This is a genomic window from Mycolicibacterium parafortuitum (genome assembly GCF_002086815.1).
Classification (GTDB): domain Bacteria; phylum Actinomycetota; class Actinomycetes; order Mycobacteriales; family Mycobacteriaceae; genus Mycobacterium; species Mycobacterium parafortuitum.
Window position 1 is genome coordinate 171,007 of record NZ_MVID01000002.1, and the last position, 114,615, is coordinate 285,621.

The 114,615-nt window shown below is 67.7% G+C and carries 111 protein-coding genes and 1 tRNA gene (2 of these 112 cut by a window edge); 49 read left to right on the forward strand and 63 right to left on the reverse strand.

Annotation, left to right across the window (positions count from 1 at the left end; translation table 11 throughout):
- The 5 genes in view from BST38_RS03435 to BST38_RS03455 are tightly spaced (at most 12 nt apart) and all read right to left on the reverse strand, a layout consistent with a single transcriptional unit that may run on beyond the window.
- Positions 1–537, reverse strand: the beginning of a protein-coding gene (locus BST38_RS03435) for a hypothetical protein (RefSeq protein ID WP_083142092.1). The gene continues 690 nt to the left of window position 1, outside the view; the window shows 537 of its 1,227 coding nt (coding positions 1–537); it begins with the start codon at positions 535–537; the stop codon falls past the left edge of the window.
- Positions 527–979, reverse strand: coding sequence for a carboxymuconolactone decarboxylase family protein (locus BST38_RS03440; protein WP_083141848.1), 453 nt, complete (start codon positions 977–979; stop codon positions 527–529). The genes BST38_RS03435 and BST38_RS03440 overlap by 11 nt, the downstream gene beginning before the upstream one ends.
- 3 nt (positions 980–982) lie before the next feature.
- Complete coding sequence (locus BST38_RS03445; protein WP_272818836.1) at positions 983–1,879, reverse strand: NAD(P)-dependent oxidoreductase; 897 nt, start codon at positions 1,877–1,879, stop codon at positions 983–985.
- On the reverse strand, positions 1,876–2,637 hold the full coding sequence (locus tag BST38_RS03450) for an SDR family oxidoreductase (protein ID WP_083141849.1): 762 nt from the start codon (positions 2,635–2,637) through the stop codon (positions 1,876–1,878). The genes BST38_RS03445 and BST38_RS03450 overlap by 4 nt, the downstream gene beginning before the upstream one ends.
- Before the next feature lie 12 nt (positions 2,638–2,649).
- A complete protein-coding gene (locus BST38_RS03455) occupies positions 2,650–4,116 on the reverse strand; it encodes an aldehyde dehydrogenase (protein ID WP_083141850.1) in 1,467 nt (488 codons plus the stop codon).
- Positions 4,117–4,287: 171 nt separating this feature from the next.
- Here BST38_RS03455 and BST38_RS03460 point away from each other — a divergent pair, with 171 nt between their 5' ends.
- The 9 genes from BST38_RS03460 to BST38_RS03500 all read left to right on the forward strand — a co-directional run bounded on the left by BST38_RS03460 (position 4,288) and on the right by BST38_RS03500 (position 11,751).
- A complete protein-coding gene (locus BST38_RS03460; RefSeq protein ID WP_083141851.1) occupies positions 4,288–4,884 on the forward strand; it encodes a TetR/AcrR family transcriptional regulator in 597 nt (198 codons plus the stop codon).
- Complete coding sequence (locus BST38_RS03465) at positions 4,881–6,089, forward strand: cytochrome P450 (RefSeq protein WP_083141852.1); 1,209 nt, start codon at positions 4,881–4,883, stop codon at positions 6,087–6,089. The genes BST38_RS03460 and BST38_RS03465 overlap by 4 nt, the downstream gene beginning before the upstream one ends.
- A gap of 13 nt (positions 6,090–6,102) precedes the next feature.
- Entirely contained in the window at positions 6,103–6,927 is an 825-nt protein-coding gene (locus tag BST38_RS03470; protein WP_083141853.1) for an SDR family oxidoreductase, read from the forward strand.
- Complete coding sequence (locus BST38_RS03475; RefSeq protein WP_083141854.1) at positions 6,924–8,282, forward strand: lanosterol 14-alpha demethylase; 1,359 nt, start codon at positions 6,924–6,926, stop codon at positions 8,280–8,282. Before BST38_RS03470 ends, BST38_RS03475 begins: the two co-directional genes overlap by 4 nt.
- Before the next feature lie 6 nt (positions 8,283–8,288).
- The gene (locus BST38_RS03480; RefSeq protein ID WP_083141855.1) at positions 8,289–8,504 is read left to right on the forward strand and encodes a ferredoxin; all 216 of its coding nucleotides are present in this window, start codon (positions 8,289–8,291) and stop codon (positions 8,502–8,504) included.
- A gap of 2 nt (positions 8,505–8,506) precedes the next feature.
- Positions 8,507–9,055, forward strand: a complete 549-nt coding sequence (locus BST38_RS03485; protein ID WP_420872512.1) for a nuclear transport factor 2-like protein — start codon at positions 8,507–8,509, stop codon at positions 9,053–9,055.
- A 168-nt stretch (positions 9,056–9,223) separates the two neighbouring features.
- Entirely contained in the window at positions 9,224–10,357 is a 1,134-nt protein-coding gene (locus BST38_RS03490; protein WP_083141857.1) for an NDMA-dependent alcohol dehydrogenase, read from the forward strand.
- Positions 10,358–10,454: 97 nt separating this feature from the next.
- A complete protein-coding gene (locus BST38_RS03495) occupies positions 10,455–10,889 on the forward strand; it encodes a nuclear transport factor 2 family protein (RefSeq protein ID WP_083141858.1) in 435 nt (144 codons plus the stop codon).
- Between the two features lie 37 nt (positions 10,890–10,926).
- The gene (locus BST38_RS03500; protein ID WP_083142094.1) at positions 10,927–11,751 is read left to right on the forward strand and encodes an SDR family NAD(P)-dependent oxidoreductase; all 825 of its coding nucleotides are present in this window, start codon (positions 10,927–10,929) and stop codon (positions 11,749–11,751) included.
- On the opposite strand, the gene BST38_RS03505 is transcribed toward BST38_RS03500, so the two are convergent.
- The 3 genes from BST38_RS03505 to BST38_RS03515 form a co-directional block, all read right to left on the reverse strand.
- Entirely contained in the window at positions 11,752–12,672 is a 921-nt protein-coding gene (locus BST38_RS03505) for a TIGR03619 family F420-dependent LLM class oxidoreductase (protein ID WP_083141859.1), read from the reverse strand.
- 8 nt (positions 12,673–12,680) lie between these two features.
- A complete protein-coding gene (locus tag BST38_RS03510) occupies positions 12,681–13,520 on the reverse strand; it encodes a mycofactocin-coupled SDR family oxidoreductase (RefSeq protein WP_083141860.1) in 840 nt (279 codons plus the stop codon).
- 74 nt (positions 13,521–13,594) lie between these two features.
- On the reverse strand, positions 13,595–14,185 hold the full coding sequence (locus BST38_RS03515) for a TetR/AcrR family transcriptional regulator (protein ID WP_083141861.1): 591 nt from the start codon (positions 14,183–14,185) through the stop codon (positions 13,595–13,597).
- Positions 14,186–14,295: 110 nt separating this feature from the next.
- On the opposite strand from BST38_RS03515, the gene BST38_RS03520 reads away from it, so the two are divergent.
- Together BST38_RS03520 and BST38_RS03525 are read left to right on the forward strand one after the other, a co-directional pair.
- On the forward strand, positions 14,296–15,576 hold the full coding sequence (locus tag BST38_RS03520) for a cytochrome P450 (protein WP_083141862.1): 1,281 nt from the start codon (positions 14,296–14,298) through the stop codon (positions 15,574–15,576).
- Positions 15,573–16,334 carry an SDR family NAD(P)-dependent oxidoreductase gene (locus BST38_RS03525; RefSeq protein WP_083141863.1) on the forward strand — a complete coding sequence of 254 codons (762 nt, stop codon included), beginning with the start codon at positions 15,573–15,575 and terminating at the stop codon, positions 16,332–16,334. Before BST38_RS03520 ends, BST38_RS03525 begins: the two co-directional genes overlap by 4 nt.
- On the opposite strand, the gene BST38_RS03530 is transcribed toward BST38_RS03525, so the two are convergent.
- Positions 16,320–17,969 (reverse strand): long-chain-fatty-acid--CoA ligase, encoded by a 1,650-nt coding sequence (locus BST38_RS03530; RefSeq protein WP_083141864.1) that lies wholly within the window; start codon positions 17,967–17,969, stop codon positions 16,320–16,322. The two genes, BST38_RS03525 and BST38_RS03530, sit on opposite strands and share 15 nt — an antisense overlap.
- A 107-nt stretch (positions 17,970–18,076) precedes the next feature.
- On the opposite strand from BST38_RS03530, the gene BST38_RS03535 reads away from it, so the two are divergent.
- Together BST38_RS03535 and BST38_RS03540 are read left to right on the forward strand one after the other, a co-directional pair.
- Positions 18,077–18,379 carry a CDGP domain-containing protein gene (locus BST38_RS03535; RefSeq protein WP_083141865.1) on the forward strand — a complete coding sequence of 101 codons (303 nt, stop codon included), beginning with the start codon at positions 18,077–18,079 and terminating at the stop codon, positions 18,377–18,379.
- A 24-nt stretch (positions 18,380–18,403) separates the two neighbouring features.
- Entirely contained in the window at positions 18,404–18,808 is a 405-nt protein-coding gene (locus tag BST38_RS03540; protein WP_083141866.1) for an HIT family protein, read from the forward strand.
- Here BST38_RS03540 and BST38_RS03545 read toward each other — a convergent pair.
- The gene (locus BST38_RS03545) at positions 18,780–20,402 is read right to left on the reverse strand and encodes a sensor histidine kinase (protein ID WP_237160652.1); all 1,623 of its coding nucleotides are present in this window, start codon (positions 20,400–20,402) and stop codon (positions 18,780–18,782) included. The two genes, BST38_RS03540 and BST38_RS03545, sit on opposite strands and share 29 nt — an antisense overlap.
- A gap of 18 nt (positions 20,403–20,420) precedes the next feature.
- A complete protein-coding gene (locus BST38_RS03550) occupies positions 20,421–21,137 on the reverse strand; it encodes a response regulator transcription factor (RefSeq protein WP_083141867.1) in 717 nt (238 codons plus the stop codon).
- 95 nt (positions 21,138–21,232) lie between these two features.
- Between BST38_RS03550 and BST38_RS03555 the strand changes: the two genes are divergently transcribed.
- From BST38_RS03555 to treS, 4 genes are all read left to right on the forward strand, one after another.
- Positions 21,233–21,967: an MlaD family protein gene (locus BST38_RS03555; RefSeq protein ID WP_083141868.1), complete on the forward strand. Its 735-nt coding sequence runs from the start codon at positions 21,233–21,235 to the stop codon at positions 21,965–21,967.
- A gap of 36 nt (positions 21,968–22,003) precedes the next feature.
- Positions 22,004–22,075: transfer RNA gene (locus tag BST38_RS03560), tRNA-Thr, on the forward strand.
- Positions 22,076–22,365: 290 nt separating this feature from the next.
- A complete protein-coding gene (locus BST38_RS29860) occupies positions 22,366–22,527 on the forward strand; it encodes an HNH endonuclease (RefSeq protein WP_420872555.1) in 162 nt (53 codons plus the stop codon).
- A 92-nt stretch (positions 22,528–22,619) separates the two neighbouring features.
- On the forward strand, positions 22,620–24,866 hold the full coding sequence (gene treS / locus BST38_RS03570) for a maltose alpha-D-glucosyltransferase (protein WP_083141870.1): 2,247 nt from the start codon (positions 22,620–22,622) through the stop codon (positions 24,864–24,866).
- Positions 24,867–24,869: 3 nt separating this feature from the next.
- On the opposite strand, the gene BST38_RS03575 is transcribed toward treS, so the two are convergent.
- Complete coding sequence (locus BST38_RS03575; protein ID WP_083141871.1) at positions 24,870–25,787, reverse strand: AEC family transporter; 918 nt, start codon at positions 25,785–25,787, stop codon at positions 24,870–24,872.
- A gap of 496 nt (positions 25,788–26,283) precedes the next feature.
- Here BST38_RS03575 and BST38_RS03580 point away from each other — a divergent pair, with 496 nt between their 5' ends.
- Positions 26,284–28,341: a glycoside hydrolase family 183 protein gene (locus tag BST38_RS03580; protein WP_336385736.1), complete on the forward strand. Its 2,058-nt coding sequence runs from the start codon at positions 26,284–26,286 to the stop codon at positions 28,339–28,341.
- A gap of 12 nt (positions 28,342–28,353) precedes the next feature.
- Here the strand turns inward: BST38_RS03580 and BST38_RS03585 are convergent, their stop codons facing one another.
- Both BST38_RS03585 and BST38_RS03590 read right to left on the reverse strand, forming a co-directional pair.
- Positions 28,354–29,232: a DKNYY domain-containing protein gene (locus BST38_RS03585; protein ID WP_083141873.1), complete on the reverse strand. Its 879-nt coding sequence runs from the start codon at positions 29,230–29,232 to the stop codon at positions 28,354–28,356.
- 16 nt (positions 29,233–29,248) lie between these two features.
- A complete protein-coding gene (locus BST38_RS03590; RefSeq protein ID WP_420872556.1) occupies positions 29,249–29,899 on the reverse strand; it encodes a M15 family metallopeptidase in 651 nt (216 codons plus the stop codon).
- A 43-nt stretch (positions 29,900–29,942) separates the two neighbouring features.
- Between BST38_RS03590 and BST38_RS03595 the strand changes: the two genes are divergently transcribed.
- The 6 genes from BST38_RS03595 (at position 29,943) to BST38_RS03620 (ending at position 36,498) form a co-directional block, all read left to right on the forward strand.
- Positions 29,943–31,082 carry an XdhC family protein gene (locus BST38_RS03595; RefSeq protein ID WP_083141875.1) on the forward strand — a complete coding sequence of 380 codons (1,140 nt, stop codon included), beginning with the start codon at positions 29,943–29,945 and terminating at the stop codon, positions 31,080–31,082.
- A 94-nt stretch (positions 31,083–31,176) separates the two neighbouring features.
- Positions 31,177–33,525 carry a xanthine dehydrogenase family protein molybdopterin-binding subunit gene (locus tag BST38_RS03600; RefSeq protein WP_083142095.1) on the forward strand — a complete coding sequence of 783 codons (2,349 nt, stop codon included), beginning with the start codon at positions 31,177–31,179 and terminating at the stop codon, positions 33,523–33,525.
- Between the two features lie 2 nt (positions 33,526–33,527).
- Entirely contained in the window at positions 33,528–34,235 is a 708-nt protein-coding gene (locus BST38_RS03605; RefSeq protein ID WP_083141876.1) for an SRPBCC family protein, read from the forward strand.
- Positions 34,232–35,125: an FAD binding domain-containing protein gene (locus BST38_RS03610; protein ID WP_083141877.1), complete on the forward strand. Its 894-nt coding sequence runs from the start codon at positions 34,232–34,234 to the stop codon at positions 35,123–35,125. The genes BST38_RS03605 and BST38_RS03610 overlap by 4 nt, the downstream gene beginning before the upstream one ends.
- Positions 35,118–35,591, forward strand: coding sequence for a (2Fe-2S)-binding protein (locus tag BST38_RS03615; RefSeq protein ID WP_083141878.1), 474 nt, complete (start codon positions 35,118–35,120; stop codon positions 35,589–35,591). Before BST38_RS03610 ends, BST38_RS03615 begins: the two co-directional genes overlap by 8 nt.
- Positions 35,592–35,607: 16 nt before the next feature.
- Positions 35,608–36,498, forward strand: coding sequence for an NAD(P)-dependent oxidoreductase (locus BST38_RS03620; protein ID WP_083141879.1), 891 nt, complete (start codon positions 35,608–35,610; stop codon positions 36,496–36,498).
- A gap of 86 nt (positions 36,499–36,584) precedes the next feature.
- On the opposite strand, the gene BST38_RS03625 is transcribed toward BST38_RS03620, so the two are convergent.
- Together BST38_RS03625 and BST38_RS03630 are read right to left on the reverse strand one after the other, a co-directional pair.
- On the reverse strand, positions 36,585–37,427 hold the full coding sequence (locus BST38_RS03625) for an SDR family oxidoreductase (RefSeq protein ID WP_083141880.1): 843 nt from the start codon (positions 37,425–37,427) through the stop codon (positions 36,585–36,587).
- Between the two features lie 52 nt (positions 37,428–37,479).
- Positions 37,480–38,376, reverse strand: a complete 897-nt coding sequence (locus BST38_RS03630) for an enoyl-CoA hydratase (protein WP_420872513.1) — start codon at positions 38,374–38,376, stop codon at positions 37,480–37,482.
- Between the two features lie 93 nt (positions 38,377–38,469).
- Here BST38_RS03630 and BST38_RS28940 point away from each other — a divergent pair, with 93 nt between their 5' ends.
- The 3 genes from BST38_RS28940 (at position 38,470) to BST38_RS03640 (ending at position 41,094) form a co-directional block, all read left to right on the forward strand.
- A complete protein-coding gene (locus tag BST38_RS28940; protein ID WP_110781482.1) occupies positions 38,470–38,637 on the forward strand; it encodes a hypothetical protein in 168 nt (55 codons plus the stop codon).
- Positions 38,637–40,184, forward strand: a complete 1,548-nt coding sequence (locus BST38_RS03635; RefSeq protein ID WP_083141882.1) for an alpha,alpha-trehalose-phosphate synthase (UDP-forming) — start codon at positions 38,637–38,639, stop codon at positions 40,182–40,184. The genes BST38_RS28940 and BST38_RS03635 overlap by 1 nt, the downstream gene beginning before the upstream one ends.
- 64 nt (positions 40,185–40,248) lie before the next feature.
- Positions 40,249–41,094 carry an SDR family oxidoreductase gene (locus tag BST38_RS03640; protein WP_083141883.1) on the forward strand — a complete coding sequence of 282 codons (846 nt, stop codon included), beginning with the start codon at positions 40,249–40,251 and terminating at the stop codon, positions 41,092–41,094.
- Here BST38_RS03640 and BST38_RS03645 read toward each other — a convergent pair.
- The 13 genes from BST38_RS03645 to BST38_RS03705 all read right to left on the reverse strand — a co-directional run bounded on the left by BST38_RS03645 (position 41,069) and on the right by BST38_RS03705 (position 53,785).
- The gene (locus BST38_RS03645; RefSeq protein ID WP_083142096.1) at positions 41,069–42,070 is read right to left on the reverse strand and encodes an NAD-dependent epimerase/dehydratase family protein; all 1,002 of its coding nucleotides are present in this window, start codon (positions 42,068–42,070) and stop codon (positions 41,069–41,071) included. The genes BST38_RS03640 and BST38_RS03645 overlap by 26 nt on opposite strands.
- A gap of 43 nt (positions 42,071–42,113) precedes the next feature.
- Complete coding sequence (locus BST38_RS03650) at positions 42,114–42,608, reverse strand: nuclear transport factor 2 family protein (protein ID WP_083141884.1); 495 nt, start codon at positions 42,606–42,608, stop codon at positions 42,114–42,116.
- On the reverse strand, positions 42,608–43,285 hold the full coding sequence (locus BST38_RS03655; protein ID WP_083141885.1) for an Rv1363c family protein: 678 nt from the start codon (positions 43,283–43,285) through the stop codon (positions 42,608–42,610). The genes BST38_RS03650 and BST38_RS03655 overlap by 1 nt, the downstream gene beginning before the upstream one ends.
- A 3-nt stretch (positions 43,286–43,288) precedes the next feature.
- Positions 43,289–44,962, reverse strand: a complete 1,674-nt coding sequence (locus tag BST38_RS03660) for an MCE family protein (RefSeq protein WP_083141886.1) — start codon at positions 44,960–44,962, stop codon at positions 43,289–43,291.
- Positions 44,962–46,119 (reverse strand): MCE family protein, encoded by a 1,158-nt coding sequence (locus BST38_RS03665; protein ID WP_083141887.1) that lies wholly within the window; start codon positions 46,117–46,119, stop codon positions 44,962–44,964. The genes BST38_RS03660 and BST38_RS03665 overlap by 1 nt, the downstream gene beginning before the upstream one ends.
- Positions 46,116–47,486, reverse strand: coding sequence for an MCE family protein (locus BST38_RS03670; protein ID WP_083141888.1), 1,371 nt, complete (start codon positions 47,484–47,486; stop codon positions 46,116–46,118). The genes BST38_RS03665 and BST38_RS03670 overlap by 4 nt, the downstream gene beginning before the upstream one ends.
- Complete coding sequence (locus BST38_RS03675) at positions 47,483–48,541, reverse strand: virulence factor Mce family protein (protein ID WP_083142097.1); 1,059 nt, start codon at positions 48,539–48,541, stop codon at positions 47,483–47,485. Before BST38_RS03675 ends, BST38_RS03670 begins: the two co-directional genes overlap by 4 nt.
- Entirely contained in the window at positions 48,534–49,565 is a 1,032-nt protein-coding gene (locus tag BST38_RS03680) for an MCE family protein (protein ID WP_083141889.1), read from the reverse strand. The genes BST38_RS03675 and BST38_RS03680 overlap by 8 nt, the downstream gene beginning before the upstream one ends.
- Positions 49,565–50,767 (reverse strand): MCE family protein, encoded by a 1,203-nt coding sequence (locus tag BST38_RS03685; protein WP_083141890.1) that lies wholly within the window; start codon positions 50,765–50,767, stop codon positions 49,565–49,567. Before BST38_RS03685 ends, BST38_RS03680 begins: the two co-directional genes overlap by 1 nt.
- Before the next feature lie 12 nt (positions 50,768–50,779).
- Complete coding sequence (locus BST38_RS03690) at positions 50,780–51,622, reverse strand: MlaE family ABC transporter permease (RefSeq protein WP_083141891.1); 843 nt, start codon at positions 51,620–51,622, stop codon at positions 50,780–50,782.
- Positions 51,619–52,383 carry an MlaE family ABC transporter permease gene (locus BST38_RS03695; protein WP_083141892.1) on the reverse strand — a complete coding sequence of 255 codons (765 nt, stop codon included), beginning with the start codon at positions 52,381–52,383 and terminating at the stop codon, positions 51,619–51,621. Before BST38_RS03695 ends, BST38_RS03690 begins: the two co-directional genes overlap by 4 nt.
- Positions 52,384–52,671: 288 nt before the next feature.
- Entirely contained in the window at positions 52,672–53,580 is a 909-nt protein-coding gene (locus BST38_RS03700) for a 3-oxoacyl-ACP reductase (protein WP_181791956.1), read from the reverse strand.
- Positions 53,581–53,593: 13 nt separating this feature from the next.
- A complete protein-coding gene (locus BST38_RS03705) occupies positions 53,594–53,785 on the reverse strand; it encodes a ferredoxin (RefSeq protein ID WP_083142098.1) in 192 nt (63 codons plus the stop codon).
- A gap of 171 nt (positions 53,786–53,956) precedes the next feature.
- Between BST38_RS03705 and BST38_RS03710 the strand changes: the two genes are divergently transcribed.
- The 8 genes from BST38_RS03710 (at position 53,957) to lpqN (ending at position 63,129) form a co-directional block, all read left to right on the forward strand.
- Complete coding sequence (locus BST38_RS03710) at positions 53,957–55,138, forward strand: acyl-CoA dehydrogenase family protein (RefSeq protein WP_083141894.1); 1,182 nt, start codon at positions 53,957–53,959, stop codon at positions 55,136–55,138.
- A 10-nt stretch (positions 55,139–55,148) separates the two neighbouring features.
- Positions 55,149–56,258 (forward strand): acyl-CoA dehydrogenase family protein, encoded by a 1,110-nt coding sequence (locus tag BST38_RS03715; RefSeq protein ID WP_083141895.1) that lies wholly within the window; start codon positions 55,149–55,151, stop codon positions 56,256–56,258.
- Complete coding sequence (gene fadD17, locus BST38_RS03720) at positions 56,255–57,787, forward strand: long-chain-fatty-acid--CoA ligase FadD17 (RefSeq protein WP_083141896.1); 1,533 nt, start codon at positions 56,255–56,257, stop codon at positions 57,785–57,787. Before BST38_RS03715 ends, fadD17 begins: the two co-directional genes overlap by 4 nt.
- A 4-nt stretch (positions 57,788–57,791) precedes the next feature.
- Positions 57,792–57,923, forward strand: a complete 132-nt coding sequence (locus BST38_RS29745; RefSeq protein WP_272818837.1) for a hypothetical protein — start codon at positions 57,792–57,794, stop codon at positions 57,921–57,923.
- Positions 57,916–59,577 carry a steroid-22-oyl-CoA synthetase gene (gene casI / locus BST38_RS03725; RefSeq protein WP_083141897.1) on the forward strand — a complete coding sequence of 554 codons (1,662 nt, stop codon included), beginning with the start codon at positions 57,916–57,918 and terminating at the stop codon, positions 59,575–59,577. Before BST38_RS29745 ends, casI begins: the two co-directional genes overlap by 8 nt.
- A complete protein-coding gene (locus BST38_RS03730; protein WP_083141898.1) occupies positions 59,567–61,177 on the forward strand; it encodes an FAD-binding protein in 1,611 nt (536 codons plus the stop codon). Before casI ends, BST38_RS03730 begins: the two co-directional genes overlap by 11 nt.
- Positions 61,174–62,313, forward strand: coding sequence for a 3-ketosteroid-9-alpha-monooxygenase, oxygenase component (locus BST38_RS03735; protein WP_083141899.1), 1,140 nt, complete (start codon positions 61,174–61,176; stop codon positions 62,311–62,313). Before BST38_RS03730 ends, BST38_RS03735 begins: the two co-directional genes overlap by 4 nt.
- Before the next feature lie 84 nt (positions 62,314–62,397).
- Positions 62,398–63,129 carry an envelope biogenesis lipoprotein LpqN gene (lpqN, locus tag BST38_RS03740; RefSeq protein WP_083142099.1) on the forward strand — a complete coding sequence of 244 codons (732 nt, stop codon included), beginning with the start codon at positions 62,398–62,400 and terminating at the stop codon, positions 63,127–63,129.
- A gap of 16 nt (positions 63,130–63,145) precedes the next feature.
- On the opposite strand, the gene BST38_RS03745 is transcribed toward lpqN, so the two are convergent.
- The 3 genes from BST38_RS03745 to BST38_RS03755 are packed head-to-tail and all read right to left on the reverse strand — an operon-like array spanning position 63,146 to position 67,524.
- Positions 63,146–64,735, reverse strand: a complete 1,590-nt coding sequence (locus BST38_RS03745; protein ID WP_083141900.1) for an acetolactate synthase large subunit — start codon at positions 64,733–64,735, stop codon at positions 63,146–63,148.
- A gap of 21 nt (positions 64,736–64,756) precedes the next feature.
- The gene (locus BST38_RS03750; protein WP_083141901.1) at positions 64,757–65,878 is read right to left on the reverse strand and encodes an NAD(P)H-dependent flavin oxidoreductase; all 1,122 of its coding nucleotides are present in this window, start codon (positions 65,876–65,878) and stop codon (positions 64,757–64,759) included.
- Entirely contained in the window at positions 65,875–67,524 is a 1,650-nt protein-coding gene (locus tag BST38_RS03755) for a medium/long-chain-fatty-acid--CoA/3-oxocholest-4-en-26-oate--CoA ligase (protein ID WP_083141902.1), read from the reverse strand. Before BST38_RS03755 ends, BST38_RS03750 begins: the two co-directional genes overlap by 4 nt.
- A 70-nt stretch (positions 67,525–67,594) precedes the next feature.
- Between BST38_RS03755 and BST38_RS03760 the strand changes: the two genes are divergently transcribed.
- The gene (locus tag BST38_RS03760; protein ID WP_083141903.1) at positions 67,595–68,401 is read left to right on the forward strand and encodes a crotonase/enoyl-CoA hydratase family protein; all 807 of its coding nucleotides are present in this window, start codon (positions 67,595–67,597) and stop codon (positions 68,399–68,401) included.
- Positions 68,402–68,492: 91 nt separating this feature from the next.
- On the opposite strand, the gene BST38_RS03765 is transcribed toward BST38_RS03760, so the two are convergent.
- From BST38_RS03765 to BST38_RS03775, 3 genes are all read right to left on the reverse strand, one after another.
- Complete coding sequence (locus tag BST38_RS03765) at positions 68,493–69,704, reverse strand: cytochrome P450 (RefSeq protein ID WP_083141904.1); 1,212 nt, start codon at positions 69,702–69,704, stop codon at positions 68,493–68,495.
- Complete coding sequence (locus tag BST38_RS03770) at positions 69,704–70,447, reverse strand: acetoacetate decarboxylase family protein (RefSeq protein ID WP_083142100.1); 744 nt, start codon at positions 70,445–70,447, stop codon at positions 69,704–69,706. Before BST38_RS03770 ends, BST38_RS03765 begins: the two co-directional genes overlap by 1 nt.
- A gap of 117 nt (positions 70,448–70,564) precedes the next feature.
- Positions 70,565–71,596, reverse strand: a complete 1,032-nt coding sequence (locus BST38_RS03775; protein ID WP_083141905.1) for an LLM class F420-dependent oxidoreductase — start codon at positions 71,594–71,596, stop codon at positions 70,565–70,567.
- Positions 71,597–71,663: 67 nt separating this feature from the next.
- Between BST38_RS03775 and BST38_RS03780 the strand changes: the two genes are divergently transcribed.
- The 3 genes from BST38_RS03780 to BST38_RS03790 are packed head-to-tail and all read left to right on the forward strand — an operon-like array spanning position 71,664 to position 74,911.
- The gene (locus tag BST38_RS03780; protein WP_179963917.1) at positions 71,664–72,656 is read left to right on the forward strand and encodes a Zn-ribbon domain-containing OB-fold protein; all 993 of its coding nucleotides are present in this window, start codon (positions 71,664–71,666) and stop codon (positions 72,654–72,656) included.
- A 15-nt stretch (positions 72,657–72,671) separates the two neighbouring features.
- A complete protein-coding gene (locus tag BST38_RS03785) occupies positions 72,672–73,739 on the forward strand; it encodes a thiolase family protein (RefSeq protein WP_083141906.1) in 1,068 nt (355 codons plus the stop codon).
- A complete protein-coding gene (locus BST38_RS03790; RefSeq protein WP_083141907.1) occupies positions 73,739–74,911 on the forward strand; it encodes a thiolase family protein in 1,173 nt (390 codons plus the stop codon). The genes BST38_RS03785 and BST38_RS03790 overlap by 1 nt, the downstream gene beginning before the upstream one ends.
- A 4-nt stretch (positions 74,912–74,915) precedes the next feature.
- Here the strand turns inward: BST38_RS03790 and BST38_RS03795 are convergent, their stop codons facing one another.
- Positions 74,916–75,494, reverse strand: coding sequence for a TetR/AcrR family transcriptional regulator (locus tag BST38_RS03795; RefSeq protein ID WP_083141908.1), 579 nt, complete (start codon positions 75,492–75,494; stop codon positions 74,916–74,918).
- A gap of 4 nt (positions 75,495–75,498) precedes the next feature.
- A complete protein-coding gene (locus BST38_RS03800; protein ID WP_083141909.1) occupies positions 75,499–76,725 on the reverse strand; it encodes an MFS transporter in 1,227 nt (408 codons plus the stop codon).
- 192 nt (positions 76,726–76,917) lie between these two features.
- Here BST38_RS03800 and BST38_RS03805 point away from each other — a divergent pair, with 192 nt between their 5' ends.
- Both BST38_RS03805 and BST38_RS03810 read left to right on the forward strand, forming a co-directional pair.
- Positions 76,918–78,060: a 3-ketosteroid-9-alpha-monooxygenase, oxygenase component gene (locus BST38_RS03805; RefSeq protein WP_083141910.1), complete on the forward strand. Its 1,143-nt coding sequence runs from the start codon at positions 76,918–76,920 to the stop codon at positions 78,058–78,060.
- Positions 78,057–78,515, forward strand: a complete 459-nt coding sequence (locus tag BST38_RS03810; RefSeq protein WP_083141911.1) for a hypothetical protein — start codon at positions 78,057–78,059, stop codon at positions 78,513–78,515. The genes BST38_RS03805 and BST38_RS03810 overlap by 4 nt, the downstream gene beginning before the upstream one ends.
- Before the next feature lie 10 nt (positions 78,516–78,525).
- Here the strand turns inward: BST38_RS03810 and BST38_RS03815 are convergent, their stop codons facing one another.
- The 3 genes from BST38_RS03815 to BST38_RS03825 are packed head-to-tail and all read right to left on the reverse strand — an operon-like array spanning position 78,526 to position 81,590.
- Positions 78,526–79,671, reverse strand: a complete 1,146-nt coding sequence (locus BST38_RS03815; RefSeq protein ID WP_083141912.1) for a sulfotransferase family protein — start codon at positions 79,669–79,671, stop codon at positions 78,526–78,528.
- Entirely contained in the window at positions 79,668–80,459 is a 792-nt protein-coding gene (locus tag BST38_RS03820) for an SDR family oxidoreductase (RefSeq protein ID WP_083141913.1), read from the reverse strand. Before BST38_RS03820 ends, BST38_RS03815 begins: the two co-directional genes overlap by 4 nt.
- A 3-nt stretch (positions 80,460–80,462) precedes the next feature.
- Positions 80,463–81,590 carry a hypothetical protein gene (locus BST38_RS03825; RefSeq protein WP_083141914.1) on the reverse strand — a complete coding sequence of 376 codons (1,128 nt, stop codon included), beginning with the start codon at positions 81,588–81,590 and terminating at the stop codon, positions 80,463–80,465.
- A 90-nt stretch (positions 81,591–81,680) separates the two neighbouring features.
- On the opposite strand from BST38_RS03825, the gene BST38_RS03830 reads away from it, so the two are divergent.
- Complete coding sequence (locus tag BST38_RS03830) at positions 81,681–82,619, forward strand: IclR family transcriptional regulator (RefSeq protein ID WP_083141915.1); 939 nt, start codon at positions 81,681–81,683, stop codon at positions 82,617–82,619.
- Here the strand turns inward: BST38_RS03830 and BST38_RS03835 are convergent.
- Genes BST38_RS03835 through BST38_RS03845 form a run of 3 tightly spaced genes read right to left on the reverse strand, consistent with a single transcriptional unit; the run spans position 82,591 to position 85,519 of the window.
- A complete protein-coding gene (locus tag BST38_RS03835; RefSeq protein ID WP_083141916.1) occupies positions 82,591–84,033 on the reverse strand; it encodes a cytochrome P450 in 1,443 nt (480 codons plus the stop codon). The genes BST38_RS03830 and BST38_RS03835 overlap by 29 nt on opposite strands.
- A complete protein-coding gene (locus BST38_RS03840) occupies positions 84,030–84,839 on the reverse strand; it encodes an SDR family NAD(P)-dependent oxidoreductase (RefSeq protein ID WP_083141917.1) in 810 nt (269 codons plus the stop codon). The genes BST38_RS03835 and BST38_RS03840 overlap by 4 nt, the downstream gene beginning before the upstream one ends.
- Positions 84,836–85,519 carry a hypothetical protein gene (locus BST38_RS03845; RefSeq protein ID WP_083141918.1) on the reverse strand — a complete coding sequence of 228 codons (684 nt, stop codon included), beginning with the start codon at positions 85,517–85,519 and terminating at the stop codon, positions 84,836–84,838. Before BST38_RS03845 ends, BST38_RS03840 begins: the two co-directional genes overlap by 4 nt.
- A gap of 120 nt (positions 85,520–85,639) precedes the next feature.
- On the opposite strand from BST38_RS03845, the gene BST38_RS03850 reads away from it, so the two are divergent.
- The gene (locus BST38_RS03850; protein ID WP_083141919.1) at positions 85,640–86,293 is read left to right on the forward strand and encodes a TetR/AcrR family transcriptional regulator; all 654 of its coding nucleotides are present in this window, start codon (positions 85,640–85,642) and stop codon (positions 86,291–86,293) included.
- On the opposite strand, the gene BST38_RS03855 is transcribed toward BST38_RS03850, so the two are convergent.
- From BST38_RS03855 to BST38_RS03880, 5 genes are all read right to left on the reverse strand, one after another.
- A complete protein-coding gene (locus BST38_RS03855; RefSeq protein ID WP_083141920.1) occupies positions 86,290–87,795 on the reverse strand; it encodes an AMP-binding protein in 1,506 nt (501 codons plus the stop codon). The genes BST38_RS03850 and BST38_RS03855 overlap by 4 nt on opposite strands.
- 18 nt (positions 87,796–87,813) lie before the next feature.
- A complete protein-coding gene (locus BST38_RS03860; RefSeq protein ID WP_083141921.1) occupies positions 87,814–89,331 on the reverse strand; it encodes an aldehyde dehydrogenase family protein in 1,518 nt (505 codons plus the stop codon).
- A 280-nt stretch (positions 89,332–89,611) separates the two neighbouring features.
- Positions 89,612–90,718, reverse strand: coding sequence for an NDMA-dependent alcohol dehydrogenase (locus BST38_RS03870; protein ID WP_083141923.1), 1,107 nt, complete (start codon positions 90,716–90,718; stop codon positions 89,612–89,614).
- Positions 90,719–90,741: 23 nt separating this feature from the next.
- Complete coding sequence (locus tag BST38_RS03875) at positions 90,742–92,016, reverse strand: cytochrome P450 (protein WP_083141924.1); 1,275 nt, start codon at positions 92,014–92,016, stop codon at positions 90,742–90,744.
- Positions 92,017–92,134: 118 nt separating this feature from the next.
- The gene (locus BST38_RS03880; protein WP_110781499.1) at positions 92,135–93,385 is read right to left on the reverse strand and encodes a sensor histidine kinase; all 1,251 of its coding nucleotides are present in this window, start codon (positions 93,383–93,385) and stop codon (positions 92,135–92,137) included.
- 62 nt (positions 93,386–93,447) lie between these two features.
- Between BST38_RS03880 and BST38_RS03885 the strand changes: the two genes are divergently transcribed.
- Entirely contained in the window at positions 93,448–94,110 is a 663-nt protein-coding gene (locus BST38_RS03885; RefSeq protein WP_083141926.1) for a response regulator, read from the forward strand.
- 4 nt (positions 94,111–94,114) lie between these two features.
- On the opposite strand, the gene BST38_RS03890 is transcribed toward BST38_RS03885, so the two are convergent.
- The 6 genes from BST38_RS03890 to BST38_RS03915 all read right to left on the reverse strand — a co-directional run bounded on the left by BST38_RS03890 (position 94,115) and on the right by BST38_RS03915 (position 99,994).
- Positions 94,115–94,306, reverse strand: a complete 192-nt coding sequence (locus BST38_RS03890; protein WP_083141927.1) for a ferredoxin — start codon at positions 94,304–94,306, stop codon at positions 94,115–94,117.
- Between the two features lie 148 nt (positions 94,307–94,454).
- Positions 94,455–94,928 (reverse strand): hemophore-related protein, encoded by a 474-nt coding sequence (locus BST38_RS03895; RefSeq protein WP_083141928.1) that lies wholly within the window; start codon positions 94,926–94,928, stop codon positions 94,455–94,457.
- A 157-nt stretch (positions 94,929–95,085) separates the two neighbouring features.
- Positions 95,086–97,185 carry a RecQ family ATP-dependent DNA helicase gene (locus BST38_RS03900; protein WP_083141929.1) on the reverse strand — a complete coding sequence of 700 codons (2,100 nt, stop codon included), beginning with the start codon at positions 97,183–97,185 and terminating at the stop codon, positions 95,086–95,088.
- A gap of 49 nt (positions 97,186–97,234) precedes the next feature.
- Complete coding sequence (gene dmpG / locus BST38_RS03905) at positions 97,235–98,284, reverse strand: 4-hydroxy-2-oxovalerate aldolase (protein ID WP_083141930.1); 1,050 nt, start codon at positions 98,282–98,284, stop codon at positions 97,235–97,237.
- Positions 98,281–99,198, reverse strand: a complete 918-nt coding sequence (locus tag BST38_RS03910; RefSeq protein WP_083142102.1) for an acetaldehyde dehydrogenase (acetylating) — start codon at positions 99,196–99,198, stop codon at positions 98,281–98,283. The genes dmpG and BST38_RS03910 overlap by 4 nt, the downstream gene beginning before the upstream one ends.
- Positions 99,199–99,208: 10 nt before the next feature.
- Positions 99,209–99,994 (reverse strand): 2-keto-4-pentenoate hydratase, encoded by a 786-nt coding sequence (locus tag BST38_RS03915; RefSeq protein WP_083141931.1) that lies wholly within the window; start codon positions 99,992–99,994, stop codon positions 99,209–99,211.
- 73 nt (positions 99,995–100,067) lie between these two features.
- Between BST38_RS03915 and kstD the strand changes: the two genes are divergently transcribed.
- Together kstD and BST38_RS03925 are read left to right on the forward strand one after the other, a co-directional pair.
- Positions 100,068–101,753 carry a 3-oxosteroid 1-dehydrogenase gene (gene kstD / locus BST38_RS03920; RefSeq protein WP_083142103.1) on the forward strand — a complete coding sequence of 562 codons (1,686 nt, stop codon included), beginning with the start codon at positions 100,068–100,070 and terminating at the stop codon, positions 101,751–101,753.
- A 2-nt stretch (positions 101,754–101,755) separates the two neighbouring features.
- Complete coding sequence (locus BST38_RS03925) at positions 101,756–102,625, forward strand: enoyl-CoA hydratase ChsH3 (RefSeq protein ID WP_083141932.1); 870 nt, start codon at positions 101,756–101,758, stop codon at positions 102,623–102,625.
- 13 nt (positions 102,626–102,638) lie between these two features.
- Here BST38_RS03925 and BST38_RS03930 read toward each other — a convergent pair whose 3' ends face one another.
- A complete protein-coding gene (locus BST38_RS03930; RefSeq protein ID WP_083141933.1) occupies positions 102,639–103,124 on the reverse strand; it encodes a hypothetical protein in 486 nt (161 codons plus the stop codon).
- Positions 103,125–103,249: 125 nt separating this feature from the next.
- The gene (locus BST38_RS03935; RefSeq protein WP_083141934.1) at positions 103,250–104,686 is read right to left on the reverse strand and encodes a hypothetical protein; all 1,437 of its coding nucleotides are present in this window, start codon (positions 104,684–104,686) and stop codon (positions 103,250–103,252) included.
- 913 nt (positions 104,687–105,599) lie between these two features.
- On the opposite strand from BST38_RS03935, the gene BST38_RS03940 reads away from it, so the two are divergent.
- Positions 105,600–106,442, forward strand: a complete 843-nt coding sequence (locus BST38_RS03940) for an MPT63 family protein (RefSeq protein ID WP_083141935.1) — start codon at positions 105,600–105,602, stop codon at positions 106,440–106,442.
- Positions 106,443–106,494: 52 nt separating this feature from the next.
- Here the strand turns inward: BST38_RS03940 and BST38_RS03945 are convergent, their stop codons facing one another.
- From BST38_RS03945 to BST38_RS03975, 7 genes are read right to left on the reverse strand one after another with little or no spacing between them, the layout of a single operon-like run.
- Complete coding sequence (locus tag BST38_RS03945) at positions 106,495–107,196, reverse strand: hypothetical protein (RefSeq protein ID WP_083141936.1); 702 nt, start codon at positions 107,194–107,196, stop codon at positions 106,495–106,497.
- A 37-nt stretch (positions 107,197–107,233) separates the two neighbouring features.
- A complete protein-coding gene (gene ltp2 / locus BST38_RS03950) occupies positions 107,234–108,397 on the reverse strand; it encodes a 17-hydroxy-3-oxo-4-pregnene-20-carboxyl-CoA lyase (protein WP_083141937.1) in 1,164 nt (387 codons plus the stop codon).
- Positions 108,394–108,798 carry a MaoC family dehydratase gene (locus tag BST38_RS03955; protein WP_083141938.1) on the reverse strand — a complete coding sequence of 135 codons (405 nt, stop codon included), beginning with the start codon at positions 108,796–108,798 and terminating at the stop codon, positions 108,394–108,396. Before BST38_RS03955 ends, ltp2 begins: the two co-directional genes overlap by 4 nt.
- On the reverse strand, positions 108,798–109,748 hold the full coding sequence (locus BST38_RS03960) for a bifunctional MaoC family dehydratase N-terminal/OB-fold nucleic acid binding domain-containing protein (RefSeq protein WP_083141939.1): 951 nt from the start codon (positions 109,746–109,748) through the stop codon (positions 108,798–108,800). Before BST38_RS03960 ends, BST38_RS03955 begins: the two co-directional genes overlap by 1 nt.
- 28 nt (positions 109,749–109,776) lie before the next feature.
- Positions 109,777–110,940 (reverse strand): acyl-CoA dehydrogenase FadE29, encoded by a 1,164-nt coding sequence (gene fadE29, locus BST38_RS03965; RefSeq protein ID WP_083141940.1) that lies wholly within the window; start codon positions 110,938–110,940, stop codon positions 109,777–109,779.
- Position 110,941: 1 nt separating this feature from the next.
- Positions 110,942–111,970: an acyl-CoA dehydrogenase family protein gene (locus BST38_RS03970; protein ID WP_083141941.1), complete on the reverse strand. Its 1,029-nt coding sequence runs from the start codon at positions 111,968–111,970 to the stop codon at positions 110,942–110,944.
- A 36-nt stretch (positions 111,971–112,006) separates the two neighbouring features.
- On the reverse strand, positions 112,007–113,266 hold the full coding sequence (locus tag BST38_RS03975; RefSeq protein ID WP_083141942.1) for a cytochrome P450: 1,260 nt from the start codon (positions 113,264–113,266) through the stop codon (positions 112,007–112,009).
- 121 nt (positions 113,267–113,387) lie between these two features.
- Between BST38_RS03975 and BST38_RS03980 the strand changes: the two genes are divergently transcribed.
- A complete protein-coding gene (locus BST38_RS03980) occupies positions 113,388–114,551 on the forward strand; it encodes a steroid 3-ketoacyl-CoA thiolase (RefSeq protein WP_083141943.1) in 1,164 nt (387 codons plus the stop codon).
- Positions 114,551–114,615, forward strand: the beginning of a protein-coding gene (locus BST38_RS03985) for a DUF8021 domain-containing protein (protein ID WP_083141944.1). Its footprint extends 322 nt past the window's final position; only the first 65 of its 387 coding nucleotides appear in the window; the start codon lies at positions 114,551–114,553; its stop codon lies beyond the right edge, outside the window. Before BST38_RS03980 ends, BST38_RS03985 begins: the two co-directional genes overlap by 1 nt.

A 114,615-nucleotide genomic window follows, 5' to 3' on the forward strand; every position in this document is an offset into this window, starting at 1 on the left:
CTCGGGGTACGACTCGTCGATGGTCACCGTCCACCGGCAGTGCGGGTGGCGGTCGGCGGGTGTGCGCGGCGGACGGTGTACCGGCCGCACCTGACACTTGCGGTTGGTGGCCAGCGCGGTCGCGTCGAACGTCGGGTCCTCGATGTCGTGGCACATCCCGCGGACGTAGTCCTCGCCCATCGGCTCGACGTCGAGCAGGGCGCCGCAGTGGTCGAGGTGGAACTCACCGTGCCAGCGGTCGTGCACGGTGTAGCGGAAATCCATGAACTGCGGCGGCGCGCCGATGTCGAGCTGCAGCCCCTTGAAGATCGTGATGACATCGACGCCCTCGTACTTGAGCGCCTTCTGCATCCGCTTGGTGTAGAGCGGGCTCGCGCCGGCCCATTCCTCGATAGCGATCTGCAGCATCTCTTCGCGACCGAAATTGCTGATACACCAGGCCATTCCGGAGCGGTCGATCAACTGGCCGATCAGCAGCAACTCCGGGACGAGGGTGGCCAGCTCGTCGCGGGTCAGCGCCGCGTACCTACTCATCACGCTCATCGTGCACCTTGCTTCCGGAGTGCATCTGGACGGCGGCGTTGACGTTGGCCTTACGGTCCTCGTCCTCACCGCGTTCGGCAGCCTTCTGGCGTCTCTTGATCACCTTGCTCACCGCACCGTCGAGCTTGGAGCCCAGCGGGAAGCCCAGGTACTGCGTCAGGAACACCGCCATCTCCTTGAGCTCCTCGCCGGTGAGCTCGCCGTTGTGCAGCGCCGCGTTCGCCTGGATCTCGGCGAGGTCGGAGTTGCCCAGCGCGGCGACGGCGGTCAGCGTCATGATGCGCTTGTCGCGCATCGAGAGACCGGGACGGGTCCAGATGGTGCCGAAGAGGTGGTCGACGGTGAGATCGAAGTACGGGTCGCCCTCGATGTTCGGCATCTCCCAGCCGTACACCTCGTTCATCTTGTCCAGGCCCTTGCGCCGTAGCTCGTCCATCTCTTACTCCTTCGTGCTCGAACTCGTATGGGGCACGCCGAGACCGGCGGCCAGATCCCGCAGGGCGATCTCGGCCAGCGGCAGCTCCACGCCGGTGGCCTCGCCGAGGCCGAGCGCCAGCTTCAGATCCTTCTCGGCCAGCCCGCGGGTGTGAACGAACATGTCGTACAGGAAGTGGTCGGGTGCCAGCGGCGCGGTGTCGTCGCGGGCCATGATCGCGCCCGGACCGCCGCTCTGCGCGTCGCTGTGGCGCACCACCCGGCCGAGTTTCTGCAGATCGATTCCCGCGGCCTCGGCCAGTCGAGACGCCTCGCATGCGGCGGCGAACCCGATGAACGTCAGCATGTTCCTGGCGATCTTCATCCGCGTTCCCGCGCCGGGTTCGCCGGCCCGCACGACCATCGAAGCCCACTTCTTGAACACCGGCTTCACGATGTCGTAGGCCGCATCGTCGGCGCCGACCATCACGGCGAGCTCCCCCTTGTCGGCGGCACCCGCACCTCCGCTGACCGGGGCGTCCACGACGTGAACACCCTTGGGCCGCAACTGCGCCGCGAGCTCTGCGGCGGTTCCGGGCTCGATGGTGGAGTGGATCGCGATGACGGTGCCCGCCCTGGCGTGGGCACCGAGTTCGGTGACGACGTCGCGCACCTGGGCGTCATTGAGCACGGTCACGCTGATCACGTCGGCGGCCGCGACATCGGCGACGGTGTCGGCCAGCGTGGCCCCGAGCTCGGCGAGCGGTGTCATCGCATCGGTGCGCACGTCGAACACCACCAGCCCGCCGGGCCAGTCGACGAGCCGCTTGGCCATCGGCGCCCCCTGGTTACCCAGGCCGATGTAGCCGAGTTTCGGTTCGGCCGTGTTGGTCTGCTCCTCGCGCGAGCGCTCGCCGGTCACCTGATGATCTGCCCGCCGTCGACGTTGAAGATCTGGCCGGTGACCCACTTGGCCTGATCCGACAGCAGGAACAGCAGCATGCCGACCAGATCGTCGGGCTGGCCCATGCGCGACAACGGGATTCCCTTGACGATGTCGGCCACCATCTCCTGCGGGGTGGTGGTCCGGTTGGCCTCGGTGTCGATGGGCCCCGGCGCGATCGCGTTGACCCGGATGTTCTGTCCGCCCAGCTCGGTCGCCAGCTGCTGGGTCAGGCCGTTGATCCCGACTTTGGCCAGCCCGTAGAAGTTGGAGTACAGCCACGCCGCGGTGGACGACTGGTTGACGATCGCGCCGCCACCGCGCTTGGCCATCTTGCGGTAGACCGCGCGCGTGCACACCAGCGCACCGTCGAGGTTCACACTCATGAACTTCTTGTAGTAGTCCCAATCGACGGTGATCAGGAAGTCGAGCTTCATCCCGCCGAAGATCGCGGCGTTGTTGACCAGGTAGTCGATCCCGCCGAACTCCGAGAGCGCTTGGGCGGCCATCTCTTTGGCGGAGTCCGGATCGGACACGTCGACCCGCACCGCGAGCGCGTTGCCGCCCTCGCCCTTGATCCCGTCGGCGACCTTGCGGGCACCTTCGGTGTTGATGTCGGCGACCACGACGGCGGCGCCCTCACGCGCCAGCGCCTCGGCGTACGCCTGCCCGATACCGCCGCCGGCACCGGTGACGATGGCCACCTTCTCCTTGAACTGATCTCCGTATAGACCCACTGTGTCTCCTTCTCAGACAGCCGTGGCGATCGCTTTGATCTCGAGGTACTCCTCGAAACCGGCGAGGCCCATCTCCCGGCCGATGCCGGATTGCTTGTAACCGCCGAACGGCATGTCCGCCGAGTACCAGACACCGCCGTTGACGTTGACCGTGCCGACCCGCAGCCTCGCGGCGACCGCGTTGGCGCGGTCGAGATCCGGCGAGAACACCGTGCCGGACAGGCCGTAGAGCGAATCGTTGGCGATCCGCACCGCGTCGTCGTCGCCGTCGTGCGCGATCACCGTCAGCACCGGGCCGAAGATCTCCTCGCGGGCGACCTTCGCGTTGTTGTCCAGACCGGCGATCACCGTCGGCTCGATGAAGAACCCGGTGTCGCGGCCCGCGGGACGGCCGCCGCCGCAGGCGAATCGGCCGCCCTCGGCGAGCGCCGAGTCCAGGTAACCCTGGATCCGGTCGCGCTGGCGGGCCGAGATCACCGGGCCGCAGATCGTGCCGGGGTCGGTGGGATCTCCTGGCTTGAGGCCACCCATGGTCGCGGCGGCGGCCTCGACCGCCTCGTCGTAGCGATTCCTGGGAACCACCAGCCGGGTGGTGATCGCGCATCCCTGCCCCGCGTGCATCGATGCGGTGAACCCCGCCATCGCGCAGGCGCCGGCCAGGTCGGCGTCGTCGAGGACCAGGAACGCCGACTTGCCGCCGAGCTCAAGGAAGACCTTCTTCAACGTCGCCGAGCCGTCGGACATCACGGCGCGGCCGGTGTTGGTGGACCCGGTGAACGAAACCATGTCCACGCGCAGGTCTTTCGACAGCAGCGCACCGACGGCATGGTCGCTGGAGGTGACGATGTTGACCACCCCGGCGGGGAAATCGGTGTGCTCGGAGATCAGTTCGCCCAGCACCGCGGCCACCCACGGCGTGTCCGGCGCCGGCTTGAGTACCAGCGTGTTGCCCGCTGCCAGTGCCGGGCCGATCTTGGCCAGGTTGATCTGGTGCGGGAAGTTCCACGGCGTGATGGCGCCGACGACACCGACCGCCTCGCGGGCGATCCGGCGGGCGGTCTTGATGCCCATCGGGGACGCGACACCGAGATCGGTGCTCCATTCGTAAGACTCGGCGGTGTCCGCGCAGAACGTCAGGTCGTCGATGGGACCTTCGAGCTGGGCCGCCGCGGTCAGCATCCGCGGCGCGCCGACCTCGGAGATGGTGAGGTCCCTCAGCTCTTCGACATGGTCGCGCATCGCGGTCTGCAGCTGGCGGAGGCACCGCACCCGCAGCTCGGTGTCGGTCGACCAGCCGGTTTCGTCGAAGGCGCGCCGCGCCGCCCCGATCGCCGCGCTCATGTCCTCGGCGCTCGCATCGGCGGCGACGCCGAGGGTCTCCTCGGTCGCCGGATTGCTGGTGGTGAACGTGCCCGCGCTCCCGTCGACGAGCTTGCCGTCGACGAGCAGCTTGCTCTCGCGATCGGTCAGGATTCCCATCCGACCTCCTGTTTCATTCTGGACAACTGTCCGACAGAGTTCCCCGGAACCATAACCGCACACGGCGACGGCAGGCAAGGATGTGCCGCTGTACCTACCGAGTAGTCCTGTCTAGCTGTGGTTTTTGCCGCTAGCTTGCCTCAGGTATGCACCGTCGGATAACTTGGACATGTGTCCAGCGATGCTGTTGCCGCGCTCACACCCGAGTCGGGGCACCCGCCACGAAACCGTCGGCAGGAGGAGACCTTCCGCAAGGTGCTCGCCGCCGGGCTGGAGATGCTGCGCGAATCGTCGTACGCCGACCTGACCGTGCGCGCGGTCGCCGCGCGCGCCAAGGTGGCCCCCGCGACCGCCTACACGTACTTCTCGTCGAAGAACCACCTGATCGCCGAGATTTATCTGAACCTGATCAAGCAGGTCGACTACTTCACCGACGTCAACGACAGCACTGTGGCCCGGGTCGAGAAGACCCTGCGCAGCATGGCGTTGATGGTCGCCGACGAACCCGAGGTCGCCGCCGCATGCACCACGGCTCTGCTGTCGGGTAACGACGCGGCGGTGCGCTCGGTCCGTGAACGCATCGGCGCCGAGATCCACCGCCGCATCCGCGCCGCCGTCGGGCCCGATCCCGACCCGCGCACGCTGGCCGCGCTCGAGATGACGTTCTTCGGCGCGCTGGTCAACGCCGGCAGCGGCGCCTTCACCTATCACCAGATCGCCGACCGGTTGAGTTATGTGGTCGGGCTCATCGTGGGAGACGACAAATGACGATCAGCGACGTGACGCTGGACCCTTACGACTACGACTTCCACGAGGATCCGTACCCGTACTACCAGCGGCTGCGCGACGAGGCGCCGCTGTACCACAACGCCGGGCTCGGGTTCTGGGCGCTGTCGCGGCACGCCGACGTGCACAAGGGCTTCCGCAACAGCACCACGCTGTCCAACAAGTTCGGCGTCTCCCTCGATCCGGCGTCGCGGGGTCCGCACGCGTCGAGGACGATGTCGTTCCTGGCCATGGACGACCCGGATCACCTGCGGCTGCGCACCCTGGTCTCCAAGGGCTTCACCCCGCGCCGCATTCGCGAGCTGGAACCGCGCGTCACGGAGATCGCGGTCGAGCACCTCGACTCCATGCTGGAGATCGCCCGCGACACCGGATCCGTGGACTACGTCGACGAATTCGCCGGCAAGCTGCCGATGGACGTGATCTCGGAACTGATGGGGGTGCCGAAGGCCGACCGCACGCAGGTGCGCGCGTGGGCCGATGCGGTGATGCACCGCGAGGACGGGGTCACCGACGTGCCCGACTCGGCGATCGAGGCGTCGCTGAACCTGATCGTCTACTACCAGGAGATGGTCGGGCAGCGCCGCAAGCAGGCGACCGACGACCTGACCACGGCGCTGCTGGAGGCCGAGATCGACGGGGACCGGCTCACCGACGACGAGATCATCGGCTTCATGTTCCTGATGGTCATCGCGGGTAACGAGACCACCACCAAACTGCTTGCCAATGCCGCGTTCTGGGGCCACCGCAATCCCGACCAGCTCGGGCCGGTCTACGACGATCTGGAGCGGATCCCGCTGTGGGTGGAGGAGACGCTGCGCTTCGACACGTCCAGCCAGATCCTGGCCCGCACGGTCGTCGGTGAGCTCGAGCTCTACGACACGGTGATCCCCGACGGCGACGTGCTGCTGCTGCTGCCCGGCTCGGCGCATCGCGACGAGCGGGTCTTCGACAATCCCGACGATTTCGTCATCGGCCGTGAGATCGGCTCGAAACTCCTGAGTTTCGGCAGCGGCGCCCACTTCTGCCTCGGCGCGCATCTGGCGCGTATGGAGGCCCGGGTGGCGCTGGCCGAGTTGTTCAAGCGAATCCGCGGATACGAAGTGGACGAGGCCAACGCCGTCCGCGTCCACTCCAGCAATGTCCGCGGGTTCGCTCACCTCCCGATGTCCGTCAAGGTCCGCTGAAAGGCCTCTGTGCATGCCCCGTTTTGACCCGCTGCCCGACCGTCGCCCCGCACTGGTCGCGGGGGCGTCCTCCGGAATCGGCGAGGCGACCGCGATCCGGCTCGCCCGCAACGGCTTTCCGGTTGCCCTCGGCGCCCGTCGGGTGGAGAAGCTCGAGGAGATCGTCGGCAGGATCCGCGCCGACGGCGGCGAGGCGATGGCCGTGGCGCTCGATGTCACCGACCCGGACTCGGTGAAGGGCGCCGTCGAGCAGACCACCGCCGAACTCGGCGAGATCGAGGTGTTGGTGGCCGGGGCGGGTGACACCAACTTCGGCAAGCTGCACGAGATGAGCACCGACGAGTTCACCGATCAACTGCAGATCCACCTGGTCGGCGCCAACCGGCTGGCCACCGCGGTGCTGCCCGGCATGCTCGAACGCCGCCGCGGCGATCTGATCTTCGTCGGATCCGATGTGGCGCTGCGGCAACGGCCACACATGGGTGCCTACGGTGCCGCCAAGGCCGGGCTGGTCGCGATGGTCAACAACCTGCAGATGGAACTCGAAGGCACCGGCGTGCGCGCCTCGATCGTGCACCCGGGGCCGACCCGCACCTCGATGGGCTGGAGCCTGCCCGCCGAGAAGATCGGTCCCGCCCTGGAGGATTGGGCCAAGTGGGGGCAGGCCCGGCACGACTACTTCATGCGTGCCGACGACCTGGCCCGGGCCATCACATTCGTGGCCGAGACGCCGCGGGGCAACTACATCGCCACCATGGAGTTGCAGCCGGAGGCCCCGCTGGCCGACGTCAAGGACCGCCAGAAGCTTGCTCTCGGCGAGGAGGGAATGCCGTCATGACAACAGCGATCGTGCCCCGGGTGTCCGGCGGCGAGGACGAGGAACACGGCCACCTGGAGGAGTTCCGCACCGATCCGATCGGCCTGATGAGCAGGGTGCGGCAGGAATGTGGGGATGTCGGCTGGTTCCAGCTGGCCGGCAAGCAGGTGGTGATGCTCTCGGGCGCCGACGCCAACGAGTTCTTCTTCCGCTCCACCGACAGCGAACTCAACCAGGCTGAGGCCTACCCGTTCATGACGCCGATCTTCGGCGAGGGCGTGGTGTTCGACGCCGACCCCGAACGGCGCGCGGAGATGCTGCACAACACCGCGCTGCGCGGTGAACAGATGAAGGGTCACGCCGCGACCATCGAGAACGAGGTCAAGCGGATGATCGCCGACTGGGGTGACGAGGGCGAGATCGAGCTGCTCGACTTCTTCGCCGAGCTGACCATCTACACCTCCACCGCGTGCCTGATCGGGCTCAAGTTCCGCAACCAGCTCGACTCGCGATTCGCGAACTACTACCACCTGCTCGAGCGCGGCACGGATCCGCTCTGCTACGTCGATCCGTATCTGCCGATCGAGAGCTTCCGGATCCGCGACGAGGCCCGCGCCAGCCTGGTCGAGTTGGTGCAGGAGGTCATGCACGGCCGGATCGCCAACCCGCCCAAGGACAAGAGCGATCGCGACCTGCTCGACGTGCTGGTGTCGATCAAGGACGAGGACGGCAATCCGCGGTTCTCGGCCAACGAGGTCACCGGCATGTTCATCTCGCTGATGTTCGCCGGGCACCACACCAGCTCCGGCACGTCGTCGTGGACGCTGATCGAGCTGCTGCGCAACCCCGAGTTCTACGCGAAGGTCCAGCAGGAGCTCGACGACCTGTACTCCGACGGCCAGGAAGTCAGTTTCCATGCACTGCGCCAGATCCCGAATCTCGACAACGCGTTGAAGGAGACGCTGCGGCTCCATCCGCCGCTGATCATCCTGATGCGCGTGGCCCAGGACGAATTCGAGGTCGCGGGCCATCCGATCCACAAGGGACAGATGGTCGCCGCGTCACCGGCCATCTCGAACCGGATCCCCGACGACTTCCCTAACCCGGACGTCTTCGATCCCGATCGCTACAACAAGCCGCGGCAGGAAGATCTGATCAACCGGTGGACGTGGATCCCGTTCGGCGCGGGCAAGCACCGCTGCGTCGGGGCCGCGTTCGCGCAGATGCAGATCAAGGCGATCTTCTCGGTGCTGTTGCGCGAGTACGAGTTCGAGATGGCGCAACCGGCCGACAGCTACCGCAACGACCACTCGAAGATGGTGGTGCAGCTGGCCCGGCCGGCGAAGGTGCGCTACCGCAAGCGCGCGAAGGCTTGAGAAAAGATGAGCGGAAACCGCAGCTACAGAATCCATCTCGACGCTGACCTGTGCCAGGGCCACGCGATGTGCGAGCTGGAGGCCCCGGATGTCTTCCGGGTGCCCAAACGCGGCGTCGTCGAGATCCTCGACCACGAGCCGCCCGACGAATTACGCGACGCCGTCGAGATGGCCGTCGAGATGTGTCCAACCCGGGCACTGACCCTCAAAGAAAAGGAATGAACGTGACTTCATCCTCCACAAGAGAGCAACTCGAAGACTGGGTCGAGCGCTGGCTGCAGGCCAACAAAGACTCCGAGGCGGCAGGCGACTGGACGAACCTGGCCGACTTCTACACCGACGACGCGACCTACGGCTGGAACATCGGCCCGAAGGAGGACGTGATGTGCGTCGGCAAGCAGGAGATCCGCGATATCGCGCTCGGGCTGGAGATGGAGGGCCTGGAGAACTGGTATTACGAGTACCAGCGCACCCTGATCGACGAGAAGCAGAACGAGATCGTCGGGTTCTGGAAGCAGATCGCCAACAAGAGCGACGGCGGCACCGCCGAGATCTACGGCATCGGCGGCAGCTGGTTCCGGCTCAACGACCAGCTGCTGATCGAGTGGCAGCGCGACTTCTTCGACTTCGGGCATGTCGCCAAGGGCTACGCCAAGCTGATCGAGTCCGGCGATCTCACCCCGGCGATGCAGAAGCGCATCGAACGGTCCCTCTCGGGCGAGCGGCTGCCCGGTTACTACCCTCTCGGGCAGGCCCCGGTCCCGATCTGGTAGAAACTCGACAGGTGTCAAGATGTGGCCCCGGTGACACCACGCAGGTGATGGAGGTCATAATGGACCGCAGAACAGGAACACGTTCCAATTTGTGCCTAGATTGACCATCCGGCGTGGCCGGCCGCCCCGGAGAACGCCGGGGTCGGGTTTCGCGAGTGGAGGTTCGAAGTGAAGACAAAAGGTGCTCTCATCTGGGAGTTCAACCAGCCGTGGTCGATCGAGGAGATCGAGATCGGCGACCCCGTCAAGGACGAGGTCAAGATCCAGATGGAAGCTTCGGGCATGTGTCACTCGGACCATCATCTGGTCACCGGCGACATCCCGATGGCAGGTTTCCCGGTGCTGGGCGGCCACGAGGGCGCCGGCGTCGTCACCGAGGTCGGCCCCGGCGTCGAGGGCCTGGAGCCCGGCGACCACGTCGTGCTGTCGTTCATCCCGTCGTGTGGCGCGTGTCCGTCCTGCCAGGCCGGCCTGCGCAACCTGTGTGACCTCGGCGCCATGCTGCTCCAGGGCACCGCGGTCTCCGACAACACCCACCGCATCCACGCCACCAAGAACGGTCAGCCCGTCATCCCGATGACGCTGCTGGGCACCTTCAGCCCGTACATGGTCGTGCACAAGAGCTCGGTCGTGAAGATCGATCCGTCCATCCCGTTCGAGGTCGCCTGCCTGGTCGGTTGCGGCGTCACCACCGGCTACGGCTCGGCGGTGCGCAGCGCCGACGTCCGCCCGGGCGACGACGTCGTCATCTCCGGTATCGGCGGCGTCGGCATGGGTGCGCTGCAGGGCGCCCTGAACGCGGGTGCGCGCAACATCTTCGCCATCGACCCGGTCGAGTGGAAGCGCGACCAGGCGCTGAAGTTCGGTGCCACCCACGCCTACCCCGACATCTTCAGCGCGATGGCAGGGGTCGCCGAGGTCACCCAGGGCCGGATGGCCGCCAAGACCATCATCACCAGCGGCGAGCTGCACGGCGAAGAGATCGACAACTACCTCAACATCACCGCCAAGGGCGGGACGTGCGTGGTGACCGCGGTCGCGAACATGGCCAAGTCCGATGTGACGCTGAATCTGTCGATGCTGACCCTGCTGCAGAAGAACCTGCAGGGCACCATCTTCGGCGGCGGCAACCCGCACCACGACATCCCGCAGTTGCTGTCGATGTACAAGGCCGGGCGCCTGAACCTCGACGACATGGTCACCCGGCAGTACAAGCTGGAGCAGATCAACGACGGCTACAAGGACATGCTGGAAGGCCGAAACATCCGCGGCGTCATCCGCTACACCGACGCCGACCGGTAACCCCACCCCTTCTCGCGAAATTGCATTCCAGCAGCGGAAGTTCGAGTAGCGCCCTGCTGGAATGCAATTTCGGCGGAGGCCGGACCGAAGGAGTCCCATGACAGAGACGGCAGAGGACCTGTCACCGGTGGTCGCGGCGTCACGGAATTCGTGGCGCTGCGTGCAGACCGGTGACCGCGAGGGCTGGCTGGCGCTGATGTCCGACGACGTCGTCGTCGAGGACCCGATCGGACAGGCCGTCACCAATCCCGACGGGACGGGTGTGCGCGGCAAGGAGGCCCTGGCCGCCTTCTACGACACCAACATCGGGCCGAACACGCTGCGCGTCACCTGCGAGGAGACGTTCCCGTCCAGCAGTCCGTCCGAGATCGCCTACATCCTGGTGCTGGAGACCACGTTCCCGAACGGTTTCGTGGCCACCGTGCGCGGGGTGTTCACCTACCGCGTCGACGACGCCGGGCTAATCACCAATCTGCGCGGCTACTGGAACATGGACGCGATGACCTTCTCCGAGGCGGGGAAGACGGATTAGCGCCGTGGCCGTCAGGCCGCTGGACAACCGGGCCGCGGTGGTCGTCGGCGGTACTCGCGGCGTCGGTCTCGCCGTCGCCGAGTTGCTGGCTTCCCTGGGCGCCTCCGTGGTGGTCAACGGCCGCGACGAGGCCGCGGCGATCGAGGCCGCGCAACGCATTCCGGGCGCGATCGCTCATCCTGGCTCGCCCGCCGACCCCGCGGTCGCCGATGCGCTGATCGAATCCTGCATCCGCGAGTACGGGCGCATCGACATCCTGATCAACTGCGCGGGCACCGCCGAACCGTCCGGCTCCTCGATCCTGAACGTGACCCCGGCGCAGTTCCAGGACCTGATGGACGCACACCTGGGCACGGTGTTCCAGACCTGCCGGGCCGCGGCACCGGTGATGGTGGCACAGGGCGGCGGCGCGATCGTGAACACCAGCTCCTTCGCGTTCCTCGGTGATTACGGCGGCACCGGCTATCCGGCGGGCAAGGGAGCGGTGAACAGCTTGACGCTGGCGATCGCCGCCGAACTCAAGGAGCACGGCGTACGCGCCAACGTGGTGTGTCCGGGGGCGAAGACGCGCTTGTCGACCGGCGCCGACTACGAAGCGCACATTCACGAACTGAACCGACGCGGACTCCTCGACGACGTCAGTTTCCAGGGTGCGCTCGACGCCGCCCCGCCGGAGTACGCCGCCCCGACCTACGCGTACCTGGCCAGCGATCTGGCCCAGGATGTCACCGGCCAGATCTTCATCGCCGCAGGCGGATTCATCGGCCGCTTCGAGCGGCAGACGCCGTCGATCGTGGCCTACCGGGGCCACCACGACGAGCCGCCGTGGACTGTGGACGAGATCGCCGCCCAGGTGCGCTGATCAGGGCAGCTGGGGTTTGATCTCCTCGATCACCCACTGCGCGTAGTCGAGATACTCGTCGACGCCCCCGACCCTGGGGATCGGCACCGCGCTGACGGTGACCCCCTGCTCCCCCAGCCAGCTCAGCTTGTCGACGATCTCGGCCGCGCTCATGCCCGGACGTGCGTGCGGATCCTTCTGCGCGACATGGCCTTCGCCGACCCGGTTGGTGCCCAGGCCGTGCACGACGTCGAACGGACGGCCGTCGTAGTCGGGTTGGGACTTGATGAACTCCACCCGTTCGGCGATCTGTTCGGGCGGGGTCAGGAACGACCACCACCCGGACGCGTACTTCGCCGCCCGCCGCAGCGCGGCATCGGCGTCCCCGCCGATCCAGATCGGCAGATGGGGTTTCTGCACGGGTTTCGGCTCGAACGCGACCTGGTCGAACGAGACGTACTTCCCCTGGAAGCTCGGAGTCTCGCTGGTCCACAGCTCCTTGATCGCCGCCAGGTACTCATCGGCGATCCGCCCGCGTTCGCGGAACGGGACTCCGAGCGCGTCGAACTCGCCCTGCAGCCAGCCCACCCCGAAGGTGACCATCATCCGGCCACCGCTCATCCAGTCCGCGGTGGCCAGCGCCTTGGCCAGCACGATCGGATGCTGCAGCGGCAGCACGGTGATACACGAGTTCAGCCGGATCCGTTCGGTGGCGCCTGCGAGATACGCCTGCGCCACGGTGGACTGCAGGTAGTGCGGGCCGGACAGTTCCACGTGCTCGGTCGGGATCACGAAATGTTCGGGGACAGCGATCATGTCGTAGCCCCAGGCATCCGCACATTTGGCCATCCGGGTCTGGTCCGCCCCGGTCACCGACGCCTCCCACGGTTGCGACATCGCCGGCAGCCGCAGCATGTGCGGCAGCGCGAAGACGAGCTGCATGTCCGGCGCTACTTGAGCATGCTGCCGGCGTCGACGGTCATCGGCAGACCGGTGACATAGCGGGCTTCGTCCGAGGCCAGGAACAGCACCGCGTTGCTGATGTCGCGCGGCTCCACCCAGCCGACCGGCAGCACATGCATCATCTGGGCCACCACTTTCATATCCTCGGGGCCCGGGTTCTCCAGATCCGGCCGGAACAGCTTCATCGTGCCCTCGTTCATGAACAGCGGGGTGTTCACGTTGGTCGGATGCACCGAGTTGACCCGGATCGAATGCTGACCGAGCTCGACGGCGAAGGTACGCATCAACCCGACGACGCCGTGCTTGGCGGCGATGTAGTGGCCGGTGTGCGGGTACGCCTTGAGCCCGCCGACCGAGCTGGTCAGGATGATAGAACCACCGCGACCGCCGGAGATCAGGTGCGGAACAGCGGCTTTGACGGACTTCCAGACTCCGGACAGGTTGACGGCGATCATGTCGTCCCAGTCGGCTTCGCTGGTGTGGTCCAGCGTCTGGCCACCGTTGCCGATGCCCGCGTTGGCGACGACGATGTCGAGGCGGCCCAGCTGCTCGACCCCCGAGTTCACCGTCTCTTCGACGGCGGCGTAGTCGCGGACGTCGACCTCGGCGGCGACGATCCGGCGGCCGGTGCCCTTGACCAGGTCGATGGTCTCGGCGAGGTCGTCCGGCGTGGCCGGCGGGATCTGCGGGTTCGAGCTGATCGGCCCACACACATCGATCGCGATGATGTCGGCACCCTCTTCGGCGAGGCGAACCGCGTGGCTGCGCCCCTGTCCACGCGCCGCACCCGTGATGAACGCGACTTTGCCCTCGACCCGACCGCCCATGTGCCACCTCGATTTCAGACATCCATCGACTATTTGTCGATCGATCAGGAGATTGACACCGATCGCCTTGACTGTCAACCGCCTGACGCGGATCCGAAGGACTTGAGATGACGGTCGACATAGGCGCGCATCTCGTCGTGCCCGAGCGTGACCCCGACCGCGCTCTCGTTGCACAGGCTGCGGGCGATCTGCGCGATCAGCATCGAGATCACCACCGGAGGATGCTCGTCGAGATCGATTCCGTTGGCGCGCAACGCGACCGTGACCGCGGCGGTCTCGATATCGCGGACCCGTTCGGCGTAGGCACGCAATTCGACGCGAATCACCTTGCGGTGGTTGGCCAGTGCCATGAATTCGGTGTTCAGCCCGGTCCGGCTGGCATCACTGTTGATCAGCCACAGTGCGCGCAGCGGATCGTCGTCGGCCAGCGCGGCACGCATATGTTCCAGGGAGGTTTCCGCACCGACGCGCAGCACCTCGACGAACAGGTCGTCCATCGTCGGGAAGTAGTAATAGACCAACGCCTGCTTCACGCCGGCCTCGGCGGCGACACGGCGCGACGTCGCCGCGGCATAACCCTCGTCACGCATGATCTTCGCGGTGGCTTCGATCAGGCGCTGGCGGGCATTGAGGTCACCGCCCCGGGTTCTCGGTGAGGTGGCCATTCAGCCGCCGTCCGGGCCGTCGATGCTTGACCGTGCCTCGAACGCCGTGGTAAGCATGGCGCATTCTAGCAGTCTGATCGATCGATCAGGCAAGCGAAAGGATCGCCTCGATGACCGACCTCGCGTCGATGGACTTCTTCTCCGATTTCGCGCTCAGCCAGGATCCCTACGCCTACTGGGACCACCTGCGCGCGTTGGGGCCGGTGTACCAGGAGCCGCATCACGGAGTGTGGGCGGTGACGGGCTATCAGGAGGTGCTGGCGGCGTTCAAGGATCACGGGTCGTTCTCGGCGGTCAACGCGATCGGCGGACCGTTCCCGCCCCTGCCGTTCACGCCCGAGGGCGACGACATCTCCGAACAGATCGAGGCGCACCGCCACCTTTTCCCGATCCACGAGCACATGGTCGTGATGGATCCGCCCGCCCACGAACGGGCCCGCTCACTGCTGAACAAGCTGCTGACTCCTCGTCGCCTGAAGGAGAACGAGGACTACATGTGGCAGCTGGTCGACAGCCAGATCGACCGGATCGCCGGTAACGGACGCTGCGAGTTCCTGACCGAGTACGCCAAACCCTTTGCCACCTCGGCGATCATCGACCTTCTCGGGGTGCCGCAGGAGGACCGCGCGGAGTTCCTCGCCGCGCTGGGCGCCGAGCAACCGGACGGCTCCCGGGTCGGTGCGCTCGACGGCGCGCCCGTCGGATCCGACCCGCTGCAGTACCTCGACGACAAGTTCCTCGGCTATCTCACCGAACGCCGTCGCGAGCCACGCGAGGACGTGCTGTCGGGGATGGCGACCGCGGTGTACCCCGACGGGTCGACACCCGAGCTCATCGAGGTGGTCAAACCCGCGACGTTCCTGTTCGCGGCGGGCCAGGAGACGGTGACCAAACTGCTCAGCGCGGCCGCCAAGACACTGGCCGAACAGCCCGAATTCCAGGATGTGCTGCGGGAGAACCCGGACCGCATCCCGAACTTCATCGAAGAGTCGCTGCGGATGAACTCCCCCACCAAGGTGGACTTCCGCCTGGTGCGCAAGTCCACGACGCTCGGCGGGGTGCACCTGAAGGCAGGCAGCATCGTGATGCTCTGCCTCGGCGCCGCCAACCGGGATCCGAGCAAGTTCGAGGATCCGCACACCTTCCGGCCGGAGCGCAAGAACGTCCGCGAGCACATCGCGTTCGGCCGCGGCATCCACACCTGCGCGGGCGCGCCGCTGGCGCGGGTCGAAGGGCAGATCACGGTGCGGCGACTGCTGGCCCGGCTGCGCGACATCCGGTTCGACGAATCGGCCCACGGCTCGGCCGACGAGCGCCGGTTCGCCTACGACCCGACGTTCCTGCTGCGCGGCCTGTCGGCGCTGCACCTCGAATTCGACCCGGTGCCATGACCTCTCGACGGGTGCTCATCACCGGCGCCGGGCAGGGCGTCGGCCGCGGACTGGCGCTGGCCTTCGGCCGGTCCGGAGCCGAGGTGTTGGTCAACGATCTGCACCGGGAGCGCAGCGACGAGGTCGCCGACGAGATCCGGTCCGCGGGCGGCAGCGCGGTGCCCGCACCGTTCGACGTGTGCGACTACGGGTCGGTGGTCTCCGCACTCGCCGACGCCGGACCGGTGGATGTGCTGGTCAACAATGCGGGCAACGCCGGCGCCGAGGGTTTCGGCGGCCGCGCCAAGTTCGCCGACACCGAACCGGCCGACTGGGAACCGTTCCTGCGGGTCAACCTCTACGGCGTGCTGCACTGCACCCGCGCGGTGCTGCCGTCGATGATCGCCAACACGTGGGGACGCATCCTGACGATCGTGTCGGATGCGGGCCGCACCGGTGACCCCGGCGGTGCGGTCTACGGCGCCGCCAAGGCGGGTGCCGCCGGCCTCACCCGGTCGGTGGCGCTGGAGAACGGCCGTCACAACATCACCGCCAACAACATCTCGCTCGGAACGATGCGCACGCCGATGACCGAGCCGTTGTGGGCCGAGCACGCCGATTCCCCTCAGGCCAAGGAGATCCTGCGCAACTATGCGGTCCGCAGGCCCGGCGTTCCCGAGGACGTCACCGAGTTGGCGCTGCTGCTGGCCGGCGATCAGGGGTCGTGGATCACCGGCCAGACGATCTGTGTCAACGGTGGCTACTCATTCGGCCTGTGAGCCATTCCGATCGCGGAACTGTTCGCGCAGTTTGACTTTGAGCACCTTGCCGGTGGCGGTGTGCGGCAGCTCGTCGACGAACACCACATCGTCGGGCAGCCACCACTTCGCGACCTGACCGGACAGGTACTCCAGCAGATCCTCGCGGGTGGCGTCGTGCCCGTTGCGCAGCACCGCGATCAGCAACGGCCGTTCCTGCCATTTCGGGTGCGGCACACCGATCACCGCCGCCTCCGCGACGGCGGGATGGCCCATCGCGGCGTTCTCGAGGTCGATCGAGCTGACCCACTCCCCGCCCGATTTGATGACGTCCTTGGTGCGGTCCACCAGTTGCAGGTACCCGTCCGGGTCGATGGTCGCGACGTCACCGGTCGGGAAGAACCCGTCGCCGTCCAGCTTGTCGCCGCCCTCACCCCGGAAGTAGCCGCTGGCGATCCACGGCCCGCGTACCCACACCTCGCCGAAAGCCTTCCCATCCCAAGGGAGTTCGTTTCCGTCGTCGTCGACGATCTTGAAGTCGACGCCCCACACACCGCGGCCCTGTTTGAGCCTGAGCCGGTGCTGCTCGTCGAGGCCCAGCCCGGCGTGCTTGGGCAGCGGTCGCCCGACGACGCACAGCGGGCTGGTCTCGGTCATCCCCCAGCCCTGGAACGTCTCCGCGCCGAAGTCCCGCTCGAACCGTTCGATCATCGACAGCGGCAGCGCCGCACCCCCGGTCCCTGCGTAGTCCAGCCCGAGCTCGCGCGGGTCGATCTCGGGGTGCTCGTCGAGATAGGCGAACAGCATCATCCACACCGTCGGCACGCCCTGGGACTGGTTCACCCCTTCGGTTTTCATCAGCTGGTAGACCGATTCGCCGTCCAGGTGCGGGCCCGGCATCACCAGTTTGGCGCCGACCATCGCGGCGGTGTACGGCGTGCCCCACGCGTTGGCGTGGAACATCGGCACCACCAGCAGGATGACCGATCCGCTGTGGATGTCGATGGCGTCGCGCGCGGCGGTCATCAGGGTGTGCAGCATCGTCGAACGGTGCGAGTACAGAACGCCTTTCGGGTTTCCCGTGGTCCCCGAGGTGTAGCACAGCGAGGACGCGCTGCGCTCGTCGAACTCGGGCCAGTCGTAGTGGGTGGACTGGCGGCCGATGAACTCCTCCCAGCACAGGAGCCGCTCGGCGGGCACGCCGGGCACGTCGGGCATGTGTGCGCGGTCGGTCATCACGACGAAGTGCTCCACGGTCTCCAGCGCGGGCGCCAGCGCGCCGACCATCGACGCGAAGGTGATGTCGAAGAACAACACCCGGTCCTCGGCGTGGTTGATGATGTAGGTGATCTGCTCCGGGAACAGCCGCGGATTGACGGTGTGCATCACCGCGCCCGACCCCGAGACACCGAAGTACAGCGCGAGGTGGCGGTCGCTGTTCCACGCCAGCGTCGCGACCCGGTCGCCGCGCTCGATGCCGAGCTCGGTCAGTGCGTTGGCGACCTGCTTGGAGCGCTCGCCGACGTCGCGCCAGGTGGTGCGCCGGACGTTGCCCTCGGGCAGGCGCGACACCAGTTCGGTGTCGCCGTGGAAGGTCGCCGCGTGGTCGATCAGCGACGAGATCATCAGCGGCCGATCCTGCATCAATCCCAGCATGCGGCCAGGCTAGAGCGAATCCGGCGCGAAAGGTGACGCTTGCGTGCGTTTTACGCGCCTGATCCGCACCACGCCGGTAGCGTCGACGGCAGCGACGGGAGACGACCATGAGGCCGACGACGAAACGCGGTATCGCCGCCGGGTTCGCGGCTGCGCTGCTGCCCGCGGTGTTGCTGACCACGGCGCCGACGGCCGCCGCCGGCTGCGTGTACGGCGGGCCGGTGCTGGGCAAGTGCGACGGGCCCGTGCAGGCCGACGGCAACTGGGAGCGGTGCGTGACCGTCGCCCAGTACGTGCCATCGGGTCTGAGCTCGCACCTGGTGCCGGTCCGGCGGTGCGAGCTGATGGGCCCGTCCCGGCCGCCCGGTGATCCGTCGTTCGCCGACCCTCCGTGGCACATCGACGGCTGATGCGGCACCGGTTAGCGTGAGCGCATGGCGACCATCTTCACCAAGATCATCAACCGCGAGATCCCCGGCCGATTCGTCTACGAGGACGACGACATCGTGGCGTTCCTGACGATCGCGCCGATGACGCAGGGCCACACGCTCGTCGTGCCGCGCGCGGAGATCGACAACTGGCAGGATGTCGAGCCCGCGGTGTTCGCCCGGGTGATGGAGGTGTCGCAGCTTATCGGCAAGGCGGTGTGCAAGGCGTTCGACACCGAGCGCGCCGGCGTGATCATCGCCGGGCTGGAGGTACCGCACCTGCACGTGCACGTGTTCCCGGCCCGGAACCTGTCCGACTTCGGGTTCGCCAACGTCGACCAGAATCCGTCGCCCGAATCGCTCGACGAGGCGCAGTCCAAGATCAAGGACGCACTGGCGCAGCTGAGCTGATCGGCTCAGTCGTCTCCTCGCTGGAGCGCTCGTCGGTGCCGGTATCGGTGCCCGTCTGCTCCTCGCGCAAGCGCTCGTCGGTGCCGGTCTGCTCCTCGCGCAAGCGCTCGTCGGTGCCAGACTGCTCCTCGCGCAAGCGCTCGTCGGTGATCCGCGGGAGCATCACGGTGAACCTGCAGCCGTGGCCCGGCGCCGTCGTCACACTGACCCGCCCGCCGTGCGCGAACACCAGCGAGTCGACGATCGACAGGCCGAGGCCGGTGCCGCCGCTGGCCCGGGCACGGGACGAGTCTGCGCGGTAGAACCGCTCGAACACCCGCTGGGCGTCCTCGGGGGTCATACCCGGACCCTCGTCGCACACCTCGACCACCGCGGTCGCATCGCTGGTCCCGACCCGGATGGTCACCCCCGCGGTCTCGGGGGTGTGCTGCAGTGCGTTGGCGACCAGGTTCGACAGCACCTGCCGGAGCCGGGGCTCGTCGCCGAGCACCTCGGGCGTCCCCGGTCCGTCGAAGACCTCCATCCGGATGGCGCGCTTCGGCGCGATCGACTGGGCGTCGTGCACGGCGTCGCTGGCAAGGGCCAGCAGATCGACCCGGCGACGTTCCAGCGGACGCTGGGCGTCGAGGCGCGCCAGCAGCAACAGGTCCTCGACGAGCAGACCCATCCGGCGCGACTCACTTTCGATGCGGCCCATCAGCATCTCGATGTCGCGCGCCGCACCCTGGCGGTAGAGCTCGGCGAAGCCGCGGATGGTGGTCAGCGGGGTGCGCAGTTCGTGGCTGGCGTCGGTGATGAAACGCCGCATCCGGTCCTCGGAACTGCGCGCCTTCTCCGCCGAGGACTCCGACAACGCCATCGCACGCTGGATCTGGGCCAGCATTCCGTTGAGCGCCAACGACAACCGGCCCACCTCGGTGCGCGGGTCGCGTTCGGGCACGCGGCGGTCGAGCTGACCGGACGCGATCGCCGCCGCGGTCTGTTCCACCTCCGACAGCGGGCGCAGGCTGCGGTGCACCACCGCGTAGCCCGCGATGCCGAGCACCAGCAGCACCGCGGCGCCGATCCCGACCTGGGTGTACACCAGCGAACGCATCGTGGACTTCACGTCGGACAGGTCGATCGCGACGGTGGTCAGTTCACCGCGCAGCCCGCGGACAGTCATCGCCCGCCACTGCACATCGGAGTGGTCGACCGAACCGACCGTCACCGGCTCGGGGCCCACGTCGTTGTCGGCGGGCAGCACCGGCTCGGCCTCGCGGTCGTTGATCACCATCCAGATGTGCCCGTCGGGATCGATGCCGCGGACATAGAAATCCGACGGCGGCCGGGCCGGGTTCGGATCGTCGGCCGAAGCCGTGGTCAGCCGGCGCGGAACCTGCGCCCAGCCGCGGGACGCGTCGAGCAACGTGTCGTCGACGCGGTTCATCAGGCTGTGCTGCATGATCGTGGTGACCGCGATGCCGGACGCCAGCAGGCCGCACGCCACCAGCAGAAGCGTCGCCGCCACGAGACCGACCCGCAGCGGGACGCCGCGCCTCAGATGCCGAACGTCTCCCGCCACATAGCCATTGTCCCGCTCAGCGCCACCCATTGCTCTTCGCGCAAGCGCTCATCGCGGTTCCCGAAGGACATAACCGACACCGCGCAGCGTATGCAGCAGCCGCTTCTCGCCGGTGTCGATCTTGCGGCGCAGGTAGGAGACGTAGGACTCGACGACGTTGACGTCACCGCCGAAGTCGTATCGCCAGACGTGGTCGAGGATCTTCGGCTTCGACAGGACCGTGCCTGCGTTGATGATGAAGTAGCGCAGCAGAGTGAACTCGGTCGGCGACAGCGACACCGGTTCGCCGGCCTTCCAGACCTCGTGGGTGTCCTCGTCGAGCTCGATGTCAGCGAAGGTCAACCGCGACGTGCGGGCCTCCTGGATGCCTGCGCCGGCGCGGCGCAGCACCACCCGCAGCCGGGCGACCACCTCTTCGAGGCTGAACGGCTTCGTGACATAGTCGTCGCCGCCGAGCGTCAGACCGGCGATCTTGTCCTGCAGCGAATCGCGCGCGGTCAGGAACAGGGCGGGGGCCTCGATGCCGTCGGCGCGCAGCCGGCGGAGCAGCCCGAACCCGTCCATCCCGGGCATCATCACGTCGAGGATGATCGCGTCCGGACGGACCTCACGCGCCTTGTCCAGGGCGGCGGGGCCGTTGGACGCGGTGTGGACCTCGAATCCTTGGAACTTCAGACTCACGGAGAGCAGCTCGACGATGTTGGCCTCGTCGTCGACCACTAGTACTCGAGCCTCGGGCACGTTCTCTGGTACGGGCATGGCCATGCCGCCTCATGTTTCTCCGCACAGTTGGAAATACGCTGCCTGCTACCTGTGCGCTTCCTGTGAGTTTACGTTTGCGGCGTCCATAGACTGAGCGGATGAACTTCGCCAAAGCGCTGACCGACCTCGCGTTCGCGCCGATGCGCGCAGGTCTGGCGGTCGCCGATGCCGGCATCGCGGTGGCAAAAAGCGGTATCGACCTCGCGGAACGTGCTCTCGGGGAGAGCAGGGACGGCACCCACCAGACCCCGACGTCGTTCGCGTCGATGCTCGGCGTCCAGGATGCGGTGGAGCGCGCCAACCGGCTTGCCAAACTGATGGACGAGGACCAGCCGCTGGGCCGCGCACTCGCGCCGGGCGGACCGATCGACCGGCTGCTGCAGCCCGGTGGCGTCATCGACCGGTTGACCGCCCCCGGCGGCGCGCTGGACCGGATGACGCAGGAACAGAGCGGCCTGATGCGGGCCATCGAGCCCGGCGGGCTGGTCGACCAGCTGCTGGCCGAGGAGGGGCTGGTCGACCGCTTGCTGGCCGAGGAGGGCATCGCCGACCGGCTGTTCGCCGAGGGCGGTGTCGTCGACACGCTCACTGCCCGCAACGGCCCCCTGGAACAGCTGGCCGCGGTCGCCGACACGCTGAACCGCCTGGCGCCGGGACTGGAGGCGCTGGAGCCGACGATCGAGGCGCTGCGCGAAGCGGTGATCGTGCTCAGCCAGGTGGTGAACCCGCTCAGCAACATCGCCGACCGGATCCCGCTGCCGGGCCGCCGTCCGCGCAGCCGACCGATGTCCCGGCCGGTGCCGTCGCAGCGGATTGTCGAAGCCGAGGACTGAGCCGATAGGATCTGGCACGTCCTCAACCGAGGACACGCCTCCTTAGCTCAGTGGTAGAGCACTCGCCTTGTAAGCGAAAGGTCGTCAGTTCAATCCTGACAGGGGGCTCCGCATCGGCGGTCCGGTTGTCGGTGGCCGCCCGTAATGTCCGGAGTGTGAGACGGTGCCGGGCGTGCGGTTCCCAACTTCTCAAGCGCAGCCAGAAGATCTACTGCAGCAATGCCTGCCAAGCATTGCTACGTCGCGATGACGGAACACAGCGTTGGCTGGAGACCGGCGAGGCGTGGATCGACACCCGGCCCGATCACTACGTCCGGCAATACCTCCTTGACGCCCAATCGGGCCATTGCGCGATCTGTGACGGAGCGGCTATCTGGTCGGGGCTGCCTCTGGTGTTCGTGGTCGACCACATCGACGGCAACCCGTCAAACAACAGGCGGGAGAACCTGAGGTTGATCTGCCCGAATTGTGATTCGCAACTGCCCACCTACAAGAGTCGGAACCGCGGCAACGGACGCTACTACCGCCGACAGCGATACGCCGACGGCCGGTCATTCTGAGTCGGACACGCTTCGCTCCAGTTTCAACACCGCCCGGACGCGGCAATACTCGGTAACGGTCGTACGAACCCAACCCTTGCGAAGGCGGAATCTTGTCTCAAGCCGTGGAGTCGGACCCCGAAGACCAGGGCAACGAGGCGCCCGAGATCACCTACGACGAACATCTGCACCCGGCGCGGCCCCGTTCGTTGCGGTTCCGGCCGCGCGTGCGCACGCCGTTCACCCGCCGGTCGGTGGCCAGGGACGGGACACCGACCGGGGACAATCCGGCCTACGTGTCGTGGCTGATCAGCCAGTCGATGCTGGCCGACGCCAACGAGATCAGCCAGCAGTTCTCCGGGCAGGGCTCGATGTGGCAGAACCCGTACGCGACGCCGAGCGCGCGCGGCGCCGTGGAGACGGCGTCGGTGTGGTTCACCGCCTACCCACTGTCGTTGATCACCCGGTCCAACGAATCCTTCCTCAAGGCGATGGCCGACCCCGAGATGTGGAAGGCGTTCGCCGAGATCGGCATCGAGGCCATCCACACCGGACCGGTCAAGCGGGCCGGCGGCATCTCGGGCTGGGAGCTGACCCCGAGCGTCGACGGGCACTTCGACCGGATCAGCACACAGATCGACCCTGCGTTCGGCACCGAGGAGGAGTTCCGCCAGATGTGCGGAACCGCCAATTGGTACGGCGGCACCATCATCGACGACATCGTGCCCGGCCATACCGGTAAAGGCGCGGACTTCCGGCTCGCTGAGATGAAGTACGCCGACTACCCCGGCATCTATCACATGGTCGAGGTCGACCCCCGCGACTGGGAGCACCTGCCCGACGTCCCGCCGGGCGCCGACTCGGTCAACATCGACTCCGACACCGAGGACTGGCTCGACAAGGCCGGCTACATCATCGGCAAGCTGCAGCGGGTCATCTTCTACGCCGAGGGCATCAAGGAGACCAACTGGAGCGTCACCCGGCCGGTTGTCGGGATCGACGGGGTCGAGCGGCGCTGGGTGTACCTGCACTACTTCAAGGACGGCCAGCCGTCGATCAACTGGCTCGACCCGTCGTTCGCCGGGATGCGACTGGTGATCGGCGACGCGCTGCACTCGCTGACCGATCTCGGCACCGGCGGCCTGCGTCTGGACGCCAACGGCTTCCTCGGCGCCGAGAAGACCGCGGCCGAGGAGAGCGCCGCGTGGTCTGAGGGCCATCCGCTCTCCGAGGCGGCGAACCATCTGATCGCGAGCATGGTCCGCAAGGTCGGCGGCTTCACGTTCCAGGAGCTCAACCTGACCATCGACGACATCCGCCAGATCGGCGAAGCCGGGGCGGACCTGTCGTACGACTTCATCACCCGCCCCGCGGTCCAGCACGCGCTGGCCGTCGCGGACACCGAGTTCCTCCGGCTGACGATGCGCACCACCCTCGAGCTCGGTATCGATCCGGCGTCGCTGGTCCACGCGCTGCAGAACCACGACGAACTCACCTACGAGCTGGTGCACTGGTCCAACGGGCACCGCGAGGACCTGTTCACCTACAAGGGCGAGGAGATCACCGGCGAGGTCCTCGGCGAGATCGTGCGCACCGATCTTCGGGAACGGCTCTCCGGTGACAACGCGCCGTACAACCTGGTCTTCACCACGAACGGAATAGCGTGCACGTCCGCGACGATCATCGCCGCGACGCTGGGGATCACCGCCCTCGACGACATCACCGAGCCGGAGCAGATCGACCGGGTCCGGCGGGCGCACCTGCTACTGGCGATGTTCAACGCGCTGCAGCCCGGCGTGTTCGCGCTTTCGGGGTGGGACGTGTGCGGCATGCTGACGCTGCCGCCCTCACAGATTCCCGAACTGCTCCGCGGCGGAGACACCCGCTGGATTCACCGCGCCGCGCACGACCTGATGGGCGTGAACCCCGACGCGACCCAGTCGCCGGCGGGAATGCCCAGGGGCCGAAGCCTTTACGGGTCCATCCCGGAGCAGCTCGCCGACGACACCAGTTTTCTGCGCCAGCTGCAGGCGATCCTGAAGGTCCGCTCGCACTACGGCATCGCCACCAGCCGCCAGATCGACATCCCGGAGGTGTCGCAGCGCGGGATGCTCGTGCTCGTCCACCAACTCGACACGGCCAACCAGTACCAGCTCACTGTGCTGAACTTCGCGAACGAAGACGTCACCGGCACCGTACGGTCGGAGAAGCTGCCGCCGGGCAGCGAGGTGTCCGACATCTTCTCCGGCCGCCACCTCGCCACCGTCGATGACCTGCACAGCTTCAGTGTCGAACTGACCGCACACCAGGGCATGTCCCTGCTCGTGGACGCCCCCGCCGGGGACGACCAGCTCGACTGAACCTCACCCGGTGAGCAGCACGACGCCCAGCATCACCGGGACCGACAGCAGCGTGCTGACCAGCGTCGCGTCCCGCGCCAGGTTGTCGCCGCGCTGGTACAGCGCGGCGTAGGTGTTGATGTTCTGCGCCGACGGCAGTGCGGCCAGCACCGTCACCACCATCAGCTGGTGCTGGTCGGCGCCGAAGCCGAACCGGGCCAGCGAGTAGGCCAACGCCGGCATCACCACGAGTTTGCACACCACCGCCGCACCGAGTTGGCGTCGGTCCGTACGTTCGGTAGGCGTGCCGCGGGCGGTCAGCGAGATCCCGAAGGCCAGCAGCACCGTCGGGACCGCGAGCGCGGCCAGCAGTTCCATCGGGTCGCGCAACACCTGCGGAATCCCGATATCGGTGCTTGCGAGTACCAGACCGACCGCGCTGGCCGCGATGATCGGGTTGGTGATCAGTGCGAGGAGCCGGCGACCGACCGAAAGATGTTGCCCCGCCTCGGAGTCCAGCAACCCGACACTCACGGGTACCAGGACCAGCACCTGGAACAGGATCAGCGCCGATACTTCGGTGGTACTGCCCAGCACGTAGGCGCTGATCGGGATCCCGAGGTTGCCCGCGTTGACGTACGACGCCAGCATCGCCCCGATCGTGGCCTCCCCCGTCGGCCGGCGGGTCAGCTTGGCGAGGACGAAGTACGCCCCGTACACGGTGACCGCGGCGATTGCGGAGACGAGCAGCGTCAGCGAGAACACCTGCTCGGGGTGCGCGTCGGCCAGGCTGATCAGCAGCAGCGCGGGCACCCCGATATGGAAGGCCGTGCGGTTGAGGACCATCCTCGCGTTCTCGCCGAGCACTCCGCGCCAGCCCGCGATCACACCGACGAGGATGACGACGATGATGACCGTGAAGGCCTGCAGGACCGCGAGCACGCTATCCGCCTCTCAGTCATCCGGCCGTGTCGGGTGACGAGGTTATCGGGGTCGCCGGCGGCCGGCGAGACGGACGTACACCGAGTTGCCAGACATCCTGCCCGCGCTCCCCGGCAGGCAACGACACGTCGATCCCGGGGCAAAGAGGCGCGGCCGCCGCGCGATTCCGGAGCGGCATTGCCCGACCCGGACAACACGCCGGGAACGCCTGCCAGATCACGTACCAACACAGCAGCTGGATGTTTGCTGAAAAATCGGCTGTCGTCGATTTCGGCCCAGATTGCGCATGATCACAGTAACGAAACGAATTCCGCGCCGATTTAACCTTTTGCTCGCCGCGCTCGCTGGGATGCGATTGAATGGTCTACGACGACGGGGGCAATCAAGGCTGTATTGAAGGGAACCCATGAGTGCGGCAACGTACGTCGGTCGGGTCGGCGCCTTAGCCGTCGCGCTGGGCGTCGGATCAGCGATATTTGCAGGACAAGGCGTGGCGATGGCCGACGAAGGGTCGTCGGCGTCGGCGAAACCCGCCGCCTCGGCGACCACCCCGAAGGACACGTCGGGCGGCACGGACGGCGCGGACACCGGTGGCACGAAGAACGCCACGGACCGCCCCGCCGCGGATGACTCAGATGACGCGGACGACTCAGATGACGACGCCGCGGCCGAGGACACCGCCGGCGCTGCGGATGACGCCGAGCCCGAGGACGACGACTCCGTTCCGGCCGACGATCCCGACACCGAGTCCACCCCCGAGTCCACCCCCGAGTCGGACCCCGACCCCGACACCGAGCCGGAGCCCGTTGCCGCTGACGATCCCGCGCCGCGCACCTCGGCCAAGCCGACCGGCACCCGCCCGCGGGCGACGGAGACGACGGCTGCCCCGGTGGCCGAGCCCGACGCGCCGGCGCCGGTAGACGGCACGAGCGGCGGCGGGCACACCGCAACGGTCGATCCGCCCGCACCGCCGGCCACGGCGACCGCAGCCGATGACTCAGGTGACGACACCGCGGCCGCCACCGGGGACCCGCAGGCGTCGCAGCAGGAGGCCGCGACCATCACCGTGTCCGCCGCGACCGTGGCGGGCACCAGCGAGGTTCAGGCGGTGGCGAAGAAGCCCAACCTGATCACCGCGGTCGTCAACGTCGTCAACAGCATGCTGGACTGGGCCAAGCAGAAGGCCGCGGCACAGCCCGGCGACGCCCCGCAGCCGCCGTTCCTGTGGGCGCTGATGGCGTTCGCCCGCCGCGAGCTCGACACTCTGTTCGCCGCGCGGACGACGAACTCTCCGCGCGACGCGTCGGTCCCCTCGACCAGCCTCGCGGTGTCCGAAGCGGCCAACGCAGCCGCCGCACCGGTCCCGTCGTACTCACCGTGGCTCAACCCTCAGGTCAGTGAATCGACACGCTTCATCAGCTGGGTGACCGGAGCCAGGGTCTACCCCGGTGACCCGCTGCTGGCCAACACCCTCGGCCGGTTCGGCGTGTACGGCACCGACGTCGGCACGATGTGGGACAACGGCATCGCCGACGATCCGTCGACCCCGTGGAACGAGAACCAGATCCTGATCGCCGTCGGCGACACGTTCGGCGCCGCCGGTATGTCCGGCCGCCATCTCTACAACACACTGTTCCGCAGCGGCGACACCGACCTGTCCGACGGTATGACCATCCCTAACGGAGAGTGGTTCAACGGCAACATGTTCGGCGGCGCTCCGCTCGAATCGCCTACCCAGGCCCGGCCGATCATCAACCGGCCGTGGTGGGCACCGGGGTCGGTGACACTGATCCCGACCGCGGGTGTGTCCGTGCCGACCGAGGTCACCGAGGCGACCCCGTACGGCGCCATCCAATACGTCAGCTTCATGTCCGTCACCAGATGGGGCTCGTCGGGACGGTGGACCACCAACTACTCGGCGACGGCCTACTCGACCGACAACGGCGAGAACTTCACCGTCGCCCCGGAAAGCGTGCGCTACAACTCGTTCCTGAGTGGTAACCGCAACTTCCAGCAGTCCGCGTACGTCAAGGGCGACGACGGTTACGTCTACGTCTACGGCACCCCGAACGGTCGCCAGGGCGCGGCCTACCTCGCCCGTGTCAAGCAGGACGACATCCTCGACGTCTCCAAGTACGAGTACTACAAGAAGGCGTCCTCGGGGTGGTTCGGCTCCAGTCCCGCGCGGTGGGTCGCGGGCAGCCCGTCCTCCGCGTCGGCGATCATCGGCAAGTCCGGCGGCCTGTTCGGCTTCCTGAAGCCGGGCTACACCGTGAGCGAGATGTCGGTGCAGTACAACGAATACCTGCAGAAGTACATCGTGCTCTACGGCGATCAGGCCAACCGGATCGTGATGCGCACGTCGGACACCCCGGAGGGTGGCTGGTCGGATGCGATCGTGCTGATGAACCAGCAGCCCGGCGGGATCTACGCCCCGATGGCACACCCGTGGTCGCCGTCCACCCTGGGAACCGGTTCGGATCTGTACTGGAACCTGTCCCTGTGGTCGGAGTACAACATCATGCTGATGAAGACCGACCTGACCAAGATCTGACGGCCGGAATCCTCAGTCCGCGAACGAGATCGATGTCGTCGAGCATCCGGTGACGGGCCGGTCCGGGAACGTCGCCGGGTCGGCATCGGCGATGACCATGTCTCGGTAGAAGGCCCTGGTGGCGTCGGCGGAGCATTCGAAGTTCGCGTTGAGAACCTCGAAGCTGCCCGGATCCGCACCGTCGATGGTCCTGCCCATCCAGTAGACCCGCGCGTCGTCGACGGCATACGGCCCCTTCACCGTGCGGAAGCTCGCCGGATCGGCGTCGGCGATCTGCGCGTCGAAAAAGAAGATCCGGTCGTCGTCCCGGGTGTAGGCGCCGTCGAGGACGCGGAACGTGGCCGGCGCGGCGCCGGCGATCACGTTGTCGTTGACGAACACCTCGCGGCTGTCCATCGCGTACAGGTATTGGTCCGTATCCGAGATGATCACGAAATTGGTTGGGTCCTCGGACAATACGGTGCCGTCGCTCCAATACACGTTGACCCTGTCGCGCGCCAGCTCCCCGGGCAGCATCTCGAAGTGGTCCGGATCGGTGCTGATCGGCTGGTCATGCTGGTACACCCGGTCCCGGTCGCGGGACAGCCCGGGACGCTCGAGCAGCCGGAACGAGTCCGCGAGCGCACCCTGCAACGGATGTCCGTTGATGAACACGCGCTCGCGATCTTTGCCGTAGGTCCGGTCGAATGCCTCGAAGGTCGGCGCGTCCGCATCCTCGACTCGGAATGCCTTGCCGGGAAAAGGATTCAGATAGTAGACCGCGTCACCTCGGACGTGGTAGCCGGGGTCGTCGGTCAGCGAGCTCGGCTCGTCGGTGCCGGCGCATCCCGCCGACAGCGCGACGGCCACGCCGAACAGCGCAGCGACGGCTGTGGCCACAAGTCTGCGCATAGCACCATCGAAGCATCTAGACGACCGGGACATCGACTATCGGGTGATCGATTCCGGCGCCTGGCCCGTCGAAATGCCACCATTCACCGTCATAGACGGTGAATCCGCCCGCGATCATCGCCTCGCGCAGCCGCGCCCGGTTGGCCTGCGCGGCGGCACTGACCCCGTCGGTCGCGTACGCGTGGCTGCGCGCGGTGAAGTCGTCGAAGCCGGTACCCATGTCGACCAGCCCTCGCGCGTCGGCGAGCGTCACGTCCACGGAGCGGGCTGCGACGTGGCTGCGGGCATACAGTCCGGGCCGGGCCACCCAGGCCGGGTTGGGTACCGCCTCGAACATCCGCACCTGCACCCGGTGTGGCCGGTAGCAGTCCCAGAAGACCAGCCGTTCCCCGCCGGCACGCAGCCGATTCGCGGCCGTTACCAGTCCCGGCACCAGCGATTGGTGGACCAGGCAACGCGCCCCGGCCGGATAGAGCTGGATCCCGACGAAGTTGTTCGTCGTCGCGTAGCGCAGGTCGATCACCGCGTCCGGTACCACACTGCGCACGTCGACGAAACCGGCTGCGCGCGCGGCCTCCGACACCGGCGGGACCGGCGCCGCCGAGCCCGTCGCGGAGGTGCCCACCGCGGCGACGGTGGCCAACACTCCAATGATCAAGTAGCGCAGCGAGAGAACGCTCATGGGTTCAGCGTAGGCATACACTGCGCACGTGCGCGACATCCTCGACGAGTTGCTGGCGGTATGGCAGGCAGACGGCACCGCCGGACTCTCGACCGTCGTGCGGACCATGAAGTCGGCCCCGCGCCCGCCGGGAGCGGCGATGGTGGTGTCCCCCGAGGGCACCGTCGCCGGATCGGTGTCCGGCGGCTGCGTCGAGGGTGCCGTCTACGAGACCGCCACCGAAGTGATCACGGGCGGGCACCCGGAGCTGCAGCGTTACGGCGTCAGCGACGACGACGCGTTCTCGGTCGGGCTGACCTGCGGTGGCATCATCGACATCTTCACAGAGCCCGTCTCGCGCAATACGTTTCCGCAACTGCAAGCCGTCGCCGACGACATCGCGGCCCACCGCGCCGTGGCCGTCGCGACGGTCATCGCGCACCCCGACCCGCAGCGGGTGGGCCGTCGGCTGATCGTCAGGAAGGACGACCGCGAGGGCTCGCTGGGCTCGGCGCGCGCGGACGACGCGGTCGCCGACGACGCCCGCGGCCTGTTGCTGGCAGGGCGGACCGCCGTGCTGACCTACGGGCCGGACGGCCAGCGTCAGGACGCCGGCATGGAGGTGTTCGTGTCCAGCTTCGCGCCGCGGCCGCGGATGCTGGTGTTCGGCGCCATCGACTTCGCCGCCGCGCTGGCGCAGCAAGGCGCTTTCCTCGGCTACCGGGTCACCGTGTGCGACGCGAGGCCGGTGTTCGCCACTCCCGCACGCTTCCCCGCCGCCGAGGAGGTGGTCGTCGACTGGCCGCACCGCTACCTCGCCGCTCAGGCCGAACAAGGCAACATCGACGGCCGCACGGCCATCTGCGTACTGACCCACGATCCGAAGTTCGACGTACCGGTCCTCGAGGTGGCGTTGCGCCTGTCGGGGGCGAACCAGCCCGGCTACATCGGCGTGATGGGGTCGCGGCGCACGCACGATGACCGGATGACGCGTCTGCGCGAGGCCGGCCTGACCGAGACCGAGCTGAGCCGGCTGGCCAGCCCGATCGGACTCGACCTCGGTGCCAGGACGCCCGAGGAGACCGCGGTGTCCATCGCGGCGGAGATCATCGCGCGCCGCTGGGGCGGACGCGGACGCCCGCTGACGGAGACGGACGGACGCATCCACCACGAGACCGAAAGCGTCTGAACCGTGGTGCCACCAACCGTGAGACACGAGTGGTGGAAATGTCGCTCTCCAATGCGATAACGTCACTCTCTACAGCCCCAGGAGAGTGATCCACGTGACAGACACCGCAGCCGACTCCGTCACCCCGCGCTACGCCGGCCAGCGTGTTCCCCGGGTGGAGGACAGCCGCCTTCTCACTGGTCACGGTCGTTTCGTCGACGACATCATCCGCCCGGGCATGCTGCACGCGTGCTTCGTGCGCAGCCCGTTCGCGCGCGCCACCATCGCCGGGATCGACGCATCCGCCGCACTGGCCCTGCCCGGCGTGCATGCGGTGTTCACCGCGGCCGATCTCAACCCCGACGTGCGCGAGGCATGGCACGCGGTAGCAGGCAAAGATGTGCCGGACACCCCGCGCCCGCCGCTGGCCGAGGGCGAGGCCAAGTTCGTCGGCGACCCGGTCGCGCTCGTCATCGCCGACAGCCGCTACATCGCCGAGGACGCCGTCGATCTGGTCGACGTCGACTACGAACCGCTGCCCGCCGTCGCCGATTTCCGCAGAGCCGTCGGCGGCGCCGAAGCAGGCGTCGCGGTGGTGCACGACGCCTACCCCGACAACGTCGCCGGCGGGATGGGTGGGATGCCGCCGGACGAGGAGTTGTTCGCGTCGGCGCCGCACGTGGTCGAGGAGCACATCTATCAGCAGATGTACGTGCCGGTCCCGATGGAGACCCGCGGCCTCGTGGTCGAATGGACATCGACGACGGACGAACTCACGATCTGGGCGTCCACCCAGACACCGCACGAGCTTCGCGCGTTCGCCGCGCGCCTGCTCGGAATCCCGGCCCAGGGTGTTCGGGTGATCATGCGCGACACCGGCGGTGCGTTCGGCCAGAAAGTCGTCCCGATGCGCGAGGACATGTGCATCCTGCTCGCCGCGCGCAAGGTCCCGGCGGCCTTGAAGTGGATCGAGGACCGGCGCGAGAACCTGATGTCGGCAGGGCAGTCCCGCCACGTCGACGGCAAGGTCCGGATGGCGTTCGACGAGGACGGCAAGATCCTGGCCGCCGACATCGACTTCATCCAGGACGTCGGCTCCTATCCGACTCCGTATCCGGTGCTGACCACCGCGGCGATCGGCATGTTCTTCCCCGGCCCGTACCGGGTGCCGAAAGCGAGCTTCAACTACAAGACGGTGTTCTCCAACACTCCCGGCCTGCACGCGTACCGCGGGCCGTGGCAGTACGAAACCCTCACCCGGGAGATCCTCCTCGACTGCGCGGCGCGCAAGATCGGGATGGACCCCGTCGAACTGCGCCGCATCAACATCCTGCGCGGCGACGAGATGCCGTTCTTCAACCCGAACGGGATGCCGTACGACAACTGCGCGCCCGCAGACACTTTCGAGCAGGCGGTGAAGATCCTCGACCACGAGGGCTTCCGCAAAGAGCAGGCCGACGCGCTGGCCGAGGGACGGTACATCGGGCTCGGTTTCTCGGCCTACATCGAGCCCACCGGTGCGGCCACCGGCAACCTCGCGACCGAGGGCGCAACCATCCGGATGGAGTCCACCGGGAAGATCAACGTGTATGTCAACGGCGGCTCGGCGGGCAACAGCATCGAGACCACGGTCGTGCAGCTGACCGCGGATGCGTTGGGCGCCAACATCGAAGACGTCGCCACCATCCAGGGTGATACGGCGGTCACGCCGTACGGGGCCGGCACCCAGGGCAGTCGCAGCGGGCCGATGACCGCCGGTGCGGTCAACGAGGCGGGTTCGATCCTGCGTCGGCAGATTCTCGCCATCGCCGCGCAGATGCTCGGGGTCGAGGACACCGACATCGAGCTCTCGAACTCCAAGGCGTCGGTGCGCAGCGACCCCGACAAGAGTGTCAGCTTCACCGATATCGCCTACCGCTCGTACTACGACCCGGCCCAGCTCGGTGGCGTCTCCCCCACACTGGAGGCCACCGCCCGGTTCAATTCTCAGGCGATGATCCACTGGGCCAACGCCACTCACGTCTGCACCTGCGAGGTCGACGTCGAGACCGGGCAGGTGTCGCTGACCCGTTACATCGTCAGCGAGGACGTCGGACCGATGATCAACCCCAACATCGTCGAGGGCCAGGTGGCCGGCGGCACCGTCCAGGGCATCGGCGGGGCGCTGCTGGAGAAGCTCGCCTACGACGAGGCGGGCAACCCGGTCGCGTCGACGTTCGTCGACTACCTGCTGCCGACGGCCACCGAGGTTCCGCCGATCGAGTTCGGCCACGTCGAGATCCCCGGACCGGGCGTCGGTGGCTACAAGGGCGCCGGCGAAGGCGGTGCGATCGGTTCGCCGCCCGCGGTCATCAACGCGATCAACGATGCGCTCGCGCCGCTCGGCGTGACCGTCACCCAACTACCCGCCACCCCGGCCACGATTGTCGAGCTCATCGAGCAAGCGTCCAGAAAGGACCACTGACGGTGGAACTGAACAACGAATTCCGCGTCGCGGTGCCGACCGCGAAGGTTTGGGAGATGTTCACCGACGGTGAGCGAGTCGCGCCGTGCCTACCCGGCGCCACCCTGCTCTCCGCCGAAGGGGACACCTTCCACGGCGCGGTCAAGGTCAAGGTCGGTCCGATCACTGTGTCCTACAAGGGCACCGCGACCTACAAGGAGAAGGACGCCGCCGGCCGGCGGATCGTGCTGCGCGCCGAGGGCAAGGAGACCAGGGGCAGCGGCACCGCGGCCGCGACGGTCACCGCCCAACTCAAGGACGAGGGCGACGCGACCCACGTCGGTATCACCACCGACCTGGCGATCTCCGGAAAGGCCGCCCAGTTCGGCCGTGGCGTGCTGGCCGACGTGGCGGGAAACCTGATCGCCCAGTTCGCCCGCAGCCTGGAAGCCGAACTCGGCGGCGGCACCACCCCCACCGCTGGGACGGCCGCTCCGACCGCCGAGAATGCCACCGCCGCAGCGCAACCCGCCGGCGACTCGGTCGATCTGCTCAAGGTCGTCGCGGTGCCGATGGCGAAGCGCTTCGCCCCGGTGATCGCCGCGGCCGCGGCGGCGGGCACGGCCGGTTTCCTGATCGGCTTCCGCAGGGGTAGAGGCAGGCACAAAGCACCTGCCGCGGTGCTCGCCGACGACCTGCAGGCCGCGCTGGCCCGGTTGTTGTCGTCATGAAGGCCGCCCCGTTCGCCTACCACCGGCCCGACAGCATCGCCGAGGCGGCCTCACTGCTCGGCGACCTCGGTGAGGACGCGAAAATACTTGCCGGCGGCCAGAGTCTGGTCCCGATGCTCGCGATGCGCCTGACCCATTTCGAGAACCTGATCGACATCTCCCGCATCGAGGAGCTTCGCGACATCGAGCTCCGCGACGAGGCGGTGTGGATCGGCGCGGGCACCCCGCACGCGTTGGTCGGGCTGGACGACGAAGTCGCGGAATCGGTTCCGCTGCTGACGTTGGCCACTCCGCACATCGGGCACTTCCAGATCCGCACCCGGGGCACCCTCGGTGGCGCGATCGCGCACGCCGACCCGGCGGCCGAGTACGCCGCCGCCGCGCTGGCGCTCGACGCCGAGATCGAGGCGACGTCGACGCGCGGGACGCGCCGCATCCCGGCCGCCCGGTTCTTCACCGGGCTGTGGGAGACGGCGCTGGCCGCCGACGAGATCCTCACCGCCGTCGCGTTCCCCGTGTGGTCGGGCCGCTGTGGGTTCTCCGTGCACGAGTTCGCGCGCAGACACGGCGATTTCGCGATCGCCGGAACCACGCTCGCCGTGCAGCTAGACGACCAGGACCGGGTGTCGCGCTGCGGGATCGGTCTGCTCGGCATGGGTTCGACGCCCGAACGCGGCACCCCCGCCGAGTCTGCGGTGCTCGGCAGGCATCTTTCCGACATCACCGCAGAAGAGGTCGGGCGGCTGGCCGTCTCGGCCCTCGACGACATCCCGGCCGACCTGCAGGGCACGGCCGCCTACCGCTCCAAGGTCTGCGCGACGATGGTCGCCCGCGCGTGGACCGAGGCGATCACGGCCGCTCTTGAGACGACGGAGGCTGTCCATGCATGAGATCCCGGTCGAGGTCACGATCAACGGTCGCAGGCATTCGGCGACCGTCGAACCCCGGCTGACACTGGCCGACTACCTGCGGGAGAAATGCGGGCTCACCGGCACTCACCTGGGCTGCGAGCACGGCGCGTGCGGCGCGTGCACGGTACTGCTCGACGGCCAGGCGGTGCGCGCGTGCCTGGTGTTCGCCGTGCAGGTGGACGGCCAGGAGATCACGACGGTCGAGGGCATCGCCGGCGACAACGGTGAGCTGTCCCCGGTGCAGGCCGCGATGAAGGAGTGCCACGGCCTGCAGTGTGGCTTCTGCACCCCGGGGTTCGTCACCAGTATCACCGCGCTGCTGCGGGACAACCCGTCCCCGACCGACGAGGAGATCCGCGAGGGCCTTTCCGGCAACTTCTGTCGTTGCACCGGGTACCAGGGCATCGTCAACGCCGTAAAACGAGCTGCCGAGGCGACCGGCTAGGGGCATCCTCGAGTCCATGAGAATCGGATTCATCGGCCTCGGCAACATGGGCTCGGGTATGGCCGCCAACCTGGTGTCGGCGGGCCACGAGGTGCTCGCCTACAACAGATCCCCGGACAAGGTCTCCGCGCTCGCCGAACGCGGCGCCATACCGGCTGCCACCGTGGCGGCCGCCTGCGACGCCGATGTCGTGGTCACGATGCTCGCCGACGATCACGCCGTCGAGGCGGTGACGTTCGGCGACGCCGGCATCCTCGCATCCCTGCAGCCGAACGCGGTCCACGTCTCGGCGAGCACCATCAGCGTCGCGCTCGCGGAGCGCCTGACCACCGAGCACGCACAGGCCGGTCAGCGCTTCGTGTCCGCGCCCGTGTTCGGACGACCGGACGCCGCCGCGGCGGCCAAGCTGTTCGTCGTCGCGGCGGGTGACCCGGGCACGGTCGCCGACCTGCAGCAGGTGTTCGACGCGATCGGTCAGCGCACCTTCGAGGTCGGGCAGGACCCGACGGTCGCCAATCTGGTCAAGCTGTCCGGCAACTTCCTGATCGCATCGGTCATCGAGTCCCTCGGCGAGGCGATGGCGCTGGTCGGCAAGGCCGGTGTCGACAAACAGGCCTATCTGGAGCTGCTCACGTCGACGCTGTTCGCCGCCCCGGCGTATCGGACCTACGGCGGTCTGCTGGCTCGTGGGGAGTTCGAGCCCGCCGGGTTCGCGGCGCACCTCGGCCTCAAGGACGTCCGGCTGGTGCTGGCCGCCGGGGAAGCGCTCGAGGTGCCGCTGCCGGTCGCGAGCCTGCTGCGCGACCGCTTCCTGACCTTGCTGGCCGGCGGCGGCCGCGACCTGGACTGGTCGGCACTGGGCGCGCTGCCCGCGTGGGAGGCGGGCGGGCCTAAGCCCGGACACTAAGCCCGGACACTGACCCCGCCGAAATTGCATTCCAGCAGGCCCGCACTCGAACTTCCGCGGCGCAGGCGCAAGCTCGGCGATAGGCGCTACTCGGCGACGACGCCGCGCAGACCGTCAGCGCCGAACAACGGCTCCAGCATCGCGGACAGGTCGGGTCCGCGGCGCAGTCCGTGACCACCGTCGACGTTGATGACCTGGCCGGTGATGAAGCCGGCCGCGTCGCTGAGCAGGAACACCGCGAGGTTCGCGACATCCTGCACTTCGCCGACGCGCGGCAGCGGCGTGCACTCCCGGTAGTCCTCGCTGAGCGCGGGCGTGTCGATGATCGGGGCGACCATGTCGGTTTTGGTCAGGCCGGGCCGAATCCCGTTGACCCGCACCGAGGACGGACCCAGCTCGTCGGCCGCGACCATCATCAGGTGGTCCAGGGCGGCCTTGCTCGGCCCGTACGCGCCGAACCACCGGTGGGTGTTGCTGGATGCGATCGACGAGATGCCGATGAACGATCCGCCCCCGCCGCGGACGAGTTCGCGCGCGGCGTGCTTGAGCACGTACATGGTGCCGTTGACGTTCAAATCGACGGTGTTACGCCACGCGGCGGAATCGATCTGGGTCAGCGGCCCGATGGTCTCGGAGCCGCCGGCGCTGTGCACCACCCCGTCGAGCCTGCCCCGCCAGGCGGTCGCCGCCGCGACCAGTCGCGCCGCGGAATCCTCGTCGGTCACGTCCGCCGACTCGTAGATCACCTGACCGGCACCGGCACCGGCCGACGCGGTGATCTCGTCGGCTGCCGCGGCGAGTTTGTCGGTGTTGCGCCCGGCCAGCACCACGTTGCCGCCCGAGGCCACGACGGCTGCCGCGACCCCCTTGCCGATTCCACTACCGCCGCCGGTCACCAGCACGGTCCGATCCGCCAACGAAAGCAGCACGGGTCCCTCCGAATATCTAGGTCGTATAACTAGAACAGGTTCCAGTTATACGTCACGGCTCGTCGCGGCGGGCCAACTTCGGGACACCGAGTGTGCGCCAATCCGGCACGTTGGGCGGCAGACCGACCGGGTAGCGGTTCTCGTTGTGCGCCGCCCAGTGCGCGTGACCGAGTTCGTGGATGTGGAACGCGTGCCGCAACGCCTCGGCGAAGCCCATCGCGTCGCTGGCGGCGTTGACGGAGTCCTTGACCAGCAGCGCGGCCATCGTGGGCCGCTCGGCGATACGCCGCGCGAACTCCAGGGTCTTGTCCTCCAGTTCGGCATGCGGGAACACCTTCGACACCATGCCGAGCCGGTATGCCTCGTCGGCGTCGATCGCGTCGCCGGTGAGCAGCAGTTCCTTGGCCTTGCGCGCACCGAACTCCCACGGGTGCGCGTAGTACTCCACCCCGGGCATACCCATCCGCACCGCGACGACGTCACTGAAGCGCGCGTCGTCGGAGGCGACGATGAGATCGCAGGCCCAGATCAGCATCAGCGCCGCGGAGATCGCATTGCCCTGCACCTGGGCGATGGTGATCTTGCGCAGGTCCCGCCAGCGGCTGGTGTTGTTGAAGAAGTAGTGCCATTCCTGCAGGTAGGTGCGCTCGGAGATGGCCTCGCGGGTGGCGCCGTTGAAAGCGAACGTCGGGTGCTGACCCGGTCCGGGGGTGCGCTCGGCGATCGCCTGCTCAGAGCCCAGGTCGTGTCCGGCCGAGAAGTTCTTGCCGCGCGCGGCGAGGATCACCACGCGCACGTCGTCGTCGGCTTCGGCCCGCCCGAACGCCTCGTCCAGCTGCACCAGCAGGGTCCGCGACTGCGCGTTCTGCGCGTCGGGCCGGTTCAGCCATATCCGCGCGATCCTGCCCTCGTCGAGGGTCTCGTACGTCACCTGTTCCTGATCCGCCACGCGTGACACATTACGGCCGAACTGTCACGTTGTGGAACGTAGGGGCCGGTTCGCGTCTCGCGGCCGTTTGCAGTGGTTGGCTAAGGTTGGTTCATGCCTGCGAAACCAGACCCCGCCGAGATCGGCGACGTGGAGCCCATCGCCGACAGCACCGAGCGTCAGGCGCGCCGTGTGGTCGCCGCGTACGCCACCGACGCCGACGAGTGCCGCGTCTTCCTGTCGATGCTGGGCATCGGACCGGCGAAGCTCGCCGACGCGTAATGACAGCCGAGAGCGGTCCCGAGGTCCGCTCCGGTACGGCGGAGCCGTCCACGGCAGGGCAGTCTCTGCCGTCCACGGCAGGGCACTCTCTGCCGTCCACGGCAGCTGCCGACTTCGTCGTCGTCGCCAACCGGCTGCCGATCGACCAGGTCCGCCTGCCCGACGGCAGCGTCGAGTGGAAGCGCAGCCCCGGCGGTCTGGTGACCGCGCTGGAGCCCTTGCTGCGACGCCGCCACGGCGCGTGGATCGGTTGGCCGGGAGTCCCCGAAGACGCCGACGACCCGGATGCGGCCACCGAGCCCATCGAGCAGGACGGTATGACCCTCGTCCCCGTCCGGCTGTCGGCCGATGATGTCGAGGAGTACTACGAGGGCTTCTCCAACGCCACGCTGTGGCCGCTGTACCACGACGTCATCGTCAAGCCGATCTACCACCGCGAGTGGTGGGAGTCCTACGTCGACGTGAACCGGCGCTTCGCCGAGGCCGCCGCGCGCACCGCGGCCGAGGGCGCGACGGTCTGGGTCCAGGACTACCAGCTGCAGTTGGTGCCCAAGATGCTGCGCATGCTGCGCCCCGATCTGACCATCGGCTTCTTTCTGCACATCCCGTTCCCGCCGGTCGAACTCTTCCTACAGATGCCGTGGCGCACCGAGATCATCGAGGGACTGCTCGGCGCCGATCTCGTCGGCTTCCATCTGCCTGGTGGCGCGCAGAACTTCATGATCCTGTCCCGCAGGCTGCTCGGTGCGCAGACCTCGCGCGGCAACGTCGGGGTGCGGTCGCGCTTCGGTGAGGTCCACTTCGGTTTCCGGACGGTCAAGGTCGGCGCGTTCCCGATCTCGATCGACTCCGCCGAGCTCGACCAGCAGGCCCGCACCCGCGCGGTCCGCCAGCGCGCCAAGGAGATCCGCGCGGAACTGGGTAACCCGCGCAAGATCCTGCTCGGGGTGGACCGGCTCGACTACACCAAGGGCATCGACGTGCGGCTGCGCGCGTTCTCGGAGCTGCTGGAAGAGGGGCGCATCGACCCGTCGGACACGGTGCTGGTGCAGCTGGCGACCCCGAGCCGGGAGCGTGTCGAGAGCTACATCGCGATGCGCGAAGACATCGAACGCCAGGTCGGCCACGTCAACGGCGAATTCGGCGAGGTCGGCCACCCGGTTCTGCACTACCTGCATCGGCCGGTGCCCCGGGAGGATCTGGTCGCATTCTTCGTCGCCGCCGACGTGATGCTGGTGACGCCGCTACGCGACGGGATGAACCTGGTCGCCAAGGAGTACGTCGCCTGCCGCAGCGATCTCGGGGGCGCGTTGGTGCTCAGCGAGTTCACCGGCGCCGCAGCGGAGTTGCGCCAGGCCTACCTGACCAATCCGCACCACCTCGAAGGGGTCAAGGACGCGATCGAGGCCGCGCTGACCCAGGCTCCCGAAGAGGGCAGGCGCCGGATGCGGGCGATGCGCCGCCAGGTTCTGGTCCACGATGTGGACCGGTGGGCGCGTGCGTTCCTGGACGCGCTCGCGTCGAAAGAACCGCTGGACGCGGAGTGACGCCGCAGCGGCGATAGCATTCCGACGGAATTACACCACCGGGACTTCGGCGAAAGGCATACCGATGGGCACCTACGCGATCACCGGCTCCGCGTCCGGAATGGGCGCGGCGGCGGTCAAAAGGCTTCGCGCCGATGGGCACACCGTGATCACCGTGGACATCAAGAACGCCGACGTCGTCGCCGATCTGTCCACGGCGAGCGGGCGCAGCCATGCCGCCGAGCAGGTGCTCACGTTGTGCGACGGCCGTCTCGACGGCGCGGTGCTGGCCGCGGGCCTCGGCCCGAGCAAGGGAGCCGACCGGTTGCGGATGATCGCCACCGTCAACTACCTCGGCGTGGTCGACTTGTTGACCCGCTGGCGCGGCGCGCTCGCGGCCGCGACGAACGCGAAAGTCGTGGTGATCGGCAGCAATTCGACCACCACCACCCCGGCCGTGCCGGGCCGCGCGGTGCGCGCGCTGCTGGCCGGCGACGTCGAGCGGGCACTGCGGGCAGTGCGCCTGTACGGCCCGGGCAAGCCGGCGATGATGTACGCGGCGTCGAAGATCGCGGTGACCCGCTGGGCACGCCGCCATGCCGTGCTCCCGGAGTGGGCGGGCGCCGGGATCCGGCTCAACGTGCTCGCGCCCGGTGCGGTGATGACGCCGCTGCTGCAGGAACAACTCGACAACAAGAGTCAGGCCAAGTTCGTCGAACGGTTCCCGGTGCCCGTCGGCGGATACGGTGACCCCGATCTGCTCGCCGCGTGGATGTGTTTCCTGCTGTCCGATGCCGCCGACTTCGTGTGCGGCAGCGTCATTTTCGTCGACGGCGGGACGGATGCGCTGTTCCGCGGCGACGAGTGGCCTCGCCCGGTGCCGGTGCGCCGGATCGGCGGCTACCTCAAACGGTTCCTGGGTCGGCGCTGACCCGCGCCGCCGCGAACGATTCGATGATCGCCTGTTGCGGCGACCGCCACGTCAGGCCGAGATCCTCGGTGGTGGCCCGATCGTCGGTCGGCGTGGCCGAGGTGAGCAGCAGCGCCGCCTCGTAGCTGAGCCCGTCCCCGAGCGGCACGTAGCGGCCGACGACGTCGGAGATCCGCCCGAGCGCCAGAAGCGCCTTCGGCGGCAACGGAATCCGCCGCACCGGCTGCCCCAGCCCGGTCTCCAGCGCATCGATCATCTGGTCGAACGTCAGCATCACCCCGCCGCAGACGTAACGGCGCGGACCGCGTCCCGGCCGCATCAGGCGGGTGTGCACATCGGCGACATCACGCACGTCGATCATCTGCATGCCCGCGCGGACCCGCGGTGCGATCCTGGCCCGCACGATGGGTGCCCAGCCGCGTTCGGTGACGCCCGCCGCGGTCCCGAACGCGCGCCCGACCACGCTGGACGGGTAGGTCACCACCACAGGCGCGCCGGCGTCCTGCAGCTTGCGCGCGGCGCGGTCGGCGTAGCCCTTGGTCTTGGCGTAGCTGCTGCGCCCGTCGGAGGTTGGGGTGTCGGCGGAGATGACACCGTCGGACGGCGGGAACAACGCGCTGTAGCTACTCACCGACACGACCGGGTCGAGACCGAGTTCCGATGCGCGGGAGAGGATCTGCTCGGTGGCGTACGCGTTGATGTCCCACATCAGCTGCGCGCGACGCTCGTCGGTGCCGACCACGCCCGCCGCGTGCACCACCGCGTCCATCCCGGCGAGCAGCTCGGTGACCGTCGCCTCCGACCGGATGTCACCGACGACGATCGAGACGTCGCCCAGCGCGCGCAGCCGGGTGATCACCGGCGCATCCTGCTCCTGGGGCAGGACCAGCAGCCGGATGCTGTGCTGAGCTTCCAGCAGGGCGCGCACCGTGTGCGCGCCGAGGTAGCCGATGCCACCGGTGACTGCGATATGAATGGTTGCTCTCCTCGTCACGCCGCGGGATCGGCGATGGGCCTGCTCAGATCGGGGTGATGTAGGCGATCAGCCACTTGCCGTCGACCTTCTTGTAGTCGACACGCAGCCGGCTGCCGTCGTAGACCGACTCCTTGGACTTGTCGGTCACCGTGCGATTCATGTACACCATCACCGACGCCGAAGTGCGTTGCGCATCAAGGACACCGGTGCCGACGGTGTGAGCCTGACTGATCAGCTGGCGGTCCCTGGCCTGCGGGATGATCTCGTTGGTGACGCGGTCCTCGAACTCCTGCCGGTATTCCGGGGTCAGCATCGGGTACACCTCGGCGAAATTGCGTTCCACCGTCTGGTAGTCGAATCCGAACACCCGCGGGATCTGTTCGGAGGCCAGCGTCGGCAGTTCGGCCCGCGCCTGCTCCTCACCGTCGAGTTGCACCCGGGTCCAGTACAGCCAGCCACCGACCGCGGACAGCGCCACGAAACCCGCGGCCAGCACGACTGCAAGCGACCCGATCAGCCTGCCGCGCCACCCGGTCATCAGTTGCCCCCGTCGGGGTATTTGAGGTCGTATGCCGTCATGTGCCCGTTGTCGTCCTCGTGGACGATCACCCGCATACGGTAGGGCTCCGACGGTGCGTTGTTGCCGTCGAGGTCGGTGACGGTCACCCGTACCGACACCAAAACCGCCGCATTGTCCGCGATCTCGTCGATCTTCTCCAGAGCGGCGCCGTTGACGACCGCTTCCGAGGACGCGTTGGTGTCGCGGAACAGCAGCTTGAGGTTCTCGACGTTGCCGTCCTGCGTCATCATCGCGCGCAGCGGGCCACTGGTGCCGTCGACGAACCGGTTCACGCTCTCGTCGATGGTGTTCTGGGTGTAGCTGAACATGTTGACCACCGACTGGGCCGCGGTGTCGACGAAGCGGCGCTCACGGTCCTGTTTGGCCTCGATGCCGCGCTGCTGATCCAGCATCACCATCACCGCCGCGACGAGCGCGACGACGGCGACGAACGCGACCGCGATCGACGCGATCGCGACCAGGCGCCGATTCGGTTGCCGCCGCGGCGGAGGGCCCACCGGCGAGACCCGGCGCACGGGCTGCGGCACCTCGATGCTGACCCCGGTCGGCGCCGGGACCGCCTCGATCTTGGCCGGACCCGCGGCACGGGACGCGCGGCGGCGCACCCGCTTGGGGGGCTGAACAGATTCTTGCACTACCTACACCTGCTTCGGCGCCAACATCAGGTCGACCCAGTTCTCCGCAGGCGCCAGCTTGTCGGAACCAGGCGCGTACACGCCGACTCCACCTGCCGGGTCGACGAACTTGCCGTTCTGATCGTAGGTCGCCACCGATGTCGAGCTGGCCAAGGGGGCCTCGGCCGGCAGCGGCGCAGCTCCGGCGGGCGGTGCAGGCGCGGGCGGCGCCAGCGGCGGCCGGCCGTACGGCGGCACCACCTGATCCGGCGGCGAGAAGTACGGCCACGGAGGCGGCGGCGGACCGTCGGCGGGCGGCACCGGCAGCGGGAACGGTGCGTGCGGCGCAGGACCGGGCCCGGGCGCCACTCCCGGCGGCAGCTGCACCGCAGGCGGGCCCGGATCCGGATCGACCTGCGGCGGGATCATCGGGAACTTGTTGGGCGGCAGGATGTTGCGGCCGTCCTCGATGGGGGTGCCGACCGGGACCGGCGGACCGCGCCACGGGTTGTTGCCCAGCGGCACATACCCGCGAGGGTCGCGGCAGAGCTGCACGGTCGGCGCCCGCTTGCCCGGGAACTCCTGGCACGGGTAGTTGCGGGCACCGCGCACGACGCTCGGATCGTTCTGCGGCACCTTGCAGTACAGGTCCGTGGGCAGTTCACGCAGCGTGGTGTCGGCCGGCGAGCGGATCTGGGTCGCCGGGACGAAGCCGGTCGCACACGGCGGCGGATCCTGCAGGTGGATCTTGAAGTCCAGCTTGCCGCCCTCGTCGGTCGGCACGCCGCCGGCCACGGTGTTCAGTGCGGCCAGCAACGCCGGGAACACCACCAGGGCGTGCTCGAGGGACTTGTTGTAGATCACCCCGATCCGGCCGAAGTTGGCCAGGTTCGCCGCCAGCATCGGGAACGACGGCCGGATGCCGTCGAACGTCTCGTTGGCCACCTCGGCGGTGCCGGGCACCGTCTGCAGCGTGGTGCGCAGCTGCGGATCGGCGTTGGCCACCTCGGTGGTGAGCCTGCCCAACCCCTCGGCGAGCGAACGGATGTCGTCGCCGCTGCGGATCTGCGCCTGCAGGAACGGACCGGCCTGATCGATCAGCTGCGAGACCTCGTCGTAGTTCGCGTTGGCCTCGTCGACGAGCAACCTCGACGACTGGATCAACCGAGCCAGTTCCGGCCCGGATCCGTTGAACGCCTTGAACGTCTCGCCGAGCAGGTCCTGCAACCGGCTGTCGGTGACGCTCTGGACCAGGTTCTCGGCTTCCTGCAGCAGGCCGGCGACGTCCTGGCCGATCGCGGTGCGGTCCACCGTGATGTCGGATCCGTCGCGCAGCATCGTCTCGGACGCGTCCTCGGGCGGCACCAGGTCGACGTACTGCTCACCGATCGCCGACACGCTCTTGACCGTCGCGGTGACGTTCTCCGGAACCGGTGTGCCGCTGTTCAACTGCATGTGCGCGACGACACCGGAGTCCGACAGGCCCACCGACGTGACGTGCCCGATGGTCACGCCGCGGTAGGTCACGTTGGCGTTCTGGTACAGGCCGCCGCCCGCCTCGAAGTTGGCGGTCACGTCGTAGGCGCCGATCCCGACGGCCGACGGCACGCGCAGGTAGAACAGCGACACCGCGCCGACGCTGAGCACCGTGACGATCGCGAAGATCATCAGCTGGATGCGGGTCAGACGGCTCAGCATTACGGCGCCCCCTCGTGTTGCGTCGCGGTGCCCGGCGGGATCTTGAACGGATCCGCCGCCTGCCCGGAGAGGTTGGCCATCGCACCGGTGAGGAAGTCCGGAGGATTGACGACCTCGCTGATGCGCTTCATGTTCGGGTCCAGACCCAGCGAGGTGGTGAAGACCGACTCACCCACGCGTCGCAGGGTCAGGTCGAACGTGGTGTACACGTTCAGATAGTCACCGCGCACGGCGTTGCGCAGGTACTTGTAGTGGAACGGGAACGTCGGCAGGAACTCCAGGTCCTTGATGAAGAAGTCCGCGTTGTCGTTGAGCGCCTTGATGACCGGGAACAGATCCTTGAAGTCCGCGGCGAAATCGTCCTTGGTCTCCCGCAGCACCCGCGACGCGACCTCGGCGAAGCTGCGCAGCGCTCCGAACGCGTCGACGAGCTGGGCGCGGTTGTCGTTGAGCACCTTCAGCGCCTCGGGCAGCGTGTCGAGCGTGCGGCCCAGGCTGTCCTTGCTGCCCGCCAGGATCCCGGCGAAGCGATTCAGTCCGTCAGCCGCGGCGATGATGTCGTTGGTCTGGCGGTCCAGTGACGCGGTCAGCTCGGCCAGCCGCGGGATCAGGCCTTCGAACGTACCCGTCCGGCCTGCGACGGCGTTGTAGGTCTCATCGGTGATGTCTTGCAGCGCACCGAGATTACCCTTGTTGACCACGACGCCGAGCGACGACAGCACCTGTTCGGTGGTCGGATAGTTGTCGACGTTCTCGATCGGGATCTGCGCGCCTTCGACCAGTTCGCCGCTGCCGCCGTCCAGCGGTTCGGCGAGCTCGATGTGCTGCGAGCCGAGCAGCGAGGTCTGCGCCACCCGCGCGATCACGTTGGCCGGCAGCTTGACGTTGCCGTCCAGCGACAGCTGCAGTTCCGCGAAGAATGTGCCGTCGGCGCGCTGCACGGCGTCCACGCCGGACACACTGCCGACGGTGACGTCGTCGACCATCACCGGTGAGTTCTGCGGCAGCGTCGCGACATCGGGCAACTGGATGCTGACCTTGTACCCGCCGCTGCCGTGCCCGGCGGTGCCGGGCATGTTCAACGAGTTCAGACCGCCGAATTGGCACCCGGTCAGCAGCAGCGCGACCGACGACAGCCCCAGGGCGCGGCGGATCATCGGCCCGCCTCCGCCGGTCCGGGCGCCACCGGTGCCGGATCGGGCTCGGGACCGCCCGCGTGCGACGCGGACGTCTCCGGACCCTGCGTCGGGACCAGCAGCGAGGTCAGGTCGGCGTCCGGCGCGACCTTCGGGGGCGTGACGCCGGGGGCGTTCTGCCACTGCAGATACGGCACAGGCGTTCTGGCCTTGGCCTCGGTCTCCGGGGTGTCGTAGATGATCTGCCCCTTGTAGGCGGTGATGCTGTTGATCGGGTGGAACATGATCGGCGGGTAGTTCATCGTGATGCGCTTGAACACCGGACCCATCCGCTGGCGGCAGATCTCGGCCCTCTTGTAGTTGTCGGGGGTGGCGGCCGCGTCGAACGTGCCGCCGCAGATGAACTGCACCGGGTTCGCGAAGTTCGGCAGCGTCAGCAACCCGCCGACCGTGCCCTGGGCGGGGTTGTAGATGTTGTAGAAGTTGCTCAGACCGTTGGGCGTGATGTGCAGGATCTGCTCGATGTCGTCACTGTGCTCGGTCAGCAGGTTCGTGAACTCGGTCAGCCGGTTGACCTGCCCGATCAGCGCCTCATTGCTGTCCCCGAGGAAGCCACGCACGTCAGACAGCGCCTGGTTCAGGGTTCCGAGGGTGACGTCGAGATCGTTGGACGCGTCGGCCAGCACCTGGGACACCGACGCGACATGGTTGGAGAACTGCACGATCTGCTCGTTGCTGTTCGACAACGCGTCGACGAGCACCTGAAGGTTGCGGATCGTGCCGAACAGGTCCGCGCGCGAATCGCCCAGGCGCCCGGCGGTTTGCGACAACTCGCGCAGAGCATTGCGGAAGCTGTCGCCGTTGCCGTCGAAGGTGTCGGCGGCCTGGTTGACGACCTCGGTCAGCGGGCCCTGCACCGAACCCTGGTGGGGTCCGAGCTGGGCGCTCAACGCGGTCAGTTGCTCCTTGACCTCGTCCCACTCCACCGGCACCGCGGTGCGGTCCAGTCCGATCTCCGCGCCGTCCGCCATCGCCGCGCCGCCGGTGAATGCCGGCGTCAGCTGAATGAACCTGGCGGACACCAGGTTCGGTGAGATCACCAGCGCCTTGGCGTCGGCGGGCACCTTCACGTCGCCGTCGATGGTCATCGTGATCTTGACGTCACCGGCCCGGGGTTCGATCTTGTCGATGGTGCCTACCGGCACGCCGACCACCCGGACGTCGTCGCCCGGGTAGAGCCCCACCGCGGAGGTGAAGTACGCGACGACCTTGTGCCCGGCGCGGTTGGGCCACACCAGGTACGCGCCGACCGCCAGCGTGACAACCAGCACGCCGGCAAGCGCGGTACGCACCCATCGGTTCCGCTTCAGCGAATTCTCCTGCGTCATGGTGACTTCGGCCTGATGATCATCCGCTCCGAGATGTAACCACGGAGCATGTCCGACAGGCTGTCAGGCAGCTTGCCCGGCTGGAAGTAGGTATCCAGCAGCACTTCGGCGATCGGGGCGGGCGGTAGGCCGTACAGGTTGATCTGGAAACCAGGACCGGATCCGACCACCTCGCCGAGCGCCGTCGCGTAGGCGGGCAGCCGCTTGAGCGCCTCACTGAGGTGCTCACGACGTTCGAGCAGGTTGTCCAGCACCAGGTTCAGCTTCTCCAGCGCCGGCTTGAACTCGCGCCTGTTGTCGGCGACGAACCCCGAGATCTGCTCGGACACGTCGTCGATGCCCGCGATCAGGTTGCTCAATGCCTGGCGGCGCTCGTCGAGGGCGGCGAAAAGCAGGTTGCCGTCGGTGATCAGCTGGTTGACCTGACCGGAGCGCTCCGCCAGCGTGTCCGACACGTTCTTGGCGTGGCCGAGCAGTTGGGCGAGCGCCTCGTCGCGCGCGTTGAGGCTGCGGGACAGGCTCGTGACTCCGTCGAGCGCCGAGCGCAGCTGCGGGGTCGCCTCTTTCAGCGAATCGGTGATCGTCTGCAGCGCCTGCTCGAACTTCGGCTTGTCCAGCTCGCTGACGTTCTGCCCGAGGTCCTGCAGCGCGGTGTTCAGCGTGTAGGGCGTGGTGGTGCGGCCCAGCGGGATGACTGTGGAGTCTCCTCCGCCCTTCGGCGTGACGGCCAGCGATTTCTCGCCGAGCACGGTGTCGGTCTTGATCGCGACCAGAGACTGGTCGCCGACCTTGACGTCGCGGTTGACGGTGAAGGTGATCTTCGCCGCGTCGCCGGCGAGTGCGACGTCGGTGACCTTGCCGACGACGATGCCGGACACGTTGACCTCGTTGCCCGGGATGATGCCACCCGCGTCGGCGAAGTACGCCTCGTACGGCTTGCCCTGCGGGAAGAACGGCAGGCTCGAGTATCCGAACGACACCAGCACCAGGCAGGCGACCAGGACGATGCCGAAGATGCCGGTGCGCAACGGGTTCGAGTCGTCAGTTCTACTCATCTTCAGCACACCTCCCCTTGCTCGGATCCGGCGGTCCGCCGAACGGGACCAGGATGTCGCTTCCTGCCGGGCCGTTGATCTTCAACCGCGTCGAGCAGTAGAAGATGTTGAAGAACGAGCCGTACGCACCGAGTGCATTGAGCCGCAGGTAGTTCTCGGCGAGTGGTTCGATGACCTTGTTCACGTCGGCCTTGCGCTCGTCCATCCGCTGGGCGAACGGCCGTACGTTCTCGATGACGCCCTGTACCGGCCTGCGCGAGGTCTCCAGCATCTCGGTCAGGTCGTTCTCGGCGGCGGCCAGCGGGCCGATCGCGCCGGCGATCGGGTCGCGGCCCTGGGCGAGCCCGGTGATCAGCTTCTGCAACTGGTCGACGCTGGCGTTGAACTGGGCGCCCTTCTCGTCGACGGTGCTCAGCACGGTGTTGAGGTTGGTGATCACGTCGCCGATCAGTTGGTCGCGGGCCGCGAGGTTCTGGGTGAACGCGCTGGTGTTGGCCAGCATCGCCGACAGCGCGCCACCCTCCCCCTGCAGCAGTTCGATCACCGCGTTGCTGATCTCGTTGACCTTCCCGCCGTCGAGACCCTTCAACACCGGCTTGAGCCCGCCGAGCAGAGCGTCGAGGTCCAGCGCGGGCTGGGTGTTGGTGATGGTGCCGCCGCTGGGCAGCTTCACGAGATCGCCCGGGCCCGAAGTGATCTCGAGGTACCGGTCACCGACCAGGTTCTCGTAGCGCACCACCGCCCTGGTCGAGGTGTAGAGCTGGTAGCGGTCGTTGACGGTGAACTCGACGTCGACGGAGTTGTCCGGGTTGAGTTTCAGCCCCTCGACGGTTCCGACCGGCACTCCGGCGATCCGGACGTCCTGGCCGGCCTTCAGTCGGGACGCGTTCTCGAACTTGGCGTGGTACTTGTCCTCCGACGCGAACCGGAACTCGCCGAAGACGACGATCAACGCGCCCGCGACCACCAGCATCACCACGGTGAACACGCTGACGCTGATCAGGGTTCTTCTGTCGCGATTCATCAGAAGTCGTCCCTTTCCGCGAAGGCCCCGTTGAACAGGAACTGCAGCGTCGACGGTGCGTCGAACTGGAGCTCGGTGTTCGGCTGGTACGGCACATAGGCGTTGTCGGTGACGAGGAACGGCGTGTGATACCAGGATCCGCCGTACTGCTTGCTCGGAACGTCGGGAAGGCCGCGGCAGTTCGGGCCGCCGGACGCGTTGACGACCGGCAGGCTCTCCGGGTACGTGTACGCCGGGGAACCCGGAAGGAAGTTCGACGACACGAACAGGCCCGGACGGATACCGCCGATGATCGGGGCGAACCGGTCGATCGCGTTCGCGGTGCCCTTGAGCGTGCACCCGATCACCGGGGAGTACTCACCGGCCACCTTCAACGGTGCGCGCAGCCGCTGTACGGCGGCGATGTAGTCGTCGGCGCCGGGCTCCAGCGTCGCGGTGCCGTTGTTGGCCAGACCCGTCGCGGCCAGCAGCGCGGCGTTCAGGTTGTCCTGCTCGTCGACGATCGTCTTGCTGATCGCCGGCGCGTTCTCGAGCACGCGCACCAGATCGGGTCCGGCGTCGGCGTAGATGTCGGCGACCACCGCGGTGCGGCGCAGATCCTCCTGCAGTGTGGGCAGCTTCGGATTGAGTTGGCTCACGTAGTAATTCAGGCCCGACAGCAGCGCCCCGACGTCATCGCCGTGCCCGCGCATGCCCTCCCCGATCGCGGACAGGGTCGCGTTGAGGTTGATCGGGTCGATCTTGTCCAGCAAGTCGGTCAGGGTCTGGAACAACGTGTTGACCTCGAGCTGCACGAAGTCGGAGGTGACCTCCGCGCCCGGGCGCAGCCTCTCGCCGCTGGGCCGCTCCGGCGGCAGGAACTCCACCGCCTTCGCGCCGAAGATCGTGGTGCCGCCGATGCGCACCGGAGCGTTCTCGGGGATGTACCGCATGTCGCCGCGGTTGATCGCCAGCGTCAACTTGGCCCCGTTGCCCGCGTATTCGATCGACTCGACCTTGCCGACCTGGATCCCCCGGTACTTGACCTTCGCGTCGACATCCATCACCAGGCCCGCCCGCGGGGACAGCACGGTGACCTTGTCGGTCGGGGTGAACGCGGCGGTGTAGGACAGGTAGGTGAACACCACTGCGGCGAAAACCAGCGCAGCGAGGATCGCCGCAGCGATCCTCACATGGCTGCGCTTGGCGTCACCGTCGGCCATCGTGTTGCGTCCTTATCCGGAGAGGTTGAAGTTGCCCGAGGCGCCGTAGACGGCGAGGGAGATCAGCAGCACGATCGTGACCACCACGATCAGGGAGGTGCGCACGGCCTGTCCGACGGCGATGCCGACGCCGACGGGTCCGCCCGAGGCGTTGTAGCCGTAGTACGTGTGCACCAGCATCACCGCGATCGCCATCACGATGGCCTGCAGGAACGACCACAGCAGGTCGCTCGGGATCAGGAACGTGTTGAAGTAGTGGTCGTACAGGCCGCCCGACTGGCCGTTGATGTACACCGTGGTGAAGCGGGCGGCGAAGAACGCGGCGAGCACCGACAGCGCATACAGCGGCACGATCGCGATCAGCCCGGCGATCAGCCGGGTCGACACCAGATACGAAACCGCGTGCACCGCCATCGATTCCACCGCATCGATCTCCTCGGCGACCCGCATCGCGCCCAACTGGGCGGTGGCGCCCGCGCCGATGGTGGCCGCGAGCGCGATACCGGCGATCACCGGCGCGACGATGCGGACATTCAGGAACGCCGACAGGAATCCGGTGAGCGCCTCGATGCCGATGTTGCCCAGTGACGAGTAGCCCTGCACGGCGATGACGCCGCCGGAGGCCAGCGTCATGAACGCGGCCACCCCGACGGTGCCGCCGATCATCACCAGCGCTCCGGTGCCCATCGACATCTCGGCGATGAGCCGGATCGTCTCCTTGCGGTACCGGGTCAGCGCGTTGGGGACGTAGCGGAACGTCTCGCCGTAGAACAGCGCCTGCTCCCCGACCGTGTCGACGATGCGGGGGAAGACCCGAAGCAGCCGGCGGAACCGGATCGTGGCGTCGTAGCTCACCGCACCAGCACCCTCACCCCGATCGCCGTCATGATCACGTTGATCACGAACAGGCAGATGAACGCGTAGACCACCGTCTCGTTGACGGCGTTGCCGACGCCCTTGGGGCCACCCTGCACGGTCAGGCCGCGGTAGCAGCCGACCAGGCCGGCGACGACGCCGAACAGCAGCGCCTTGATCTCGGCGAGGATCAACTCGGGCAACCCGGTGAGTACCGTCAGCCCGTTGATGAACGCCCCGGGGTTGACCCCCTGCAGGAACACCGAGAACACGTAACCGCCTGCGAGGCCGATCAGGCAGACCAGGCCGTTGAGCAGCAGCGCGACGAACGTCGACGCCAGCACGCGGGGCACGACCAGACGCTGGATCGGGTCGATGCCGAGCACCCGCATCGCGTCGATCTCCTCGCGGATGGTGCGCGCCCCGAGATCGGCGCAGATCGCGGTCGCGCCCGCGCCGGCCACGACGAGCACCGTCACCACCGGACCCAGCTGGGTGATGGTGCCGAACGCGGTACCCGCCCCGGACAGATCGGCGGCACCGATCTCGCGCAGCAGGATGTTCAGCGTGAAGGCGACCAGCACGGTGAACGGGATCGCGACCAACAGCGTCGGCACCAGCGAGACGCGCGCGATCATCCAGGTCTGCTCGAGAAACTCCCGGAACTGGAACGGGCGGCGGAACGTCTTGACGAACGTGTCCAAGGACATTTCCACGAACCCGCCCACGGCCCGCGCTGGCGCCGCAAGCTGTTCGATCAACCTCGGCTCCGTTCTTAGGTCAAACAGGGTTCTCGGGTCAGCGGGGCGAACGAACGGGGAGCGATCCGTGTGGCGAAGTGCCAGGGACGTACCGTCCGCGTCGTGTTCCTACCCTTGGTCTAAGCGTTGCTCTTAGTGAGCCGGATCATACTAACTAGAACGTGTTCGCAGTGTCAAAGCGCGCAATATCCGGTTCACACTCTTAATTTACGCAGCTCACAGCATGTGTGACGCAGGTCATTCTAGAACGTGTTCTAGCAGCGTCGGAGCCGCGCGAGAAGGCCGGGATCAGGCCGGATCCCCCAGCCCCATCGCCGCCGAGAAGCTGCGTCCCGGATCCCTGTCAGCAAAGTAACCCTGCAATGTCGAGGACAACGCTGACGGATCCCAGGCGTCGCCGTCGGCACTGAATTGCGCCTCCGCCGTCGGAGCCGCGATCAGCGTCACCGTCGGACCATAAACGATGAACAGCTGTCCGTTGACCCCTTCGGCGGCCGGAGAGGCCAGGAACCGAACCAGGTTCACCACATGCTCTGGCGACAGCGGGTCGACCCCGCCGTCGGGCAACTCCGGCGCGTCACCGAACACACCGGCCGTCATGGCGGTGCGGGCTCGCGGCGCGATCGCGTTCGCCCGCACCCCGAACCGCTCCAGCGCCCGGGCGGCCGACAGTGTCAGGGCCGTGATCCCGGCCTTGGCGGCGCCGTAGTTGGGCTGCCCGACCGGGCCCGACAGGCCGGCCTCCGATGAGGTGTTGATGATCCGGCCGTAAACCGTCCCGTCACCGGCCTTGGCCTTCTCCCGCCAGTAGGCCGCCGCATTGCGGGTCAGCAGGAAGTGTCCGCGCAGATGCACGGCGATGACCGCGTCCCACTCCTCGTCGGACATGTTGAACAGGATGCGGTCGCGGGTGATCCCGGCGTTGTTCACGACGATCGCGAGACCGCCGAGCCCGTCCGCGGTCTCGACGAGCTCGTCCGCGGTGGAGCGCTGGCTGATGTCGCCGGCGACCGCGACGCCCTTGGCGCCTGCCGAGGCGATCTCGTCGAGCACATCGGACTTGTCGAGTGCGGCGGCGATGTCGTTGACGACGACGGTGGCGCCGGCTTTGGCGAGGCCGACGGCTTCCGCGCGGCCCAGGCCGGCGGCCGCTCCGGTGACCACCGCGACGCGGCCGGACAGATCAGTTTCAGTCAACTTACGAATACCTCTAGTCGTGTCGGATCAGGGCGGCGCGGGGGCACTCGGCGATGGATTGTTCGGCCAGCGCCTCTTCACCGGGGGGCACCGGGTCGGCCTTCACGACGGCGTAGTCCTCGTCGTCGAGCTCGAACAGGTCGGGGGCAATTCCGACACACACGGCGTTGCCCTCGCAACGGTCACGATCCACTTCCACTCGCATGAGCATCTCCTGTCGGTCCGGGCTGCTGGTCCGATCTTGCTTGGCGTCCAGTGTGTCAGCACCTGGACCCCAAGACTAGAACGTGTTACAACGAGGGTGGACCGGAGGTACGCGTTCGGCGCGCATCGATCCACCCGGGACTAAGGCTTGCAGACTAGTGAGGACGACGCGATGCGGATCGGCTACACCCCTGAACAAGAGGAGTTGCGGCGCGAGTTGCGGGCGTACTTCACCAAGCTGATGACGCCCGAGCGGGCGGAGGCGTTGGCCGCCAGCGACGGTGAGATGGGCCGCGGAAACGTGTACCGCGAGACGGTCGCCCAGATGGGCAAGGACGGCTGGCTGACGCTGTCGTGGCCGAAGGAGTTCGGCGGCCAGGCGCGGCCCCCGATGGACGGCCTGATCTTCAACGACGAGGCCTCCATCGCGAATGTGCCGGTCCCGTTCCTGACGATCAACAGCGTCGCGCCGACGATCATGCACTTCGGCACCGAGGAGCAGAAGAAGTTCTTCCTGCCGCGCATCGCCAAGGGCGAACTCCACTTCTCCATCGGCTACTCCGAGCCCGGCGCCGGTACCGACCTCGCGTCGCTGCGCACCTCGGCGGTGCGCGACGGCGACGACTACGTGATCAACGGCCAGAAGATGTGGACCAGCCTGATCGCGTACGCCGACTACGTGTGGCTGGCCGTGCGCACCAATCCCGAGGCCAAGAAGCACCGGGGAATCTCGATGCTGATCGTCCCGACCACTGCCGAGGGCTTCTCGTGGACACCGGTGCACACCATGTCGGGTGTGGACACCAGCGCGACCTACTACCAGGACGTGCGGGTGCCGAAGTCGGCTCTGGTCGGCGAGGAGAACGGCGGCTGGAAACTCGTCACCAACCAGCTCAACCACGAACGCGTCGCGTTGGTGTCCGCGCAGCCGATCTTCGTGGCCCTCAACGGTGTCCGCGAATGGGCGCAGAACACCAAGGACGTGCACGGCAAGCGGCTGATCGACTCCGAATGGGTGCAGCTGAACCTGGCTCGGGTGCACGCCAAGGCCGAGGTGCTCAAGCTGATCAACTGGGAGCTGGCCTCCGCCTCGGACGCGGCGCCGTCGCCCGCGGACGCGTCGGCGGCCAAGGTGTTCGGCACCGAGCTGGCCACAGAGGCGTACCGGTTGTTGATGGAGGTCCTCGGGACCGCTGCCACGCTGCGGCCGAACTCCCCCGGTGCGCTGCTGCGGGGCCGGGTCGAGCGCATGCACCGCTCCTGCCTGATCCTGACCTTCGGCGGCGGCACCAACGAGATTCAGCGCGACATCATCGGCATGGTCGCGCTCGGGCTTCCCCGAGTCAACCGGTAAGGACGTTCACATGGATTTCAGGACCACAGAAGCCAGCGAGGATCTCGGCGGCTTGGTGCGCACCATCACCGAATCGGTGTGTACGCCGGAGCATCAGCGTGAGCTCGACGGGCTCAGTTCCGAATCCGGCGGCCGTTTCGACCGAACGCTCTGGAGCAAGCTGATCGACGCCGACATCCTGTCGACCACCGCCCCGGAGTCGGTGGGCGGCGGCGGATTCGGCGTGCTCGAAGAGGTCGCCGTACTGGTGGCCCTGGGTCGTCAGCTCGCGGCGGTGCCGTATCTCGAGTCGGTGGTGCTCGGTGTCGGAGCGCTGGCCCGGTTCGGCTCGGACTCCCTGCAGCAGCAATGGGCGGCGCCGGCGATCAAGGGCGAGAAGGTGATCGCGATCGCCCTCGACGGTGAGATGGGTGACGGACCGGTGCGCGCCACCGGTTCCGGCGACGGGTTCACGCTGACCGGCACGAGGACGCAGGTCGCGTTCGGCGCCGGGGCGGATGCGTTCCTCGTGCCCGCCGAAACCGATTCGGGCGTGGCGGTTTTTCTGGTCGACGCCACCGACGCCGGCGTCGGCGTGACCGCACTGGACACCACCGGCCACGGCAGCGTCGCGCGGCTTCAGCTGCAGGCGGTTGGCGTCGCAGCCGACCGCAGGATCGGCGGCGCTGAGGTGCTCGACTGGCTGGTGACCCGGAACGCGCTGGCGCGCAGCGCCTATCAGCTCGGCGTGGTGGAACGCGCGCTGGAGCTGACCGCGACGTACGCACGCGAGCGCGAGCAGTTCGACCGGCCGATCGGCAGCTTCCAGGCGGTGTCGTCCCGGCTGGCCGACGGCTACATCGACATCAAGGGACTGCGGCTGACCTTGACGCAGGCCGCGTGGCGGGTCTCGGAGGATCTTCCCGCCGACGTGGACGTCGCCAGCGCGGCGTTCTGGGCGGCCGAGGCGGGACACCGCGTCGCGCACACCGCGGTGCACGTGCACGGTGGTGTCGGCATCGACGTCGACCATCCCGTGCACCGGTACTTCCTGGCCGCCAAGCAGACCGAGTTCGCGCTCGGCGGAGCCACCGGGCAGCTGCTGCGCATCGGCCGCACTCTGGCCGACACCCCGGCTTGACCGCGGCCACCGCACCGACCGTCTCCGCGCTGCTCTCGGACCTGACCGAGGTCGACGACCGGGGAGTGCGCTGGGTCGACCCCGACTCGGGCTCGGTGTCGTTCGTCAGCTGGCGCGACCACATTCGCGACGGTGCGGCGCTGGCGTCGGCGCTGCGCGACCGCCTCGACGGCGACCGGCCCGCCCATGTCGGCGTGCTGTTGGGCAACACCCCGTTCTTCGCTACCGTGCTGGTCGCCGCGGCCCTGTCGGGGATCGTGCCCGTCGGGCTGAACCCGACCCGGCGCGGTGTCGCGCTGCAACGCGACATCGACCACGCCGACTGCCAGTTGGTGCTCGCCGATGCCGAGAACGCGCAGCCCGGCATCGAGGCGATCGACGTCGAATCCGGCGAGTTCGCCGCCGAACTCGCCGCGCGCCGGGGCGCACCGGTGGACTTCGGGGCGAGCGATCCCGACGACCTCTTCATGTTGATCTTCACGTCCGGGACCAGCGGGGACCCGAAAGCCGTCCGGTGCACCCACGAGAAGGTCGCGTTTCCCGGGCGGATGCTCGCCGAACGTTTCGGGTTGGGACCCGCGGACACGTGTTATCTGTCGATGCCGCTGTTTCATTCGAACGCGATCATGGCGGGCTGGGCGCCCGCGGTGGCCGCCGGTGCCTCGATCGGGCTACGCCGCAAATTCTCGGCGTCGCAGTTCTTTCCGGATGTCCGGCGGTTCGGCGCGACGTACGCCAACTACGTCGGCAAACCGCTGTCCTACATCCTGGCCACCCCGCAGCGCCCCGACGACGCCGACAACCCGCTGCGGATCGCGTACGGGAACGAAGGTGCGCCACGCGATCTGGTCAGGTTCGCCGAACGCTTCGGTGTCCGGGTGGTCGACGGGTTCGGCTCCAGCGAGGGCGGGGTGTCCATCGCCCGCACCCCCGACACGCCCGACGGCGCGCTGGGCCCACTGCTGGGCGGGGTGACGATCGTCGACGTCGACACCGGCACCGTGTGCCCGCCGGGTGTGGTCGGCGAGCTCGTCAACACCGACGGTCCCGGTCAGTTCCGCGGCTACTACAAGGATCCCGATGCCGAGGCCGAGCGGATGCGTGGCGGCGTGTACCACAGCGGCGATCTGGCCTACCGCGACGAGAACGGGTTCGCGTACTTCGCCGGGCGCCTCGGTGACTGGATGCGGGTCGACGGCGAGAACATCGGCACCGCACCGGTCGAGCGGATCCTGATGCGCCATCCCGACATCAGCGAGGTCGCCGTCTACCCGATCCCGGACCCCGCCGTCGGGGATCAGGTGATGGCCGCCGTGGTGCTGCGCGACGGCGCCACCTTCGATCCGGTGCGATTCACCGAATTCCTGTCCTCGCAAACCGATCTGGGCCCCAAACAGTGGCCGGCATACGTGCGGGTGTGCACCGAGCTGCCGCGCACCGAGACGTTCAAGGTGCTCAAGCGCCACCTGTCCGCCGAAGCCACCACCTGTGCCGACCCGGTCCATCCGGTTCCCCGGTCGCGGCGCTGACAGCGTGGCCCACGAGGTCAATGTGCGGGAATTCGAGGTCGACCGCACCGCCGTCGACGATGATTCCCTGGTGACCGACGGATCAATGAAGGCGATCGCTCCGCGGCAGTACCTCGGCCAGAAGATCCATGGCTGACCGGCATCCCGACGTTGCCTCGATGCTGCTCGCCCGCCTCGGCGACGAGCGGCTCGGGCTGCGGACCCGGGACCGCGACTGGACGTGGGACGAGGTGGTCGGCGAATCGGCTGCCCGCGCCGGGCTGGCTCGGCATCTGCGCGTCCCGGGCCCGTTCCACGTCGGGGTTCTGTTGGCCAACGTCCCCGACTTCGTGTTCTGGCTCGGCGGAGCCGCGCTCGCCGGGGCGACCGTCGTCGGATTGAACCCGACCCGCGGCGCGGCCGACCTGGCCGCCGACATCCGGCACGCCGACTGTCAGCTGATCGTCACCGACACCGACGGGGCGGACCGGCTGCGCGGTATCGACCACGGCCTGCCCGAGGAGCGTGTACTGATCGTCGACGACCCCGGGTATCGCGCCGCTGTGGCCGCGCACCGCACGGCACCGGTCGCGGCGTCCGGCGTCGGCCCCGCTTCCCTGTTCCTGCTGCTGTTCACGTCCGGAACCACCGGGACGTCGAAGGCCGTCAAGTGCAGCCAGGGCCGGCTGGCCAGGATCGCGTACGCGGCGACGGAGAAGTTCGGCCACCACCGCGGCGACGTCGACTACTGCTGCATGCCGCTGTTCCACGGCAACGCCATCATGGCGCTGTGGGCACCGGCGTTGGTCAACGGCGCCACCGTCTGTCTGACACCGTCGTTCTCGGCGTCGCGGTTCCTGTCCGACATCCGGTACTTCGGGGCCACGTTCTTCACCTATGTCGGCAAGGCGCTGGCGTACCTGATGGCGACCCCCGAAGAGTCCGACGACGCGGACAACACGTTGACCCGTGGGTTCGGCACCGAGGCCTCGCCGGAGGACCAGGCCGAGTTCCGCCGCCGTTTCGGCGCCGAACTGTTCGAGGGGTACGGCTCCAGCGAGGGCGGCGCGGTCGCGACCCCCGATCCCGCCGCGCCGGCCGGCGCGCTCGGCCGGCCCGCCCACCAGGATGTGGTCGTCGTCGACCCGGAGACGCTGACTCCCTGCCCGGCAGCGGTTCTCGACCCGCAGGGCAGGGTGACTAACGCGGACGAGGCCATCGGCGAGATCGTCGACCGGCGCGGCGCCCGGGATTTCGAGGGGTACTGGCGCAACGACGCCGCCGACGCGGAGCGGGTCCGCAACGGCTGGTACTGGTCCGGCGATCTGGGATACGTGGACACGCAGGGGTTCCTGTACTTCGCAGGCAGGCGTGGCGACTGGATCCGCGTCGACGGTGAGAACACATCGGCGCTCGCGATCGAGCGGGTGCTGCGCCGCCATCCCGAGGTGATCGCCGCGGCGGTCTACGGGGTCCCGGATCCACGGTCGGGAGACCAGGTGATGGCCGCGGTCGAGGTCGCCGAGCCGGGCACGTTCGACGTCGACGCGTTCGCGGTCTTCGTCTCCTCCCAGGAGGATCTGGGCTCCAAGGGTTTTCCACGGTTGCTGCGGGTGTCGCCACGACTTCCGGCGACCGGGTCGAACAAGATCCTCAAGCGCGATCTGCAGGCGCAGCGCTGGCACACCGAGGAGCGGGTGTACCGCTGGGCGGGCCGCGGCCGTCCGGACTACCGGCTGATGACCGCTGAGGACCGCGCAGCATTGGACGAGGAGTTCGCACAACACGGAAGGGCGAGTTATGTCGGATGAGCGCTTGCGCGAAGACCAATCACACACGGATGAGCGCTTGCGCGAAGACCAAACCCATTGGGATGAGACGACCGACGTCCTCGTCGCGGGGTCGGGTGCGGGCGGGGTCACCGGTGCCTACACCGCAGCGCGCGAGGGTCTGTCCGTGATTCTCGTGGAGGCGACGGAGAAGTTCGGCGGGACCACGGCGTACTCCGGCGGCGGCGGGATGTGGTTCCCGTGCAATCCGGTGCTGAAACGGGCCGGCGCCGACGACACCATCGAGGACGCACTCGAGTACTACACCGCCGTGGTGGGTGACCGCACCCCACGCGCGCTGCAGGAGGCCTATGTCCGCGGCGGCGCACCGCTGATCGAGTACCTGGAAACCGATGAGCTGCTGAAGTTCTCGCTGCTCCCGTGGCCCGACTACTTCGGTAAGGCACCGAAGTCACGCGCGGACGGGATGCGTCACATCGCGGCCAAACCGTGGAAGGTCGCCGCTGCGCCGAAGTTCCGCGAGCTGATCCGCGGGCCCCTCGACACCGACCGGCTGGGCCATCCGGTTCCGGAGGACTACTACGTGGGCGGGCGTGCGCTGATCGCCCGGTTCCTGGCCGCCGCCGAACGCCATCCGGGATCCTCGGCACGGCTGAACACCGCACTGGTGGAGCTGGTCGTCGAGGACGGCAGGGTCGTCGGCGCCGTCGTGGAGACCGACGGCCAGCCCCGCAGGATCCGGACCACCCGCGGTGTCCTGTTGGCGGCCGGGGGGTTCGAATGCAACGACGACATGCGGGCGCGCTACGGCGTACCGGGCAGCTCCCGGGACACCATGGGGCCGTGGGGTAATCGCGGCCTGGCCCACCAGGCCGCGATCGCCGTCGGCGCGGACACCGACCTGATGGATCAGGCCTGGTGGTCCCCCGGTCTGACCCATCCCGACGGCACCTCGGCGTTCGCGTTGTGGTTCACCGGCGGGATCTTCGTCGACGATCAGGGCCGTCGGTTCGTCAACGAGTCGGCGGCCTACGACCGGATCGGCCGGGCCGTGCTGGACGCGATGGCCGACGGCCGGGTCACATTGCCGTTCTGGATGATCTACGACGACAGCGACAACGGTGTCCCGCCGGTCAAGGCGACCAACGTGTCGATGGTCGAACCCGAGAAATACGTGGCGGCGGGGCTGTGGCGCAGCGCGGACACGCTGGAGGAACTCGCCACCGCGATCGGCGTGCCCCCGGCCAATCTCGTCGAGTCGGTGTCCCGGTTCAACGACTTCGTCCGCGACGGCGTCGACCAGGACTTCGGTCGGGGCGACGAGGCATACGACCGAGCGTTCTCCGGTGGCGCCCCACCGCTGTACGCGATCGAGAAGGGCCCGTTCCACGCCGCCGCGTTCGGCGTCTCCGATCTCGGCACCAAAGGTGGGTTGCGCACCGACACCGTCGGGCGTGTACTCGACGCGGCGGACCACGTGATCCCGGGCCTGTACGCGGCTGGCAACACGATGGCCGCGCCCAGCGGGACGGTGTATCCGGGCGGCGGAAACCCGATCGGCACCAGCATGGTGTTCAGCCATTTGGCCGTGCTGGACATGGTGAGAGGAGGCACGCCATGAGCGGTACGGACACGGTGCGTCACATCGACACCGGGCAGGAGATGACACGGTTCGCGCGCGGCTGGCACTGCCTGGGTCTCGCGGAGTCCTTCCGCGACGGGCGCCCCCACGGCATCGACGCGTTCGGCACCATGCTGGTGGTGTTCGCCGACTCCGACGGCCAGATCCACGTGCTGGACGGCTACTGCAGGCATATGGGCGGCAACCTGGCCCAGGGCGAGATCAAGGGCGACCAGATCGCGTGCCCGTTCCACGACTGGCGCTGGGGTGGCGGCGGCAGATGCACGCTGGTCCCGTACGCCAAGCGCACACCGCGGCTGGCGCGCACCCGGGCCTGGCCCACGACGGAGGTCAACGGCCAGCTGCTGGTGTGGCACGACCCGGAGGGTTCGGCGCCCGCGACGGAACTGATCCCGCCGACGATCGAGGGTTTCGACGAGGGCCGCTGGTCGCCGTGGCAGTGGAGTTCGGTGCTGATCGAGGGTGCGCACTGCCGCGAGATCGTGGACAACGTCGTCGACATGGCGCATTTCTTCTACATCCATCACGCGTATCCGACGTACTTCAAGAACGTCATCGACGGCCACACCGCGAGCCAGTTCATGGAGTCCAAACCGCGCCCGGACTACACGCCGAATCCCGAGAAGCTCTGGGATGGAACGTATCTGCGGTCCGAGGCGACGTACTTCGGTCCGGCGTACATGATCAACTGGTTGCACAACGACCTCGGCCCGGATTTCACCGTCGAGGTCGCGCTGATCAACTGCCACTACCCCGTCACCCATCACTCGTTCATGCTGCAGTGGGGTGTTGCGGTGCGGGAGATGCCGGGACTGCCCGCCGACAACGCCGCGAAACTGGCCGGCGCGATGAACAGTTCGTTCGGTGAGGGCTTCCTCGAAGACGTCGAGATCTGGAAGAACAAGTCGCCGATCGAGAACCCGCTGCTCACCGAGGAAGACGGACCGGTGTACCAGCTGCGGCGCTGGTACGAGCAGTTCTATGTCGACGCGGCCGATGTGACACCGGACATGACCACCCGCTACGAGCAGGAGGTCGACACCACCCACGCCTACGAGCTGTGGCAACAGGAGGTGGACCGCAACATGGCGGCGCGGAAGACCGGCATCCGCTGACTTCTGCCACTCGACGAGCACATCGCCGATCTTGATCTACGCTTCGATCGACAGCACGAAATGTTCTCCGACAGGGGTTCGGCCATGAAGCGTAGCGTCGTCACCTGGTCTGCCGCGGTCGTCGCGGCGCTCGCGCTCGTCGTCTCCGGCTGCGGCAGCGGCTCGGAGACCTCATCCTCCCCCGCGTCCTCGCCGGAGACCACATCCTCCCCCGCATCCGAGACGTCGACGAGCACCGCCCCGCCCAGCACGGCGCGTATCTCGCCGCGCGAGCAGGCCCCGGCCGGACCCGCGCCGACGATCGCCGACTACATCAAGGAGAACGGCATCGAAGAGTCGCCGGTGAAACGCGGCGATCCCGGCGCTCCCCAGATCGACCTGCCGCTCCCGGAGGGCTGGGAGGACGCCGGCGCGGACAAGCCGGAGTGGGCATACAGTGCGATCATCTACACCGGTCCGGAGGCGGCCGAATACTCACCGAGCATCGTCGCACTGCTGTCGAAGCTGGTCGGTGACGTCGACCCGCAGGCCGTCCTCGATGCCGCCGCCGGCGAGGCCAGCAATCTGCCCGGCTGGGAACCGATGAACGAGGGAAAGATGACGACGCTGGGCGACTACCCGGCCTTCCAGCTCGGCGGCACCTGGGTTCAGGACGGGGTCACGAAGATGGCCGCGCAGAAGACAGTCGTGATCCCGGGCGGCGACGGGTCGTGGTATGTGTTGCAGCTCAACGCCGACTCACTGGAAAGTCAGCTCGACGTGCTGGGCCCGGCGACCCTCGCGATCGACGACGAGACGGTGATCACCCCGCGCTAGCCCCGCGACCGGACCGTCAGCCCGACACCAGTGACGGCAGCACCACCTCGATCAAGTGCGGTCCCGGTTCGGCGAACGCCGCGGTCAGGGCGGCCGCGAGTTCCTCGGCGGTGGTGGCGCGCCGGGCAGGCACCCCCATACCCTCGGCAATTTTCACGAAATCGATTGTCGGACTTCCGAGATCGAGGAGCCGCTGTGCCTGGGGGCCAGCCGGTGCGTCATCGGCCGCGCCCACGCGTTGCAGTTCGATCCGCAGGATGTCGTAAGCACCGTTGTTGAGGATCACGGTGGTCACGTCCAGTTGTTCGCGGGCCTGCGTCCACAGCGCCGACAGGGTGTACATCGCCGAACCGTCGGCCTGCAGCGACAGCACCGGCCGCCCGGGCGCGGCGATGGCGGCACCGATCGCGGCGGGCATACCGTAGCCGATCGCGCCGCCGGTCAGCGTCAGCACGTCGTGGGCGGGTGCACCCGCCGTCGCGGCGGCCACCCCGATGCCGGCGGTGTTCGATTCGTCGACGATCACCGCGTCCTCCGGTAGCAGCGCACCGATCGCCGCGGCGGTCGAGAACGCGGTGAGCGCGCCGGTCGGCATCTCGGGCCGCCGCAACGGCGCGACAGGGACCACGGTGTCCCCGCCGAGTTCGTCGGCGAGCGCCTCAAGCGCCGCGGTGGCGCCGGAATGCGTTGCCAGTGTGTGCACTTCGCATCCGGCGGGCACCAGGTCGCTAGGACGTCCGGGATAGGCGAAGAACGACACCGGCGATGCGGCGCCGGCCAGGATCAGATGCTCGGCCCCTGCGAGCTGTTCCTCGGCGGCTTCGGCGAAGTACGCGAGGCGTTCGATCGCCGGCACGCCCGCCCCGCGCCGCAGCCGGGTCGGGAACGTCTCGCACAGCACGCGGGCGCCGGTGGCCTCGGCGATGCGCGCGGCAGCCGACAGGCCCGCGTCCCTGGTCGCGTCGCCACCGATGAGCAGCACCGTGGCAGCACCGGAATCCAGCGCGGCGACCGCGTCGCGGACCGCGTCGTCGTCGACCACCGCCGCAGCGGCCGGAGTCGGGAACGGATCGGGAACATGGTCGCTCCGCAAGCTCCGCTCCGCTGGCTCACTGTCGGTCCACGACACATCGGCGGGCAGGATCAGCGTCGAGACCACACCGGCCCGGCCGGCGGCCACCGCGGCGGCCACGTCGACGGCGATGTCGCCGGTGTCGAGGGTGCGGCGCACCCAGCCCGACACCGTGCGCGCCACCGCGTCGATATCGGATTCCAGTGGTGCGTCGTACTTCTTGTGGTAAGTCGCGTGGTCGCCCACGACCACGACCATCGGCACATGTGCGCGCCGCGCGTTGTGCAGGTTGGCCAGCCCGTTACCGAGACCCGGCCCGAGGTGCAGGAGCACGCAGGCGGGCCGGTCAGCCATCCGGGCGTAGCCGTCGGCTGCGCCGGTGGCCACCCCTTCGAACAGCGTGAGCACGCCCCGCATCTGCGGCACCGCATCCAGCCCGGCGACGAAGTGCATCTCCGAGGTTCCGGGGTTGGCGAAACACACGTCCACACCGTGGGCGACGAGTGCGCTGAGCAGAGACCGGGCGCCGTTCACCCCTGTGGTTATACGCCGGGGCTAGTTGTCGCGGATGCCATCCAGACGTTTCGTGGCCTCTTCGAATCCGCTGACCAATTCGGCGACGATGTCGGCGACGGGCCGGATCTCGTTCATCCGGCCGACGATCTGGCCCACCGGCATCGCGACCGTGGTCGGATCACTGGATTCGCTCATGCGCTGATGCGCCTCGCTGACGAGGATGTTCTGCAGCGGCATCGGCAGCGGATCGGGGGCGCCCTCGGCGTCCCACGCGTCGGTCCAGCGGCTCTTGAGCAACCGGGCAGGCTTGCCCGTGTAGATACGGCGGCGCACCGTGTCGGCCGAGGTCGCGTTCAGCATGGCTTCCTGGATCACCGAACGGCCCGACGGCAACCGGACACCGAGGTCGTACTCGGCGGAGGTCAGGAACGCCGACCCCATCCAGACACCCTGCGCGCCGAGAGCCAGCGCGGCGGCCACCTGCCTTCCGGTACCGATCCCGCCCGCCGCCAGCACCGGCGCCTTGCCGTCGAGGGCGTCGACGATCTCGGGCCACAGCACCATCGAGCCGATCTCACCGGTGTGCCCACCGGCCTCGTGGCCCTGGGCGACAACGATGTCGACGCCGTTCTCGACATGGCGCAGAGCGTGTTTCGGCGAGCCCGCGAGCGCGGCGACCGGCACTCCGGCCGCGTGCACCTGGTCGATGACATCCTTGGGCGGTGAACCCAGCGCGTTGGCGATCAGCTTGATCGGATGCTTGAGCGCGACCTCGACGTGGCTGCGCGCCACCGAATGCAGCCAGCCCAGAACGCCTTCGGAGCGCTCCTCGTCCTCGGGCAGCGGCGGCACACCGAGGTCGGCGAGCGTCTTGTCGACGAACTCGCGGTGCTCGGCCGGGATCAGCTTGTTGATGTCGACGGAGGTGCCCTCGGTCGGGACCTTCGCCGGCATCACGATGTCGACGCCGTACGGCTTACCGTCGGTGTTGGCGTCCATCCACTGCAGGACGTTCTCCAGGTCGTCGGCGTCGTTGAACCGCACGCAGCCCAGCACGCCCAGACCGCCGGCCTTGCTGACCGCGGCGGCCACCTTCTCCGACGGGGTGAAGACGAACAGCGGGTATTCGATGCCGAAACGGTCACACAGTTCGGTTTTCACTTCGCTCCTACATGCTTGGCGTGGACCTCGTCGGCCGGCCGTTCCTCGGTGGTGTCCTTGGCCCAGCGGTAGTCGGGCTTGCCCGCGGGTGAACGCTTGACCTCGCCGACGTACCACAGGCTGCGCGGCACCTTGTAACCGGCGATCTCAGAGCGCACGTGCGCGTCCAGTTCCGCGAGGGTCGGGCGGGTGCCCGCACGCGGCTGCACCACGGCGGCGACATGCTGACCGAACCGCTCGTCCGGGACGCCGACGACAAGCGCGTCGAACACGTCGGGATGCCCCTTCAGCGCGGCCTCGACCTCTTCGGGGTAGATCTTCTCGCCGCCGCTGTTGATCGACACCGACCCGCGGCCGAGCATCGTGACGCTGCCGTCCTCCTCGACGGTGGCGTAGTCACCCGGGATCGCGTAGCGCACACCGTTGATGGTCCGGAACGTCTCGGCGGTCTTCTTCTCGTCCTTGTAGTAGCCGACCGGGATGTGGCCCCGCTTGGCGATCACACCGCGCACGCCGCTGCCGGGCTTGACCTCGTTGCCGTCGTCGTCGATCACGACGACGTTCTTGTCGATGGTCACCCGGGGGCCACCGGTGTGGGACTGACCCTTGGCGACGACGCTGCTGCCGCCGAAGCCGGTCTCCGACGAGCCGATGGAATCGGTGATGATGCGGTTGGGCAGCAGCTCGAGGAACTTCTCCTTGATGCTGGTGGAGAACAGCGCTGCGGTGCTGGCCAGCAGGAACAGACTCGACAGGTCGTACTGCTTGCCCTCCTCCTGATGCGCGATCAACGCGTCGAGCAGCGGGCGGGCCATCGCGTCGCCGGTGAAGAACAGCAGGTTGACCTTGTGCTTGTCGATGGTCTCCCAGACCTCTTCAGGGTCGAACTCGGGCACCAGCAAGGTGGTCTGCCCGGCGAACAACGCCATCCAGGTGGCCGACTGCGTCGCACCGTGAATCATCGGGGGAATCGGGTAGCGCACCATCGGGCCGCTCTCCACTGCCTGCTTGGCGAGCCCGTACTCATCGGCGATCGGCTCACCGGTGGCGAAGTCGGTGCCGCCGAACAGGACTCGGTAGATGTCCTCGTGGCGCCACATCACGCCCTTCGGGAACCCCGTGGTGCCGCCGGTGTAGAGCAGATAGATGTCGTCCTCGCTGCGCGGACCGAAGTCCCGCTCCGGCGATCCCTGGGCCAGCGCAGCGTTGAACTCCACCCCGCCGTAGCGCTGGAAGTCGTCGTCGGATCCGTCCTCGATGACGATCACGGTCTTCACCGCCGGCGTCTCCGGCAGCACGTTGGCGACCCGGTCGGAGTACCGGCGCTCGTGGATCAGGGCGACCATGTCGGAGTTGTCGAACAGGTACTTCAGCTCGCCCTCGACGTAGCGGAAGTTGATGTTCACCAGGATCGCGCCGGCCTTGATGATGCCCAGCATCCCGATGACGATCTCGATGCGGTTCCGGCAGTACAGCCCGACCTTGTCGTCTTTCTTCACACCCTGGTCGAGCAGGTAGTGAGCCAGCCGGTTGGCTCTCTCCTCCAACTCGGCGTAGGTCAGCGTCTCGTCGCCCGAAATGAGGGCGACGCGGTCAGGCACAGCGTCAATGGCGTGCTCGGCGAGATCGGCGATGTTCAGGGCCACGGCTCTAAACTAGAACGTGTTACATTTCCAGACAAGTCTGTGGCATCGACGCTGGAAGGCGGATCAATTCGTGAGCGACGAACAAAACCCGGAAAAGGCTCCCGACGCCCTCGTCGAACAGCGGGGACACACCCTGATCGTCACGATGAACCGGCCGGAAAAACGCAACGCGCTGTCCGCCGAAATGATGCAGATCATGGTCGAGGCCTGGGATCGCGTCGACTCCGATCCCGAGATCCGCAGCTGCATCCTGACCGGCGCGGGTGGGGCGTTCTGTGCGGGCATGGACCTCAAGAAGGCCGACAGCCAGTCCCCCGGCGACTCGTTCAAGAGCGGCTACGACCCGTCGAAGATCCCGGCGCTGCTCAAGGGCCGTCGGCTGAAGAAGCCACTGATCGCCGCGGTCGAGGGCGCCGCGATCGCCGGCGGCACCGAGATCCTGCAGGGCACCGACATCCGCGTCGCGGGTGAGAGCGCCAAGTTCGGTGTGTCGGAGGCCAAGTGGAGCCTCTACCCGATGGGTGGTTCGGCGGTCCGGCTGGTCCGGCAGATCCCTTACACCGTCGCCTGCGACATCCTGCTGACCGGACGCCACATCAGCGCTGCCGAGGCCAAGGAGTTCGGCCTGATCGGGCACGTGGTTCCCGACGGGCAGGCGCTGACGAAGGCGCTCGAGATCGCCGAGGTCATCAACGGCAACGGCCCCCTGGCCGTGCAGGCGATCCTGAAGACCATCCGCGAGACCGAGGGCATGCACGAGGAGGAGGCCTTCGGGCCTGACACCGCCAACGGCATCCCGGTGTTCCTGTCCGAGGACTCCAAGGAAGGCCCGAAGGCGTTCCTGGAGAAGCGCAAGCCGGTCTGGAAGCTGAAGTAGGCAAGCACCACGCAAATGTGGGCCTTGTGTACGCGGATCGCTCGAAACCCGTACACAAGGCCCACATTCACAACTGTCGAAGGCGGACCCCTCAGTCCAGGACCTTCGCCGTCGGCGTGAAGACCACCGGCATCGATTCCAGGCCGCTGACGAAGTTGGCCGGCCGCAACGGAAGCATGCCCGGGTCGGCGAGGCGCAGATCCGGCAGCCGTTGCAGCAGCTTGCCGAGCATCAGCTTGAGCTCAAGCCGTGCCAGCTGGTTACCCAGACAGAAGTGGGTGCCGAAGCCGAACGCGACGTGGTTGTTCGGGCTGCGGTGGATGTCGAAGGACTCCGGGTTCTCGAAGACGGCTTCGTCGAAGTTCGCCGATTCGAACATCAGCATGATCTTCTCGCCGGATTTCAGCTCGGTGCCGTGGAACTCGGTGTCGGCGGTCAGGGTCCGGCACATGTTCTTCACCGGCGACGTCCAGCGCAGCATCTCTTCGATCGCACTCGGCAGCAGTTCGTGATTCGCCACGACCTGCTGCCACTGATCCTGATGGCGCAGAAGCTGTTCGGTGCCGCCGGACAGAGTGTGGCGGGTGGTCTCGTCACCGCCGATCAGGATCAGCAGCGTCTCGAACACGATCTCGTCGTCGGACATCCGCGAGCCCTCGACCTCGGCGTTGACCAGGATCGAGAACAGGTCGTCGCGGGGGTTGGCGCGCCGGTCGGCGATCACCTCCATGGTGAACGCGGTGTAGGCGGCGAAGGTGTCCATCAGTTTCTGGATGACCTGCTCGTCCACGGTGGAGGAGAGCCCGCACACCAGATCGTCCGACCACGTCAGCAGCATGTCGCGTTCGTCGGGCAGCACGCCGAGCATGTCGCCGATCACCGCCATCGGCAGCGGCGCCGCGATGTCGCGGACGAAGTCGCATTCGCCGCGTTCACACACCGCGTCGATCAGTGTGTCGCAGAGCTTTTCGATCGACGGCACCTTGTCCATCACCCGCTTGCGGGTGAATCCGGAGTTGACCAGCTTGCGACGCAGCAGGTGGGCCGGATCGTCCATGTCGATCATGTACGGCATACCGGGCTGGTCCGGGCGGATCCCGCCCGTGCTGGAGAACAGCTCGGGGTTGCGCTCGGCGTCGAGTACCGCCTGATGCGTGGTCGCGGCGGCGAGTCCGTTGCGGTCGCGGAACACCGGCTGATTGGCGCGCATCCATGCGTACGCCGCCCGCGCCGCGGGTCCGTCGGCGTAGAAATTGCCATCGGCAAGGTCGACGTCCAGACCGGTCTCAACAGTGGATGTCATTATGCTCCTACGATTTTGGCGTCGGCGAAGGTCATGTCGACGTTGGCTGCCGAACTCGACACGAGTGCGCGCCGGGGCAAGCCTAGGGCGGCGAGCTCGGCCGCGTAGGGATGTTCGCCAAGTCGCAGCGAAACGCCCCCGGGGCGGTACCGCACCCCCGAGAGCACCATCTGGCCCTCGGTCTCGCGGGCGACGCCGTCGAGATACGAGTAGGTCGAGTGGACCTGGGGGCGGCCCGCGAACCTGTCGGGAATCGGCAGGCCGGGTGCGAACTCCATGCTCACCACCCGCTGGCCGTCGATGCTGACGTCGAACCCGAACCGCCGGCCGTCCCTGACTTCGGCCCCATTGTCCGCTCCGCGGACTTCGGCCCCATTGTCCGCTCCGCGGACGGTGAAATCCGCCATCACCTTCGGATAGCCCCAGATCGTCCGGCCGGCTTCGAGGGTGAACGGTTGGTCGACGGGAAGGTGGTGGACGAACGCGCCGGCCGACTGAAGCGCACGCACGCCTGTGGCCTGCGACCCGGGCGGGTTCACCATCACATTGGTGCCGTACTCGTAGTACTCGCCGAGGTCGGTGTCGAGGTAGCGCATCAGCATCAGCACGACCAAGGCGCGCCGGCCTCCCCTGCCGAATCGGCAGACCCGCATTCCGCTGTAGTCGATCATCCGCTGCGCGGCGTCTGCGTCGACGACGAACATCGCGGTGTGCTGATGGGCGGTGCGGACCCGCACGGGCATCGTCAGGACGGTGCCTGCGATCGTGTGCTGGGAGCGCGAAGACACAGTGTCATCGGTCACACCGCCAATCTAGAACCTCACTAGACAGTCGGCAAGAATCTGTCTAGTCGAGTGTGTTCAGACCAGGGCGGCGAGGTCCCGAATCTGCTCGGTGGAGCGCGCGCCGACGACCATCATCGTGACCCCGGACGCCTCCCACGCCTTGATCTGCTCCTGTACGTAGCCCAGGTCGCCGACGATCGCGGAGTCGTCGACCAGCTCGTCCGGGATCGCCTTGGCGGCTTCGTCTTTGCGGTCACTGCGGAACAGCCGGGTCACGTCCTCGACGACCTCGGCGTAGCCCATCCGGCGGTACACGTCGGCGTGGAAGTTGGTGCCCTCCGCACCCATCCCGCCCACGTAGAGCGCCAGGTGCGGCTTCATCAGCTCCATGATCGCGGGACGGTCGTCGGTGACGACCACCTGCGCGGTCGCGCAGATCTCGAACGTCTCCCGCGTCCGCCGCGCGCCGGGACGGGCGAACCCTTCGTCGAGCCACTCGTTGTACATACCGGCGATGCGGGGCGAGTAGAAGATCGGCAGCCAGCCGTCACAGATCTCGGCGGCCAGCGCGACATTCTTGGGCCCCTCGGCGCCGAGCATCACCGGGATGTCGGCGCGCAGCGGGTGCGTGATCGGCTTGAGGTTCTTCCCGAGCCCGGTGGTGCCCTCGCCGGTCAGTGGCAGCGGGTAGTGCGGCCCGTCGCTGTGCACCGGAGCTTCGCGGGCCCACACCTGCCGAAGGATGTCGATGTACTCGCGTGTGCGGGCCAGCGGCTTCGGGAATCTGGCGCCGTACCAGCCTTCGACGACCTGCGGTCCGGACACCCCGAGGCCGAGGATGTGCCGTCCCCCCGACAGATGGTCGAGCGTCAGCGCCGCCATCGCGCACGCGGTCGGGGTGCGCGCGGACAGTTGGACGACCGAGGTGCCCAGTCGCATGCGTTTGGTCTCGCGGCCCCACCACGCGAGCGGGGTGTAGGCATCCGAGCCCCACGCCTCGGCGGTGAAGACGGTGTCGAAGCCGGCGTCCTCCGCGGCGGCGACGAGCTCGGCGTGATTCTCGGGCGGCTTCGCGCCCCAATAGCCCAACTGAAGACCCAGTTTCATCGCCTACTCACTTCCGCCGACGGACACCTTCTTGAAACCATTCTTAGAACCTGTTCTACTCGATGCCGTGACCACCAGCCAAAGCAGCCCGGTGCAGATCGATACGCATGAGCCGCCGCTATCCGCGCCGCTGAAGCTCGCATTCGACTACACCCGTTCAGTAGGACCACTCCTGGGCGCGTTCTTCACCGCACTGCGTGAGCGGCGCATCGTCGGAGTGCGCGGATCAGACGGCAGGGTGCATGTCCCGCCGGCCGAATACGACCCCGTCACCTGGGAGCAATTGACGGAGATCGTACCGGTCGCCAGTGTCGGCACGGTGCTGTCCTGGACGTGGCAATCGCACCCGCTCGACGGCCAGCCGCTGGATCGGCCGTTCGCGTTCGCGCTGATCAAGCTCGACGGTGCCGACACCCCGCTGCTGCACGCCGTCGATGCCGGAACCGCCGACGCCATCAGCACCGGTGCGCGCGTGCACGCACACTGGGTCGACGAGCCCGTCGGCGCGATCACCGACATCGCGTACTTCGCGCTCGGCGACCAACCCGAGGACGTACCGCCCGCCCCCGAGGGCCTGGACCCGGTGACGATGGTCGTGACCCCGTCGGCGATCGAGATCCAGCACACCGCTTCGCTTCCCGAGAGCACGTTCCTGCGCGCCCTCGAACAGGGCCGCCTCCTGGGGGCCCGCAGCGGCGAGAACGGCAAGGTGTACTTCCCGCCGAAGGAGGCCGACCCGGCCACCGGGCTCGAGCTCGACAACTTCGTCGAGCTGCCCGACAAGGGCACGGTGACGACCTTCGCGATCATCAACATCCCGTTCGCCGGTCAGCGCATCAAGCCGCCGTACGTCGCGGCCTACGTGCTGCTCGACGGCGCCGACATCCCGTTCCTGCACCTCGTCACCGAGATCGATCCGTCCGAGGTCCGGATGGGAATGCGGGTCCAGGCGGTGTGGAAACCCCAGGAGGAATGGGGCCTCGGCATCGACAACATCGATTACTTCCGGCCGACAGGTGAACCCGACGCCGACTACGACACGTACAAGCATCACCTGTAGACAAGGGAAAACCCCATGACTTTCGACAATTCAGTTGCAGTGGTCGGGTTCGCGCACGCGCCCCACGTCCGCCGCACCAACGGCACCACCAACGGTGTCGAAATGCTGATGCCGTGCTTCCGTCAGCTGTACACCGAACTCGGCCTGAAGCAGACCGACATCGGTTTCTGGTGCTCGGGTTCCTCCGATTACCTTGCCGGCCGCGCGTTTTCGTTCATCTCGGCGATCGACTCGATCGGTGCGGTTCCGCCGATCAACGAATCGCACGTCGAGATGGATGCGGCCTGGGCGCTCTACGAGGCCTACATCAAGATCCTGACCGGCGAAGTGGAGACCGCGCTGGTCTACGGGTTCGGCAAGTCGTCGGCAGGCGTGCTGCGCCGGGTGCTGGCCCTGCAGACCGACCCGTACACCGTCGCGCCGCTGATGCCGGATTCGGTGAGCATCGCGGGCCTGCAGGCCCGTTTCGGTCTGGACGCGGGCAAGTGGACGGCCGAGCAGATGGCCCAGGTCGCGCTGGATGCCCAGGCCGCCGGGCCGCGGGTGGACCGTCTTGAGCCGGGTACCAGCGTGCAGGAGCTCCTGGATCAACCGTTCTTCGCGGATCCGCTGCGCCGCCACGACATCGCGCCGATCACCGACGGCGCGTCGGCGATCGTGCTCGCCTCCGGCGCCCGGGCCCGGGAACTGCGCGAGCGGCCCGCCTGGATCACCGGGATCGAGCACCGCATCGAGACCCCGGTGCTGGGTGCCCGCGATCTGACCACGTCCCCGTCGACCGCCGCGTCGGCCGCCGCCGCGACGAACGGCGACCCCGGCTCCATCGAGATCGCGGAGCTCTACGCGCCGTTCAGCCATCAGCAGCTGATCCTCAAGGAGGCGATCGGGCTGGGCGACGCGACGAAGATCAACCCGTCCGGCGGTGCACTGGCCGCGAACCCGATGTTCTCGGCCGGCCTGGAACGCATCGGTTTCGCCGCCCGGCACATCTTCGACGGCAATGCCTCGCGGGTGCTGGCCCACGCCACGAGCGGGCCTGCGCTGCAACAGAATCTGGTCGCGGTCTTGGAAGGTGAAGTCTGATGGGTAAGAGGCTCGCAGCCGTTCTGGGCACCGGACAGACGAAGTACGTCGCCAAGCGCAAGGACGTCTCGATGAACGGCCTGGTGCGCGAGGCGATCGACCGCGCACTCGAGGACGCCGGGGTGACCCTGGCCGACATCGACGCCGTGGTCGTCGGCAAGGCGCCGGACTTCTTCGAGGGTGTCATGATGCCGGAGCTGTTCATGGCCGACGCCACCGGCGCGACGGGCAAGCCGTTGATCCGGGTGCACACCGCAGGCTCGGTGGGCGGTTCGACCGCGATCGTGGCGGCAAGCCTGGTCCAGTCGGGCAAGTACCGCCGGGTGCTGACGATGGCCTGGGAGAAGCAGTCCGAGTCGAATGCGATGTGGGCACTGAGCATTCCGGTGCCGTTCACCAAGCCGGTCGGCGCGGGTGCGGGTGGCTACTTCGCACCGCACGTGCGTGCCTACATCCGGCGCTCGGGCGCCCCGACGCACATCGGTGCGATGGTCGCGGTCAAGGATCGCCTCAACGGAGCCAAGAACCCGTTGGCACACCTGCATCAGCCCGACATCACCCTGGAGAAGGTGATGTCCTCACCGATGCTGTGGGATCCGATCCGCTACGACGAGACGTGCCCGTCCTCGGACGGTGCCGCGGCACTGGTGATCGGCGACGAGGCGAGCGCGGACGCCCGTGTCGCCGAAGGGCATCCGGTCGCGTGGATCCATGGCACCGCGCTGCGCACCGAGCCGCTGGCCTACGCCGGCCGTGACCAGGTGAACCCGCAGGCCAGCCGCGACGCCGCGGCGGCACTGTGGAAGGCCGCCGGAATCACCAGCCCGATCGACGAGATCGACGTCGCCGAGGTGTACGTGCCGTTCTCGTGGTACGAGCCGATGTGGCTGGAGAGCCTCGGCTTCGCGCCCGAGGGCGAGGGCTGGAAGCTGACCGAGGCCGGTGAGACCGCGATCGGCGGCCGCATCCCGTTCAACCCGTCCGGTGGTGTGCTGTCCTCCAATCCGATCGGCGCGTCGGGCATGATCCGCTTCGCCGAATCCGCCATCCAGGTCATGAACAAGGCCGGCGAGCATCAGGTGCCGGACGCACGCAAGGCCATGGGCCACGCGTACGGCGGTGGTGCGCAGTACTTCTCGATGTGGGTGGTCGGTTCCGACAAGCCCGCCTGACGGATCAGGCCAGGGACCCGTTCCAGACGGTGCGGACCAGACGGTCGATCGCCTCGTCGTTCAGCGCGGGCATGCCGAGCATCAGCCGGTAGTACGGCGGGGACACCACGGCGTCGACGACGAGTTCGACGTCGGTGTCCGCCGGCAGTTCGCCGCGCTCGACTGCGGTAGCGACGGTCACCGCGACGGCGCCCCGTCGGGGCCCGATCCACTGGTCGCGGAGTGCTTGCTGGATGGCGGGTTCGGACTCCGACGCCGCGATCACATTGCGCAGCAGGGGCCCGACCGTCGGGTCGACGAGGATCGTGTTGAGGGCGCGGACGTGATGGATGACCGCCTGCACTGATGTGCTGCCGGGCGGCCGGGTGATCGAATCGCGGACCGACTCGAGCAACCCTTCGAGCACGATCGCCGCCGCCGACGGCCACCACTTGTAGATCGTGGTGCGACTGACCTCGGCGCGTTTGGCGATCGCCTCGACGGTCACCGCCGAGGACCCGCCTTCGAGGGCGAGTTCGGCCGCGGCCGCGAGCACAGCGGTGCGCACCGCCTCACTGCGGGGGCGTCCACGACGGCTGGCCACGGGGTCAGCTTAAGGCGGCGGTCCGTCTCGATCCGGCCACGGCGACGATCACGCAGACACCGGCGGCGAGGGCGCCGAATCCGAACATCACCGGATAGCTGACGTGCGCGGCGAGCAGCGCCATCGCGGCGGGCACGCCGAAGCCGAGGTAGCTCAGGCTGTAGAACACGGCGGTCAGGCCGGCGAGGTCGTCAGCGGTGGCGATGCGCTGGATCTCCTGCAGACCGGCCAGCAGTGCCATCCCGTACCCGGCGCCGAGCGCGGCGGCGGCGATCAACGCTGCCCAGACCGTCAGCAGTGACGCGGCCGCGACGGCCAGCGCCATACCGACCGCCACCAGTACGAGAGCGACGAGCGTGCCGCGGCGACCGTCGGCGACGATGTGGCGGCCGAGGTGCTGGACGGCGAACCCGACACCGAGCGTCACCGCGCACAGCAGCGCCGAGAACGCGATCGGTGCGGCCCCGACATGCTCGGTCATCAGTGCGGGAAGCACCGCATACGCCGACGCCCCGGCACCGAAGACCCAGGGAGCGACCGGTACGACGACGAACAGGAACCGGCGATGCGATGCGCTCGGAATCGCCAGATCGGACCACCATGGCTTTCCCGAAGCAGCTCCCGGGTCAGATCGCCGCCTGGTCTCCGGAGCGGTGATCAACAGCGCCGCGGCGACGAGCGCCATCACCGCGTTGATCGCGTACGGCAGCACCGTCGGTGCGGGACCCCACTGTGCGAGGGCACCCGCGACGGCGGCGCCGAATCCGAACCCCGCGGTCAGGCTCATCGCGGCCCGGCGCGCCCCCGCATCGCCGGCATCCCAGGGTGGGGTGGACAGTTCTTTGATCCAGCTGCCGCCGACGGCCATCGCCAGGCCGAGCGCGAGTCCGCTGAACACCCGGCCCACCCCAAGCGTCCAGGCGGATTCGGCGCCGACGGCAAGGATCAGCGAGCCGATCCCGGCGAGCACCGGGGCGGGCAGCATCAGCGGGCGGCGACCGAAGCGGTCCGACAGCGGTCCCCCGATCAACAGCGCGGGCACGATGCCCAGCACGTAGGCGAACAGCAGAAGATCGACCGTGACCGGCGAGAAGCCGCCCTCGGTGCGGTACATCACCAGCAGCGGAGTGAACTCGTTGCCGCCCCACGCGATCGCGAAGGTCGCCGCCGCGACGGCCGCCCACCGGCGAGAGCGCCCGGTGGAGGCCTGCGCACCGACCACGGCAGTCACGGCACCCCCCTCACATTTACTGAACACTTTGTGCACTATATAACTGTCTCCCAGCGGGTACCCGTCGGGCGACAGCGGGATACGAGTGGGATGCGCAACATTCCGCGCAGGTGGAGAGGGTTCGATTGCGCCGCAGCGGGAAAAAACTGTAACGTGTTCTAGTTAGAAGCCACACACACTGGGAGGCCCGAGGTGAGCACCGAAACGGCTGGCATTCGCGAGATCGACACCGGCGCCCTGCCCGACCGGTTCGCCCGGGGCTGGCACTGCCTGGGCCCGGTGAAGAACTTCCTGGACGGGAAGCCGCACGGCATCGAGATCTTCGGCACGATGCTGGTGGCCTTCGCCGATTCCCAGGGCGAGGTGAAGGTCCTCGACGGTTACTGCCGGCACATGGGCGGCAATCTGGCCCAGGGCGAGATCAAGGGCGACGAGGTCGCCTGCCCGTTCCACGATTGGCGCTGGGGCGGGGACGGCAAGTGCAAGCTTGTCCCCTACGCCAAGCGCACCCCGCGGTTGGCCCGCACCCGCGCGTGGCACACCGACGTGCGCGGTGGCCTGCTCTTCGTGTGGCACGACCACGAGGGCAACCCACCCCAGCCCGAGGTGCGGATCCCCGACATTCCGGAGTGGTCCAGCGGCGAGTGGACCGACTGGAAGTGGAACACGATGCTCATCGAGGGCAGCAACTGCCGCGAGATCATCGACAACGTCACCGACATGGCCCACTTCTTCTACATCCACTTCGGGCTGCCGACGTACTTCAAGAACGTGTTCGAAGGCCACATCGCCAGCCAGTACCTGCACAACGTGGGCCGCGCGGACGTCAACGACATGGGCACCGCTTACGGCGAGGCGTCCCTGGACTCCGAGGCCAGCTACTTCGGCCCGTCGTTCATGATCAACTGGCTGCACAACAAGTACGGCGACTTCAAGGCCGAATCGATCCTGATCAACTGCCACTACCCGGTCACCCAGGACTCGTTCGTGCTGCAGTGGGGCGTGATCGTCGAGAAGCCCAAGGGCCTCGACGACAAGACCACCGAGAAGCTCGCCGACGCTTTCACCGACGGTGTCAGCAAGGGCTTCCTGCAGGATGTCGAGATCTGGAAGCACAAGACACGCATTGACAATCCGCTGCTGGTCGAAGAGGACGGTGCGGTCTATCAGATGCGCCGCTGGTACCAGCAGTTCTATGTCGACGTCGCCGATGTGACACCGGAGATGACCGACCGCTTCGAGATGGAGGTCGACACGACGGCCGCCGTCGAGAAGTGGAACGTCGAGGTCGAGGAGAACCTGAAGAACAGGGAAGCCGAAAAGCAGGCCACATGAGCGACACTCCGGATGTGGACCGCCTCGCCAGGTCGATGCTGCTGCTTCACGGGCACGACGACGAGGAGCACGAACACGGCCACACTCCGAGCCCCGGTGGACCGGGATCCTGGCGCAAGGCACCGGATTTCGCGTCCGATCCGGAACGTGCCGCCGCGGTGCGGGAAGCGACCCGCCGCGACCGCGAGCGCTACCTGTCTTCAGGACTGGTGTCGATCGACTGCCGCTTCTGTCACGTCGCGGTGCAGGTGAAGAAGCTCGGTCCGGCCCACACCTCGGTGCAGTGGAACAGTGAGGCCACCGCGCGCTGCGCGCACTTCTCCGAGATCCGGGCCTCCGGCGGCGATCCGGCTCGCGAAAGGGCTTGCCCCCGGCTGGCCGACAGCATCCGTCACGCGGTGGCCGAGGGTTGCCTGGAGGAGTACTCCAGCGCCCCGGCCCCCGGCGACGGCTGAGTAGCCGCGCTCAGAGCCCGGCGAACCGCTCCCGGACCTGCTCGTCGGTGAGACCGTAGTCGGCCAGCGAGTAGGTGTGCTTGGGCGCCCTCGGCCCCTTCTTGCTCTCCTCGTGGGTATCGGCGACCGCTGCTCGGGCAGAATCCGGGAAGTCGATGCCGAAGGCGCGGTAGATGTCCTCGACGGCACCGACCGGATCCTTGATCAGCTCGAAGTAGTCCAGATCGTAGAACTGCGCCGGATTGTGTTTCGGCCGTTCGGCGTTGAACAACTCCAGGCCGCGCGACCACGTCTCCATCGAGTCGGCGCCGATGACCTCACCAATGAACGTGTTCGACCACCCCTCGGTGGTGTGCTGGGCGAGCGAGCACATCGACGCCATGATGGTCTCGACCGGCCGGTGGCACTGCACCACCAGCGCGTCCGGATAGGTTGCGAGCAGCGCGTCGAGAGCGAACAGATGGCTGGGATTCTTGAGGACCCAACGCTTCTCGGGATCGTTGAGCCCGATCAGCTGCAGATTGCGGCGGTGCCGCTGATACGGCTTGGTCCAGTCCTGTCGCGACAGCCACTGGGAGTAGGTCGGCACGTGCGCGAGCGTCTCGTAGGACACCGAGTGCAGAGATTGGCGCAGGAGCTGCCAGCACTCCTCGACCTCGTCGGCGGTCATGAAATGCAGGCCGGTGTAGTCCGGGTTCTCCTCGTGCGCCTTCGTGAACTGGGCATCGAGCTGCTGGAAAACCGGGTTCTGCGACCAGGTGTCGCGCGGCGGACGGGGCTGCGGGAACTCTGCGAGCCACAGCTCGAGACCCTGATGGCGAGGGTCCGCGGCGAGCAGACGGTGCACGGCGGTCGTGCCGGTGCGCGGCAGACCGGTCACGAAGATCGGGCGCTCGATCGTCACGTCGGCGTGTTCGGGGTGCTGCTTGAAGGCCGCTTCCGAGACCAGCCGGGCGACCAGCGCGTTCCTGGCGAAGAACCGCTGCATCTTGCTGCCCAGCTCGGTCAGGTCCGCGTCCCGTTGGTAGGACTCCAGGAGCACACCGAGCGCTTCACGATAGTTGTCGTCGTCGGAACCGAAATCGTCGAGACCACAGGCCTTCACCGCTGAGGCGTGTAGATCCTCGACGGTCCCCACATTTGTTCTCGGACTCACGCCTTGAACTCCCCGCAGTTGACGTCGAGCGCCTGACCGGTGATGCCGCTGGACAGATCACTGGCCATGAACAGGATCGCCGAGGCGACCTCGTCCTCGGTGGGCAGCCGCTTGAGATCCGACGCCGCCGCGGTGGCCTTGTAGATCTCCTCGACGGTGGTGCCGTACTTGCCGGCCTGATGGGTGAAGTAGGACTCCAAGGTGCCGCCCCAGATGTAGCCGGGCAGAACGGAGTTCACCCGGATCCCCTGATCCCCCAGTTCGGTGGCCAGAGTCTGCGACATCGCCAGCAGAGCGGACTTGGCCATCTTGTACGCGCCGTACTTGGCCTGCGAATGCCGCACCACCATGGAGTTCACGTTCACGACGGAACCCTTGGTCTCGGCCAGTGCCGGCGTGAACGCCTGCACCATGCGCAGCGCGCCGAACACCGTCAACTCGATGGCATCTTTCATGTGCTCGAACGTGGTGTTGGCGAACGGCTTCATCGACGGAACGCGGAACGCGTTGTTGATCAGCACATCGACCCGGCCGTACGCCTCCAGCGTCTCGTCGACGAGGTTGGCGACCTGCGCGTCGTCGGTGATATCGGTACCCACCGACAGCGCGCGCCTTCCGAGGTCGGTGACCTGCTTGGCGACGTCCTCGAGCCGCTCCACGGTGCGCGCGGCCAGCACCACGTCGGCACCGGACTCCGCGCAGCGCCGCGCCAGCGTGGTGCCCAGCGCGGGTCCGACGCCGCTGATCACGACGACCTTGTTCTCCAGCAGGGGAAGCGCACCCGCCATCTGTCAGCCCACCATTCTTTCGCCGATCTGTTTCTGGCGCAGCGCGATCCGCGCCCGCCATTCGTCATCCGAGATCTTGTTCGACTCGTAGTACGGCAGCGCCGCGGCAACGTCGTCGATCTGCACCAGGTCCACCGTCGGGCCGTCGGCCGGGGTCATCTCACGCGAGACCCGTTGCCACCGAAATTGCAGGAATCCCTTGCGATGCCCGAGTGTCTCCACCCAGTTCGTCACCCCTGGACTACGGTCGGCGACCACGATCCGGATCTTGCCGTCCGGATCGGCCTGGGCCTGCGTGCCGTTCAGCGAGGTCTGGTGATTGATGTAGTCCATCGAGATGTACCAGAGGCTGCCGAGCTGGAATCCGAGATACGGTGCGTCGCTGACCGGCAGCGTGATGACCAGCGCCTGGTCGTCGGCGAGCTCGAACCTGCCGACCGATGAGTACTGCGTCGCGAGCCCGCCCGGGGTCAGTCTCGGCGCGACCATCGTGTTGGGCACGCTGTCGTTGTAGAACCATTCCGGGAACTGCAGCCAGGTCTTCACGCGCTGCACCAATTGCTTGCCCGCGACGGCGTAGCGCTTGTCGATGAGCTCGCGGGTCAACGGCGGCGGGGCGGTTCCCGCGGTGTCGGTCCGGGCGATCGCGAAAGTGCCGCGCTGCGCCGACCAGTCGTTGTACACCTCGCGGATGACCAACTGCGACGGCACTGCCGGGGTGAACCGCCATTCGAAGGTCCCGTCCGCGGCGATGTCGAGTTTGCGGTCGTCGAAGGCGGTTTCACTGTCGGGCACGACTTCGTCGGTGTACTCGCCGCCGAGCAGTTGGAAGCTCACGTCGGTGGTGGTTCCGCGACGTCCGGTGACGACGTACTCGTAGCCGGGCTGCACGCGGGTGCCGAAGTACAGGGTGTCGGGGTTGTCGAGGGCCATCTTGGTGAACGGCCCGGTCCCGCTGTGCAGGAACGGATGATCGCGGTCGTAGTCGAAGGCGACGTGGGTGCAGGCAGCGATACAGCCCGCCAGATACTGCAGACCCTCGAGCAGATCGGCCTCGGATTCGATGAAGGACGCGGAGCAGACAAGGTTCTCGGCTTCGGCGATGGCGTCGGCCAGTGGCTGTGCGAACACAGTGGAGAAACTAGAACTCGTTCCATCAGGAGTCAATATATCGACCACGGTGGTTCATATTTGGAACGAATGACCGCTATAGTTCCGCGCATGCTCCCATCGGTGCAGCCGGGCCGTGCCTCCCCGCCCACCCATCGCGTGGTCCAACTGCTGGACTTCCTCGCGGGCCGGCCCACGGAGCGGTTCGGCATCAGCGATCTCGCCAGAAGGGTCGGGCTCAGCAAGCCGACCTGCCTCGGCATCGTCACCTCGTTGACCGAGGCGGGATATCTGGTGCGCGATCCGGCCGACAAGACCTACCGCCTCGGTCCGTCGCTGATCACGCTCGGTCATCGGGCCCAGGAGTCGATGCGGGTCAGCCCCGCTGCCCGCGAACGACTGCGGCAGCTGTCCGCGCGCTACGGTGCGACCGCCGCACTGTCGGGCGTCGTCGACGACCGGATCACGCTGCTGGACCTGGTGGCCCCGGCGGGCGTGCGTCCCGGGGTGGAGGTCGGGCAGAGTTACCCGTTCGCGCCACCGGTCGGGTTGATGTTCGTGCTGTGGGATGACGAGGCCGAACGGGACTGGCTCAGAAGGCAGCCGACGATCCCGCTGCGCACCGATTCCGAGCGGCTCCGCCGCGTCGTGGCCTCGTGCCGCGCGCACGGGTATCTGGTGGAGCGGCAGACCCCGGGCGGACGGCGGTTGTACGCGCTGATGGCCGGGATGCCGACCGACCTGCCCGACGAACTCCGGGCCCTGCTGGGCGAACTCGTCTCCGATGTCGGTGAACGGGTGTATCTGCGCGAGGAGAATCCCGGCCGCGGCAGACACGACATCGCCGTGATCTCGGCTCCGGTGTACGACCACTACCGCCGACAGGTGATGGTCACGTCCATGCACATCGGAAAACCGTTGACCGACAGTGAGATCAGCGAACGTGCTCGAGCGGTCGTGGCCGCGGCCGACGCCGTGACCGAACAACTGGGCGGCGTGAAACCGACGGGCTGGCCGCCGCTCAGCGGTGGGCGCGCCGCCGCAACGTGACCGGTAGGCCGTCGGCCGGGGTCGGTCCTGTCCCCCAGCTCAGCAGCGGCCGGTAACCGGGAGGGACGCGCCATTCGAAGTGCCGAAGCAGTTGGTGCAAAACGACCTTGACGTTCATGTCGGCGAACTGTTGACCCAGGCACTTGTGCACTCCGCCGCCGAACGGCGCGAACGCGTACCGGTGCACCGGCGCGGCATCGGCACCGCCCAGGAAGCGCCCGGGATCGAATCGGTCGGGATCGGGCCACCAGTCCGCCAGGCGCATCGAAGCGTAGACGTTGATCGCCACCTGGGTCTTGCGCGGCACGAAGTGTCCGGCGACCTCGGTGTCGGTAACCGTCTGCCGGAACAGGGTGCCCGCCGGCGCGTACATCCGCAGGATCTCTTTGAACGCGGCGTCCAACAGCGGGAACGCCCCGTCCAGATCGGCCAGCGTCAGTTCATCATCGGGCGACGCGAGCGCTTCCTCACGTAATGCGCTCTGCCACCCGAGGTTTCGTCCCAGCTCGTACGCCAGCATCGAGATCGCTATCGCGCTGGTGTCATGTGCGGCCATCAGTAGGAAGATCATGTGGTTGACGATGTCGGCGTCGGTGAAGCGTTCACCGTCGTCGCTGCGGCTGTGGCACATCATCGAGAACAGGTCGGTGCCACCGCCGGCGCGTCGCGCGGGAATCTGTTCGGCGAAATAGCATTCGAGGCGTTCCCTGGCACGCAACCCACGTGCCCAGATTCCGCCGGGCACATCGGCGCGGATCATGGCCTGCCCGCCACACACGGTGTCGTGGAAGTCCGCCGCGAGCTGATCGGCCTCGGGCCCCAGCACCGCCCCGACGAACACTTCCGCCGCCTGGTCCAGGAGCAGTTCCTTGACCGCGGTGTAGAACGGGAACCCGTGCGCGGACGGCCAGCCCGTCACGGTGCGGACGATGCCGGGCCGCATCAGGTCCAGGTATCCGTCCAGTGCGCTACGGGTGAACGCCTGCTGCATGATCCGCCGGTGGTCGCGATGCTCCTCGAAGTCGAGAAGCATGATGCCGCGGTGGAAGAACGGGCCGATGACCGGCGCCCATCCGCGGGTACTGGAGAACGCCTTGTCCCTGTTGATCCAGACCGTCTCAAGCGCTTCGGGCCCGATCGCCTGGACGACACGGAAGCCGACACCCCCGGCCCACGACACCGGGCCGAACTTCTCATAGCGCTCGCGCGCGAAATCCAGCGGCTCGACGAGTGTGCTCAGGATGTGCCCGAGCACCGGGAATCCGTAGTTGCCCATCACCGGCCGCAGGCCCGAACCTGCGGGCGGGTGGGCCAGTTCCCGGACGGGACTGGGGTAGCGGGCCGCGAACGCAGCCGCGGTGCTCTGCAGCCGCCGCTTGGCCGCTGTCACCGGATCGGCGATCAGGCTGGTCATCGGCCGATCCGGTCGAGGTAGCCCCTGCGTGCGTCCTCATCGAAATCGCCGGGCGGCCGCCGGAGTGTCGCCAGACGCTTGAGCTGCTGCAGAACCGGTTCCGGGAGCGCCTCTTCGACCGCACCCATGGGGGCGAGCCAGCGCGGCACCGTGATCTCGCGTCGCGGGCGGCCGGCACTGTCGGCGATCGCCGTCGCGATCTGTTCCGGCTGCCGGGTGGGCAGCAGCTCCAGCGCCACACCGGCGGTCAGTTCGGTGTGCACCGCGGTCGGCATCACCGTGCTGAGAGTCACCGCGGTGTCGGCGATTTCGGCGCGCACTGCCCGGGACAGCGCGGCCACCGCGTACTTGGTGGCGCAGTACACCGCGATGCCCGGGGTGGTGACCTTGGCAGCCATCGACGCGACATTGACGATGTGCCCCCTGTCCTGCGCGAGCATCGCCGGGAGGAACGTGTGCATGCCGTTGATGACCCCGACCAGGTTCACCGCCACCTCACGCTGCAGCAGGTCCACGTTCTGGTCGACGAACGTCCCCATCACCTGGATTCCGGCGTTGTTGACCAGCATCGCGACCGGCCCGTCGGAACGCGCGGCGGCATGGAACGCCTCCATGCTCGTCACCTGGGTGACGTCGAGATGCGCCGACCGGGCTCCGATCTCGCGCGCGGTGCGCTCCGCCTCGTCGGCATCGACGTCCCCGATCCAGACGCGCGCACCCCGTCGCAGCAGTTCCACCGCCGTCGCTCTGCCGATACCGCGCGCTCCCCCGGTCACGCACGCGACGGCCCCGTCGAGGTCGATCATGGCTGTTGTCCGCGCTCGTGGCTGAACTCACGCAGCGCGAAGTATCCGATGAGGCGGATCTCGCCGCTCGGCATCGTCAGCAGCGCACGACCGAGGTACAGGCCGGGCAGTAGTTCGACGATCTCGTCGCGGGTGCGTTTGATCGGGAAGGTCCGCACACTCGGGTTGCGATACTCCGCAGGTGAGTAGTCCAGCGCCCGAACCTGATTGAACGGTGCGATGGCAGCCCTGTCGATCCGGTGGTTGAACCGGAAGCCAACGACCTCGGAACCGTCGCTGCGTAGACCGCCGTACAGGGGAGCCACCGCCCGCAGCGCGTACTTGGCCGGGGGGCTCAGCCTGTTGAAGCCGGTATCGGCATCGAAGGTCTTTCCACGCCATGTCGGGTCGATCTTCATCAGCGGGTTGGCCAGGCGGGCTTCCGGTATGCCGAACAGCTTCCCCACGATCAGCCCCTCCATGGCGCCGTGCGGTCCCTCGGGCGCGGCGCCGAGCGCGAACAACGCAGCGAGTTGGTCGTGGCGCGCGCCGTCCCCGAGTTCTCGCAGGTAGTCCCACGCCCAGCGTCGCGCAAGGGTCGGTGCGTCGTCGGCGTAGTGCCGAATCTGCGCCAGTACCGATTCGCCGGGCCGATGGCCGGTGTCGGGGGCGAGGGATGCCTGGTGGGGCAGGGTGCTCACGTCACACTCCGATTCTGTTTGGTACTAATCCGTGCCAGATTGCTTTGGTACGGAACCGTGCCAGAATGGTGGGGTGATGTCAAGGTTTCTCGCCGGTCACGCGAATGCGACCATCGTCCGGTGACCGACGCACCGCGCACCTACGGCGGCCAGAGCGCTGATGCGCGCCGCCGTTCGCGTCGTACCCGGCTACTCGACGCCGCCACGGAGGCGATCGCGGACAACGCTTGGCGCACGTTGACCGTCGATCGACTCTGCGCAGACGCCGGCCTGAACAAGCGGTACTTCTACGAGAGCTTCGCCAACCTCGACGAGGTTGCGGCCGCCGTCGTCGACGACATCGCCGAGGACGTGCGCACCGCGACGATGAGCGCAGCAGCACAGATGGCCACCGAATCACTCGACCGCCAGGCCTGGGCGGCCGTCAACGCGTTGGTACACGCACTGGCCGAAGATCCCCGGCGTGGGCGCATCCTGCTCGGCGGCGTCGCGAGTTCGGTTGCGCTGCAAGAACATCGAGCCGCCGTGATGCGCGGACTGACAGCTGTCCTGGTGTCACACGCCCGCAGTGTGCACGGCGTCGAACTGGAAAAGGACCCGCTCGCCGAGGTTGCCCCGGCATTCATCATCGGCGGAACCGCCGACGCGATCCTGGCCTACCTCGACGGACGCGCCAAACTCTCCCTCGACGACCTCGTCACGGCCCTGACCACGCTGTGGTTGATCACCGGCAACGGGGCGGCCGAGGTCGCGCGGCACCGGCTGGGCGACTAACGGAGCCGGCTCTTCACCAGCTTGCCGGTCGGCGTGCGCGGCAGTTCGTCGACGAAGTCCACCAGTCGCGGGGCCTTGTAGTGCGCGATGCGTGACCGCGTGTAATCGATGAGTTCCTGGGCGAGTTCGTCGGATCCTGTTATCCCGTCGGCCAACTGGACGACAGCCTTCACCCGCTCCCCCATCTCGGGGTCCGGCACACCGATGACGGCCACGTCGTGCACCGCGGGGTGCAGCGCGAGGACGTTCTCGGCCTCCTGCGGGTAGATGTTCACCCCGCCGGAGATGATCATGAACGATTTGCGGTCTGCCAGATACAGATAGCCGTCCGCGTCGACGGATCCCAGGTCACCGACAGTGGTCCAGGTCGGGTGCTGCGGATGCTGGGCGGCCGCGGTCTTGTCCGGGTCGTTGAGGTAGCGGAACGGAAGACAATCACGCTCGAAGTAGACCGTGCCCACCTCACCGGGCGGCAATTCGTCGCCGTCGTCGTCGCAGATGTGCAGGACGCCGAGCACGCTGCGCCCGACCGAGCCCGGATGTTCGAGCCAGTCGGCGCTGTCGATGAAGGTCATACCGTGCGCCTCGGTCGAGCTGTAGTACTCGTAGACGATGGGGCCGAGCCAATCGATCATCGCCTGCTTCGCGTCGACCGGACACGGTGCCGCAGCGTGGATCACGGCCCGCAGGCTGCTCAGGTCGTGGTGATCGCGGGTCGCGGGGTCGAGTTTGAGCATCCGGATGAACATGGTGGGCACCATCTGGGTGACCGTGACCCGGTAACGCGCTATGTGCTCCAGCGTGCGTTGTGCGTCGAACTTCCTGGCCAGCACCACGGTTCCCCCGAGGGCGTGCACCATCGAGCACCATCGCAGCGGTGCGGCGTGGTAGATCGGGGCCGGCGAGTAGTACACATCCGTTTCACCGATGTCGTACAGCACGCGCGCGATGCTGACGATCGGATCGCCGGGTTCGTCGACACTGCGCCCCGGTAGCTCGGGCTGAATCCCCTTGGGAAATCCGGTCGTTCCCGACGAGTACAACATCACCGCACCGCACGGCTGGTCGACCAGGCGGGGTCCGGCGCCGGCGAGGGCTTTCTCGTAGGAGTCGTAGCCCTCGACGGCGCCGCCGAACGCCAGTCGCATGTCCGGGCCCGCCTCGACACCAGCCGCGAGGTCGCGCAGCGTCGCGGACGCGATCAGTACCTTCGCCCCCGAGTCGCCGACGATGTACCCGGCTTCGGATGCGGTCAGGTGATGGTTGATCGCCGTGATGTAGAGACCCGACCGCATCGCCGCCCACAACACCACCAGCGCTTCGGGGGCGTTGTCGGACAGCAGCGCGACGACGTCACCCGGACGTAGGCCGGCGTCGTGCAGCACCCGGGCCAGCGCCGCGGAGTGGTCGTCGAGCTGCCGGTAACTCATCTGCTCACCGGTCTCGGCGACGATCACCGCGGGTCGCTCGGGTGAGCGTTGGGCATGGACTCCCGGATACATGGTATTCCTCAGTGGCTTTCAGTCGGCCAGTGCAGCAGACACCACGACGGCGTAGGCACGCTTGCGGCGCTCGTTGGTCAGGTCGACGTGGATGAACTTCGGTTCGGTGTACTCGTCGAGCGCATCGGGCCCGAGTTCGCGACCGAGACCGCTCTGCTTGACCCCACCGAACGGGTACATCGCGTTGACCATGTGCCAGTCGTTGATCCACACCGTCCCTGACTCCAGCCGACGTGCGATCCCCAGCGCACGCCCGTTGTCGGTGCTCCACACTCCCGCGGACAACCCGTACTCGCTGTCGTTGGCGATGGCCACCGCATCGTCGTCGTCGGTGAACGGGATGACCACCACGACAGGACCGAAGATCTCCTCACGCGCGACGCGCATGTCATTGGTCACCGCGGTGAGGATCGTCGGCGGAACCCAATGCCCTTCCGCCAGTTCGATGTCCGTCGGCGCAGTACCTTGGAAGGCCAGCTTGGCACCCTCCTCTTGACCGAGCGCGATGTACTTCTCGACACGCGCCTTCTGCTTGGCCGACACCAGCGGCCCGAGATCGGTGGCCGGGCTCATCGGGTCCCCCATCACCAGCGTCTCGGCGCGCGCGACGAGGCGACCGACGAACTCGTCGTGGATGGATTCGTGCACCAGCAGCCGGGTACCGGATTCGCAGGCCTGGCCGCTCATCATCAGGAACGCGAACAGCGACCCGTCGACCGCGAGGTCGAGATCGGCGTCGTCGAGCACGATGTTGGCGCCCTTGCCGCCGAGCTCCAACGTGACCTTCTTGACGTTGCCGGCGGCGGCGCGCATGACGCCCTTGCCCACCTCGGTGGACCCGGTGAACGCGATCTTGCGGACGTCGGGATGCTCGGCCAGCCGGGCGCCGACCACCGGGCCCGGTCCGGTGACGACGTTCAGCACTCCCGCCGGCAACCCGACTTCCTCTGCCGCGCGGCACAGTTCGAGCAGTGTCAGCGGTGTCTGGTCGTCCGGCTTGAGGACCACCGTATTGCCCGCTGCCAGCGCGGGACCGAGTTTCCACATCGCGAGCAGCAGCGGGAAGTTCCACGGGATGATCCCCGCGCACACCCCGACCGGTTCGCGAACGGTCACACCGGAGGCGAGCGTCGGGGCCTCGATGAGCGGACCGCTGGCCTGGAACTGGTACGTCCGCGCCAGCGACGCGAAGTACTTCAGGTTCGCGATGGCGTAGCCGATCAGGAACGCACCGGCGCCCCGAAGCGTCGCGCCGTTCTCGTTGACCTGCAACGCGGTCAGTTCATCAGCGCGGGCGGCGAGATTGTCGGCGATCGCGTCGAGGATGTCGGCGCGCGCGTGCGGCGGCGTGTTCCGCCACACCCCTGATTCGTGCGCCGCCTTCGCCGCGGCAACCGCGTCGTCGACGGCGGCAATGTCACCGTAGGCGACGGTCGCGACCGGTCGGCCGGTGGCGGGAGAACGCACCTCGATGGTCTGCGCGGCGTCACGCCACACGCCATCGACGTACATCCGGTAATACGGAAGGGCTGTCATCTGCTACTCGCTCTCACTTCTGTCATATGGCGCTGGAATCGCCCGATCCTCGGCGGCCCCGGTAGGTAGCCGGCCGTCCAACGGTCCCAGCCCTCGGTGTACGCCTCGCGCCGGTCGATCCGGAAACCCCCGACGAAATCACCCCGGTCGTTGGCGACCGTCAGGATCCGTTGCCGAAGTTCCTGTACGGCTTCGTGTCTCGGCATCTCACCGGGAAGGGAGAAATCGAAGAACTGCCAGCCGACAATCTGGCGGCCGGACGAATTCCCGTCCATGGCTGTCAGAACCTGATGATCCCGCGCAGGTTGCGTCCGGCGTGCATGTCCTCGTAACCCTGGTTGATCTCGTCGAGGCTGTACTCGCGGGTGATCAACTCGTCCAGCTTGAGCTTGCCGGCGCCGTACAGCTCGAGCATCCGGGGGATGTCCAGCCGTGGATTGGAGGACCCGAAAAGGCAACCGCGCACCTGCTTTTCGTACAACGTCAGGTCGAACAGCGACATGTCGACCTGCATGTCGGTCGGATGAGGGATCGCGGTCATCACCACCCTGCCGCGCTTGCCGACCAGGCTCAGACCCTGCGCGACGTACGCGCCCTCGGCACTGTCGGTGGTGACGACGCAGACGTCGGCCATGGTGCCGCGGGTCAGGTCGGTGATCAGCGCGTGCGCTTCCTCGACAGTGGCGGCGGCGTGGGTGGCACCGAACTCGAAGGAGCGTTCCCGCTTGTAGGCCACGGGATCGAGGGCGATGACGTGCCGCGCGCCGACGAGCTTGGCACCCTGCACGGCGTTGATGCCGAGACCGCCGACACCCATGACCACGACCGTGTCACCGTCGCGGGCCTCCCCGGTGCGCACTGCGGCGCCGTAACCGGTGGTGACCCCGCAGCCGACCAGCGCGGCCTTGTCCAGCGGAATGTCCTTGTCCACCTTCACCACCGATGCGATCGGCACCACGGTGTACTCCGAGAATGTGCCGAGGACGCACATCTGGCCGACGTCCTGGCCGCGGGCGTGGAAGCGGAAGGTGCCGTCCAGCTGCGGGCCGGCGACGATCGCGGCGCCGTAGACGCACAGGTTGCTGCGGCCCCGGGCGCATTCGGTGCAGCGGCCGCAGGCCGGGATGAAGCTCAGCACCACGTGGTCGCCGACCTCGACCTCGGTGACGCCGGGTCCCACCTCCACCACAACGCCGGCGCCTTCGTGGCCGCCGACCACCGGCAGGTTCATCGGCATGTCCCCGGTGACCAGGTGATCGTCGGAGTGGCACAACCCGCTGACGGTCAGCTGGACCATCACCTCCTGGGCTTTCGGCGCGTCGAGCTCGAGTTCCTCGACCTCCCACTTCTGCTGCAGACCCCACAGAACGGCGGCTTTGGTCTTCATGGGTGTGTTTCCTTTCGAGAAGCTCAGCGGGACTCGGGGGTCCAGGTCGCGGGCAGGCTGTTGATCCCGTTGATGAAGTTGGCGACCTGGAACTTGGGTTCGGTCGCGGTGATGTCGGGGATGCGGGTGTACACCTCGGTCAGCAGCGAGCGCAGCATGGTGCGGGCCAGCGCGGCGCCCAGGCAGAAGTGCGGTCCGCCGCCGCCGAAGGCCAGGTGCGGGTTGGACTTTCGCTCGATGTTGAACGTGAACGGGTCCTCGAACACGTCCTCGTCCCGGTTGGCCGAGCTGTACCACAGCACCACCTTGTCGCCGGCCTTGATCTCCGACCCGCGCACGGTGACGTCCTGGGTCGTGGTGCGCCGCATGTGGATCAGCGGGGAGGCCCAGCGCAGCGCCTCCTCGACCGCGCCGTCGACCCGGCCTTCGACGTCGGCGACCAGCAGGTCCCGCTGGTCGGGGTGCTGGGAGAACGCGTAGATGGCCTGTGCCGACGCATGTCTGGTGGTGTCGTTGGCGGCCACCGCCAGCAGCGTGAAGAACGCCTTCAGCTCGTCGTCGGTCATCTTCTCGCCGTCGAACTCAGCCTGCACCATCCAGGACAGCAGATCGTCGCCCGGTTTGGCGCGGCGTTCGGGAGCCAGTTCGGCCACCGTCTGGTGCAGGTCCATCACCGCTCCGGCGAACAACTCCAGGGCGGTGCGGTCACCGCGCACCTCGGGGTCGGTCCAGCCCAGCGTGCGTTGGGCGGCACTGATGGTGCGGTCGTGGATCTCACCCGGCGGCAGGCCGAAGAAGGATCCGAAGATGCGGCCGGGCAGCTGCACCGACACCAAGTCGACGAAGTCGCCCTCCCCCAGGCCCGACATCTCGGTGACCAGATCGCGAGCGTGCTGTTGGATCCAGTCCTGCAGACGCCGCATGTTGCGCGGTTTGAAGGCGTCCAGGGTGATCCCGCGCAGCTGGGTGTGCCGGGGCGCGTCCATCGCGATGAACGACTGCGACATCATCAGGATCTCGGGCGGGAAGTCCTCCATCGTGATGCCCTGCGCCGACGAGAACACCTCGGGGTGCCGGCTCGCGTACCGGATGTCCTCGTGCTTGGTCAGTGACCAGAAGCCCTTGAGGTTCTGCTCGGGTGGCAGCAGATCCGAGTCGGCGGGCCGACTCCACGCCACGGGGTTCTCGCGGCGAAGCACCGCGAAGGCCTTGTCCCGTTCGGCGGGCGGCTTGGCCCAGAAGTTGCGGTCGGCCAGGTCGATGTCGCCATGCGTGGTGGCGGGGAAGACGGTCGTCATCGCGATCCTTTCTGCGTTCTGCGCTGTGGCGCAGCTCACGACGACGCCCAGTGTTAGGCAGATCACGCGGGTGTGGAGACGGCAGACGGGCCAACTGTCGGCCCGCACGGGCCAGTTCTCAGGCCACGGGGACCGTGAACGACGCGGCCAGGCCGCCGCCGTCACGTGCGGAGAACGCGAGTGTGCCGCCGAGGGCGTCGACGATCTGGGCCACGATCCACAGGCCCAGACCGGCAGTGCCCCGCCGGTCCGACAGGCTGACGAACTTCCCGGTGATCGCCCCGATCTCGTCCTGCGGCACACCGGGTCCGCGGTCGAGTACCGACACCGACAGCAGGTCCGCGGTCCGGGTGCAGTCCACCTCGATGGGCAGCCCGCGGCCATGCCGGGCGGCGTTCTCCAGCAGGTTCGTCAGGACCCGGCGCAACCCCTGCGCGTCGAGCCTGATCGCGGCGGTGGCACCCGTGACGACCACCCGCAGCCGCGCCGGCTCGATTCCGGCGGCGTCGGCCGCCTCGGTGATCAGATCGGCCAGGTCGACGGTTCGCACGCGCCCGGTCGAGAACGCGGGTCGACGGCTGAGACTGACGTCGGAGAGCGCGTCGAGCATGTCGGAGAGGTGGCGGGCGTGGCGCCGGATGAGTTCCGTCGTCGCCTCGTTGTCGGGGGCCGCGGCGGTCAGCGCGTCCAATGATGCGACGGGGGTTCGGAACTCGTGCAGCAGGACCTTGAGGCCCTCCTGCTGCGCTTCGTAGGACCGCAGCAGCCGGGCCCGTAGGTCGCGTTCCTCCTCGGCGGCGGCGTGCTCGGCCTCGGCCTCCACCAGGGCGCGAACGTGGGACTGGTGCTCGTGTTCGAGCAGCCTGGACAACCCGCCACTCAGCAGCGCGATGAACACCACGTACAGCGCCCACCACAAGCCGATCGCCCACGGCGTCAGCACCGTCCCGGTGGATCCGACGGTCAGCACGATCACCACATATCCGGCACCGACGAGTCCGGACAGCAGCAGGCATTCCCGCAGCGGCAGCCTGGCGGCCGAGGCGATCACCACCAGCGCCAGCACCGACGCCACCGGACTCGAAGCCCCACCGGTCAGCGCGATCAGCGCCAATGTGAACGCCGCGTCGAAGACGGACACCAGCCACGCGAAGCGGGTGCGGCGCACCTCGTAGCGGGGCCGGGTCATCAGCACCACCGCGTACAGCAACGCCGCGACCAGCACGGCGGCGGTGCCCGCCGCGTGGGCACTCAGCCAGTCCGGCCCGAACGCGACCAGAACCGCGATCGACACCACGACGGCGAACCGGACGGCGACGACGACCCGTGCCAGTCCGTAACCGTCGAGCACCGTGTCCGTCGGCGTCATGCTGTCCACGCGGCCGACCCTAGACATTCGAGAACCGCGCGGCGATCACTATCATCCGGCGGGTGAACCCCAGACCCGACCGGAAGCCGTACGTCGTCGTCATCGTCGACGACCACGAGCTGTTCGCCGAGGGTCTGGAACTGCTGCTGGTCCGCGACTGGGGCGAACAGTTCGTGATCGGCGGTCGGACGACGTTCGTCGAGGAGGCCGCGGAACTGGCGACCTCCTGCGACGCCGACCTCGCGATCGTCGACCTGTCCATGCCGCCGCTCGGCGGCGTGGCGGCGATCCGGCACATCAAGGCACGGCATCCCAGGACCAAAGTGCTGGCGTTGTCGGGAACCGGCGACCACGAACTCGCCGAGGAAGCGCTGCGCGCCGGGGCGGACGGGTTCCTGTCCAAAACGGTGCGCCCGGATGCGCTGGCCGAGCCGCTTGCGACGATCGCGGCGGGTCTGCGCGTGATCGACCCGGCGCTGCTCGATTCACTGCTGTCGGGCACACGAAGGCCGTCGGCGGAGATCCTGGAGACGCTGACACCGGCAGAGCTGCAGCTGTGGACGCTGCTGGCGACCGGGATGGAGACCGGCGACATCGCCGAGCGAATGGTCGTGTCCGAGCGGACAGCCAAGCGCATGGTGGCCGCGCTGCTGCGCAAAATCGGTGTCTCGAACCGGATTTCGGCGGCCGCACTGGCCGGCCGGTGCGGATTGCTCGACGACTGAGCGCTCAGTCGACGGTCAGAGCCTGAGCCGGGCACATCGCCGCCGCGCGCACGACTGCCGGTCGTGCGCTCTCGTCGGGATCAGGATCGAGGACGACGACCTGCTCCGCGTCGTCGGGAACGTCGAAGACCTCCGGGGCGGCCATCAAGCACTGACCGTGGCCCTCGCACAGCGTGTAGTCGACAGTGATAAGCATGGGTTCCTCCTGGCTCTGGCCAACCCGAGTATGGGTCTGGCACGGCCACGTGAACCGGACTGCCCGCGCCAAAGGTGGCCTGCGCGGGCCACCCACGACGTGTGCCGTGCCTGCGAATCGCAGGCACGGCACACGTGCGGTCGTTCTATCAGGCAGTCGGTGCGGCCGGCGTCTCTGCCGGCGCGATCACCTCGGGAGCCTGCGGCGCGACCGGGGTCGCCTCCGCCGATCCGGCGCTCCACACCGCCTGCGCCACCGGCGTCGGCTCGACCTTCAGGCCGCACTGTTGCTCAAGCGCGCTGGCAGGCTGATGGATCGCCTTCAGCTGCTCCTCGACCTGCGGGTTCTGCTGGAAGTACGCGGCATACGCGGCCTGCGCCTCCGGCTTGGGCTGCGCCGAGATCGCGGTCAGCGCATCGTTCGTCTGGGGATTGGCCGCCAGGTAGGCGCCCTCGGATGCGGCAACCGAACTCACGGTTCCGGCGACGTTACTCGCCGTGCACTCCTCGGCCGGTTGGGCGCTCGCCACCGGGGCGACGATGGCTGCGCTACCGAACGCCAGCAGGCCGCCGGCGAACATTCCGAACAGGCCCCGGCGCACGTTGGTCACGGTCGGGTTCATCGAGAAATCACTCCTCACAGTCTGCGGTCAGACGGTCCCCCAAGGGCTAACCGCTCCGCCGACGGATCAAACCCGCGGCCACCGGGCAACGTCCGGCACAGGCCGTCATCCCCGCAGTTCAGAGCGTCGAAACGACCGACCGAAATTTCCCGGAATCTCAGGACGTCGAGGTCACAGCGAACGGCAGCACCTGCGGGGCACCCGCGGCCCGCAGGACCCGGGCCGCCATCGTCAGGGTCCAGCCGCTGTCGGAGATGTCGTCGACCAACAGCACGGGGCCGTCCACCTGAGCCAGCGTCGCGGCATCGGGGGTGGCGAACGACCTGTACAGCGCGGCGACGCGGTACGCGGAGTTCGCGGCGGTCACCGGGCGCCGGTCCGGCGCGTACCGCAGTACCCCGAGGTCGGTGAGCCGGCCGAGTTCGGCCAGCCGCCGAGCCAGCGACGAGATCAGCACCGGGTGGGTATCGGAGTCGACCGCCATCACCGCCGTCGGCCTGGTCTCCCAGTCCCACGCCGCCAGCACCTTGACGGCGGCCTGCACCACGTCGTCGGGGACCTCGGCATCCTCGGCATCGAGCAGTCGCCGCAGCCGCGCACCCCAGCCCAGGTCGGTGAGCCGACCGATCACCCGGCCCGGTGCGGGACCGTCGGTGATCCTGCCGCTGAGGTCGATGCCCAGCTTGCTCAGACCCGTCGGCCACTGTTTGCGTGGGGAGAGCACCACCCCGGGCCGCATCAGCCGCTCCCGGGAGTCCTCGACGACGGCCGAGTCCACCTGGGCCAGATACCGGGCGCCTGCGCAGTTGTCGCATCTGCCGCACCGCTCATCGGCGGCGAGCTCCGGGTCGTCGAGCTGGCGGCGCAGAAACGCCATCCGGCACTCCCCGGTGCTCTGGTAGTCGAGCATGGCCTGCTGTTCTCGCCGGCGGGCCTCGTCGAGTGTGCGGTACCGCTGCTCGTCGTAGCTCCACGGTTCTCCGGTGCGGATCCAGCCGCCTTTGACGCGCCGCACCGCCCCGTCGACGTCGAGCACCTTGAGCACCATCTCCAGCCGGGAGCGGTTCAGGTCGACCAACGGCTCCAGGGCCGCGGTCGACAACGCACGGTCGGGCTCCAGCGCGCTGATCACGTTGCGCACCAGCGCTTCGGGAGGAAAGGCCACCGATGCGAAATAGCGCCAGACATCCTGGTCCTCGCGGCCGGGCAACAGGACCACCTCAGCACTGGCGGTCGAGCGGCCGGCGCGGCCGACCTGTTGGTAGTACGCAATCGGCGAAGACGGCGCGCCGAGGTGGACGACGAAGCCGAGATCGGGTTTGTCGAAACCCATACCGAGCGCCGACGTCGCGATCAGCGCCTTCACCCGGTTGGCGAGCAGGTCGGCTTCGAGCTGCTCCCGCTCCGAGGCTTCGGTGGCCCCGGTATAGGCGGCGACCTTGTGACCGTGTTCGGCCAGCAGCGCGGCGACATCGTTGGCCTGGGCGACCGTCAGCGTGTAGACGATGCCGGAGCCGGGAAGCGAATCCAGTTGCGAGACAAGCCATGCTGCCCGCTGAGCCGGATTTCCGGCGTTCACCACCGACAGCCGGAGCGATTCCCGGTCGAGCCCGCCACGCAACACCAGGGTGTCCCGGTCGGCGGAGCCTCCGACACCGAGTTGGGCGGCGACATCGGCGACCACCCGGTCGTTCGCGGTGGCGGTCGTGGCCAGCACCGGCACGTCGACGCCGAGATCGGCGATCAGGGTGCGGATGCGCCGGTAGTCGGGACGGAAATCGTGGCCCCAGTCCGACACGCAGTGCGCCTCGTCGACGACGACCAGGCCCGCGTCGTGGGCGAGCGCGGGCAGCACCTCATCGCGAAAGTCCGGATTGTTCAACCGTTCCGGGCTGACCAACAGCACGTCGAGTTCGCCTTGCCGGACCCGGTCATGGATCTCCGACCAGTCCGCGACGTTACTGGAGTTGATCGTCGCGGCGTGCACGCCGGCCCGTTCCGCGGCGGCGACCTGGTTGCGCATCAATGCCAGCAGCGGCGACACGATCACCGTGGGCCCATGGCCCGCGGCGCGCAGCAGCTTTGCCGAGATGAAGTAGACCGCCGACTTACCCCAGCCGGTGCGCTGCACGACGAGTGCCCGGCGCCGGTGCACGACCAGTGCCTCGATCGCCGTCCACTGGTCGTCACGCAGGATCGCGTCCGGGCCCGCCAGTTGTTCGAGGATCGTTTGAGCGTCGGCCCGGGTGGCAGTCATGGTCCTATCGTGCCCGGCGGGTCAGACAGGCCCGGACCGGCCCGGACAGCTACGACGCGGACGCTTCCTGCTCGCGCTTGATCTCCAGCGCGATGTCGATCAGTTGGTCCTCCTGGCCGCCGATCAGCTTGCGCTGACCCGCGCGGTGCAGCAGCTGGTGCGCCGGCACGCCGTAGCGTTCCGACTGCCGGATCGCGTGCTTGAGGAAGCTGGAGTACACCCCCGAGTAGCCCATGATCAGCGCGTTGCGGTCCAGCAGGCACTCGGCGGGCATCGCGGGGGCGACGACCTCCTCGGCGGCGTCGGCGATGTCGAAGAAGTCGATGCCGGTCTTCACGCCGATCTTGTCGAACACGCCGATCAGCGCCTCGACCGGCGCGTTGCCCGCCCCGGCACCGAACCGCCGGCACGATCCGTCGATCTGCTTGGCGCCGGCACGCACCGCCTCGATGCTGTTGGCGACGCCGAGCCCGAGGTTCTCGTGGCCGTGGAATCCAACTTGGGCATCCGACCCCAGCTCGGCGACCAGCGCCGACACCCGATCGGCGACACCTTCGAGGACCAGGGCGCCCGCCGAGTCGACGACGTAGACGCACTGGCAGCCGGCGTCGGCCATGATGCGGGCCTGCTTGGCCAGCTTCTCCGGCGGGATGGTGTGGCTCATCATCAGGAAGCCGACGGTCTCCAGGCCCAATTCGCGCGCGAGTCCGAAGTGCTGGATCGACACGTCGGCCTCGGTGCAGTGCGTGGCGATCCGGCAGATCGACCCGCCGTTGTTCTGCGCCTCCTTGATGTCTTCCTTGGTGCCGACACCGGGCAGCATCAGGAAGGCGATCTTGGATTCCTTGGCCGTCTCGGCGGCCAGCTTGATGAGCTCCTGCTCGGGGGTCTTGGAGAACCCGTAGTTGAAACTCGACCCGCCCAGGCCGTCGCCGTGGGTGACCTCGATGACCGGCACACCGGCGGTGTCGAGCGCAGCGACGATCGAGCGGACCTCGTCCTTGCTGAACTGGTGACGTTTGTGGTGCGAACCGTCGCGCAGGGACGTGTCCGTCATCCGGACGTCCCAGATGGGATTGAAGTAGATGCCCTCGGTCATCGCGCACCTCCTGCGGTTGCGGCCTGGCGAACCCGGGCGATTTCTTCGCCCACTTTGGTGGCCGCAGCGGTCATGATGTCCAGGTTTCCAGCGTAGGGCGGCAGATAGTCGCCCGCACCCTCCACTTCGATGAACGTGGTGACGAGATGGTTGCCGCCGTTGTACACCGACGGCCCGTCGAACTGCGGCTCGTTGAGCAGTCGGTAACCCGGTACATAGGTCTGCACCTCGGCGACGACGTCCTTGATCGACTGCGTGATCGCGTCGTGGTCAGCGTCCTCGGGAATCGCGCAGAAGATGGTGTCGCGCATGATCATCGGCGGATCGGCCGGGTTCAGGATGATGATCGCCTTGCCCGATTTCGCACCACCGATGTTCTGCACACCGGCGCTGGTGGTCTTGGTGAACTCGTCGATGTTGGCCCGGGTGCCCGGTCCGGCCGACGCCGAGGACACCGACGCGACGATCTCGGCGTACGGCACGTCCACGACGCGCGACACCGCGTGCACGATCGGAATGGTGGCCTGGCCGCCGCAGGTGACCATGTTGACGTTGGGCGCATCGAGATGCTGCCGCAGGTTCGCCGGTGGGATCACCCCGGGCCCGACCGCGGCCGGAGTCAGGTCGATCGCGGTGATGCCGGCTTCGGCATAGCGCGGCGCGGCGTCACGGTGCACGTAGGCACTGGTGGCCTCGAAGACCATGTCGGGTTTCTCGGCCTGGTTCAGCAGCCAGTCGACACCCTCGTGGGAGGTTTCCAGACCGAGCTTGCGCGCCCGGGCCAGACCCTCGCTTTCCGGGTCGATGCCGATCATCCAGCGCGGCTCCAGCCACTCCGAACGCAACAGCTTGTAGAGCAGGTCGGTGCTGATGTTGCCCGAACCCACGATCGCCACAGACGCTTTGTCCGCCATCATCCGACTCCTACTCGAAATCCAGTCGTACTGAACCTAACCCGGCGAAGTCGGCGACGAAACGGCTGCCCGGAGGTGCATCTATCGCACGGGTGCACGAGCCGGGGAGCACGATGTCGCCGGCCTTGAGCCGGACGCCGAAACTGTCCACCTTGCGGGCCAGCCACGCGACCGCCGTGACGGGGTTGCCCAGCACCGCATCGCTGCGGCCCTCGGCGACGACCTCACCGTTGTTGGTCAAAGTCGCATTGATGGCCCGGATATCCACGTCCTTCGGCGAGACCCGCGCCTCGCCGAGCACCCACCCCGCCGACGACGCGTTGTCGGCGATCGTGTCGCACAACTTGATCTGCCAGTTCGTGATGCGGGTGTCGATGAGTTCGATCGCGGGTGCGAACGCAGCCGTCGCGGCCAGCACGTCATCCTCGGTGCACCCCTCGCCGGGGAGGTCGTCGGAGAGGATGAACCCGACCTCGACCTCGACGCGGGGGTACAGGAATTTCGACGACTGGACCGGGACGTCTTCGAAGACCTCCATCTCGGCCAGCAGATGGCCGTAGTCCGGTTCGTCGACATTCATCATCTTCTGCATCGCCTCCGACGACAGACCGACCTTGTGGCCGATCACGCGTGCCCCGTCGGCGACCCGCTGACGGATGTTGATCAGCTGGATCTCGTAGGCGTCCACGACGTCGATATCGGGGTGCGCATCGGTCAGCGGGGCGATGGGTACGCGGGTCCGCTCGGCCTGCGCCAGGTCGGCGGCGAGCTTCTCACGGACCTCTGCGGGCAGCATGAAAGTGAAGTCCCCTCGTTCGTCGGACCGGCCCTGTTGTCGTTCGGCCGGGCAATTCTATAACGTGTTCTACATGACGGAGCAGGAGTATGACGTCGTCGTGGTCGGTAGCGGCGCCGCAGGCATGGTCGCCGCCCTCACCGCCGCCCACCAGGGCCTCTCGACGATAGTCGTCGAGAAGGCCCCGCACTACGGTGGTTCCACTGCGCGGTCAGGTGGTGGCGTGTGGATCCCGAACAACGAAGTACTCAAGGGCGCGGGGGTGAAGGACACCGCCGACGCCGCCCGCACGTATCTGCACGCGATCATCGGCGACGTGGTGCCCGCCGAGAAGATCGACACCTATCTCGAGCGCGGCCCCGAGATGCTGTCCTTCGTGCTCAAGAACTCCCCGCTGAAGCTGTGCTGGGTGCCGGGCTACTCGGACTACTACCCGGAGACACCGGGCGGCAAGCCCACCGGCCGCTCCGTGGAACCAAAGCCGTTCGACGCCAAGAAGCTCGGCGCCGACGAGAAGGGCCTGGAGCCGCCGTACGGCAAGGTGCCGCTGAACATGGTGGTGATGCAGCAGGACTATGTCCGGCTCAACCAGCTCAAGCGCCATCCGCGCGGCCTGCTGCGCAGCCTGAAGGTCGGTGTGCGCTCGGTGTGGGCCAATGCCACGCGCAAGAACCTCGTCGGCATGGGCCGCGCCCTGATCGCGCCGCTGCGCATCGCGCTGCGTGAGGCCGGGGTGCCTGTCGAGCTGAACACCGCGATGACCGACCTCTACGTCGAGAACGGAGCGGTCCGGGGCATCTATGTCCGGAAGACGACCGCGCCGGAATCCGCCGAGCCGCAGCTGATCCGCGCTCGCCGCGCCGTCATCCTGGGCAGCGGGGGCTTCGAGCACAACGAGCAGATGCGGGTGAAGTACCAGCGCGCGCCGATCACCACCGATTGGACGGTGGGTGCTGTGGCCAACACCGGCGACGGCATCCTTGCCGCCGAAAAGCTCGGTGCCGCACTTGAACTCATGGAGGACGCATGGTGGGGGCCGACGGTCCCCCTGGAGGGCGCTCCGTGGTTCGCGCTGTCGGAGCGCAATTCGCCCGGCTCGATCATCGTCAACATGGCCGGCAATCGCTTCATGAACGAATCCATGCCCTATGTGGAGGCGTGCCACCACATGTACGGCGGACAGTACGGTCAGGGCCAGGGCCCCGGCGAGAACATCCCGGCCTGGCTGATCTTCGACCAGCAGTACCGGGACCGCTACATCTTCGCGGGTCTGCAACCGGGACAGCGCATCCCGTCCAAGTGGCTGGAATCCGGCGTGATCGTCAAGGCGGACACCCTCGACGAGCTGGCCGCCAAGACCGGGCTGCCGGCCGACCAGTTCAAGGCCACCGTCGATCGTTTCAACGGGTTCGCCCGCTCCGGTGTCGACGCGGACTTCAAGCGCGGCGAGAGTGCCTACGACCGCTACTACGGCGACCCGACCAATAAGCCGAACCCGAACCTGGGCGAGATCAAGCACGGGCCGTTCTACGCGGCCAAGATGGTCCCCGGCGACCTCGGTACCAAGGGCGGGATCCGCACGGATGTCAACGGCAGGGCGCTGCGCGACGACGGTTCGGTGATCGACGGACTGTACGCCGCGGGCAACGTCAGCTCGCCGGTGATGGGCCATACCTACCCGGGCCCCGGAGGCACCATCGGCCCCGCGATGACCTTCGGTTATCTTGCAGCCCTAGACATTGCAGCAGCGAAGGGATAAGCGTGCCCATCAATCTCGACGAAGCCATCGGCGCCGAACTCGCGCCGGTCGAATTCTCGTGGACGAGCAGCGACGTCCAGCTCTACCACCTCGGGCTGGGCGCCGGCGCCGACCCGATGGACAAGCGCGAGCTGCGCTATCTGGTCGACGACACCCCGCAGGTGCTGCCCACCTTCGGCAACGTGGCACAGAGCTTCCACATGACCGAACCGCCCGCGGTGAAGTTCCCCGGCATCGACATCGAGCTGTCCAAGGTGCTGCACGCGAGCGAGGCCGTGTCCGTTCCCGGCCCGATCCCGGCCGCGGGCACCGGCGTCGCGGTCACCCGGTTCACCGAGATCTGGGACAAGGGCAAGGCCGCGGTCATCTGGTCAGAGACCGAGGTGAAGGACCCCGAGGGCACCCTGTTGTGGACCCAGAAGCGGTCGATCTTCGCGCGCGGTGAGGGCGGCTTCGGCGGGGACCGCGGTCCGTCGACGTCGGGTGCGGCACCCGAGCGTGCCCCGGACTTCGAGTTGACGATCCCGACCGCACCGCAGCAGGCGCTGCTCTACCGCATGTGCGGGGACCGCAACCCGTTGCACTCCGATCCCGATTTCGCCGCCGCGGCCGGGTTCCCGCGCCCGATCCTGCACGGCCTGTGCACCTACGGCATGACCTGCAAGGCTCTGGTGGACAACCTGCTCGACGGCGACGTCAGTGCGCTGAAGTCCTACGGCGCCAGGATGGCCGGCGTGGTGTTCCCCGGTGAGACCCTGCGGGTCAACGTGTGGAAGAACTCCGGTGAGGCCGCCGGTTACAGCGCCGTCGTGACCACGCCCGACCGCGACGATTCCGTCGCGCTGGCCGGCGTGGAGTTCGTTCCGGTCTGACGGGGCCCGCGGACTACTCGCAGAGCTCGCTGATCCGGGTCGCGGTGGTCTGCGCCTCATTCATCCGCCTGACCTGGTTCGGGTCGTCGGCGGCTGCGCCCGCGAGCTGACCCATGCCGATGTACTCCAGGTTCGTCGCAAACGACGCGACCGCGTCGGCCAGATCGGACGACACGTCACCGTCCAGGCGGGACAGCAGGAACTGGCCCCCACCGAGGGTCGCCAGCCGCGCATTCGCGGCCACCGCCTGAACCGCGACGGGCTCGGGCCCCAGGTTGGCGTTCGTCTGCAGGGAGACCGCATTGCGGACCAGGGCGAACGCGTCGCACACCCGGGCCTTGGGATCGGAACTCTGATCGCCACCAGTCCCCCACGACTGGTCCGAGGACGGGGAACGCACCAACGCGAAGACCGCGACCGCGAGCGCCACGACGGCGACGACCAATGCTGCGATCAGAAGTTGACCAGTGCGACGCGAAGATGCGAGGGAATCCGACACCGGGCGATCATAGCCCGGGGGTTCCCCACGAAAGCGCCGAGCCGGCAAAGCTTTTGCGTGTCGCCGAAACGAACAGCGGGTTCACCGGCGATGACCGGTGAACCCGCTGTCGTGTCAGTTGACCGTCAGTCGTCGGCGCCCGACGACCCACCGCTGCCCGACGAACCCGAATCACTGTTGGAGTCGCTCTCCGACCCGCCGGCGTTGCTGTCGGTGGTCCCGTCCGAGCCGTTCTCACCGTTGGAGCCGATCGCGCCGCGCGATCCGCCGGTGCCGCCCTTGCCCGCGGTCGGGGTGCCCTTGCCGCCGCTCTGGATCAGGCCGTCGCCACCGTCGCCGCCACTGCCGCCGCTGCCGACCAGGCTTCCGCCCTTACCGCCGCTGCCGCCGTTGCCGCCCTTGCCGTTTCCGTCGCCGACCGGGCCGCCCTCTTCGTCGGGCACACCGCCCCAGCCGTAGCCGCCGTCACCACCGGCGCCGCCGTCACCGGTGACGGTCGAATCGCCACCGGCACCGCCACGGCCGCCGGTCGCGTTGCCGTCGAGGCTCTCGGCCACACCGCCGTTGCCGCCGGCACCGGCGTCGCCGGTGAACGTCGTACCGCCGGCACCGCCCGCGCCGCCCTCGGCGTCCGCGTCCTCGTAGCCCCAACCGTTACCGCCGTTGCCACCGGTGCCGCCCGAGCCGCTGCCGTCGGAGCCGCCGCCGGTACCACCGGCGCCGCCTGCCCCGGCCTTGCCGTCGGCCCACGCGGACCCGTCGCCGCCGTCGCCGCCCTTACCGGCCTTGCCGTAGCTGGTATCGCCGCCGTCTCCGCCGCGGCCGCCGGTGGCGAACCCGTTGTCCGACCAGGACTCGCCACCCTTACCGCCGTCGCCGGCCTGGCCGAACTGGCTGTAGCCGCCGTTACCACCGCGGCCGCCCGTCGAGTTGTTCTTGTTGACGCCGTCACCGGTGAAGCTGTTGGTGTTGTCGTCGTCGCCGCCGGCGCCGCCGTTGCCGCCGCGCCCGAACAGCGAGCCGGCGCCGCCGTCACCGCCGCGGCCGGCAGCCGAGGTGCGGTCGCCGTTCGCGGCGTACACCGCATCGGCGCCGTCGCCGCCGTTGCCGCCGTTGCCGAACCAGAAGCCGGCGTTTCCACCGTTTCCGCCGTTGCGGCCGGCACCGCCGTTGCCACCGAGCAGGCCGCCGTCACCACCGTTGCACGCGTCGCCCGTGCAGTCCTCGGCAGCGTCGAGCCCGTTGCCGATCAGCCATCCGCCCGGGCCGATGATCGGCCGGAAGACCGGGTTCGCGCTCGCCTGCGCGAGGGCCAGCGGCGTGGCCGCGTTCGCGGTGGCGCGGTCCTTGTGGTCGCTACCCGACTGCAGGTTGAGCCACAGCAACTCTTCTTCGTTCGAGACGAGTTGCACCTGTAGTTCGGTGGAGGTCGGCGCGTCGTCGGTCAGCATCAGCGTGCCCACACCCGCGAGCGCGGCACCGGTGACGCCCGCGGTGATGCCGGCGCCGAGATAGGTACGAATTGCCGCAGAGCGATCACTCTTCTTGGCGTGCCTTGCCATGGTCCATGCTCCCTGAGTTCGTTCATTCGGATGGGTCGCCACAGCCTGTGAGCCAGGCAACGCCCAGTAAGTCTTACCAGAGCGGCCGGACGATGTGGGAACTTTTGCTGGACGGGATCGCAAGCGTTCACCTCGCGAGCACCTGCCGCTAACCGGGCAACGCTGCTGTCCGCCCAGCTCAGCACCCTGAAACATGCGGCTTCCGCCAGCTGAAGGCGCCACTGCGCCCTCACCTGTCACAGTCGATCTGCACAAATCCGCCACCGCGGGTACCGAAAGCCCGCCCGGCCAGCAATTAACACTGCTGTTAAAACATAGCTGATTCTCAGAAACCGGCGGCGATCCGCCCCCTCGCCCGGCGGCCCGGCCGTCGACCGGAAACGAGTTTGCCGGCCCAGGGTCGCGCACCAGCTCGGAGCAACTGATTGAGGGCAAACGGATCAGAGTTTGCGCCTGACTTCCAATCGCCGGTCGCGGTCACATGGCAGATAGCTGTCGGCGAAGCCGCAACGGGGGCCGCGAGACAGGCGCTCCCCGGAGCGATCCCCCGTTACCCACGTGCGCCCGCGATGCCCGAATTCTCGAATTCGATCCATTCATGCCGACGGAATTCCTGGAAAGCGGTTTCGGCGGAAATTCACAACGGCCGACGACCGGCCGTGAAGCGAAACCACGCAAATTCAATGGAATTCGCCGTATCCGTTTTCGTCCGGGTTCCGGGTGTTTGGGGATGTCGCGAAACGCCGATGAGGCAAAGCGACGCCCGGGCCCTCGGCGTGGCATCTTCCCTGCGTTCGCAGCACAGGCAATCCGCTGCCCGCACAGGTGACCTGTCATGCAATACACGCGAACTGTTACTTTGCCGGTGGGGAATGACCTCGCTGCTCGCTCAACGAACACAGGAGGAAATCACGTGAATTTCAGATCCGCATTGGCCGCCGCAACGACGGCCGCGGCTGCCGCATTGGCATTCGGCGGAGCATCCGTGGCATCGGCGGACCCCGCGGTGCAGTGGCTCGGTCAGCCGGGCGAACTCGTCAACGGCGGCGTCGTCCAGCACTGGACCGTGAGCCATCTCAAGCCCAGCACCGACACCATCCCGTACATGCCGGTCGGCACGCTGTGGGAAGCCACAGCCAGCGACGAAGCGGTCTCCGGTGACGTCACGCCGATCATCTCGAACCTCAATGCGCGCGCCGCCAACGGCGACACCTACCGCGTGCTGTTCGGAGTCGCCTCCGAGCAGGGTGTGAACCCGGCGACGCTGGCGCAGGGACAGAAGACCTCCGGAAAGATCTACTTCGACGTGACGGGCGAGGCGCCCGACAGCGTCTTCTACAGTTCCGGCGCCGACGAGGAACTGCTGTGGGTGCAGGCACCGCCGGCCCCGTCAGGTGGCACCGGCAGCACGACCGCGTCACCGTCGTCATCGGGGGCCTCTGACGCCCCTGCTGCGGCCGCCGAGAGCCCGCAAGCGGCTCCCGCCGCGGGGACGCCGACCGCGGCGGAGGCAACCCCGTCACAGGTTCCCGCGAGTTCCGGTACGCCGCTGCCGGAGGGCAGCTCGGGTACCCCGCTGCCGGAGGGCAGTTCGGGGACACCGCTGCCCGAGAGCGCACCGGCCGAAGCGTCACCGGCACCCGCGCCCGCCGCGGCGCCTGAAGGCAGTTCGGGCACCCCCCTGCCGCAGAACGCGGTACCGCACGCACCCGGGGTGCCGACCACGACGGTCGTCGTCCCGGCGCCGCCGGCCTGACCCGGCTCGACCATCGACCGTGCCGCCTGCCCCGCAGGCGGCACGGTTCGTTTCAGGAGTGCGACGACCACCAGGTGTAGAGCTGGACCATGTTGGGGCCCTGAGGACCGGACTGGACCTCGCTGACGGCGAGGTCCGCATCGGTCGTCCATGCCACGGCCGGTTTACTCTCCTGGAATCCGCACACCAGGGTTCCGACCGGCCGGTCGGGGTCCGCATTCCGCCGCCACGGCCCCGGCGACTGGATGTTGCCCGGGCAGTTCACCACCGACATATTCGCCACGATCTCGTCGAAATATGCCTTGACCGCATCGCGGTCGGCCACCAGCGTGTAGGTCGCCGTCAGAGGACCGCCGACGTCGTGGTTCTCGGTGCAACGGACTTGTGCCAGCGCACCATTCGACGGTGCGACGGACTCACAGGCGTCGGCGGTATAGCCCTCGGGCAACATCGCCTGCAATCTCTGCGCCGCCTGCTGCGCTTCGGCTTCATCGGCCGAAGGGCTTTCCGCCGCCGGCGTGTCCGCGCCGCCGTTCGTCGGCCAGAACGTCCATGCCAGTGCCCCGAGACCGACGACCGCCGCTGCCGCCGCCACGATCGGACCGACTGGCACCCGATTCTTCTGCGACGGACGCGGATTCACCGTCACCGGTGCTTCGTAGTGGGGCGGTGGCTGGCTCGCCGTCGAGCCGATCCTGTTGACGCTCAGCGGCCCGGTGTCGTCATCCTCGGGATTCGGCTCGTGGGAGCTCATCTGGCCAAGGGTAACCGTCCCCGTCTCGGATCGGGCGTCAGCCCAGGATCAGACCCGATGTCGGCACGCCCGTTCCGGCGGTGACGAGGACGTGCTCGACATCGGGAACCTGGTTCACCGAAGTGCCTCGCAGCTGCCTCACACCTTCGGCGATTCCGTTCATCCCGTGGATGTATGCCTCGCCGAGCTGGCCGCCGTGGGTGTTGATGGGCAGTCGGCCGCCGACCTCGATCGCGCCGCCGGCGATGAAATCCTTGGCCTCGCCCTTGCCGCAGAAGCCGAGCTCTTCCAGCTGGATCAGCGTGTACGGCGTGAAGTGGTCGTACAGCACCGCGGTCTGGATGTCGTTCGGGGTGAGTCCGGACTGCTGCCACAGCTGCCGGCCGACAAGACCCATCTCGGGCAGACCGAGTTCCTCGCGGTAGTACGAGTACATCGTGAACTGGTCGGCGCCCGCAGCCTGCGCCGCTGCCTCGATGGTCACCGGGCGGTGCTTGAGGTCCTTGGCACGTTCGGGCGTGGTCACCACGATCGCCACCCCACCGTCGGTCTCCTGGCAGCAGTCCAGCAGCCGAAGCGGTTCGGCGATCCACCGGGAATTCTGATGGTCTTCGATGGTGATGGGCTTGCCGTAGAAGTGCGCCTTCGGGTTGGTGGCCGCGTGCTTGCGGTCGGCCACCGAGATGGCCCCGAAATCGGCGCTGGTGGCGCCGAACTCGTGCATGTACCGGCGCGCGATCATCGCCACCGACGCCGCGGGGGTGCTGAGCCCGTGCGGATAGGACCAGCTGTACTCGACTCCGCGCGAATCGGCGTTGACCGTCAGGCCGGTCATCACTTGGCCGAACCGATGTTCGGAGCGTTCGTTGAACGCGCGGTACGCGACGACCACCTCGGCCACACCGGTGGCCACCGCGATCGCGGCCTGCTGGACCGTCGCTGCGGCGGCGCCTCCGCCGTAACCGATCTGGCTGAAGAACTTCAGCTCCCCGATCCCGGTCGACCGCGCGACGGCGGTCTCCAGGTTCGAATCCATGGTGAAGGTGACCAGACCGTCGACGTCCTGCGGAGACAGGCCGGCGTCGTCGAGCGCGTCGAGGACCGCCTCGGCCGCCAGTCGCAGTTCGCTACGGCCGGAGTTCTTCGAGAAGTCGGTGGCGCCGATTCCGGCGATCGCCGCCCTGCCGGACAGGCCGGTCATGAGTCTGCCCCCAAAGTGAGTGTGGCCGTGGCGATGACGTGGTTACCGAGGCTGTTGGCACCGACCACCTTCACGGTGGCGACGCCATCCTCCACGGCGGTGACCTCCCCGGTGAAGGTGATGGTGTCGTAGGCGTACCACGGCACGCCGAGACGCAGCCCGATCGACTTGATCCGCGCCGTCGGACCCGCCCAGTCCGTCAGATAGCGCTGCACCAGGCCGGTGTCGGTGAGGATGTTGACGAAGATGTCCTTCGACCCCTTCGCCTGCGCCTTGTCCCGGTCGTGGTGGACGTCCTGGTAGTCGCGGGTGGCGATCGCGGTGGAGACGATGAACGTCGGGTCGCCGTAGATCTTCAACTCCGGCAGAGCGGTGCCGACTTCGAGTGCGGGGGCGCTCATCAGGCCGGCTCCCAGGCATACAGCGTCCAGGCGGGGCTGACGTCACTGTCGGGGAAATCGATGTACGTTGCGCGCACCGGCATTCCGATCTTGACGGACGCCGGATCGGCGCCCCGGAGTTCACCGAGCATCCGGACGCCTTCCTCCAGTTCGACGAGAGCGATCACAAACGGCAGAGAGCGCCCCGGCACCTGCGGAGCGTGGTGGACGACGTAGCTGAACACCGTGCCGTTGCCGCTCGCGACGACGTAGTCGGTGGTCTCGTCCTTCGCCTTCCACAGCGCGGGCACCGGCGGATGTTGCAGGCTGCCGTCGGGCCGCTTCTGGATACGCAACTCGTGGGCGTTGACGCCCTCCCAGAAGAACCTGGTGTCCTTCGACGACGCCGGACGCATCAGCTTGTCCGGGTCCAGATCCTCGGGAACCGCGGGCTTGTCGTCCGCCCGCGGTTTGAACTTCATGATGCGCCAGTTCATCTCGGCGACCGATTCACCACCGGCCGCCGTCCAGGTGATCAGCTGGTTGATGAAGAAGCCCTCGCCGAGCGCGGTCTGCTTGGGTCCCACCACATCGGTGATCTCGGCGTGGATGGTCAACTTCTCACCGGGCTGCAGGTACCGGTGATAGGTCTGCTCACAGTTGGTCGCGACCACTCCGACATATCCGGCCTCGTCGAAGAGGTTCATCATCTTCGACAGTGGATCGTCGTCGGCGCGGCCCTGGCCCAGCCCGCCCATCGTCCACACCTGGATCATCGCCGGCGGTGCGACGATGCCGGGATGGCCGGCGTCCCTGGCCGCGGCCTCGTCGACGTAGATCGGGTTCTTGTCCCCGATGGCGTCGACCCAGTGGTGGATCATCGGCTGGTTCACCGGGTCTCGGCCGTCACGCGGTTCGCTCTTGCCCGCCGCCTTGATCTGGTCGATACCGGTCTGCAGATCGCTGCTCATCGGCGTACTCTGCTCTTCGCGCAAGCGCTCATCGCGGAACCCTCGGGACCCTCAGCCCGCTCGCCGCGATCATCTCTCGCATCACCTCGTTCACCCCGCCGCCGAACGTGATGACCAAGTTGCGCTTGGTCATCTTGTCCAGCCAGTCCAGCAGCTCGGCGGTCTCGGAGTCGGCCGGGTTGCCGTAGCGTCCGACGATCTCCTCGGCAAGCCTTCCGACCTCTTGAATGCGTTCGGTGGAAAAGACTTTCGTGGCCGCGGCGTCAGCGACGGCGATGGTCTCACCCGATGCGGCCACCTGCCAGTTCAGCAATTCGTTCACCCGCCAGATCGCCTTGATCTGACCGAGCAGCCGCTGCACGTCCTCGTGCTCGAGCGGTGTCACGCCGTCCGAGCCCGGCTTCGACGCCCACGCATGCACCTGGTCGTAGATGCCGGCCACCCGACCGGCCGGGCCGAGACCCACCCGCTCGTGGTTGAGCTGCGTGGTGATCAGCTTCCAGCCACCGTTCTCCTCGCCGACGAGCATGTCGGCGGGCACGTGGACGTCGTTGTAGTACGACGCGTTGGTGTGGTGGGCGCCGTCGGACAGGATGATCGGCGTCCACGAGTAGCCCGGATCTTTGGTGTCGACGATCAGGATCGAAATGCCCTTGTGCTTGGCGGCTTCCGGATCCGTACGGCAGGCCAGCCAGATGTAGTCGGCGTCGTGCGCGCCGGTCGTCCACATCTTCTGGCCGTTCACGATGTACTCGTCACCCTGTTTGACGGCCGTGGTCCGCAGCGACGCCAGGTCCGTACCGGCCTCGGGTTCGGAGTAACCGATCGCGAAATGGATGTCGCCGGAAAGGATGCCGGGAAGGAACTTCTTCTTCTGCGCCTCGGTGCCGTAGACCTGCAGCGTCGGACCGACCGTCTGCAGGGTGACCAGCGGAAGCGGCACGTCGGCTCGGTTGGCCTCGTTGACGAAGATCTGCTGCTCGACCGGACCGAACCCAAGGCCGCCGTACTCCTTGGGCCAGCCCACGCCGAGCTTTCCGTCGGACCCCATCCGTTTGATCACGGCCCGGTAGGCATCGTTGTGCCGGTCGGTCGCCATCGCCTCGGCCTCGTCGGGCGTGATCAGAGTCGAAAAGTATTCGCGCAGCTCGGATTGCAGCCGACGCTGCTCCGGCGTCAGTTCGATGTACACGTTATCTCCCGTCGCTTCGCTCACCCAGGCCGGCGCCCACCAGATCCAGCCGGTGCGAAGGGCCGCCGAGCAACCTCGTCACGTCCTTGATCGACGAGTAGTAGCGGTCCATCGGGTAGGTGATGTCCATGCCCATACCGCCGTGCAGGTGGTGGCACAGCCGCATAGCCGGCGGCGCCTGGGAGGTCAACCAGTACCCGAGGATGGCCAGATCCTCGTCGGCGTCCAGTCCCTCGGACAGTCGCCACACCACCGAGTTCGACACCAGATCGATTGTCCGCGAAGCGATGTAGACCTCCGACAGCTGCGCCGCCACGGTCTGGAACGTCGACAGCGGACGCCCGAACTGCTCCCGGTTGGCGACATAGTCGGCGGTCAGCCGCAGCGCACCGGCCACCAGCCCCGCCGCGAAGGCTCCGGTCACCGCCAGCACGAGCTGGTTGACCCGCGCCGCCGTCCCGCCCTGCAGCACGTCGGTGTCGGCGACGGCGACGTCGTCGAATGTCAGCACGTACTCGTCGGAGCCGTTGGCCGCCGGGGTCTTGCTCACGGTCAACCCGTCGGCATTGCCTGCCACCACGACGACGCCTGCGTCAGCGGTGACGAGGATCCAGTCCGCCTGCTGCGCATAGCCGACACCGATCTTGGTGCCGTTGAGCCGACCGTCGGCAAAGCTCACCGCGGGCTGGGCCGGCAGCTGGTCACCGGGCTCGTTGAGCGCCAGTGACAGCACCGAGCCCTTCGCCACGCCCGCCAGGAACCGGTCCTGCTGCTCGTCGGAAGCCAGATCGAGCAGAATCGCGGTGGCACCGAGAGTGACCAGCGCGGGACTGATCGTCCCGTGCCTGCCGATCTCGGTGAGCGCCGTCGCGATCTCGGCGAGCCCTACCCCGTCTCCGCCGAGCCGCTCGGGCACCCCGAGCGCGGCCACACCACCGGAAACAAGGGCATCCCAGCTGTTCTCACGCTCGAGCACCGACGTCACCACATCGGCGACAGCCTGCTGCCCCTCGTCTGGACTGAAATCCACCCGACTCCTCCTTGAGCCTTCGAGCCTGTCAGCGCGTCAGTGCTGAACCGGGCACTTGCCGGTGTAGTCGACCTGCCAATGCTTGATTCCGTTGAGCCACCCGGACTTCAGTCGCTCGGGCTCGCCGATCGGCTTCAGGTCGGGCATCGCGTCGGCGATCGCGTTGAAGATCAGGTTGATCGTCATCTTGGCGAGGTTGGCGCCGATGCAGTAGTGCGCACCGGTACCGCCGAAACCGACGTGCGGGTTCGGGTTGCGCGTGATGTCGAAGCTGTGCGGGTTGTCGAAGACCTCTTCGTCGAAGTTGGCCGAGCGGTAGGACATCACGACGCGCTCGCCCTTCTTGATCTTCACGCCGCCCAGTTCGGTGTCCTCCAGCGCGGTCCGCTGGAACGCCGACACCGGGGTGGCCCAGCGGACGATCTCGTCGGCCGCGGTCTCCGGGCGCTCCTTCTTGTAGAGCTCCCACTGCTCGGGGTTCTGCGAGAACGCGATCATGCCGTGCGTGATCGAGTTACGGGTGGTCTCGTTGCCTGCCACCGCGAGCATCACGACGAAGAAACCGAACTCGTCGTCGGAGAGCTTCTCGCCGTCGATGTCGGCCTCGATCAGCTTGGTGACGATGTCCTCGGTCGGGTTCTTCGCCCGCTCCTCGGCCATCTTCATCGCGTAGGTGATCAGCTCGAACGACGACATCGCCGGATCTACGTCGGCGTACTCCGGATCCTCACCGGCGGTCATCTCGTTGGACCAGCGGAACAGCTTGTCGCGATCGTCCTGCGGAACGCCCAGCAGTTCCGCGATCGCCTGCAGCGGCAGTTCGCACGAGACCTGCTCGACGAAGTCACCGGACCCGGCGGCCGCGGCGGTCTCGGCGATCTTGCGGGCGCGGGCCCGCAGCTCATCCTCCAGCCGGCCGACGGCACGCGGCGTGAAACCGCGGGAGATGATCTTGCGCAGCCGGGTGTGCTGCGGGGCATCCATGTTCAGCAGCACGGCCTTCTGCAGATCGATGGCATCGCGCGTCATGTCCTGCGGCCACACCGGGATGGCACCGTCGGGCGAGCTGCCGAAGATGTCGTTGCGCTTGGACACCTCTTTGACGTCGGCGTGCTTGGTGACGAGCCAGTAGCCCTTGTCCCCGAACCCGCCCGTACCGCCGGGCACGTCGACCCAGTGGATAGGCTCCGACTTACGCAGCTCCGCCAATTCCTCGACGGGCAGGCGTTCGAGGTTCAAGGTCGCGTCGAGGAAGTCGAACTCGGGCGAAATGGGACAGGAATTCGTGCCTGACATAGGTATGGGCTCCTCAAATGCAACGTGTTCTAGTGCCAGTAAAACATGCCTCCACCGCAGATGAAAGGCACGCAGGCATCGCTGCTTGTCAGACTAATGGAACGTGTTCTAGCCTGACGCAATGGGTAACCCTGTCATCGTCGAAGCCACTCGCAGCCCCATCGGTAAGCGCAACGGCTGGCTCTCCGGACTGCACGCGACGGAACTCCTGGGCGCGGTGCAGAAGGCGCTCGTGGAGAAGGCCGGGATCGACGCCGGCGACGTGGAGCAGATCATCGGCGGCTGCGTCACCCAGTACGGCGAGCAGTCCAACAACATCACCCGGGTCGGCTGGCTGACCGCGGGGCTGCCCGAGCACGTCGGCGCCACCACGATCGACTGCCAGTGCGGCAGCGCCCAGCAGGCCAATCATCTGGTCAACGGCCTGATCGCCACCGGCGCCATCGACATCGGCATCGCGTGCGGCATCGAGGCGATGAGCCGCGTCGGATTGGGCGCCAACGCCGGGCCTGACCGCGGCCTGATCCGCGCCTCCTCGTGGGACATCGACATGCCCAACCAGTTCGAGGCCGCCGAGCGGATCGCCAAGCGACGCGGCATCACCCGCGCCGATCTCGATGCGTTCGGGCTGGCCTCACAGAACAAGGCCAAGCAGGCCTGGGCCGAGGGCCGTTTCGACCGCGAGATCTCGCCGATCTCGGCGCCGGTACTCGACGAGAACAAGCGCCCCACCGACGAATGGGCTCCGGTCACCCGCGACCAGGGTCTGCGCGACACCACCGCCGAGGGCCTGGCATCGCTGAAACCGGTGATGGAGGGCGCCATCCACACCGCCGGTACCTCGTCGCAGATCTCCGATGGCGCCGCCGCGGTGCTGTGGATGGACGAGGACAAAGCGAAAGCGCTGGGACTCAAGCCGCGCGCCAGGATCGTCGCGCAGGCCAACGTCGGCGCCGAGACCTACTACCACCTCGACGGCCCGGTGCAGTCGACCGCGAAGGTGCTGGAGAAGGCCGGGATGAAGCTCGGCGACATCGACCTGGTCGAGATCAACGAGGCGTTCGCCTCCGTCGTGCTGTCGTGGGCGCAGGTGCACGGCGCCGATATGGACAAGGTCAACGTCAACGGCGGTGCGATCGCACTCGGACACCCGGTGGGATCCACCGGCGCCCGCCTGATCACCACCGCGCTGCACGAACTGGAGCGCACCGGCAAGGGCACCGCGCTGATCACGATGTGCGCCGGCGGTGCGCTTTCAACCGGCACCATCATCGAGCGGATCTAGTGCCCATCCCCGAACAGGAGCGCATCGCCGCGGCGCAGAGCTACATCAGCGCACTGGCCAGCCA

What these genes read in the sequence shown, in the direction of transcription:
- BST38_RS03440 (WP_083141848.1), bottom strand. Translation starts at nt 979, where the DNA reads ATGGACGAGCTACGGCGCAAGGGCCTGGACAAGATGAACGAGGTGTAC.
- BST38_RS03455 (WP_083141850.1), bottom strand. Translation starts at nt 4,116, where the DNA reads ATGGGAATCCTGACCGATCGCGAGAGCAAGCTGCTCGTCGACGGCAAG.
- BST38_RS03465 (WP_083141852.1), top strand. Translation starts at nt 4,881, where the DNA reads ATGACGATCAGCGACGTGACGCTGGACCCTTACGACTACGACTTCCAC.
- BST38_RS03470 (WP_083141853.1), top strand. Translation starts at nt 6,103, where the DNA reads ATGCCCCGTTTTGACCCGCTGCCCGACCGTCGCCCCGCACTGGTCGCG.
- BST38_RS03475 (WP_083141854.1), top strand. Translation starts at nt 6,924, where the DNA reads ATGACAACAGCGATCGTGCCCCGGGTGTCCGGCGGCGAGGACGAGGAA.
- BST38_RS03480 (WP_083141855.1), top strand. Translation starts at nt 8,289, where the DNA reads ATGAGCGGAAACCGCAGCTACAGAATCCATCTCGACGCTGACCTGTGC.
- BST38_RS03495 (WP_083141858.1), top strand. Translation starts at nt 10,455, where the DNA reads ATGACAGAGACGGCAGAGGACCTGTCACCGGTGGTCGCGGCGTCACGG.
- BST38_RS03505 (WP_083141859.1), bottom strand. Translation starts at nt 12,672, where the DNA reads ATGCAGCTCGTCTTCGCGCTGCCGCACATGCTGCGGCTGCCGGCGATG.
- BST38_RS03510 (WP_083141860.1), bottom strand. Translation starts at nt 13,520, where the DNA reads ATGGGCGGTCGGGTCGAGGGCAAAGTCGCGTTCATCACGGGTGCGGCG.
- BST38_RS03515 (WP_083141861.1), bottom strand. Translation starts at nt 14,185, where the DNA reads ATGGCCACCTCACCGAGAACCCGGGGCGGTGACCTCAATGCCCGCCAG.
- BST38_RS03520 (WP_083141862.1), top strand. Translation starts at nt 14,296, where the DNA reads ATGACCGACCTCGCGTCGATGGACTTCTTCTCCGATTTCGCGCTCAGC.
- BST38_RS03525 (WP_083141863.1), top strand. Translation starts at nt 15,573, where the DNA reads ATGACCTCTCGACGGGTGCTCATCACCGGCGCCGGGCAGGGCGTCGGC.
- BST38_RS03530 (WP_083141864.1), bottom strand. Translation starts at nt 17,969, where the DNA reads ATGCTGGGATTGATGCAGGATCGGCCGCTGATGATCTCGTCGCTGATC.
- BST38_RS03535 (WP_083141865.1), top strand. Translation starts at nt 18,077, where the DNA reads ATGAGGCCGACGACGAAACGCGGTATCGCCGCCGGGTTCGCGGCTGCG.
- BST38_RS03540 (WP_083141866.1), top strand. Translation starts at nt 18,404, where the DNA reads ATGGCGACCATCTTCACCAAGATCATCAACCGCGAGATCCCCGGCCGA.
- BST38_RS03545 (WP_237160652.1), bottom strand. Translation starts at nt 20,402, where the DNA reads ATGGGTGGCGCTGAGCGGGACAATGGCTATGTGGCGGGAGACGTTCGG.
- BST38_RS03550 (WP_083141867.1), bottom strand. Translation starts at nt 21,137, where the DNA reads ATGGCCATGCCCGTACCAGAGAACGTGCCCGAGGCTCGAGTACTAGTG.
- BST38_RS03555 (WP_083141868.1), top strand. Translation starts at nt 21,233, where the DNA reads ATGAACTTCGCCAAAGCGCTGACCGACCTCGCGTTCGCGCCGATGCGC.
- BST38_RS03580 (WP_336385736.1), top strand. Translation starts at nt 26,284, where the DNA reads ATGGCCGACGAAGGGTCGTCGGCGTCGGCGAAACCCGCCGCCTCGGCG.
- BST38_RS03585 (WP_083141873.1), bottom strand. Translation starts at nt 29,232, where the DNA reads ATGCGCAGACTTGTGGCCACAGCCGTCGCTGCGCTGTTCGGCGTGGCC.
- BST38_RS03610 (WP_083141877.1), top strand. Translation starts at nt 34,232, where the DNA reads ATGAAGGCCGCCCCGTTCGCCTACCACCGGCCCGACAGCATCGCCGAG.
- BST38_RS03615 (WP_083141878.1), top strand. Translation starts at nt 35,118, where the DNA reads ATGCATGAGATCCCGGTCGAGGTCACGATCAACGGTCGCAGGCATTCG.
- BST38_RS03620 (WP_083141879.1), top strand. Translation starts at nt 35,608, where the DNA reads ATGAGAATCGGATTCATCGGCCTCGGCAACATGGGCTCGGGTATGGCC.
- BST38_RS28940 (WP_110781482.1), top strand. Translation starts at nt 38,470, where the DNA reads ATGCCTGCGAAACCAGACCCCGCCGAGATCGGCGACGTGGAGCCCATC.
- BST38_RS03635 (WP_083141882.1), top strand. Translation starts at nt 38,637, where the DNA reads ATGACAGCCGAGAGCGGTCCCGAGGTCCGCTCCGGTACGGCGGAGCCG.
- BST38_RS03640 (WP_083141883.1), top strand. Translation starts at nt 40,249, where the DNA reads ATGGGCACCTACGCGATCACCGGCTCCGCGTCCGGAATGGGCGCGGCG.
- BST38_RS03650 (WP_083141884.1), bottom strand. Translation starts at nt 42,608, where the DNA reads ATGACCGGGTGGCGCGGCAGGCTGATCGGGTCGCTTGCAGTCGTGCTG.
- BST38_RS03660 (WP_083141886.1), bottom strand. Translation starts at nt 44,962, where the DNA reads ATGCTGAGCCGTCTGACCCGCATCCAGCTGATGATCTTCGCGATCGTC.
- BST38_RS03665 (WP_083141887.1), bottom strand. Translation starts at nt 46,119, where the DNA reads ATGATCCGCCGCGCCCTGGGGCTGTCGTCGGTCGCGCTGCTGCTGACC.
- BST38_RS03670 (WP_083141888.1), bottom strand. Translation starts at nt 47,486, where the DNA reads ATGACGCAGGAGAATTCGCTGAAGCGGAACCGATGGGTGCGTACCGCG.
- BST38_RS03675 (WP_083142097.1), bottom strand. Translation starts at nt 48,541, where the DNA reads ATGAGTAGAACTGACGACTCGAACCCGTTGCGCACCGGCATCTTCGGC.
- BST38_RS03680 (WP_083141889.1), bottom strand. Translation starts at nt 49,565, where the DNA reads ATGAATCGCGACAGAAGAACCCTGATCAGCGTCAGCGTGTTCACCGTG.
- BST38_RS03685 (WP_083141890.1), bottom strand. Translation starts at nt 50,767, where the DNA reads ATGGCCGACGGTGACGCCAAGCGCAGCCATGTGAGGATCGCTGCGGCG.
- BST38_RS03705 (WP_083142098.1), bottom strand. Translation starts at nt 53,785, where the DNA reads ATGCGAGTGGAAGTGGATCGTGACCGTTGCGAGGGCAACGCCGTGTGT.
- BST38_RS03710 (WP_083141894.1), top strand. Translation starts at nt 53,957, where the DNA reads ATGCGGATCGGCTACACCCCTGAACAAGAGGAGTTGCGGCGCGAGTTG.
- BST38_RS03715 (WP_083141895.1), top strand. Translation starts at nt 55,149, where the DNA reads ATGGATTTCAGGACCACAGAAGCCAGCGAGGATCTCGGCGGCTTGGTG.
- casI (WP_083141897.1), top strand. Translation starts at nt 57,916, where the DNA reads ATGGCTGACCGGCATCCCGACGTTGCCTCGATGCTGCTCGCCCGCCTC.
- BST38_RS03730 (WP_083141898.1), top strand. Translation starts at nt 59,567, where the DNA reads ATGTCGGATGAGCGCTTGCGCGAAGACCAATCACACACGGATGAGCGC.
- BST38_RS03735 (WP_083141899.1), top strand. Translation starts at nt 61,174, where the DNA reads ATGAGCGGTACGGACACGGTGCGTCACATCGACACCGGGCAGGAGATG.
- lpqN (WP_083142099.1), top strand. Translation starts at nt 62,398, where the DNA reads ATGAAGCGTAGCGTCGTCACCTGGTCTGCCGCGGTCGTCGCGGCGCTC.
- BST38_RS03765 (WP_083141904.1), bottom strand. Translation starts at nt 69,704, where the DNA reads ATGACATCCACTGTTGAGACCGGTCTGGACGTCGACCTTGCCGATGGC.
- BST38_RS03770 (WP_083142100.1), bottom strand. Translation starts at nt 70,447, where the DNA reads ATGCCCGTGCGGGTCCGCACCGCCCATCAGCACACCGCGATGTTCGTC.
- BST38_RS03775 (WP_083141905.1), bottom strand. Translation starts at nt 71,596, where the DNA reads ATGAAACTGGGTCTTCAGTTGGGCTATTGGGGCGCGAAGCCGCCCGAG.
- BST38_RS03785 (WP_083141906.1), top strand. Translation starts at nt 72,672, where the DNA reads ATGACTTTCGACAATTCAGTTGCAGTGGTCGGGTTCGCGCACGCGCCC.
- BST38_RS03790 (WP_083141907.1), top strand. Translation starts at nt 73,739, where the DNA reads ATGGGTAAGAGGCTCGCAGCCGTTCTGGGCACCGGACAGACGAAGTAC.
- BST38_RS03810 (WP_083141911.1), top strand. Translation starts at nt 78,057, where the DNA reads ATGAGCGACACTCCGGATGTGGACCGCCTCGCCAGGTCGATGCTGCTG.
- BST38_RS03820 (WP_083141913.1), bottom strand. Translation starts at nt 80,459, where the DNA reads ATGGCGGGTGCGCTTCCCCTGCTGGAGAACAAGGTCGTCGTGATCAGC.
- BST38_RS03830 (WP_083141915.1), top strand. Translation starts at nt 81,681, where the DNA reads ATGCTCCCATCGGTGCAGCCGGGCCGTGCCTCCCCGCCCACCCATCGC.
- BST38_RS03835 (WP_083141916.1), bottom strand. Translation starts at nt 84,033, where the DNA reads ATGACCAGCCTGATCGCCGATCCGGTGACAGCGGCCAAGCGGCGGCTG.
- BST38_RS03840 (WP_083141917.1), bottom strand. Translation starts at nt 84,839, where the DNA reads ATGATCGACCTCGACGGGGCCGTCGCGTGCGTGACCGGGGGAGCGCGC.
- BST38_RS03855 (WP_083141920.1), bottom strand. Translation starts at nt 87,795, where the DNA reads ATGTATCCGGGAGTCCATGCCCAACGCTCACCCGAGCGACCCGCGGTG.
- BST38_RS03860 (WP_083141921.1), bottom strand. Translation starts at nt 89,331, where the DNA reads ATGACAGCCCTTCCGTATTACCGGATGTACGTCGATGGCGTGTGGCGT.
- BST38_RS03870 (WP_083141923.1), bottom strand. Translation starts at nt 90,718, where the DNA reads ATGAAGACCAAAGCCGCCGTTCTGTGGGGTCTGCAGCAGAAGTGGGAG.
- BST38_RS03875 (WP_083141924.1), bottom strand. Translation starts at nt 92,016, where the DNA reads ATGACGACCGTCTTCCCCGCCACCACGCATGGCGACATCGACCTGGCC.
- BST38_RS03880 (WP_110781499.1), bottom strand. Translation starts at nt 93,385, where the DNA reads ATGACGCCGACGGACACGGTGCTCGACGGTTACGGACTGGCACGGGTC.
- BST38_RS03890 (WP_083141927.1), bottom strand. Translation starts at nt 94,306, where the DNA reads ATGCTTATCACTGTCGACTACACGCTGTGCGAGGGCCACGGTCAGTGC.
- BST38_RS03895 (WP_083141928.1), bottom strand. Translation starts at nt 94,928, where the DNA reads ATGAACCCGACCGTGACCAACGTGCGCCGGGGCCTGTTCGGAATGTTC.
- BST38_RS03900 (WP_083141929.1), bottom strand. Translation starts at nt 97,185, where the DNA reads ATGACTGCCACCCGGGCCGACGCTCAAACGATCCTCGAACAACTGGCG.
- dmpG (WP_083141930.1), bottom strand. Translation starts at nt 98,284, where the DNA reads ATGACCGAGGGCATCTACTTCAATCCCATCTGGGACGTCCGGATGACG.
- BST38_RS03910 (WP_083142102.1), bottom strand. Translation starts at nt 99,198, where the DNA reads ATGGCGGACAAAGCGTCTGTGGCGATCGTGGGTTCGGGCAACATCAGC.
- BST38_RS03915 (WP_083141931.1), bottom strand. Translation starts at nt 99,994, where the DNA reads ATGCTGCCCGCAGAGGTCCGTGAGAAGCTCGCCGCCGACCTGGCGCAG.
- kstD (WP_083142103.1), top strand. Translation starts at nt 100,068, where the DNA reads ATGACGGAGCAGGAGTATGACGTCGTCGTGGTCGGTAGCGGCGCCGCA.
- BST38_RS03935 (WP_083141934.1), bottom strand. Translation starts at nt 104,686, where the DNA reads ATGGCAAGGCACGCCAAGAAGAGTGATCGCTCTGCGGCAATTCGTACC.
- BST38_RS03945 (WP_083141936.1), bottom strand. Translation starts at nt 107,196, where the DNA reads ATGAGCTCCCACGAGCCGAATCCCGAGGATGACGACACCGGGCCGCTG.
- ltp2 (WP_083141937.1), bottom strand. Translation starts at nt 108,397, where the DNA reads ATGACCGGCCTGTCCGGCAGGGCGGCGATCGCCGGAATCGGCGCCACC.
- BST38_RS03955 (WP_083141938.1), bottom strand. Translation starts at nt 108,798, where the DNA reads ATGAGCGCCCCCGCACTCGAAGTCGGCACCGCTCTGCCGGAGTTGAAG.
- BST38_RS03960 (WP_083141939.1), bottom strand. Translation starts at nt 109,748, where the DNA reads ATGAGCAGCGATCTGCAGACCGGTATCGACCAGATCAAGGCGGCGGGC.
- BST38_RS03975 (WP_083141942.1), bottom strand. Translation starts at nt 113,266, where the DNA reads ATGTCAGGCACGAATTCCTGTCCCATTTCGCCCGAGTTCGACTTCCTC.
- BST38_RS03980 (WP_083141943.1), top strand. Translation starts at nt 113,388, where the DNA reads ATGGGTAACCCTGTCATCGTCGAAGCCACTCGCAGCCCCATCGGTAAG.